At 72.6% G+C, this 113,255-nt stretch carries 99 protein-coding genes and 1 pseudogene (2 of these 100 cut by a window edge); 39 read left to right on the top strand and 61 right to left on the bottom strand.

Features of this window, described 5'->3' with window-relative positions; all coding sequences use genetic code 11:
* From KME66_RS34320 to KME66_RS33485, 6 genes are all read left to right on the top strand, one after another.
* Positions 1–1,243, top strand: the 3' portion of a protein-coding gene (locus tag KME66_RS34320) for an ALF repeat-containing protein (RefSeq protein ID WP_253208546.1). The gene continues 41 nt to the left of window position 1, outside the view; the window shows 1,243 of its 1,284 coding nt (coding positions 42–1,284); its start codon lies beyond the left edge, outside the window; its stop codon occupies positions 1,241–1,243.
* A 28-nt stretch (positions 1,244–1,271) separates the two neighbouring features.
* Positions 1,272–3,272 (top strand): ALF repeat-containing protein, encoded by a 2,001-nt coding sequence (locus KME66_RS34315; protein WP_253208631.1) that lies wholly within the window; start codon positions 1,272–1,274, stop codon positions 3,270–3,272.
* 50 nt (positions 3,273–3,322) lie between these two features.
* Positions 3,323–3,724, top strand: a complete 402-nt coding sequence (locus tag KME66_RS33500) for a hypothetical protein (protein ID WP_216328938.1) — start codon at positions 3,323–3,325, stop codon at positions 3,722–3,724.
* 64 nt (positions 3,725–3,788) lie between these two features.
* Complete coding sequence (locus KME66_RS33495; protein ID WP_216328936.1) at positions 3,789–4,280, top strand: hypothetical protein; 492 nt, start codon at positions 3,789–3,791, stop codon at positions 4,278–4,280.
* Positions 4,281–4,348: 68 nt separating this feature from the next.
* On the top strand, positions 4,349–6,271 hold the full coding sequence (locus tag KME66_RS33490; protein WP_216328934.1) for a trypsin-like serine protease: 1,923 nt from the start codon (positions 4,349–4,351) through the stop codon (positions 6,269–6,271).
* A 708-nt stretch (positions 6,272–6,979) separates the two neighbouring features.
* On the top strand, positions 6,980–7,525 hold the full coding sequence (locus tag KME66_RS33485; RefSeq protein ID WP_216328932.1) for an HAD domain-containing protein: 546 nt from the start codon (positions 6,980–6,982) through the stop codon (positions 7,523–7,525).
* A 21-nt stretch (positions 7,526–7,546) separates the two neighbouring features.
* On the opposite strand, the gene KME66_RS33480 is transcribed toward KME66_RS33485, so the two are convergent.
* Positions 7,547–8,146 carry a DUF998 domain-containing protein gene (locus tag KME66_RS33480; RefSeq protein ID WP_216328930.1) on the bottom strand — a complete coding sequence of 200 codons (600 nt, stop codon included), beginning with the start codon at positions 8,144–8,146 and terminating at the stop codon, positions 7,547–7,549.
* Between the two features lie 185 nt (positions 8,147–8,331).
* A complete protein-coding gene (locus tag KME66_RS33475) occupies positions 8,332–9,060 on the bottom strand; it encodes a TetR/AcrR family transcriptional regulator (protein ID WP_073223888.1) in 729 nt (242 codons plus the stop codon).
* 160 nt (positions 9,061–9,220) lie between these two features.
* On the opposite strand from KME66_RS33475, the gene KME66_RS33470 reads away from it, so the two are divergent.
* From KME66_RS33470 to KME66_RS33460, 3 genes are all read left to right on the top strand, one after another.
* Entirely contained in the window at positions 9,221–10,429 is a 1,209-nt protein-coding gene (locus KME66_RS33470; protein ID WP_216328928.1) for a saccharopine dehydrogenase C-terminal domain-containing protein, read from the top strand.
* Between the two features lie 144 nt (positions 10,430–10,573).
* Complete coding sequence (locus tag KME66_RS33465; protein WP_073223890.1) at positions 10,574–10,981, top strand: YciI family protein; 408 nt, start codon at positions 10,574–10,576, stop codon at positions 10,979–10,981.
* A 7-nt stretch (positions 10,982–10,988) separates the two neighbouring features.
* Entirely contained in the window at positions 10,989–12,134 is a 1,146-nt protein-coding gene (locus KME66_RS33460; RefSeq protein WP_216328926.1) for a DUF6596 domain-containing protein, read from the top strand.
* A gap of 130 nt (positions 12,135–12,264) precedes the next feature.
* On the opposite strand, the gene KME66_RS33455 is transcribed toward KME66_RS33460, so the two are convergent.
* A complete protein-coding gene (locus tag KME66_RS33455) occupies positions 12,265–12,876 on the bottom strand; it encodes a helix-turn-helix domain-containing protein (protein ID WP_216328922.1) in 612 nt (203 codons plus the stop codon).
* Between the two features lie 158 nt (positions 12,877–13,034).
* Between KME66_RS33455 and thpR the strand changes: the two genes are divergently transcribed.
* Complete coding sequence (gene thpR / locus KME66_RS33450; protein ID WP_216328920.1) at positions 13,035–13,682, top strand: RNA 2',3'-cyclic phosphodiesterase; 648 nt, start codon at positions 13,035–13,037, stop codon at positions 13,680–13,682.
* Positions 13,683–13,773: 91 nt separating this feature from the next.
* On the opposite strand, the gene KME66_RS33445 is transcribed toward thpR, so the two are convergent.
* Positions 13,774–14,262: a MarR family winged helix-turn-helix transcriptional regulator gene (locus tag KME66_RS33445; protein WP_216328919.1), complete on the bottom strand. Its 489-nt coding sequence runs from the start codon at positions 14,260–14,262 to the stop codon at positions 13,774–13,776.
* Between the two features lie 113 nt (positions 14,263–14,375).
* Between KME66_RS33445 and KME66_RS33440 the strand changes: the two genes are divergently transcribed.
* Positions 14,376–14,786: an Ohr family peroxiredoxin gene (locus tag KME66_RS33440; RefSeq protein ID WP_073223895.1), complete on the top strand. Its 411-nt coding sequence runs from the start codon at positions 14,376–14,378 to the stop codon at positions 14,784–14,786.
* 74 nt (positions 14,787–14,860) lie between these two features.
* Here the strand turns inward: KME66_RS33440 and KME66_RS33435 are convergent, their stop codons facing one another.
* The gene (locus tag KME66_RS33435; protein ID WP_216328917.1) at positions 14,861–16,396 is read right to left on the bottom strand and encodes an alpha/beta fold hydrolase; all 1,536 of its coding nucleotides are present in this window, start codon (positions 16,394–16,396) and stop codon (positions 14,861–14,863) included.
* A gap of 93 nt (positions 16,397–16,489) precedes the next feature.
* Here KME66_RS33435 and KME66_RS33430 point away from each other — a divergent pair, with 93 nt between their 5' ends.
* On the top strand, positions 16,490–17,497 hold the full coding sequence (locus KME66_RS33430; protein ID WP_216328915.1) for a MerR family transcriptional regulator: 1,008 nt from the start codon (positions 16,490–16,492) through the stop codon (positions 17,495–17,497).
* 37 nt (positions 17,498–17,534) lie between these two features.
* On the opposite strand, the gene KME66_RS33425 is transcribed toward KME66_RS33430, so the two are convergent.
* A complete protein-coding gene (locus tag KME66_RS33425; protein WP_301184509.1) occupies positions 17,535–18,197 on the bottom strand; it encodes a TetR/AcrR family transcriptional regulator in 663 nt (220 codons plus the stop codon).
* A gap of 217 nt (positions 18,198–18,414) precedes the next feature.
* Here KME66_RS33425 and KME66_RS33420 point away from each other — a divergent pair, with 217 nt between their 5' ends.
* Both KME66_RS33420 and KME66_RS33415 read left to right on the top strand, forming a co-directional pair.
* Positions 18,415–20,313: an RICIN domain-containing protein gene (locus KME66_RS33420; protein WP_216328913.1), complete on the top strand. Its 1,899-nt coding sequence runs from the start codon at positions 18,415–18,417 to the stop codon at positions 20,311–20,313.
* A gap of 201 nt (positions 20,314–20,514) precedes the next feature.
* Positions 20,515–20,727, top strand: a complete 213-nt coding sequence (locus KME66_RS33415; protein ID WP_073223900.1) for a hypothetical protein — start codon at positions 20,515–20,517, stop codon at positions 20,725–20,727.
* 8 nt (positions 20,728–20,735) lie between these two features.
* On the opposite strand, the gene KME66_RS33410 is transcribed toward KME66_RS33415, so the two are convergent.
* Positions 20,736–21,182, bottom strand: a complete 447-nt coding sequence (locus KME66_RS33410; protein ID WP_216328911.1) for an SRPBCC family protein — start codon at positions 21,180–21,182, stop codon at positions 20,736–20,738.
* 283 nt (positions 21,183–21,465) lie between these two features.
* On the opposite strand from KME66_RS33410, the gene KME66_RS33405 reads away from it, so the two are divergent.
* Both KME66_RS33405 and KME66_RS33400 read left to right on the top strand, forming a co-directional pair.
* Positions 21,466–23,679, top strand: coding sequence for an AAA family ATPase (locus KME66_RS33405; RefSeq protein ID WP_216329794.1), 2,214 nt, complete (start codon positions 21,466–21,468; stop codon positions 23,677–23,679).
* Between the two features lie 81 nt (positions 23,680–23,760).
* Positions 23,761–24,876: an AI-2E family transporter gene (locus tag KME66_RS33400; RefSeq protein WP_216328908.1), complete on the top strand. Its 1,116-nt coding sequence runs from the start codon at positions 23,761–23,763 to the stop codon at positions 24,874–24,876.
* Between the two features lie 29 nt (positions 24,877–24,905).
* On the opposite strand, the gene KME66_RS33395 is transcribed toward KME66_RS33400, so the two are convergent.
* Positions 24,906–27,008 carry an FUSC family protein gene (locus tag KME66_RS33395; protein WP_216328906.1) on the bottom strand — a complete coding sequence of 701 codons (2,103 nt, stop codon included), beginning with the start codon at positions 27,006–27,008 and terminating at the stop codon, positions 24,906–24,908.
* A 373-nt stretch (positions 27,009–27,381) separates the two neighbouring features.
* The gene (locus KME66_RS33390; protein WP_216328904.1) at positions 27,382–28,422 is read right to left on the bottom strand and encodes an NAD(P)-dependent alcohol dehydrogenase; all 1,041 of its coding nucleotides are present in this window, start codon (positions 28,420–28,422) and stop codon (positions 27,382–27,384) included.
* 162 nt (positions 28,423–28,584) lie between these two features.
* Here KME66_RS33390 and KME66_RS33385 point away from each other — a divergent pair, with 162 nt between their 5' ends.
* Positions 28,585–29,514 carry a helix-turn-helix transcriptional regulator gene (locus tag KME66_RS33385; protein WP_216328902.1) on the top strand — a complete coding sequence of 310 codons (930 nt, stop codon included), beginning with the start codon at positions 28,585–28,587 and terminating at the stop codon, positions 29,512–29,514.
* Here KME66_RS33385 and KME66_RS33380 read toward each other — a convergent pair.
* From KME66_RS33380 to KME66_RS33365, 4 genes are all read right to left on the bottom strand, one after another.
* The gene (locus KME66_RS33380; RefSeq protein WP_216328900.1) at positions 29,477–30,220 is read right to left on the bottom strand and encodes a bifunctional 2-polyprenyl-6-hydroxyphenol methylase/3-demethylubiquinol 3-O-methyltransferase UbiG; all 744 of its coding nucleotides are present in this window, start codon (positions 30,218–30,220) and stop codon (positions 29,477–29,479) included. The two genes, KME66_RS33385 and KME66_RS33380, sit on opposite strands and share 38 nt — an antisense overlap.
* A gap of 52 nt (positions 30,221–30,272) precedes the next feature.
* Complete coding sequence (locus tag KME66_RS33375) at positions 30,273–30,977, bottom strand: ScbR family autoregulator-binding transcription factor (RefSeq protein ID WP_216328898.1); 705 nt, start codon at positions 30,975–30,977, stop codon at positions 30,273–30,275.
* A 195-nt stretch (positions 30,978–31,172) separates the two neighbouring features.
* Positions 31,173–32,021 carry an NAD(P)H-binding protein gene (locus KME66_RS33370; protein ID WP_216328896.1) on the bottom strand — a complete coding sequence of 283 codons (849 nt, stop codon included), beginning with the start codon at positions 32,019–32,021 and terminating at the stop codon, positions 31,173–31,175.
* 14 nt (positions 32,022–32,035) lie between these two features.
* Positions 32,036–32,980 (bottom strand): ScbA/BarX family gamma-butyrolactone biosynthesis protein, encoded by a 945-nt coding sequence (locus KME66_RS33365; protein ID WP_073223909.1) that lies wholly within the window; start codon positions 32,978–32,980, stop codon positions 32,036–32,038.
* 160 nt (positions 32,981–33,140) lie between these two features.
* Here KME66_RS33365 and KME66_RS33360 point away from each other — a divergent pair, with 160 nt between their 5' ends.
* Positions 33,141–33,779 carry a ScbR family autoregulator-binding transcription factor gene (locus tag KME66_RS33360; RefSeq protein WP_073223910.1) on the top strand — a complete coding sequence of 213 codons (639 nt, stop codon included), beginning with the start codon at positions 33,141–33,143 and terminating at the stop codon, positions 33,777–33,779.
* Positions 33,780–33,844: 65 nt separating this feature from the next.
* Here the strand turns inward: KME66_RS33360 and KME66_RS33355 are convergent, their stop codons facing one another.
* Positions 33,845–34,810, bottom strand: coding sequence for a GlxA family transcriptional regulator (locus tag KME66_RS33355; RefSeq protein WP_073223911.1), 966 nt, complete (start codon positions 34,808–34,810; stop codon positions 33,845–33,847).
* A gap of 69 nt (positions 34,811–34,879) precedes the next feature.
* On the opposite strand from KME66_RS33355, the gene KME66_RS33350 reads away from it, so the two are divergent.
* Complete coding sequence (locus KME66_RS33350; protein ID WP_253208545.1) at positions 34,880–35,830, top strand: NADP-dependent oxidoreductase; 951 nt, start codon at positions 34,880–34,882, stop codon at positions 35,828–35,830.
* Positions 35,831–35,880: 50 nt separating this feature from the next.
* Here KME66_RS33350 and KME66_RS33345 read toward each other — a convergent pair whose 3' ends face one another.
* Positions 35,881–36,492 (bottom strand): LysE/ArgO family amino acid transporter, encoded by a 612-nt coding sequence (locus tag KME66_RS33345; RefSeq protein ID WP_073223913.1) that lies wholly within the window; start codon positions 36,490–36,492, stop codon positions 35,881–35,883.
* A gap of 67 nt (positions 36,493–36,559) precedes the next feature.
* On the opposite strand from KME66_RS33345, the gene KME66_RS33340 reads away from it, so the two are divergent.
* Together KME66_RS33340 and KME66_RS33335 are read left to right on the top strand one after the other, a co-directional pair.
* On the top strand, positions 36,560–37,510 hold the full coding sequence (locus tag KME66_RS33340) for a LysR family transcriptional regulator ArgP (protein WP_216328895.1): 951 nt from the start codon (positions 36,560–36,562) through the stop codon (positions 37,508–37,510).
* 338 nt (positions 37,511–37,848) lie between these two features.
* Positions 37,849–38,709: an endo alpha-1,4 polygalactosaminidase gene (locus tag KME66_RS33335; RefSeq protein WP_216328893.1), complete on the top strand. Its 861-nt coding sequence runs from the start codon at positions 37,849–37,851 to the stop codon at positions 38,707–38,709.
* Positions 38,710–38,749: 40 nt separating this feature from the next.
* Here KME66_RS33335 and KME66_RS33330 read toward each other — a convergent pair whose 3' ends face one another.
* Positions 38,750–39,538, bottom strand: a complete 789-nt coding sequence (locus KME66_RS33330; protein WP_073223916.1) for a VOC family protein — start codon at positions 39,536–39,538, stop codon at positions 38,750–38,752.
* 318 nt (positions 39,539–39,856) lie between these two features.
* Here KME66_RS33330 and KME66_RS33325 point away from each other — a divergent pair.
* Positions 39,857–40,061, top strand: a pseudogene (locus KME66_RS33325) (DUF664 domain-containing protein); the annotation flags it as partial.
* Positions 40,062–40,164: 103 nt separating this feature from the next.
* Here the strand turns inward: KME66_RS33325 and KME66_RS33320 are convergent.
* The 6 genes from KME66_RS33320 to KME66_RS33295 all read right to left on the bottom strand — a co-directional run bounded on the left by KME66_RS33320 (position 40,165) and on the right by KME66_RS33295 (position 46,915).
* Positions 40,165–40,830, bottom strand: a complete 666-nt coding sequence (locus KME66_RS33320) for a lysophospholipid acyltransferase family protein (RefSeq protein WP_216328891.1) — start codon at positions 40,828–40,830, stop codon at positions 40,165–40,167.
* A 197-nt stretch (positions 40,831–41,027) separates the two neighbouring features.
* Positions 41,028–42,629, bottom strand: coding sequence for a glycoside hydrolase family 13 protein (locus KME66_RS33315; protein ID WP_073223918.1), 1,602 nt, complete (start codon positions 42,627–42,629; stop codon positions 41,028–41,030).
* Between the two features lie 158 nt (positions 42,630–42,787).
* The gene (locus tag KME66_RS33310) at positions 42,788–43,741 is read right to left on the bottom strand and encodes a carbohydrate ABC transporter permease (RefSeq protein ID WP_216328889.1); all 954 of its coding nucleotides are present in this window, start codon (positions 43,739–43,741) and stop codon (positions 42,788–42,790) included.
* Positions 43,742–43,758: 17 nt separating this feature from the next.
* Positions 43,759–44,727, bottom strand: coding sequence for a carbohydrate ABC transporter permease (locus tag KME66_RS33305; protein WP_216328887.1), 969 nt, complete (start codon positions 44,725–44,727; stop codon positions 43,759–43,761).
* A gap of 5 nt (positions 44,728–44,732) precedes the next feature.
* Entirely contained in the window at positions 44,733–46,085 is a 1,353-nt protein-coding gene (locus tag KME66_RS33300; protein WP_216328885.1) for an ABC transporter substrate-binding protein, read from the bottom strand.
* A gap of 671 nt (positions 46,086–46,756) precedes the next feature.
* Complete coding sequence (locus tag KME66_RS33295; RefSeq protein ID WP_178379059.1) at positions 46,757–46,915, bottom strand: hypothetical protein; 159 nt, start codon at positions 46,913–46,915, stop codon at positions 46,757–46,759.
* 272 nt (positions 46,916–47,187) lie between these two features.
* Here KME66_RS33295 and KME66_RS33290 point away from each other — a divergent pair, with 272 nt between their 5' ends.
* On the top strand, positions 47,188–47,334 hold the full coding sequence (locus KME66_RS33290) for a hypothetical protein (protein WP_216328883.1): 147 nt from the start codon (positions 47,188–47,190) through the stop codon (positions 47,332–47,334).
* A 66-nt stretch (positions 47,335–47,400) separates the two neighbouring features.
* On the opposite strand, the gene KME66_RS33285 is transcribed toward KME66_RS33290, so the two are convergent.
* Positions 47,401–47,604 carry a hypothetical protein gene (locus tag KME66_RS33285; protein ID WP_073224164.1) on the bottom strand — a complete coding sequence of 68 codons (204 nt, stop codon included), beginning with the start codon at positions 47,602–47,604 and terminating at the stop codon, positions 47,401–47,403.
* 2 nt (positions 47,605–47,606) lie between these two features.
* The gene (locus KME66_RS33280; protein WP_216328881.1) at positions 47,607–48,326 is read right to left on the bottom strand and encodes an alpha/beta fold hydrolase; all 720 of its coding nucleotides are present in this window, start codon (positions 48,324–48,326) and stop codon (positions 47,607–47,609) included.
* Positions 48,327–48,529: 203 nt separating this feature from the next.
* On the opposite strand from KME66_RS33280, the gene KME66_RS33275 reads away from it, so the two are divergent.
* Complete coding sequence (locus KME66_RS33275; protein ID WP_073223922.1) at positions 48,530–50,572, top strand: regulator; 2,043 nt, start codon at positions 48,530–48,532, stop codon at positions 50,570–50,572.
* Positions 50,573–50,677: 105 nt separating this feature from the next.
* Positions 50,678–51,181 (top strand): GNAT family N-acetyltransferase, encoded by a 504-nt coding sequence (locus KME66_RS33270; protein ID WP_073223923.1) that lies wholly within the window; start codon positions 50,678–50,680, stop codon positions 51,179–51,181.
* A 291-nt stretch (positions 51,182–51,472) separates the two neighbouring features.
* On the opposite strand, the gene KME66_RS33265 is transcribed toward KME66_RS33270, so the two are convergent.
* A complete protein-coding gene (locus tag KME66_RS33265; protein ID WP_216328880.1) occupies positions 51,473–52,267 on the bottom strand; it encodes a PepSY domain-containing protein in 795 nt (264 codons plus the stop codon).
* Between the two features lie 199 nt (positions 52,268–52,466).
* Here KME66_RS33265 and KME66_RS33260 point away from each other — a divergent pair, with 199 nt between their 5' ends.
* Positions 52,467–52,715, top strand: a complete 249-nt coding sequence (locus KME66_RS33260; RefSeq protein ID WP_073224165.1) for a DUF6296 family protein — start codon at positions 52,467–52,469, stop codon at positions 52,713–52,715.
* Between the two features lie 152 nt (positions 52,716–52,867).
* On the opposite strand, the gene lepB is transcribed toward KME66_RS33260, so the two are convergent.
* From lepB to KME66_RS33210, 10 genes are all read right to left on the bottom strand, one after another.
* On the bottom strand, positions 52,868–53,572 hold the full coding sequence (gene lepB / locus KME66_RS33255) for a signal peptidase I (RefSeq protein WP_216328878.1): 705 nt from the start codon (positions 53,570–53,572) through the stop codon (positions 52,868–52,870).
* 94 nt (positions 53,573–53,666) lie between these two features.
* Positions 53,667–53,957 (bottom strand): hypothetical protein, encoded by a 291-nt coding sequence (locus tag KME66_RS33250; protein WP_030719604.1) that lies wholly within the window; start codon positions 53,955–53,957, stop codon positions 53,667–53,669.
* A gap of 110 nt (positions 53,958–54,067) precedes the next feature.
* Complete coding sequence (locus tag KME66_RS33245) at positions 54,068–54,577, bottom strand: DUF664 domain-containing protein (protein WP_216328876.1); 510 nt, start codon at positions 54,575–54,577, stop codon at positions 54,068–54,070.
* Positions 54,578–54,807: 230 nt separating this feature from the next.
* Positions 54,808–55,845: an alpha/beta fold hydrolase gene (locus tag KME66_RS33240; RefSeq protein ID WP_216328874.1), complete on the bottom strand. Its 1,038-nt coding sequence runs from the start codon at positions 55,843–55,845 to the stop codon at positions 54,808–54,810.
* 184 nt (positions 55,846–56,029) lie between these two features.
* Positions 56,030–56,263: a hypothetical protein gene (locus KME66_RS33235; RefSeq protein WP_073223928.1), complete on the bottom strand. Its 234-nt coding sequence runs from the start codon at positions 56,261–56,263 to the stop codon at positions 56,030–56,032.
* 6 nt (positions 56,264–56,269) lie between these two features.
* The gene (locus tag KME66_RS33230; RefSeq protein WP_216328873.1) at positions 56,270–56,944 is read right to left on the bottom strand and encodes a TNT domain-containing protein; all 675 of its coding nucleotides are present in this window, start codon (positions 56,942–56,944) and stop codon (positions 56,270–56,272) included.
* A 185-nt stretch (positions 56,945–57,129) separates the two neighbouring features.
* Positions 57,130–57,645: a lytic polysaccharide monooxygenase auxiliary activity family 9 protein gene (locus tag KME66_RS33225; protein WP_073223930.1), complete on the bottom strand. Its 516-nt coding sequence runs from the start codon at positions 57,643–57,645 to the stop codon at positions 57,130–57,132.
* A gap of 272 nt (positions 57,646–57,917) precedes the next feature.
* Positions 57,918–58,622: a DUF4230 domain-containing protein gene (locus tag KME66_RS33220; protein ID WP_216328872.1), complete on the bottom strand. Its 705-nt coding sequence runs from the start codon at positions 58,620–58,622 to the stop codon at positions 57,918–57,920.
* A 130-nt stretch (positions 58,623–58,752) separates the two neighbouring features.
* On the bottom strand, positions 58,753–59,853 hold the full coding sequence (locus KME66_RS33215) for a winged helix DNA-binding domain-containing protein (protein WP_216328871.1): 1,101 nt from the start codon (positions 59,851–59,853) through the stop codon (positions 58,753–58,755).
* Between the two features lie 82 nt (positions 59,854–59,935).
* Complete coding sequence (locus tag KME66_RS33210) at positions 59,936–60,505, bottom strand: DinB family protein (RefSeq protein WP_216328870.1); 570 nt, start codon at positions 60,503–60,505, stop codon at positions 59,936–59,938.
* 99 nt (positions 60,506–60,604) lie between these two features.
* Here KME66_RS33210 and KME66_RS33205 point away from each other — a divergent pair, with 99 nt between their 5' ends.
* Entirely contained in the window at positions 60,605–61,630 is a 1,026-nt protein-coding gene (locus tag KME66_RS33205) for a YafY family protein (RefSeq protein ID WP_216328869.1), read from the top strand.
* Between the two features lie 124 nt (positions 61,631–61,754).
* Here the strand turns inward: KME66_RS33205 and KME66_RS33200 are convergent, their stop codons facing one another.
* The gene (locus tag KME66_RS33200) at positions 61,755–62,543 is read right to left on the bottom strand and encodes a DUF4389 domain-containing protein (RefSeq protein WP_216328868.1); all 789 of its coding nucleotides are present in this window, start codon (positions 62,541–62,543) and stop codon (positions 61,755–61,757) included.
* Between the two features lie 112 nt (positions 62,544–62,655).
* Positions 62,656–63,501: a VanZ family protein gene (locus KME66_RS33195; protein WP_216328867.1), complete on the bottom strand. Its 846-nt coding sequence runs from the start codon at positions 63,499–63,501 to the stop codon at positions 62,656–62,658.
* A 98-nt stretch (positions 63,502–63,599) separates the two neighbouring features.
* On the opposite strand from KME66_RS33195, the gene KME66_RS33190 reads away from it, so the two are divergent.
* Entirely contained in the window at positions 63,600–64,100 is a 501-nt protein-coding gene (locus KME66_RS33190) for a tetratricopeptide repeat protein (protein WP_216328866.1), read from the top strand.
* Positions 64,101–64,264: 164 nt separating this feature from the next.
* Positions 64,265–64,924: a DUF1275 family protein gene (locus KME66_RS33185; protein WP_073224166.1), complete on the top strand. Its 660-nt coding sequence runs from the start codon at positions 64,265–64,267 to the stop codon at positions 64,922–64,924.
* Positions 64,925–65,147: 223 nt separating this feature from the next.
* Here KME66_RS33185 and KME66_RS33180 read toward each other — a convergent pair whose 3' ends face one another.
* Both KME66_RS33180 and rpmG read right to left on the bottom strand, forming a co-directional pair.
* A complete protein-coding gene (locus KME66_RS33180; RefSeq protein WP_216328864.1) occupies positions 65,148–65,408 on the bottom strand; it encodes a type B 50S ribosomal protein L31 in 261 nt (86 codons plus the stop codon).
* A gap of 64 nt (positions 65,409–65,472) precedes the next feature.
* Positions 65,473–65,637, bottom strand: a complete 165-nt coding sequence (rpmG, locus tag KME66_RS33175; protein WP_216328863.1) for a 50S ribosomal protein L33 — start codon at positions 65,635–65,637, stop codon at positions 65,473–65,475.
* A gap of 412 nt (positions 65,638–66,049) precedes the next feature.
* Here rpmG and KME66_RS33170 point away from each other — a divergent pair, with 412 nt between their 5' ends.
* Positions 66,050–67,480 carry a PP2C family protein-serine/threonine phosphatase gene (locus KME66_RS33170; protein WP_216328862.1) on the top strand — a complete coding sequence of 477 codons (1,431 nt, stop codon included), beginning with the start codon at positions 66,050–66,052 and terminating at the stop codon, positions 67,478–67,480.
* 140 nt (positions 67,481–67,620) lie between these two features.
* On the opposite strand, the gene KME66_RS33165 is transcribed toward KME66_RS33170, so the two are convergent.
* On the bottom strand, positions 67,621–69,108 hold the full coding sequence (locus KME66_RS33165) for a hypothetical protein (RefSeq protein WP_216328861.1): 1,488 nt from the start codon (positions 69,106–69,108) through the stop codon (positions 67,621–67,623).
* A gap of 231 nt (positions 69,109–69,339) precedes the next feature.
* Here KME66_RS33165 and KME66_RS33160 point away from each other — a divergent pair, with 231 nt between their 5' ends.
* The 3 genes from KME66_RS33160 (at position 69,340) to KME66_RS33150 (ending at position 73,986) form a co-directional block, all read left to right on the top strand.
* Complete coding sequence (locus tag KME66_RS33160; protein WP_073223942.1) at positions 69,340–70,476, top strand: aminoglycoside phosphotransferase family protein; 1,137 nt, start codon at positions 69,340–69,342, stop codon at positions 70,474–70,476.
* Positions 70,477–70,970: 494 nt separating this feature from the next.
* On the top strand, positions 70,971–71,636 hold the full coding sequence (locus tag KME66_RS33155; protein ID WP_216328860.1) for a transglycosylase SLT domain-containing protein: 666 nt from the start codon (positions 70,971–70,973) through the stop codon (positions 71,634–71,636).
* Positions 71,637–71,772: 136 nt separating this feature from the next.
* Positions 71,773–73,986, top strand: coding sequence for a terpene synthase family protein (locus KME66_RS33150; protein ID WP_216328858.1), 2,214 nt, complete (start codon positions 71,773–71,775; stop codon positions 73,984–73,986).
* A 337-nt stretch (positions 73,987–74,323) separates the two neighbouring features.
* Here KME66_RS33150 and KME66_RS33145 read toward each other — a convergent pair whose 3' ends face one another.
* The 5 genes from KME66_RS33145 to KME66_RS33125 all read right to left on the bottom strand — a co-directional run bounded on the left by KME66_RS33145 (position 74,324) and on the right by KME66_RS33125 (position 78,876).
* Entirely contained in the window at positions 74,324–74,824 is a 501-nt protein-coding gene (locus tag KME66_RS33145) for a hypothetical protein (RefSeq protein WP_003971159.1), read from the bottom strand.
* A 76-nt stretch (positions 74,825–74,900) separates the two neighbouring features.
* Positions 74,901–76,067 carry a thiolase domain-containing protein gene (locus KME66_RS33140; protein ID WP_216328855.1) on the bottom strand — a complete coding sequence of 389 codons (1,167 nt, stop codon included), beginning with the start codon at positions 76,065–76,067 and terminating at the stop codon, positions 74,901–74,903.
* On the bottom strand, positions 76,060–77,112 hold the full coding sequence (locus KME66_RS33135; protein WP_073223946.1) for a thiolase domain-containing protein: 1,053 nt from the start codon (positions 77,110–77,112) through the stop codon (positions 76,060–76,062). Before KME66_RS33135 ends, KME66_RS33140 begins: the two co-directional genes overlap by 8 nt.
* Positions 77,113–78,060 carry a Zn-ribbon domain-containing OB-fold protein gene (locus tag KME66_RS33130; RefSeq protein WP_216328853.1) on the bottom strand — a complete coding sequence of 316 codons (948 nt, stop codon included), beginning with the start codon at positions 78,058–78,060 and terminating at the stop codon, positions 77,113–77,115.
* 15 nt (positions 78,061–78,075) lie between these two features.
* On the bottom strand, positions 78,076–78,876 hold the full coding sequence (locus KME66_RS33125) for a crotonase/enoyl-CoA hydratase family protein (protein WP_216328851.1): 801 nt from the start codon (positions 78,874–78,876) through the stop codon (positions 78,076–78,078).
* Positions 78,877–79,043: 167 nt separating this feature from the next.
* On the opposite strand from KME66_RS33125, the gene KME66_RS33120 reads away from it, so the two are divergent.
* Positions 79,044–80,669 carry an acyl-CoA synthetase gene (locus KME66_RS33120; RefSeq protein ID WP_216328848.1) on the top strand — a complete coding sequence of 542 codons (1,626 nt, stop codon included), beginning with the start codon at positions 79,044–79,046 and terminating at the stop codon, positions 80,667–80,669.
* A gap of 245 nt (positions 80,670–80,914) precedes the next feature.
* Here KME66_RS33120 and KME66_RS33115 read toward each other — a convergent pair whose 3' ends face one another.
* On the bottom strand, positions 80,915–82,465 hold the full coding sequence (locus tag KME66_RS33115; RefSeq protein WP_216328846.1) for an alpha/beta hydrolase: 1,551 nt from the start codon (positions 82,463–82,465) through the stop codon (positions 80,915–80,917).
* Between the two features lie 170 nt (positions 82,466–82,635).
* On the opposite strand from KME66_RS33115, the gene paaK reads away from it, so the two are divergent.
* Positions 82,636–83,931, top strand: coding sequence for a phenylacetate--CoA ligase PaaK (gene paaK / locus KME66_RS33110; protein WP_216328844.1), 1,296 nt, complete (start codon positions 82,636–82,638; stop codon positions 83,929–83,931).
* A gap of 108 nt (positions 83,932–84,039) precedes the next feature.
* On the opposite strand, the gene KME66_RS33105 is transcribed toward paaK, so the two are convergent.
* From KME66_RS33105 to KME66_RS33070, 8 genes are all read right to left on the bottom strand, one after another.
* Positions 84,040–85,545, bottom strand: coding sequence for an acyl-CoA synthetase (locus KME66_RS33105; RefSeq protein ID WP_216328843.1), 1,506 nt, complete (start codon positions 85,543–85,545; stop codon positions 84,040–84,042).
* A 126-nt stretch (positions 85,546–85,671) separates the two neighbouring features.
* Positions 85,672–86,430, bottom strand: a complete 759-nt coding sequence (locus KME66_RS33100; protein WP_073223953.1) for a class I SAM-dependent methyltransferase — start codon at positions 86,428–86,430, stop codon at positions 85,672–85,674.
* 6 nt (positions 86,431–86,436) lie between these two features.
* Positions 86,437–90,855, bottom strand: a complete 4,419-nt coding sequence (locus KME66_RS33095) for an aminotransferase class I/II-fold pyridoxal phosphate-dependent enzyme (protein ID WP_367303637.1) — start codon at positions 90,853–90,855, stop codon at positions 86,437–86,439.
* A gap of 120 nt (positions 90,856–90,975) precedes the next feature.
* Entirely contained in the window at positions 90,976–92,619 is a 1,644-nt protein-coding gene (locus KME66_RS33090) for a right-handed parallel beta-helix repeat-containing protein (protein WP_216328841.1), read from the bottom strand.
* Between the two features lie 4 nt (positions 92,620–92,623).
* The gene (locus KME66_RS33085) at positions 92,624–93,616 is read right to left on the bottom strand and encodes a UDP-glucuronic acid decarboxylase family protein (protein WP_216328839.1); all 993 of its coding nucleotides are present in this window, start codon (positions 93,614–93,616) and stop codon (positions 92,624–92,626) included.
* Complete coding sequence (locus KME66_RS33080) at positions 93,613–94,932, bottom strand: UDP-glucose/GDP-mannose dehydrogenase family protein (protein ID WP_216328837.1); 1,320 nt, start codon at positions 94,930–94,932, stop codon at positions 93,613–93,615. The genes KME66_RS33085 and KME66_RS33080 overlap by 4 nt, the downstream gene beginning before the upstream one ends.
* Positions 94,923–95,993 (bottom strand): UDP-glucose 4-epimerase GalE, encoded by a 1,071-nt coding sequence (gene galE / locus KME66_RS33075; RefSeq protein ID WP_216328835.1) that lies wholly within the window; start codon positions 95,991–95,993, stop codon positions 94,923–94,925. The genes KME66_RS33080 and galE overlap by 10 nt, the downstream gene beginning before the upstream one ends.
* Before the next feature lie 44 nt (positions 95,994–96,037).
* Positions 96,038–97,867: a glycosyltransferase family 2 protein gene (locus KME66_RS33070; protein WP_216328833.1), complete on the bottom strand. Its 1,830-nt coding sequence runs from the start codon at positions 97,865–97,867 to the stop codon at positions 96,038–96,040.
* A gap of 107 nt (positions 97,868–97,974) precedes the next feature.
* On the opposite strand from KME66_RS33070, the gene KME66_RS33065 reads away from it, so the two are divergent.
* Positions 97,975–98,727: a TetR/AcrR family transcriptional regulator C-terminal domain-containing protein gene (locus KME66_RS33065; protein WP_216328831.1), complete on the top strand. Its 753-nt coding sequence runs from the start codon at positions 97,975–97,977 to the stop codon at positions 98,725–98,727.
* 104 nt (positions 98,728–98,831) lie between these two features.
* On the opposite strand, the gene KME66_RS33060 is transcribed toward KME66_RS33065, so the two are convergent.
* Both KME66_RS33060 and KME66_RS33055 read right to left on the bottom strand, forming a co-directional pair.
* Complete coding sequence (locus KME66_RS33060) at positions 98,832–100,382, bottom strand: acyl-CoA synthetase (RefSeq protein WP_216328829.1); 1,551 nt, start codon at positions 100,380–100,382, stop codon at positions 98,832–98,834.
* Positions 100,379–101,488, bottom strand: a complete 1,110-nt coding sequence (locus KME66_RS33055) for a nitronate monooxygenase family protein (RefSeq protein WP_073223960.1) — start codon at positions 101,486–101,488, stop codon at positions 100,379–100,381. The genes KME66_RS33060 and KME66_RS33055 overlap by 4 nt, the downstream gene beginning before the upstream one ends.
* A gap of 223 nt (positions 101,489–101,711) precedes the next feature.
* Between KME66_RS33055 and KME66_RS33050 the strand changes: the two genes are divergently transcribed.
* Positions 101,712–103,598, top strand: a complete 1,887-nt coding sequence (locus KME66_RS33050) for a serine hydrolase domain-containing protein (RefSeq protein ID WP_216328827.1) — start codon at positions 101,712–101,714, stop codon at positions 103,596–103,598.
* Between the two features lie 324 nt (positions 103,599–103,922).
* The gene (locus KME66_RS33045; RefSeq protein ID WP_216328825.1) at positions 103,923–105,089 is read left to right on the top strand and encodes an SGNH/GDSL hydrolase family protein; all 1,167 of its coding nucleotides are present in this window, start codon (positions 103,923–103,925) and stop codon (positions 105,087–105,089) included.
* A 66-nt stretch (positions 105,090–105,155) separates the two neighbouring features.
* On the opposite strand, the gene KME66_RS33040 is transcribed toward KME66_RS33045, so the two are convergent.
* Both KME66_RS33040 and KME66_RS33035 read right to left on the bottom strand, forming a co-directional pair.
* The gene (locus KME66_RS33040) at positions 105,156–106,775 is read right to left on the bottom strand and encodes an NAD(P)/FAD-dependent oxidoreductase (protein WP_253208544.1); all 1,620 of its coding nucleotides are present in this window, start codon (positions 106,773–106,775) and stop codon (positions 105,156–105,158) included.
* 126 nt (positions 106,776–106,901) lie between these two features.
* On the bottom strand, positions 106,902–109,079 hold the full coding sequence (locus KME66_RS33035; protein WP_216328823.1) for a serine/threonine-protein kinase: 2,178 nt from the start codon (positions 109,077–109,079) through the stop codon (positions 106,902–106,904).
* A 547-nt stretch (positions 109,080–109,626) separates the two neighbouring features.
* On the opposite strand from KME66_RS33035, the gene KME66_RS33030 reads away from it, so the two are divergent.
* The gene (locus tag KME66_RS33030; protein WP_216328821.1) at positions 109,627–110,505 is read left to right on the top strand and encodes a universal stress protein; all 879 of its coding nucleotides are present in this window, start codon (positions 109,627–109,629) and stop codon (positions 110,503–110,505) included.
* Positions 110,506–110,657: 152 nt separating this feature from the next.
* On the opposite strand, the gene KME66_RS33025 is transcribed toward KME66_RS33030, so the two are convergent.
* The 3 genes from KME66_RS33025 to KME66_RS33015 all read right to left on the bottom strand — a co-directional run.
* A complete protein-coding gene (locus tag KME66_RS33025; protein ID WP_216328819.1) occupies positions 110,658–111,335 on the bottom strand; it encodes a pyridoxamine 5'-phosphate oxidase family protein in 678 nt (225 codons plus the stop codon).
* A gap of 150 nt (positions 111,336–111,485) precedes the next feature.
* A complete protein-coding gene (locus KME66_RS33020) occupies positions 111,486–112,664 on the bottom strand; it encodes an acyl-CoA dehydrogenase family protein (protein ID WP_216328817.1) in 1,179 nt (392 codons plus the stop codon).
* Positions 112,665–112,764: 100 nt separating this feature from the next.
* A protein-coding gene (locus KME66_RS33015; protein ID WP_216328815.1) for a methyltransferase crosses the window boundary here: on the bottom strand, positions 112,765–113,255 show its end. Its footprint extends 664 nt past the window's final position; only the last 491 of its 1,155 coding nucleotides appear in the window; its start codon lies beyond the right edge, outside the window — the gene reads right to left on this strand; it ends in the stop codon at positions 112,765–112,767.

Below are 113,255 nucleotides of genomic sequence, written 5' to 3'. Positions count from 1 at the left end.
CGAGGTGACGGCCTTCCTCGACCAGCGGTTGCCCGCGGCCCGTGCCGAGGACAACAAGTTCACCCTCTTCAAGGCGTTGGGCACGGCGGGCAAGGCGACGCGTGACGGTATCGGCGGGGCACTGTCCGGCGGGGACGCGGCGGTCGAGACCTTCCTGAAGGGTGGCTTCCGCACGGCGATACGTGAGGACCTCAAGGTGGCCGTGACGACGGTCATGGCCCACGGCGGGCGTGGCGTGAAGCGTGAGGCGGCCGCCGCGCTGGAGGCCGACTCGGACTTCGCGTTGCGCGCGTTCCTCAGCGGAGGGCAGTTCACCGCCCACGAGGAGGACGAACGTGTGCAGGTGACATCCATCCTGCTGTCGGCATCGCCGCAGGTGCGTGAGTACGCCGAGCGGGCACTGGACGACGGGTCGCCGCGGGCCATCCGGTGGTTCCTGGAGACGGGGCAGCACATCGCCCGTGCGCGGGACGAGGAATCGGCGACGATCCAGCAGCTGGTGAAGACGGTTGAGGCGGAGGGACGCCGGGCCGGGCGGAAGACCGATGAAGCCGTCGAACTGTCCGCGCAGGCGGTCCAGGCGGCCGAGAAGGCGAAGGCGGCAGCGCTGGAGGCCAAGGCCGAGGCCGAGGCCGCCGAGCAGGACGTCCAGCTCTCGGCCAGGGCGGCGAACAAGGCGGCGCAGGCGGCCAGGGGGGCGGCCGCGGCCGCGTCGACCGCGGTGTCGGCCTCGCGAACGGCGCAGGCCGCTTCGCGGCGTGCGGTGGCTGCGGCGCAGGCGGCCGCCGCGGCTGCCGCGTCGGCGGGCGTGCCGCGGCACGGGCGTATCGTGCCGCGATCGCCGCTTCCAGGACTCGGCGCAGGCGTCGGCGGCCAGGGCGGCGGCGCAGGCCGCCCGGAGCATGGTCAATTTCGTGCGTTCGGTGGCGCTGAAGGCCGAGGTCGCGGCCGTGGCGGCGGTGCAGGCCGACCGCGCGGGCGAGGCCGCCGCCAGCTCGGCGGTCAACGCGGCCGCCGCCGCGCGTGCCTCGGCCTCCGCGGCGGTGGCCGCCGGCGCGGCGCAGTCGGAGTCCGCCGCCGCGCGGCAGGCCGCCGCCGTCGCGGAGGCCGCCGCTGCCAGGGCGACTCAGGCCGCGGCGAGGTCGCGGTCCCTGGCGGGGCAGGCGGCTGCCGCAGCACGTCTGGCGCGGGATGCGGCGAACAGCGCCGCCGACCATGCCGCGAAGGCTGCCGATGCGGCTGAGGAGGCGGCCGACCACGCCGGTGAGGCGGTGGATTACGCCAACCGGTCCACGGCTGCCGCGAAGGCTGCCGTGGAGGCGGCGAACAAGGCAGCTGACGCGGTCGTCAAGGCGCGTGCGGTCGAGCAGGCGGCTCGTGAGGCGGAGACCGCCAGTCTGGCCGAGGAGACCGACGAGGCGATCGAGGCGGCGCGTCTCGCGGCGAGCGAGGAGATCGGTGAGCTGGAACGGGTCAACGGTGAGCGGACGCAGGAAGCCCGCTTGTCCGAAGAGATCCGGGGGTTGATCAGTTCCGCGGAGTCGGCGCTGCAGGACGGGCGGAGCGCCGAGGCGGTGGCGGCCGGGCGTCAGGCGGCGGTCCAGCTCATCGACGTTTCGGGCACCTGGACTCGGGAGGCGGCGGAGTTCGCGCTGGCCGGTTCGGACGAGGACGTCGTCCACTGGATCGAGGCCGACCGCGTCATCGCGCTGCGGCAGGACAACGCCGAGAACGTCGCGGCGATCGCCGCGGTGTCGACGTCGAAGGTGGCCAACGCGGCCGGCGAGGTCCTCAAGACCCAGGACCCCGCCAAGATCAAGGCGTTTCTCGAGGGCGGGGCGGTCGAGGCGGCCAAGGAGGACAACCAGGTCGAGGTGACCACGCTGCTGGCCGACGACGCCACCGGCCCCGCGGTGCGGCGCAAGGCCGAGGCCGCGCTGGACAAGGGAACCGCCGAGGCTCTGCACACCTTCCTGCACGTCGAACGCGCCGCGGCGGTCCGTGAGGACGACCGGGTGTCGGCCACCACCCTTCTGGTGAACGGGGGCCCCTACCTCCAGGCCGCGGCCGAGGTCGCGCTCGAAGGCGACACGCACATGCTGCGCCAGTTCGTCGGGACCACGCAGCACCACTTCGCGCGGCTCGACCACGATCACGCGACGCACATCAGCGCGATACACGCGGCGATCGCACGCGCCGCCAAGACAGCCGCGGACGCGCAGGAGGACGCGGCAAGGGCCTCCGAGGCAGCGGCCCTCGCGCGTGACGCCGCCGCCGAAGCTACCGAGTGGGCCACGCTCGCCGACGGCTACGCCGACGACGCCAGGAAGTCCGCGCAGAAGGCGCGCGACAACGCCGCGGCCGCGGAAGCGTCCGCGGCCGATGCCGCGCGGTCGGCCGAGACGGCCCGCAAGGCGGCCGCCGCGGCCCGCAAGGCGAGCGGAGTGGCCAGGCAGGCGGCCACGCGGGCCGTGAGGTCCGCCGGGATCGCCGCGTCCCATGCCGCGCACGCCCAGGCCTCGGCGACGGCCGCCCGGAAGGCAGCGCTCGAGGCGGGCAAGGACGCCGACGCCGCAGCCCGGGCCGCGCTCGAGGCCAGGGTTCTCGTCATCGAGGCCGCGATACGCGAGGCGGCCCAGAAGGCCCTCGACGACGCGACCGTTCCCATCAAGCCCGGGGAGAACGGCCTCCCGGAGGGCGCCGAGAGCTGTCTGACACCGTTCGGCGCCCCCATCCCGTCCGACAACGACACCAACCCGTGGGAGCTGGGGTGGAGCTGGCTCACCGGAGACGGCCCCAACTCGCAGTGCTTCGGCCCGGACGACGACTTCACCGGCATCTACCGTGATCACCAGAACACGAAGGGGACGATCGAGTACTTCGCCGGCCTTACACGGAGCGGGAACTACGAGCTGGGCCACACCTACCTGTACGACTACTCGCTCAGCGGCTTCGAGGGCGCCGGGAAGTACCTGCAGGACTACGGGACCCTCTCGACGGCCGGACTCACCGGAAATCTGGCCTACACGTTCCTGGGTTCGCACTACGTCCGCATGACTCCCATCCGCGAGAACGCGGATGGCACCGTGGTGTGGCGGTACACCGCGTTCAACGAGTCGGACATCGAGTCCGCGACCCACCCGCCCGTCATCGGATACACGGACTGGTGGAGCGACAGCGTCGGCGCGTTCATCGACGACGTCGTCGGCGACTCCGGTCCGATGTCCCCGAAGACCCAGGTCATCGAGTTCAACGTCACGCTGGGACCGTGATGAGGGGGAGGACGGGCAAACGGTGGCCGCGGCTGCGATGGTCCGCCGCCGTGGCCGCGGTCGCTTGCACCCTCCTCGTGGCAGGGTGCTCGGTTTCGGTCGACCCCGGCGAACTGCCCGGCGCCTACCGCGACGAGGAGACCGGCGGCGAGATCGTGCTCAACTCCGACGGGACGTTCTTCGCGACGGGCATATCGCCGGACGACGCGACGGGCGGCGGCGGCGCCGACGCCCGCGACTTCAGCGGCCGATGGGAATTCGTCGACAGCGGTGCGAACACAGACCGCGTCTTCCTGTCGGTCGAGGACGGCGGGTTCGGCGAGGGCGATCTCATCCAGCTCTACCCGAGTGACTCCCTCGGGCGGCTGACGAATGGCGGGCCGACGGTGGCGTTCCGTCCGGACCCGGACGGTCCGCCGTCCCTGGTTCTCCGCGAGAAGGCCGCACCGTAGACCCGCGCATATCGTTCTTTCTTCTTTCAGATTCTACCGATTGTCGATTTCTAGGAGAACTGTGATGACATCACGCAGCGTACTGGCGCGCGTTCTGGGCACGGCGACCGCTGTAGGTGCCCTGGCATGGGCCGTGACGGCCGGGGTACAGCCCGCCGACGCCGGACCCGTCGCCGCGGAGGCGCCCGGCTATGCCATTGAGGACTTCACCTACCCGAACGCTGACGAGATCCTGGCGGAGCGAGGCTTCCTCCTCAAGCGCGGCGACGGCCACATCGTGCTGGACGACTGCGCGAGCGGGACGAACCTCCTGAGGTTCCTCGCCCGCGACCGGGAGGACGTGTGCTTCAAGGTCACCGGCGATGAGGGCTTCTTGACCCTGGAGCTCGACTCGGTGCACGGGGTGCGGACCGACGACTCCGGCAACACCTACCTCAAGATGACCGCCGAGGGGGACCAGGCCGAGTACGACATCCCCGCGGAGACCTGGGAGGGAGTCGGTGAGTCCGTGGACGGCCGGGAGCACGTCCTGGTCGAGATCCGGACCACAAAGTAGTCCCCGGGCCACCACGCACAGCACCGCCGTACCTGCATCCCGACGAATCCGTCTCAAGGAACCCACACATGCGACACAGCAGACCCACGCGCCTCGCGGCGCTGACCGCGGCCCTGATCGTGAGTCCTCTCACGCTGAGCGTCGCACCCGCGACCGCCGTGACCGGACCGGCATCGGACGCTGCCGACACCACCCATGCCTACACCGCTCAGCTCACCGTGGGCGAGCACGACCGCGGCTGTTCCGGCGTCCTGGTGGCGCCGATGTGGATCGCCACTTCCGCTGTCTGCTTCGGCGACGCCCCGAACGGCGTCTCGGCGGGCAAGCCCGCTCAGGCCACCACCGCCACCATCGGCCGCACCGACCTGACCACCGCCGAAGGCGCCGTCCGCGATGTGGTCGAACTCGTTCCCCGTGCCGACCGTGACCTCGTCCTCGCCCGGCTCGCCGGACCGGTGAACGACATCGCGCCCGTCCGGCTCGCCGAGGCTCCCCCCGCGTCCGGCGACACACTCACCGTGGCGGGCTACGGCCGCACCAAGGACGAGTGGGCGCCGCTGAGGCTGCACACCGGCGCCTTCACCGTCGACGCCGCCCCGGTCGGCGTCGACCTGAACATCTCGGGCAAGGACGGCGCGGCCGTCTGCGCGGGCGACGCCGGCGGGCCCGCGCTGCGCACGGTCAACGGCACACCGGAGCTCGTCGCCGTCAACAGCCGCTCCTGGCAGGGCGGATGCTTCGGCGTCGACGCGACCCGCACCGACGCTGTCAACACCCGGACCGACGACATCGCCGACTGGATCCGCGACACGGTCAACAGGCCGAGCACCACCGACTTCAACGGCGACGGCGCGGACGACGTCGGCATGCTCTACGACTACGGGACCGCCGAGGACGGCCGTAGGCGCACCGGCTTGTGGCGGTTCACCAGCACCGGCGACGATTTCGCCGCGCCGGCGAAGAACTGGGACAGCCTCAGCGACCTCGGCAGCAGCTGGACCTGGGACAGCAGCAAGCCCGTACACGGCGACTTCAACGGCGACGGCAAGGACGACATCGCCGTCCTCTACAACAACGGCAAGCAGGCCGACGGCCGCTACCGGACAGGTCTGTGGACCTTCACCAGCACCGGCGACGACTTCACCAACCCCGTCCGCACCTGGGACAGCACCGCCGACTTCGGCAGCTGGAACTGGGACAGCAGCAAGCCCGTCGCCGGAGACTTCAACGGCGACGGCAAGGACGACATCGCCGTCCTCTACAACAACGGCAGGCAAGCCGACGGCCGCTACAAGACGGCCCTGTGGACCTTCACCAGCACCGGCGACGGTTTCGCCGCGCCGGCGAAGAACTGGGACAGCCTCAGCGACCTCGGCAGCAGCTGGACCTGGGACAGCAGCAAGCCCGTACACGGCGACTTCAACGGCGACGGCAAGGACGACATCGCCGTCCTCTACAACAACGGCAAGCAGGCCGACGGCCGCTACCGGACAGGTCTGTGGACCTTCACCAGCACCGGCGACGACTTCACCAACCCCGTCCGCACCTGGGACAGCACCGCCGACTTCGGCAGCTGGAACTGGGACAGCAGCAAGCCCGTCGCCGGAGACTTCAACGGCGACGGCAAGGGCGACATCAGCGTCCTGTACGACAACGGCAGGCAAGCCGACGGCCGCTACCGGACAGGTCTGTGGACCTTCACCAGCACCGGCGACGACTTCACCAACCCCGTCCGCACCTGGGACAGCACCGCCGACTTCGGCAGCTGGAACTGGGACAGCAGCAAGCCCGTCGCCGGAGACTTCAACGGCGACGGCAAGGGCGACATCAGCGTCCTGTACGACAACGGCAAGCAGGCCGACGGCCGCTACAAGACGGCCCTGTGGACCTTCACCAGCGCGGGCAACGGCCTCGGCACGCCGGTGAAGAAGTGGGACAGCTTCACCGACTCCGGCAGCAGCTGGACCTGGAGCAGGATCAACGCCGTCTAGACCAGGGCGGATTCAGCCGGCCCGAAGGTCCACACCTCCTCAGGGGGCGTGGATCTTCGGGCCTTCCTGTGGGCCACGCCGACAGCCACGCTGTGGGCCGCCGCCTCCGACGCACGTCCCGTGTGATCGCTCTCCGTGATGTCGCAGCCTGGCCGCGCTTGGCCGGCCGTCGGCCGGGGCGCCGACTCGGCCGGGATGCGTTCCGTCGGCGCATCCTCGTGGGCCTCGCAGGACGCTGGAAGCCCGACGCGCATTCCGTCGGGCGGCGCCCCGGCCGCAGGACGAACTCCCGCCCCAGGAACCGGGCGTCACCCTGCGCGTCTCCGGCGGCGGCTTCGTCGACGATTTCGGTCAGGAGGGCGCAGCTGTCAGCTTCGACGTGGAGACTGGCAGGGCGGGGACGTACGACGTGGGCCTGCGCTACTCCAACGGTCCGAACCCGGCACCCGGCACGAAGGCGGTGAGCAGCCACGTCGACGGGGAGAAGGTGCGCCGGACCGAGCTGCTCCCCACCACCGACCGGGAGACGTGGTCCACGGCGTCACCGTCCTCGACGACGTCGCCGTCGACGGACCCACCGGGGGGTAGCGCAGCCGAGGGGACGGCCGCAGGGCGATCAGGCTTCAGGACCACGGCAGCAGGATCCGCTACCGGAACGTGTGGGTCGAGCCCCTCACCTCAACCTTCCCGTATCGCTAGGGTGCCCGCGTGACCCTTGCAGACCAGCGGCCGCTGCTGTTCCTCGATGTCGACGGACCGCTCATCCCCTTCGGTGCTTCCCGCCCGTACCCGACCTACGAGACGGGCCCCGATGCCCCGGGCACCCGGGAGAACCCGCTTCTGGCCAGGATCAATCCCCAGCACGGGTGCCGGCTCACGGCTCTGCCCTGCGAGCTGGTCTGGGCGACCACATGGATGGAGGACGCGAACACCTGGGTAGCTCCCCGGATCGGCCTGCCGTCGTTGCCGGTCCTCGGCCTGCCGTCGTCCCCCGAGGCAGAGGGCGCCGTCGGTGACGAGGAGGAAGAGGATGTGCGAATCGGGCTGCACTGGAAGACCCGCACCCTCGTCGCCCGGGCCGCCGGCCGGCCCTTCGTCTGGGTCGATGACGAGATCACCGGCACCGACCGGTCCTGGGTCGCCGTCCACCACTCGGGCCCCGCCCTGCTCCACCGGGTGGAGCCGCGGCAGGGGCTCAGGGACGTCGACTACGCGGTCATCAGCGCGTGGCTGCGGCGCCGGGCGGCCCCGTAGATCCGGCTGCCCGCCCGGGATTCACCCCGGGGGCCCGGGGGCGATGCCTCGGCGGCAGGAGAGGACCACCAGAAAGGGCCACAACGCCTGAAGAAACGTCACGACGCGCTCGGCGACGCCAGGGGCCCGTGCGCTCTGGAGCTCCGCCAGGAACCACAGGGCACTCGCGAACATGAGCGCGCTCGCGGCGAGCGACACATCCAGGCGCAGCCCCCACGGCACCGGTCTCCCGCCCCGGGTGGCGGCCAACGGTGGCCACACCGCCAGCAGCACGACGCCCACCGTGGCCACCGCCCCGTGCTCCAGCGCCCCGCCGCTGCTCGGGGCGGGCACCAGCGTCAGGGCCAGCGCCGCCAGGCCGCCGCCGGCCAGGGCCACCCGGCCGGGGAGCGCGGCCTGCCGGAGCGCGTGCGCCGTCGCCACGTAACACGTCCCCAGCACCAGCAGCATTCCTGTCATCAGCCAGTAGCTGGTGGCGCCGTAGGAGGCGAGCACGCTCAGCGTCTCCGTCGCGGGATCGTACGCCGGTCCCTGGCGCAGCTGGGCAATCATCCAGGAGCCGACGAGCAGAACGGGAGCGCACCCGGAGGAGACCAAGGCCCACCAAGGAGCAGATCGCATTGAGTCAATATAAATCGTGGTATCCGGTCTTGTGCCGGCCTCTGTGTGCTTCGGCCCTGTGTGCTCCGGCCGGCGGATCAGCTCCGCGGTGATCAAGGTAGGGGCGCGGCTCGGGGCTGGAGGGCTTCCGCGTCACGGCGGACGCCTTCGGGCGGGCCGCGGTGGAGCCGCTTACGTGCCCGGGTTCAGGTGTTGTCCGGGTCGCTGCCGCGCCGCGCACGCCCGACGCTCGCCTCGGCGCTGTCGAGCAGCATCTCCAGGGCCGTGGGGTACGCGCTGTCGTTCATTCTCGCGACCAGCAGCGGTGCGAGGGCGGCGATGTTCGGGTGGGTCGTCGCCGGCAGTTCGGCGTAGGTGGCGTGCCAGACCTGTTCGTCGGCGGCGCGGGCCGCTTCGGGCAGGGCGAGGCTCGCGGCGTCCAGGGCGGCGAAGGCGAGCGCCTGGTCGACGAAAGCCTGGTAGATCCGTACGACGTCCGGGCCGGGCAGTCCGGTCGATCGCAGGATGCCCAGGACCGTCTCGTCACCGGCGATCTCGTTGGTCCGACCGCTGACCCGGCTGGCGGTCAGCACCGCGGCTTCCGGGTGGGCCAGGTAGGCGGTGTGGATGCGCAGGCCGATCTCGCGCAGGTCCGTGCGCCACTGTCCGGTGGCCCGCCAGCCGCGCATCGCGCGTCCGATCAGTTCGTCGGCGATGGCCAGGGTCAGGTCGTCGATGCCGCGGAAGTAGCGGTAGAGCGTGCTCGGGTCGGCTCCGAGGGCGAGGCCCAGGCGGCGCACGGTCAGTCCGTCCCTGCCGTGTTCGTGGAGCATCCGCAGGGCGGTCTCGACGATCAGGTGCTGGGTGACGACCACGCCCTGGCGTGTCGGCCGCCTGCGCCGTCGCTCCTCCTCCGGGACCACCTTCTTCGCCATCGGCGCCTCTCCCCTCTCCCGACACCCGCGCGGCGGTGCCTGCCGGGTCCGCCCATCTTATGCCAACGGCGTTGACGTTACTCAAGTGCGCCCCTTTCATGGACGAACCCAAGGGCACCGGCCCGTAATGCCGGGCCCCTCGACGAAAGGCACATCCGCCATGCGTGTACTCCTCGTCGGCGCAGGTGGCGTGGGCACGGCGATCACCAGAATCGCCGCCCGCCGCTCCTTCTTCGACCACATGGTCGTCACCGACTACGACCTCTCCCGGGCCCAGGCGGCGGTGGCCGCGCTCGGCGACGACGGGGCGAGGTTCACCGCGCTGCGCGTCGATGCCTCGGACCGGGCGGCGGTCGCCGCCCTGATCGCCGAGCAGCGGTGCGACATCCTCGTGAACGCCACCGACCCGCGCTTCGTGATGCCGTTGTTCGACGCGGCGCTGGACGCCGGGGCCGACTATCTGGACATGGCCATGTCCCTGTCCTCCCCTCACCCGGAACGCCCGTACGAGGAGTGCGGGGTCAAGCTCGGCGACGGGCAGTTCGAGCGTGCCGCGGCGTGGGAGGAGTCGGGACGGCTCGCGCTCGTCGGGGTGGGCGTCGAGCCGGGGCTCTCCGATGTCTTCGCCCGTTACGCGGCGGACGAGTTGTTCGACGAGATCGAGGAGATCGGCGTCCGGGACGGTGCGAACCTCACCGTCGAGGGCTATGACTTCGCCCCGTCGTTCTCGATCTGGACGACCATCGAGGAGTGCCTCAACCCACCGGTCATCTGGGAGAAGGACCGGGGCTGGTTCACCACGGCGCCGTTCAGCGAACCGGAGGTCTTCGACTTCCCCGAGGGCATCGGTCCGGTGGAGTGCGTCAACGTCGAGCACGAGGAGGTCCTGCTGATCCCGCGCTGGGTGGAGTCCCGTCGCGTCACGTTCAAGTACGGGCTGGGAGAGGAGTTCATCGAGACCCTCAAGACCCTGCACCGGCTGGGCCTCGACCGCACGGACAAGGTGAGCGTGCCCGGTGGCGCCGTGTCGCCCCGTGACGTGGTCGCGGCGTGCCTGCCCGACCCGGCCTCCCTGGGCGAACTGATGCGGGGAAAGACCTGTGCCGGTACGTGGGTGAAGGGCACGAAGGACGGCGCGCCCCGCGAGGTGTACCTCTACCACGTGGTCGACAATGAGTGGTCGATGCGCGAGTACGGCTCCCAGGCCGTGGTCTGGCAGACGGCGGTCAACCCGGTGATCGCCCTGGAGCTGGTGGCGGGCGGTGTCTGGAGCGGCAGAGGTGTGCTCGGCGCGGAGGCGCTGGACCCCCGGCCGTTCCTCGATCTGCTCGTCGCGTACGGGTCGCCGTGGGGCCTGCGTGAACAGTGAGATCGCGGTCCCGTGCGTACCCTGCCCCGGCCCCGTGGGGAGAAGCCGGAAAGTTCCGGGCGACGATGTCGAGAACCCGGATCCGGCTCCGTCCCCGTAGTGACAGCGGCCGGAAGGGGCCGCCCAGTACCGAGGAGAGACATCATGGCCAAGTATCTGCTGCTCAAGCACTACCGCGGCGCCCCGGCAGCGGTCAACGACGTGCCGATGGACCGGTGGACGCCCGAGGAGATCTCGGCGCACATGCAGTACATGCAGGACTTCGCGGACCGGTTGGAGAAGTCCGGGGAGTACGTCGACGGTCAGGCGCTCGCCCCCGAGGGCTCGTGGGTCCGGTACGACGGTGAGGGCCGCCCGCCGGTGACCGACGGGCCGTTCGCCGAGACGAAGGATCTCATCGCCGGCTGGATGATCATCGACGTGGACAGCCACGACCGGGCCGTCGAGCTGGCCGGGGAGCTGTCCGCCGCTCCCGGGGCGGGCGGGAAGCCGATCCACGAGTGGCTGGAGGTGCGCCCGTTCCTGACCGCGCCGCCCACCGTCACGGAGTGACGTCCCGATGGACGAGCTCCTGCTGCGAAGTCTCACCCCGAGCGTGCTCGCCGTCCTCGTCCGCCGCGGAGCCGACTTCGCGGCGGCCGAGGACGCCGTGCAGGACGCTCTGGTGGAGGCGGTCCGCGTATGGCCGGGCGACGCGCCGCGGGACCCCAAGGGCTGGCTGGTCACCGTGGCCTGGCGGCGGTTCCTCGACGCGACCCGGGCGGACGTCTCCCGGCGCCGCCGCGAGGACCGCCTCGATGAGGAACCCGTGCCGGGTCCCGCGCCGACGGTGGACGACACGCTCCAGCTCTACTTCCTGTGCGCCCACCCCTCGCTGACGCCGTCGTCGGCGGTCGCGCTCACGCTGCGCGCCGTCGGCGGGCTCACGACCCGCCAGATCGCCCGGGCGTACCTGGTGCCCGAGGCGACCATGGCGCAGCGGATCAGCCGGGCGAAGCGCACCGTCTCCGGTGTGCGGTTCGACCGGCCCGGCGATGTCTCCACCGTGCTGCGCGTGCTGTATCTGGTGTTCAACGAGGGCTATTCCGGGGATCTCGACCTCGCCGCGGAGGCGATCCGGCTCACCCGGCAGCTCGCGGCCGCGATCGACCACCCGGAGGTGGCGGGGCTGCTCGCCCTCATGCTGCTCCACCATGCCCGGCGCGCCTCCCGGACCGCGCCCGACGGAAGCCTGGTGCCGCTCGCGGAGCAGGACCGGGGGCGGTGGGACACCGGAATGATCGCCGAGGGTGTGGAGATTCTGCAGGCGGCCCTCGCCCGGGACCGGCTGGGCGAATACCAGGCGCAGGCAGCCGTCGCGGCGCTCCACGCGGACGCGCCGACCGCCGAGGAGACCGACTGGGTGCAGATCGTGGAGTGGTACGACGAGTTGGCGGGCCTGACGGACAGCCCGGTCGTCCGGCTCAACCGGGCGGTGGCTGTCGGCGAGGCCGACGGTCCACGCGCCGGGCTGGCCGAACTCGCCACGCTGAGCGACTCGTTGCCCCGCCATACGGCGGTCGCGGCGTATCTGCACGAACGGGACGGCGACCTGCCGACGGCCGCGCGGCTGTACGCGGAGGCTGCCCACAAGGCGCCGACGCTCGCCGAGCGCGACCATCTGACGCGCCAGGCCGCGCGGCTCAACGCCCGCCGCCGGACATGACGTTCCGGCACTTCCCGCACCCCGGCGGCCGACCGGGCGATGGCGAACGCGGCCCGCCGGGCGTCGTGTTCGACCCGGGTTCACGTATGCCCCCTCCTGGCGTGGCTCGCGCCTGGCGCGCCGGTACTCGTCACGTCGGACGCCGGCCGGGTGGGGACAGGCGGTTCACCTCCTCCCCGTCTTCCGCGCGCTGGTGGCCGCGGCGGGCGTCCCGGTCGAAGATGCCCAGCAGCTCGCACGGACCGCCCTCGGCGCCGATCGCGTGCGGAAGCATCGTGGGGAACTCCGCCGCCTGGTTCGTCTCGATCCGCAGACGCCGGTTGCCCAGGAGCAGGATCGCGGTGCCGGACAGGACGACGAGCCATTCCCGCCCCGGATGCGCGCGCAGGTGGGAGGGGTGGTCGGGCGGTGGCTCGGTCATGCGCTGGCGGATGACCGTCATGCCGGGCTCCGCCTTGATGGGCCACCGCATCTGGCCGCGCGCTCCGTCGATCATCGGATGGGAGACGATGTCATCGGAGGCGGTCTCGACGAGCCGGTCGAGCGAGGTGTCCAGGGCGCGGGCGAGCGTGACGAGCTGGTCCAGGGCCAGTCGGCGCCGGCCGTTCTCGATGCGGCTGAGCGTGGACTGGCTGACCTTCGCCCGGGCGGCCAGCTCCTCCAGGGACCAGCCCTGGGCCACCCGCAGGGCGCGGATCCGTTTGCGTACCAGGCTGTCCAGCTCACCGTCTTCTTGCGTCATGGGCATGAGCCTATGCCTTTGGCGCAAATGCGCACGGTGAGGGGGCCCGTACCGTACGGAGCTGCCGGCGCGGCGGCGGGTCCCGGCCGGCGCTCGCCGGAGCCCCTCGCCCGCCCCGCGTCGCGGTGGAGGGGTGGCCGGCACGTACGGTACGGCAGGTGAACGAACCGCTCGAAGCCGTGACCGGCCACCCCGCGGACGAAGCCGTCCGGGCCCTGACGACCCGCGTCTTCCTGGCGCTCGCCCCGCCCGACGACGCGAAGGAAGAGCTGGAGCTGGTACTCCGTCCGGCCTATGACGCCTACCCGCGCATGCGGTGGAACCGCATCGAGGCCTGGCACATCACACTGGCGTTCCTCGGGGAACTCCCCGTCACGGCCGTCCCGCCCCTGATGCCTCCGCTCGCCGGGCTCGCGGCCCGGCGACGCCCGTTGCGGCTGGCGCTGCGCGGCGGCGGGCACTTCGACGAGCGGGTGTTGTGGACCGGCGTGACGGGGGACCTCGAAGGGCTGCACCGCCTCGCCGTCGACGTACGCACCCTCGTCAGGGAGTGCGGAGTCTCCTTCCCCGAGCGGCCGCTCCGTCCGCATCTGACGCTGGCCCGGTCCTGCCGGGGCGACCACGCGGACACGGTGGAGGCCGCGTCGTCACTCGCGGCGTTCACCGGCCGGGACTGGGAGGCCGGGCGCCTCCATCTGGTCGGCAGCAACGTGGGCCGCGGCCCGGGGCCGATCCGCTACCGCGACATCGAGGCGTGGAACTTCCGCGCCGGGGGCGGCGGTACCGCCGAGGCGTCCGGCAGCTGAGCGCACGATCGGCAGTCGCACGTCGGGGCGGCCCCGCGTGCGGGACCGGGCCATGACCGACGGTCCGGCGTATCAGCCGCCCGCTTTCCGTTCACTCACCCTCGACCGCCTCCCCCAGCGCCCCTGTGACCCGGCGCAGGAGTTCCTGCAGCCCGAGGACCTCCTCCAGCGACAGCCCCGTGGCGGCGAGCACCCCGCGCGGGACGGACAGGGCGCGCTCGCGCAGCGCCGCGCCCTCGTCGGTCAGGTCGATCACGACGGAGCGCTCGTCCTCACGGCTGCGCTCGCGCCAGACCATCCCCGCGCTCTCCAGTCGCTTCAGCAGGGGCGACAGGGTCCCCGAGTCCAGATGGAGCCGCTCCCCGATGACCTTGACCGACTGCGGCCCCCGCTCCCAGAGAACCAGCATGACCAAGTACTGCGGGTAGGTGAGACCGAGGTCCTTCAGAGCCCGCCGGTAGTAGCCGCCGAAGGCCCGCGAGGCGGCGTGGAGCGAGAAGCACACCTGGTGATCCAGCCGCAGCAGCTCCGTATCGGGGACGGCGGTCAGATCGGACGAGGCGCTCGGAGCAGGGGTCATGGCACCAGCGTACCGCCGCTCACCGCATTTGGTTGTGCACAACTTAATCGTGTGCAATGGTTGGGTTCGCAGCCGCGGCCAGCCGGGCCGGGGCTCCAGAGGAGGGTCATTTCATGGACGCGTTGTACACCGCCGCCGCCACCGCCAACGGCCGCGAGGGCCGCGCCGTCAGCTCGGACGGCCGGCTCGACCTGCCGCTGGCCATGCCCCCGGCCCTCGGCGGCAACGGCGAGGGCACCAACCCCGAGCAGCTGTTCGCCGCCGGATACGCGGCCTGCTTCGCCAGCGCGATGGCAGCGGTCGGCCGTGAGATGAAGGTCGACACCAAGGACGCCTCCGTGACCGCCGAAGTGTCCATCGGCAAGGACGGCGACGGCTTCGGGCTCGCGGTCGTCATGCGCGTGGAGCTCCCCGACTCCCTCGCGGGCGAGACGGGACAGAAGCTGGTCGAGGCCACCCACGCCTACTGCCCGTACTCCAAGGCCACCCGGGGCAACATCGACGTCCAGCTGATCGTCGAGTAGCCGTCCCCGCCGGCGGCCCGCCCAGAAGGCGGCAGACCGGGCCGCGGCTCCTGGGGAGCCGCGGTCCGGTTCCTCTATCCCTTCAGGCGGGCGAGCACCGCACCCACCGCGCGGTGGACGGCCTCGCGCGCCCCGTCGACCGGGTCGAGCGTCTCGAAGCCGTGCCGCCCCTCGGGGACGTCGACGATCTCCAGGTTCGCGCCGCAGCGCGCGGCCTCGGCCACGAACCCCTCGACGGTCGCGGCGATCTCGGCGCTCTCCCGGCCCGCCCGCACCAGAACGACGGGAAGGCGGCCGGCCCGGGAGAGCACCCGGGCGGGGTGGAAACGGGAGCCGGTCAGCCCCCAGCCCGGCAGCGGCGCGAGGATCGGGTAGTTCGCGGCCACGCAGCGCAGCCACCCCGGCGGGTCGGCCAGCCACCGCGCCGTCATCGGACCCCCGCCCGAGAAGAACCACAGGGCGACCCGGTCCGCGTCCACCCGTGGGTCGGCGCGCACCCGCTCCACGGCGTCGGCCACGTCCTCGGCGGCCCGGCCGTAGTCGGTCACGGCGTGCAGACGGTGGTCGAGCGTCACCCCCACGACGCCCTGACCGGCCACATGGCGTGCGTACCCCGTCAGGGTCGGCCAGTCCCGGGGCGTGGGCCTCGCCTCGGCAGGCACCGGGCCGCCGTGCACGAACACCACGGCCGGGTGCGGCCCCGGACCGTCCGGCAGGTACAGGTCGGTGTTCCTGGTGCGCTCACGGGGGCGTTCGGGTACGTCGAGGAGGAACGGCCGCAGATGGGCGGGCGTACGGCCGGAGCCGGCGGGGGTGAGCAGGCGTCCCCCACCGGCCGCGGCCTCGATCAGGGCCTCGGCCAGCTCGCCGGGGCAGGAGAGCATCGGCCAGTGTCCCGTGGACAGTTCGAAGAAGGTGACCCGGGCGTCGGCGAGCGCCCGGACGGCGGGAGTGCCGACGTCCACCATGACCTGGAGCATCTCGACGCCCGGCCCGTTGGCGGTGCACAGCACTCCCGTCGAGGGCACCGCGGCCACGGCGCCGGTGAGCCGCAGCGGCTGGAGCAGGGTGCCCAGCGGCTGCGGCGCCGCGAGGGCGGTGAGGCCGTCGAGCGCCGCGTCGGAGAGGCCCGCGGTACTCCCCCAGCGGGACCACTCCTCCCGCGCCGGTGGCGGCAGTTCACCTCCCGCCGCCCCTCCCCCGGCCGCGGCGGCGCGCTCCACCGCCTCCTCCCGCAGGAGAGGGTCGGGCACGGCCGCCAGTGCGGGGACGCCGTCCTGCGGCATCCCGGCGTCCAGGTGCACGATCCGGGCGATCGACCGGGGGCGGCGGTCGGCCGCACCGAGCACCGGGTGGATGCCGTAGTCGTGCCCGACGAGGACGATCTCCGCACCGGGCCGTGATGCGCCGACCACCGAGTCGATCACCTCGGTCACGTCCGCGATATGGGTCTCCAGGTCGACGGCCCCTCCCCCGTCGGCGGGGCGGCTGCCGGGTCCGGTGAGCGCCACGGTGCGGACCCCGGCCCCTTCCGCCGTCAGCCGGGCGGCGGTTTCCCGCCACACCTGCGGTCCGGTGAACACCCCGGCCACCAGAATGAATACGGTCATGGTTCCTCCTCGTCACACCGGCTTCCGCACACCGGCCAAAGCTCCCGGTGGCGCTCGCCGGTACCGTAGGAACTCCCCCTGGTGGAGGTTCAAGTGTTCTCGTCGCACGACGGTCTGTGCACCATCGGTGAACTCGCCGAGCACCTGGGCGTCAGCGTCAAGACCGTCCGCTTCTACTCGGACCGCGGGCTGCTGCCGGAGGCGTCCCGGAGCGCCGGCGGGCATCGCAGATACGGTCCGGACGCCGTGCAGCGGCTGGGCATGATCCGCTCGCTGCGCGGCCTGGACCTGCCGCTTCCCGACGTACGGCGCATCCTCGACGAGCTGGACGCGCGGGGCGATCGGGAGGGGGCCGGGGCGGGCGGTGCGCTGGAGGACGCCGTGGCCGGCCGGCTGAGGGGCCTCGGATCCGAACGCGCCGCGCTGCGCTGGCGGGAGGCCGCGCTGAGGCTCGTCCAGGAGTGCCCGGCGGCCGAACGTCCCGCCCGGCTGCGGCTGGTCGGGGCGGTCGCCGCCCCGCCGAGCACCGCCCCACTGGCCCGGTTCTGGCGGGCGTGGCTGCCGTCCCGGATGCCCGCCCGGTCCGTCACGGCATTCCTGGAGGCCGCTGTTCCGGCCCCGCCCGACGACCCGCGGCCGGCCCAGGTCCTCGCCTTCGCCCGGCTGCACGCCTTCGTGACCCGTCCTTGCGGCGGGGCGGGGGCCGATGCCGGTCAGCCCCGGGCGCACGGCGTCGCGGGATCCCGGGCGCCGGCCGTGCTGTACGCGGGGCTGGCGGAGGCCTACGACCTGGCGGGCGCGGAACTGCGCCGGGGTGCGGCGCCCGCTCCCGGTGAGGCCCTGGACGGCTTCGTGGACGCGTACGCGAGCACGTACGGCACCCGGGACACGCCCGCCTTCCGCCGCGTCCTGGCCGAACGGCTCGCGGACGATCCGCGCATCGACCGGTACTGGGAGCTGACGGCCGCGGTGATCAGCGCTCCCGGCGGTCCCCCCGAGCCGACCCCCGGGTCCGCCCACGACTGGCTCTTCGCGGCCCTGGAGGAGCAGTCGCGGGCAACGGGCCACGGCGGCGCGCGGCCTCCGGTCACCTCCGCGTAGCCGCCGCCCGGGGCGGCGAAGGGCGTCCGCCCTGCCCTCAGCCTGCCGCGGGCGGGCCGAAACGTTCGGGGGCGAGGGTCGCCAGCAGCGAGGTGACCACGAGATCGGTCGAGGCGGCCATGTCCACCGAGTCCGGGGCCAGAAGCCACTGGACCTGAAGCCCGTCCATGACGGCGATGATGGCGTTGGCCGCGTTGCCGGCCGACTCCGCGCGGTCGGCGGGCAGTTCGCAGGCCTCGCACAGGGCATCGGCGACGAAGGCGCGCAGCCCGTCGTAGCGGTCGCGGAAGTAGTCCTGGGCGGGGTGGTCGTCGGTGACGGACTCCGCCGAGAGCACCGCGTACAGGCGGACGATGCCCTCGCGCTCCGCGTTGCGCAGCGCGGTGTCCACGAGGTGGCGCAGGAAGTCCAGCCCCTGTGGGCGTTCGGGGCCGAGCTGCTCGATGTCCCGCTGGTCGCGCAGTTCGAGCACGCTGGTCAGGAGAAGGGCCTTGGAGCGGAAGTAGTGCAGCACCCCTGCCTGGGTGAGGCCGACCCGCTCCGCGATCTCGGCGAGCGAGGCGTTGTTGTACCCCCGGGCCGCGAAGGTGTCCATGGCGATGGCCAGGATGTCCTGCTGCCGCTGCCGGGCTTCGGGACTGCGCGGTGTGCGGGGTTGCGCCGGACCTCGTGCCGGTCTGCTCACTGACTGGTTGCTCACCGGATCAGCTTAAGCCTGCCGCAGTCCTGGTGAAGATCTTCGGGGCTGAGCCCGAGAACCCCGGATCCCCCTACTTACTAACCACTTAGTGAGTGTGCTTTCATGCCGGTGTCCCGCCCTCATACGACCGGCACGCCCGGAGCGAGGTGTCCGCCGCGCCCTCCGTCCGGCGGGGTGCCGCCTGTCAGCAGGTACGAACCCGAGGAGAGCCGCCACCATGCCAAGCTCCGCATCCCTGCGTTCGCGAGCACGCGCGGCAGGCGCCGCGCTCGCCGTGGCCGTCGCCGCACTCGCCGTCGACGGCACCGTCACGGCCGCCCGTGCGGCCGACCCGGTCGCACAGGTGTGGGTCACCACACCCGACGGGTCCCGGAAGCTCACCCCGGAGGGAAACGTCCCGTTCACCGGGTCCCCGCAGGCGGTCGACATCCGGATCGACGCGAACAGCAGGGGACAGCAGTTCACCGGTGCGGGGGCCTCCGTCACCGGCGCGTCCGCCCACCTCCTCCAGGGGCTTCCCCCGGCACAGCGCACCACGGTGCTGAAGTCGCTCTTCTCCACGGAGGGCGACGGCATCGGGCTCAGCTACCTCCGCCAGCCGCTCGGCAGCACCGACTTCGACGCGGACGCGAACCCGTACACGTACGAGGACACCCGGGGCGCCTTCTCCATCGACCGGGACCGGAGCCAGATCATCCCGGTCCTGAAGCAGGCCACGGCCATCAACCCGGCCATCCGCTTCATGGGCTCGCCCTGGTCGCCCCCGGCCTGGATGAAGACCGGCGACTCGCTCAACGGCGGGAGCCTGCGCACCGAGCACTACCAGGCCTACGCCGACTACCTGGTCAAGGCGATCAGGGCGTACGGGCAGGAGGGCATCACGCTCACGGATCTCACGGCGCAGAACGAGCCGGAGTTCGCGACCGGTTACCCGTCGATGAGCATGACCTCGGCCCAGCAGGCGGACTTCCTTCGGGTCCTGGACCGGACGCTCACCGCCGCGAACCTGCCGACCAACATCCTGGCCTACGACCACAACTGGGACCATCCGGACTACCCGCTGGACGTCTTCGCGCGGACGGGCGGCATCCAGCGGATCATCGGGGCCGCGTTCCACTGCTACGGCGGGGCGCCCGCCGCGCAGAAGCAGATCGCCGACGCCGGGAAGCGGGTCTTCTTCACGGAGTGCTCCGGCACCGACAGCGCGAACCCGGCGACGACGTTCGGTGACACGCTCCGGTGGCACGCCGAGAACCTCGTCGTGCGGAACATGCGCAACGGCGGCGAGACGGTCATCAACTGGAACCTCGCCCTCGACCGGAACGGCGGCCCCCACCAGGGGCACTGCGCCGACCGCTGCAACGGCGTCGTCGAGATCGACGGCGGCCGGGTGACCCGTAACGCCGAGTTCTACGTCCTCGGCCACGTCACGAAGTTCATCAAGCCGGGGGCGGTGCGGATCGGGTCCACCAGCCAGGGCTCCGGCGGGGTGCAGAACGTCGCCTTCCGCAACAGCGACGGCAGCCGGGCGGCCGTGGTCGTCAACACCGCTTCGGGGGCGCAGCGGTTCTCCCTGACCGACAACGGCAGGTCCCTCGTCCACACCCTGCCCGCGGGGGCCGTCGCGACCTTCACCTGGGACGGTGACGGCGCAGCGACCGAGCCTCCCGCGGGGTCCGTCGACCCCGCCGCCTGGTACCAGGTGCGCAACGCCAACAGCGGCGCCTGCCTCGACGCGGCCGACTGGGGTACGGCCGACGGGACCGCGCTGCAGCAGTGGGCCTGCGGGAGCGGGGCCAACCAGAGCTGGCAGTTCAGGCCGACCGACACGGGCCACTACCAGGTGGTGAACCGGCACAACACGAAGGCCTGGGACGTCGACGGCGGGCCGGGGGCGACCGCCGACGGCACCCGGGTGCACCTGTGGTCGTACGGGGGTGGGGCCAACCAGCAGTGGCGTCCGCAAGCCCTGGCCGGCGCCGGGCAGTTCCGCTTCGTCGCCCGCCACAGCGGCAAGTGCCTCGCCGTCGACAACGCCTCGACGGCCGACGGGGCCAGGCTGTCGCAGCAGCCCTGCTCCGGCTCCCCGGCCCAGGTGTTCACCCTGACCCGCTGAAGCGGCCGGCCCCGATCGCGGCGGCTCCCCGGACAGGGGGAGCCGCCGCGGCGCGTACCGACCGGCCCGAAGCTAACTGACGCGCCGACAGGTCCGGGTGTGCGTCGACACCGGCACATCGGGGCGCGCCGCACCCTGTCCCTGCCCGGCGCGCCCTCATATGCTTCGGCTTCCGCCTGTTCGCCCGCTTCAGGAGGCCTCATGCCGGCCCGCGCCATGTACTGCTACACGTGTGATTCCGATGAACAGCACCGCTCCCTCACCGCCGGCGAGAAGACCTGGCTCCGCGGCCGGACGGGCCGCCGGAGCGTCGATGAGTTCTTCATGTGCGAGGCGCCCGAGTGCCGCAACGTGCGCAGCGGCTTCAACAAGCACCCCTTCGACCCGGTGATCCGCGTCCCTCTGCCGGACTGACACCCGGTTCAGGTTCCTTCGACCGCCTCCTTGATGCGCCGACCGAAGGCGGGGGCGTCCTTGCGGGCCGCGCTTCCCGCGAAACCGACCAGCAGTCTGCCGACTCCGTGGCCTTCCAGCACGTTGAAGAGCCTCACATGTGTGCCGCCGTCCGGTGTGGCTTCGAGGTCGTAGCCGCCCTCGGCCGCGGTGATGAGGTTCTTGGACTGTTCCTGCCAGCGGATACGGGTCGGCGCGACCAGTTCACTGATCGCGACGTCACGCCGGGTGGTCATGCCCGCGTCCTTGACGGTGCTGTGGAAGACGGTGCCCACGTGGGTCGGACCATGGGGGGTCTTCTCGATGCGCTGGACCCGGGGGCTGAACTCGGGATCGTGTTCGCCGTCCGCGAGATAGGCGAAGACTTCCTCGATGGGGCGGTCGATGTCGACCGTCGCTTCGAACTGTGTGCTCATGGCTCTCTCCGGTCTGGTGCGACGCGGCGCCGAATCTGTTGTCCGCCATCAGTGTCGGACGGGCCCGACGGGAGCGCACGCCGTGGAGCCCCGAGCGGCGGCCGCCCTCCCTCCTACGACGGGGGCGGGCCTTCCCGGAACCCTGGAGCGTCATTGCGTCCCGGGGTTTATCGCGCGTATATTGGATTCTTCTGCGCACATGCAGAAAGGCCCCGCTCGGGGGCCTTATGAGTACGAATATATCTGGCGGGGAGCCGTTTTGTCAAACCGGGAAAGCGACGAATTGCGGGAAGAGCAGGAATTCATCGACCGGCTCCATGCCCGGGTCGACGCACTGCGCGGACTGGCGGCCGCGGGCGTGGAGCGCGCGCTGACGCCGGTGGGCACGGGCCAGCAGGCGCGGCTGGAGCGCGACATCCTCGTCGCGGAGCGCTCGGGACTGCTCGCGGCGCTCGACGCGGTGGACGGCTCTCTGTGTTTCGGCCGCATCGACCGCTCCGACGGGCTCGCGCACCACATCGGCCGTATCGGCATCCGTGAGGACGACGCCGAGCACACGCCTGTTCTGATCGACTGGCGTGCGCCGGTGGCGCGTCCCTTCTACCTCGCCACGGGGCACACACCGATGGGGCTGCGCCGGCGCCGCCACATCACCACCGAGGGCCGCGCGGTCACCGAACTCCATGACGAGATCCTGGATCTCGGGGACGACGACCGCACCGGGTTCGAGGACCCGAACGGCGACGCCGTGCTGCTCGCGGCGCTCAATTCCGCGCGCACCGGCCGCATGGGCGACATCGTGCGGACCATCCAGGCCGAGCAGGACGGCATCATCCGGGCCCCGCACCGGGGTGTCCTCGTCGTCGAGGGCGGCCCCGGCACTGGAAAGACGGCCGTCGCACTGCACCGGGCCGCGTTCCTGCTGTACGAGCACCGCGAGCTGCTGGCCAAGCGCGCCGTGCTCATCGTGGGCCCCAACCCGGCGTTCCTGCGCTACATCGCGGAGGTGCTGCCGTCGCTCGGGGAGACCGGGGTGCTGCTCGCCACGCAGGCCGAGCTGTTCCCCGGGGTGCACGCCACGGGGACGGACACGCCGCGCGCCGCCGCGGTCAAGGGCGGCGCGGCGATGGCCGAGGCGCTCGCCCTGGCCGTACGCGACCGGCAGCGGCTGCCGGAGCCCGGGGCGGCCGTGGTGATCCCGCACGAGGACGGCGGGGATCTGGTGCTCGACTGGGAGATCGCCTACGAGGCCCGGCAGGCCGCCCGCGACACCCGGCTGCCGCACAATCTCGCCCGCCCGCACTTCGTCTTCCGGGTCATCGACGCCCTGACCGCGCAGCTCGTCGAACGCATCGGCGCCGACCCGTACGGCGGGCCCAACTTCCTCGGCCCCGACGACGTGGCACAGCTCGGCCGGGATGTGGCGCTGAGCAAGGAGGTGCACGCGGCCGTGGACGAGCTGTGGCCGCCGCTCACCCCCGAGGGCTTCCTCTCGGACTATCTGGCCGATCCGGTGTACGTACCGGACGAGGACGCCGACGCCATCCGGCGCGCGCCGGCCACGGGGGCGTGGACCTCCGCCGACGTGCCGCTGCTGGACGAGGCGGCCGAGCTGCTCGGTGTCGACGACAGCGCGGAGCGGGCGGCCGCGGAGGCCGCCCGGCAGGAGCGGGTCGGCTACGCGCAGGGGGTGCTGGAGCTGTCGCGCGGTTCGGAGAGTTACGAGTTCGAGGACGAGGAGTCCGAGGTGCTCGCCGCGCACGACATCATCGACGCCGAACGGATGGCGGAGCGGCACGAGGAGGCCGACCACCGGTCAGCGGCCGAGCGGGCGGCCGCCGACCGTACGTGGGCGTTCGGGCACATCATCGTCGACGAGGCGCAGGAACTCTCCCCGATGGCGTGGCGGCTGCTGATGCGGCGGGCGCCGACCCGCTCGATGACCCTGGTCGGCGACCCGGCCCAGACCTCCGAGGAGGGAGGCGTCGGGTCCTGGGAGCGGATTCTCGCGCCGTACGTGGGCGACCGCTTCGAGCAGGTGACGCTGGAGGTCAACTACCGTACGCCCGCCGAGATCATGGAGCTGGCCGCCGGGGTCCTCAGGGAGAAGGACCCCTCGTTCACCGCGCCCGTGTCGGTGCGGTCGACCGGTGAGAAGCCGTGGACGCGCAACGCCGGGGAGGATCTGGCGGGCGCGGTCGCCGGGGCCGTCGCGGAGCTGACGCCCCGGGAGGGACGTCTGGCGGTGATCGCGCCCCGGTCGGTGCACGAGGAGATCGCCGCCCCGCTGGCCGGGGTGACGGCGGGCCTGGCCCCGGATCTGACGCGGACGGTGGTCCTGCTGGACCCGCGCCAGGCCAAGGGGCTGGAGTTCGACCATGTGCTGGTCGTGGAGCCCGGTCTTTTCGGCACGAGCGATCTGTATGTGGCGCTCACCCGTGCCACCCAGCGCCTCGGCATCGTTCACCGGGAGGGGCTGCCGTCGGCGCTGCGCTGACGGGCCGGCCCTGCCGGAAGCGGGCGTCGGCGGGCCGCGGGAGTGGCCGGAACACGGTTGCCGAACCCATAGGGTGACGCCATGTCTTCGCCCTTGAGTTCGACAAAGACCGCGTCCGCGCTCCGCACGTCCGCACGGGTCTCGGCAGAGCTGCTGCTGGTCCTCGTGGCGGCGGCCGTGGCGTTGTGGGTGATCGGCCGGATGTGGTCGGTCGTATGGCCGCTGATAGTCGGTCTGTTCCTCACCACACTGACCTGGCCGCTCGCCCGGTTCCTTCGCCGGCACGGCTGGTGGCCGGCGCTGGCCGCGTCGGTGGTGACGGTGTTCGCCCTGCTCGTGGGGGCGGGCATCGTGGCCCTGATCGCGGTGCCGGTCGCGGACCAGTCCGGCGAGCTGGCCGAGCGGGTGATCGCGGGCATCGACCATCTCCGCGCGTGGGCGGCCGGACCGCCGCTGAACATCGGCGACGACCAGATCACCGGTGCCCTGGACACCGCGACCGACCGGCTCCAGAACAGTGTCGGCAGTGTGGTCACCACCGCCGTCACCGGGGTGAGCACCGTGGTCAACGGGGTGGTCACGGCGGTTCTGGCACTCTTCCTGATGTTCTTCTTCCTCAAGGACGGCCCCCGCTTCCTTCCCTGGCTCACCCGTCAGCTTCCCGGCCGGCTCGCCACCGACATCCCCGAGGTGGCCTCGCGGAGTTGGGCGACGCTGGGGGCGTTCGTGCGGTCCCAGGCGTTCGTCGGCCTGCTGGACGCGGTCTTCATCGGCCTCGGTCTGTGGATCCTCGGGGTGCCGCTGGTGCTGCCGCTGGCGGTGCTGACGTTCGTCTGCGCGTTCGTGCCGATCGTGGGGGCGCTGTTCGCCGGATTCGTGGCGGTGGTCATCGCCCTGGTCTCGAACGGCCTGATGGACGCCGTTCTCGTGCTGGCGATCATCGTGGTGGTGCAGCAGCTGGAGGGCAATGTGTTCCAGCCGATGATCCAGAGCAGGGGGCTCGGCCTGCACGCGGCGGTCGTGCTGCTCGCGGTGACGCTGGGCGGCAGCACGGCCGGGGTGGTGGGCAGCCTGCTCGCCGTGCCGGTGGCGGCGGTGCTCGCCGTGATCTGGAACTACCTCCGGGAGCAGCTGGTGGAGGAGCCGCGGGAGCCGGAGGCGGAGGAGCTGCCCGAGGGTTCGCCCGTCCCGTCGTAGGACGACGGGACGGGCGGTCGTGCCCGCCGTCAGTCCGGGCGGGCGTCCGGCGGCGCCGTGCCGGGCTGCGGCGTGACCGACGACTCGATGCGGGCGAGCTGGTGGGCCAGGCTCGTCAACCACACCTCCAGGTCCACGGACAGCGGCGAGGGCGGATCACGGTCCGGGGAGCTCCCCGGTGCGGTGTGCGGCGCGGGCTCCGGGCGTTCCGCGGTGAGCAGCAGGGCGACCCGTTCCGTCCGTGCCACCAGGCCGGTCGCGGTGTGCCGCGCCCAGTCGGCGGACGCGTCCGTGGCGCCGGAGGCCGGGCGGAGGCCGAAGCGCGGCAGCCACTGCGCGCCGAGGAGCACGTGGTTGGCCGCGATCAGCACGGCGTGCCAGTCGGCGCGGTCGCTCTCCCCGTCGCCCGGTGTCTCGGTGCGGAGCTGGGCGTACGCGGCCTCGGCCAGGCGCAACCGGTGGATGCCAGGCCGTATCCGCGGCGGGGTCCGGGATCCGCCCGGCGGCCCGAGCAGTGCCTGTGCCGTCACCGGCACCAGCGGGGCGCACGCTCTCAGCAGCCCCGCCATGGCCCGGTGGACCTCCCGCCGGGCGCCGGCCGGCCAGGCCAGCAGTCCGCACAGCAGCCCGATGACGCTGCCGGTGACGACGTCGATCATCCGCGCCTCCGACAGCCGCCAGGTGACCGGCGCGATCTGGGCGAACGCGGTGGCGACGACGAGCGTGAACAGCGCCTGCGCGTACGCGATGCCCAGCAGCGGCCCGAGCGCGAAGGCGGCCAGCATGACGGGGGCGAGCAGGGCGGCGTACACGTCGGTGTGCGGGCCGAGCCCGATCAGGAGCGCGCCGGCCACCAGCGCGCCCGCGGCGTTGCCCGCCACCGCCAGGCGGACCGCCCGCCAGGTCGCGCCCGCGGTGGTCCGTCCGAGGGTCAGCACGGCGAGGAGCACCCAGAACCCGTGGGCGAGGTCGAGGGAGCCGGCCACCGCCCGGGCCGCGGCGAGCCCGAGCGCGATGCGTACGGCGTTCTGGAAGAGCACGGAGCGGAAGGTGACGTTGCCGAGCACGCGCCGGGCCCACAGCCTGGGCGTGGACAGTCGGGCGTACCAGAACAGTTCGCGCGGGGCGGCGGGTTCGGTGGGTCCGCCGTGCGTGGCGATGTCGACGGTGATCTCCACCATCCGGGCCGATTCGGCGAGCGCCAGCACCCGGGACTGCCGTCGCAGCACCTCGACGGGGAGCCGCTCGCCGGGCGGTCCGGAGGCCAGCCCCACCCGGTCGGCCTGGAAGCCCCGCATCGCCTGCTCCAGAGCGCCGGCCGTCGGGGGGCGGCTGCCGGTGCGCAGGAACCGGGCGCAGGCGGCGCACAGCTCCGCGACCCGGCCCAGAAGGGCGGCGCTCTCGGGATCGGCAGGGACGGGTGGCGCTTCGCCGAGGGTGGCGAGCTGGTCGAGGAGTCTGCGGGCGGAGCGGCCGGCCTGTTCCAGTGCGCGGTCCGTACGCCCGGCGCCGGCCGGCCGTTCCGCCGGTGGTACGTCCGCCAGGCGCAGCGCCGCTCCGGCGTCCCGCAGCCGCTGCGGTGGTACGTGTCCGGGCGCGGCCCCGCGCGCCGCCTCGTCGAGAGCGGCGGCCAGCCGCTCCCGGTAGGAGGGTGCGGCCGGATCGGGCAGCAGGATCTCGCAGGCGGCGAGGAGCAGGGCGCCCAGCGTGAGCCCTGCCAGCCGCTCCCCCAGCGTGCCCGGGGCGTACGGCGGAAAGCAGGCGAGGATGTAGAAGAGCTGGAGGCCGGGGGCGGCGGCGGCCGGGCGGGGTCCGGCCACGGCCACGAACGCCAGCAGGAATCCGATGACGAGCATGCCGCCGGCCGCGGCCCAGGTGTTGACCGCGAGCAGGGTTCCCGACGTCGCCAGGACGAGTGCCGGGGGCAGAGCGCGGAGCATGACCGAGGCCCGCTGGGGCCCGGAGCCGGGGACCGGGGAGAGCAGGCCCATGGCGATGGGCGCGAAGAGCGCGTACAGGGCGGCGACCGGGAGCGCGGCCCCGTACAGCAGCGGGTAGAAGCCGAGGCTCGCCGCGACGGTGACCCGGACGGCCCGGCGGAGGACCGTCGCCCGCCGCGGCCCGGCGGTCACCTCGCCTCACCCCGGGAGGGCGGTCCGGGGCGCGGGGCCCGGAGGGCGGCGGCCGGCGAGCGCCCCGGCCCGGCGCGGCATCCGGGCGTCCCCGGTGGGTGTCGCGGGGCCCGGTGGCCGGAGCATCGCCGGTCGCCCCGGGCGGCCGCGCCCGGGGACGCGGCAGGAGGCTCCGCGAGGTCCCGCCCGGGGGCAGCCGCTGTGCGCCCATCCGGCACGCTCCTCTCCCGGCGCCGATCCCTCCGGCGCGGCCCGTCCGGCCGTCTTCCGCCATTGTCGGCCGGACCGGGCGGCCCGCGCGCGTCGAGGGGAGCGTCCGCCCGGGGCACGTGAGGTGCCCGGGGCCGACGCTCCCGGTGCGGGGGGGCGCCCGTCAGATGGTCGCGGTGTCGATCACGAAGCGGTAGCGGACGTCGCTCGCGAGAACCCGTTCGTACGCCTCGTTGATCCGGCTCGCCGCGATCACCTCGATCTCGGCGCCGAGCCCGTGCACGGCGCAGAAGTCGAGCATCTCCTGGGTTTCCTCGATCCCGCCGATCGCCGACCCCGCGATGGACCTGTTGCCCAGGATCAGCGAGAAGAGGTTGAGTGCGATCGGCTCCTCGGGGGCGCCCACGTTGACCAGGGTGCCCTCGGTGCGCAGCAGGCCGAGGTAGGCGCCGAAGTCCAGCGGGGCGGAGACCGTGGAGAGGATGACGTCGAAGGTGCCGGCCAGTTCCTCGAAGGTCCTGGGGTCGCTGGTCGCGTAGTAGTGGTCGGCGCCCAGCTTGAGGCCGTCGTCCTTCTTGCGCAGCGACTGGGACAGGACGGTGACCTCGGCGCCGAGCGCGTGTGCGATCTTGACGGCCATGTGACCGAGCCCGCCGAGGCCGACGACGGCGACCTTCTTGCCCGGGCCCGCGCCCCAGCGCTTGAGCGGGGAGTACGTGGTGATGCCCGCGCACAGGAGCGGCGCGGCCTCGTCGAGGGCGATGCCCTCGGGGATGGAGACGGCGAACCTCTCGGTCACGACGAGGTGCGTCGAGTAGCCGCCGTAGGTGGGCTCGCCGCTGCGGTCGAGGGCGTTGTACGTCTGGGTGTTCCCCTCGGCGCAGTGCTGCTCGCGGCCCATCAGGCAGGCGTCGCACCGTCCGCAGGAGTCGACCATGCAGCCGACTCCGACGCGGTCGCCGACCTTGAACCGGGTGACCCCCGGGCCGGTCTCGGCGACGATGCCGGCGATCTCGTGGCCGGGCACCATGGGGAAGATGCCCTCGCCCCAGCCGTCTCGGGCCTGGTGGATGTCGGAGTGGCAGATTCCGGCGAACTTGATGTCGATCAGGATGTCGAACTCGCCCACCGGACGACGCTCGATCACGGTGCGCTCCAGCGGGGCCTTGGCACGGGGAGCGGCGTAGGCGGCAACGGTGGTCATGCCGGAGGTTCTCCTCTGGGTGATGCGGTAGGAACGCTTCCCACCGTCACACCGTGTCCGGCGTTTACCCAGGCCACCGTTCTGCCTAGGTCCAGCGGTCCTACCACTGACGGGGACAGGCTCCGGTGCCCGTGACCCGGATCGCCAGGAATAATGGATGCCATGGACGATCAGCCGGAGGGCGCCGCTCCCGAACCGCTGGACCGGCGTGCCGAGCTCAGTGAGTTCCTGCGTACCCGCAGGGCGAAGCTCCAGCCGCAGGACGTGGGCCTGCCGGACTTCGGCCGGCACCGCCGGGTGCCCGGTCTGCGCCGGGAGGAGCTGGCGCAGCTGGCCGGGGTCTCCGTGGCGTACTACACGCGCCTGGAACAGGGCAACGGCCGCAATGTGTCGGCCGAGGTGCTGGACGCGATCGCGCGTGCGCTGCGGCTCACCGACGCCGAGCACGCGCATCTGACCCATCTGGCGCGGCCGGCGCGGCACAAGAAGAAGCGCCGCCCGGCCCGGGTGCAGCGGGTGCGGACGGGACTGCTGTATCTCCTCGACAGCATGGACGGCATCCCGGCGTACGTGACCGGGGCGCGCTCGGACGTCCTGGCCTGGAATCCGATGGCGGCCGCGGTGTTCGGCGACTGGGGCGCGCTGCCGCCGGGCGAGCGGAACTGGGCGCGCCTGGTGTTCCTGTCCCCCGGCTACCGGGAACTGTTCGTCGACTGGGACTCCAAGGCGTCGGACATGGTCAGCTATCTGCGGCTGTACGCGGGCTGTCACCCCGACGATCCGGAGCTGTCGGCGCTGGTCGGCGAACTCTCGGTGAAGAGCGATGAGTTCCGGCGGTTGTGGGCCACGCACAACGTGAAGGAGAAGGGGCACGGCGTCAAGCTGATCCGGCATCCGCTCGCCGGTGACCTGACCCTGAGTTACGAGACGCTGAACCTCCCGGACGACGAGGAGCAGCATCTGGTGACGTATCACGCGGAGCCGGACTCGCCGTCGGCCGAGGCCCTGCGGCTGCTGGCGAGCTGGGGGGCCGACGCGGCCGGCGCGGACGTGATCAGCGGTGCCGGGCGGGGTCCGGCCGGCGAGCGATGAACACGAACTCGCGGCCCGGCCGGTCGGGTGCGTCGCGCACCTCGCTCACGGCGAAGCCGGCTGCCGTCAGATCCGCAGCGACCTCCTGACGCTCACGGAATCGCAGGGTCGAGTCGGAGGTGAGGACCTCTCCGTCCGTCGCGAACACATAGGTCCAGCGGAACGAGACGAGCGGCCCGGCGACCTCGGTCACGTCGACCCAGTGCTCGACGGGTCCGGCGCCGGGGATCTCGGTGACCCGATGGGACGTCGGCCGGTTCCACTCCTCCCAGGCGCGCCGGGCCGGGTCCCGGGTCTCGAAGACCAGCCGCCCGCCGTGCCGCAGCGCCGCGTGCGCGGCGCGCAGGGTCGCCTGCCAGTCGCCGGGGTCGACGATCTCCTGGGCGACGTTGGCCGTCATCGTCGCCAGATCGGCCCGGAGCGGTGGCAGGGAGGCGGCGTCCCCGCAGATCCAGCGGACCCGGTCGGCGCCGGGTTTGGCACGCGCCACGTCGACCGAGGCCTGTGCCGGGTCGACGCCGATGACCTCGATGCCCCGTTTTGCCAGGAGCAGGGCGAACACGCCGGTGCCACAGCCGATGTCCAGCACGCACCGCGCCCCGAACTGCTCCGCGAGCCGGACGTAGGGGTCGAGGTCGCCGCGATCGGGGTCGAGCGGATCGTAGAGGGCGGCCAGCCGGGGCGTCACGAAGAGCTCGTCTGCCATGGGGTGGACGGTACAGGGGCGGGCCGCCGGGCGTCCCGGCCTGCGTCGGTCCTCAGTCGGACTCCGTCACCGCTGTCGCCCGCACCGGCCTGTCCGGCTCTTCGGCGACGCGCCCGGCCGGCGCGGCCCCCCGGGCCTGCGGCACCCCGCCCGTGCCGGACGGGTCCACGCGTCCGAGCGTCTCCGGGGTGGCGAGCCGGGGCAGCAGCAACTGCCAGAAGCCGGTGAGCCGGTACGGGGACAGCCACTCGCCGTCGTGGCGGCCGAGCACCTCGAAACCGGTCGTCACGGCCACGGTCGCTGCTGCCGCGTCCTCGCGGGCGACGTCGTCGGCGAGGGTTCCCGTGGCGGCCGCCTCCTCCAGCAGTTCCCGCACACGGTGGTGCCAGTCCATGCGCAGGTCGGGGGCGGCCCGCTCGCCGTCGCAGCTCAGCCGGAATCCGGCCCGGCTGACGGGGTCCCCGCGCAGCCGTTCCACCAGGGCGTGCGAGGTGTCGACGAGTGCCTGCAGGGCGGTGTCCGTCCTGCGTCGGATCGCGGCGGACATGTCACGCAGCCCTCGGGACGCCTCCGCGACCACGGCCTCCGCGACCGCGGCCTTGTTCTCGAAGTGGAAGTGCAGCGCGCCCGTGCTGACGCCCGCGCCGGTGCTGATCTGCACCAGCCGCGCCTGGGCATAGCCGTGCTGTTCGAAGACGACGGCGGCGGAGCGGATGAGCGCCTCGCGGGTCCGGGTGGCGCGCTCCTGTTTGGTCATGGAGTTATCAAACCAACTTACCGGTTTCATTTCCAGGGAACACCGGATCGGACCACCTGCTCGCGGGCCCGCTCCTTCGGCCACCGCCGCTCCGCGCAGTACGGAAACAGACCGGCACGGGAGAACGTGTGTGCGATCAGCCCTTTCCTTCGCCCGCCGGGGAGTCGACGCCCCGGCCTCTTCCGGGACGTGGCCCTATGCGGTGGTGAACGCGCCGGCGTGATCGGCCGACCAGGTGCGGTACGAACGGGCCTGTCGCCCCGTCAGCTCCTGGACCGTGGGCACCACCGCCGCCTTCGCGCCCGTCCGCTGCCGCTCGGCGCTCTCCAGGAAGGCTTCCGCGACGGGCCGCGGGTACTTCGCCAGCAGGGCGGTGCGTGCGGCGTCCAGGCCCAGTTCCTCGAAGCGCAGTGGCCGCCCCAGCACCCGGGAGAGCTGCGCGGTCTGTTCCCGCGCGGTGATCGCCTCCGGGCCCGAGACGGCGTACGCCCTGCCCTCGTGGCCCGTGCCGGTCAGCACGGCGACCGCCACCGCGGCGACGTCACGGGGATCGACGCACGCCACCGGAGCGTCTCCGTACAGAGCGCGCACCACTCCCGCCGAGCGGATGCCGGGCGCCCAGGACAGCGTGTTGGACATGAACGTCCGGGGGCGGACGAACGTCCACGGAACCCCCGACTCCCTGATCGCCTCCTCGTTCTGCCGCTGGCGCCGCGTGATGAAGTCGTCGGCACCCGGCTCCTCGACCGCCATCATGGAGAGCTTGACCAGGTGGCGGACGCCTGCCGCCTCCGCCGCCCGCGCGACCCGCTCGTCGTCGGGCTCCGTGGGGCTGTTCGTCACCAGGAAGACCGCGTCGACGCCCCGCAGGGCCCGGTCGAGGGCGGGGCCGTCCCCGTACCCCCCTTCGACGACCTCGACCCCCTCGCCTCGTACCGTCAGACGCTCCGGACGGCGGGCGAGAATCCGTACGGGGCCGGCAGCCGCCAGCAGTACGGCGACCTCGCGGCCCACCGCTCCGGTCGCACCCGTCACGAGAATCACTGGCGAAGCACCTCTCAGCCGTCGGCCCGCGGGCCGGACAGGAGCGTGGTGAAGACCGGTCGGTCGTCCTGATGGCCCGTCACCCGGACCGTCACCGTATCGTCCGCCTCCTCCGGCTGGATCACCGCGCCGATCCAGCACGGGCTGCCGAACTCGGCGTACCGGTGGAACCGCGTGCTCGCCTCCGCCGGGACGATGCCACCGGGCCCCGCCGCGAGGCAGGCCGCCTGACGGGCCGCCTCCAGCAGCAGCATGCCCGGGACATGGTCGTTGGGGCGCTGGAACAGCGTCGGGTGCCGGGTGTCCACGCGCAGCTCCCAGACGCCGTCGCGGCCGGTGTCCGACAGGACCACGTCCTCGGTCCTCCTCCGGCCGGCCCGGGCGGCGGCGACCGGCGGCGCCTCCGGTATCGATATCCCTTCGGCGGGCGCTCCCCCACGCATCCGCCGGTACACCTTGGGGCTGCTGAAGCGGGTCGCGCCCATCCCCGTCGCGGCCAACTCCCCGCCCCGGTGGACCGCCCAGCCGACACGCCCCTGCACGGGCAGCCCGCTCCGCCACTTCAGGTCGGAACAGAACACCTCGACGTCTATCTCGGTGGGGGCTCCGCCGACGCCCAGGTGGTCCGGGTGGCACACGTAGTCCAGGTCCGCCATCAGGAAGTGGTAGCCCAGCGGAACTCCGTAGCCGGCGTGGAAGGCGAGCATGGCCGCCTGCCGCATCGCTTCGGCGACCAGCAGCGGGTCGTGCCGGTCACCGCCCACCGGGGCGAAGAACGGGTGATCGTGCGGCAGGACCGCCGCCACCGAGAACCGATCGTGCGCCAGGCGCACCCAGTTACGCGGAAAGGCATCTTCCGGCCGGGTCCGGTGCACCATGTCGATCCCCACGGGATGCACCATGTCGGCCTCCGAATCCATTGCCGGCACCGAGTCGATCAGGGCTGCTGCTTCGGGCATAACTCCCCCCAGGGGTCATGTGATGGCGAGCCGTTCCTGCGATGCACGTGCGCTGATAAGATACAGACTCAGCGGTTTTTTTTCTATCCCCGGCAGGGTCGCCCCTCCCTACACCGTCCCGGCCGTTTCCCGGGCCGTGCGGCCCAGCAAAGGAGACAGGATGGCCAAGCAGGACCGGGCGATCCGCACCCGCCAGGCAATCCTGATGGCAGCGGCCCAGGCTTTCGAGAAATACGGATATCAAGCCGCGACGATCACCGAAATACTCAAAAGCGCCGACGTCACGAAAGGCGCTCTCTACTTTCATTTTCCGTCCAAGGAAGATCTCGCGCTCGGTGTTCTCGATGCCCAGGAGCCGCCGCAGACCGTTCCGGAGCAGTCCCTCAAACTCCAGGAACTCATCGATCTGGGAATGCTGTTCAGCCACCGCCTGCAGACCAGTCTCCTCGCCCGGGCGGGCGTGCGCCTGTCCATGGACCAGCAGGCCCAGGGCCTCGACCGCAGCGGTCCCTTCCTCCGCTGGCAGGAAGCCACCCATCACCTCCTCGCACAGGCCAAACACCACGGTGAGCTGCTCCCCCACGTCAACCCCACCGATACGGCGGACCTGTACGTGGCCGCCTTCGCGGGCACCCAGGCCGTATCCCAGACTCTCACCAACTACCAGGACCTGCAGCGCCGCCACATCACGCTCCAGCAGCACATACTCCCCAGCATCGCCGCGCCCTCCATCCTCACCGCCCTCGATCTGACCCCCGCGCGGGCCGAACGCCTTGGCCGGCTGGACCCGGCGGACTGAACCGGGCCGGGGCCGGAGGGGCGCACGGCCCCGATCCCTCTGAGGGTGCGTACGGCCCCGGCCCCTCAGGGCCGCCCGGCCGCGAGGACCGCGCCGCGGAAAGTCCGCCGGTAGGCCAGTGGAGTGACGCCGATGGCGGCGTGCAGATGCTGGCGCAACGACGCACCGGTGGCGAAGCCGACCCGCGCGGCGATCTCGTCCACCGCCAGGTCCGTGGACTCCAGGAGATGACGGGCCCGGTCGACCCGCTGCTGGACGACCCACCGGCCCGGACTCATGCCGACCTCCTCGTTGAAGCGCCGGACGAAGGTGCGCAGGCTCATCCGGGCGTGGTCGGCGAGGCTCGCCAGGCCCAGCGGTTCGTCGAGGTGGCGCAGGGCCCACTCACGGGTGGCGGCGGTGCTGTGCGCGTCCGGAGCGGGCACGGGCTGCTCGATGTACTGGGCCTGTCCGCCGTCGCGCCACGGCGGTACGACGCAGAGCCGGGCCACTCGGTTGGCGATCTCGCTGCCGTGGTCCGCGCGGACCAGGTGCAGGCAGACGTCGACGCCGGACGCCGCGCCGGCCGACGTGAGCACGTCCCCGTCGTCGACGAAGAGGACGTCCGGGTCGAGCCGCACCTGCGGGTACCAGGACCGGAAGAGCTCCGCGAGCGCCCAGTGGGTGGTGGCCCGCCTGCCCTCCAGCAGCCCGGCGGAGGCGAGGAGGAAGGCGCCGGTGCAGATGGACACGACGCGGGCGCCGGGGCGTACGGCGGCGAGCGCCGCGACGGCGGCCGGGGGTGCCTGACGGGTGAGGAGGGAGGTGTCGAAGGGCGGGATGACCAGGGTGTCCGCCGACGCCAGTACCTCGGGGCCGTGCTCGACGGTGACCGAGAAGTCGGCGTTGGTGCGCACGGGCCCGCCGTCCACGGAGCAGGTCACCACGGAGTAGCGGCCGTCGGCCGCGCCGAGGACCCGGCTCGGGATACCGAGTTCGAACGGATACACCCCGTCCAGGGCGAGTACGGCGACGCGGTGGGCGTTTCCCATGGCACGATCCTGTCGAAAGATGGCAATCATGCCATGGTACGCCGGGCGGACACGCGCGAGGCTGGACGCATGACGAAGAACGAGAGCATGCGCGCCATCAGCCAGAGCGTCTACGGAGGTCCCGAGGTACTCCAGGAGGTCCGCCTCCCCCGGCCCGTGGCGGGACCGAGCCAGATCGTGGTCGCCGTCCGGGCCGCCGGAGTGAACCCCACGGACTGGAAGCACCGGGGCGACGCGATGTTCCTGGACCGGCTGCCGCTCGTGCTGGGCTGGGACGTGTCCGGGGTCGTCGAGTCGGTGGGCTTCGGGGTGACCCTCTTCAAGCCGGGCGACGAGGTGTTCGGCATGCTGCCCTACCCGTACGGGGTCGGCTCCCACGCCGAGTTCGCGGTCGGCCCGGCCCGGGCCTTCGCCCACAAGCCTGGGGACGTCGACCACGTGCAGGCCGCCGCCCTCCCGCTCGCCGCGCTCACCGCCCGCCAGGCGCTCGTCGACACGGCGGACGTCCGCCCCGGGCAGCGGGTGCTGATCCACGCGGCCGCCGGCGGTGTCGGACACCTCGCCGTACAGATCGCCAAGTCGCTGGGCGCGTACGTCATCGGCACCGCGAGCGCCGCCAAGCACGACTTCGTGCGCGGGCTGGGGGCGGACGAGGTCGTCGACTACCGCACCGTGGACTTCGGGGACGCGGTGAGCGAGGTCGACATGGTGCTCGATCCCCTGGCGGGGGCCACGCGGACACGGTCGCTGGACGTCCTGCGGCGGGGAGGCACGCTCGTGTCGCTGCTGCCGGGCGGCGACCGGGGCGAGGCGGAGAAGGCCGCCGCACGGGAGATCCGGGTGGAGAACCTGCTGGTCGAGGCGGATCACGCGGGCATGGAGGCCATCGCGGATCTGGTCCGGGCCGGTGAGCTGCGCGCCCATGTCGAGGCGGCGTTCCCGTTGGCCGAGGCGGCGAAGGCGCACGCGCTGGGCGAGACGGGCCGCACCACCGGCAAGCTCGTCCTCGTGGTGGCGTAGGCCGCGGGGCGCGCCCGGCGGTCCGCTCCGCAGGCGAGGGCGCCGGGCGCTCAGGCGCCGAGCGCCAGTTTCGTACCGAGGCCGATCATCATCACCGCGACCAGCCCGTCCAGCACCCGCCACGCGGAGGGCCGTGCGAGGACTCCGCTCAGCAGCCGGGCGCCGTACCCCAGCGCCGCGAACCAGCACAGGCTGGCGAGGGTCGCGCCGAGGCCGAAGGTCCAGCGCAGGGCCCCCTGGTCGGCGGCGACGGAGCCGAGCAGGAACACGGTGTCCAGGTACACATGCGGATTGAGCCAGGTCATCGCCAGACAGGTCAGTACGACGCCCCGGCGCGACGCGGCCGGGGCGTCCGCCGCGTGCAGGGCGGACGGGCGCAGCACCCGGCGGGCCGCGAGCAGCCCGTAGGCGATCAGGAACAGGCCGCCGAGCAGCCCCACGACGGTCAGCGCCGAGGGCCAGGCGACGACGACCGCGCCGACGCCGGCGACTCCCAGGGTGATGAGGACGGCGTCGGACAGGGCGCAGATGCCGACCACCGCGAGCACGCCGTCGCGCCGGACGCCCTGGCGCAGCACCAGGGCGTTCTGGGCGCCGATGGCGACGATGAGGGAGAGGCCGGTACCGAATCCGGCGGCCGCGGCGGTCAGGGCGTTCGTCATAGGGGCGACGCTACGGAGCACGCCGACCCGGCGTCCAGCTAAAGATTCTTACGTATCATTAGCGCTCATGATGTCCGAGCTTCCTCTCGATCAGGTGCGCACGCTGCTGGCCGTGGTCGACGAAGGCACCTTCGACGCGGCTGCGAACGTCCTGCGGCTGACGCCGTCGGCGGTCAGCCAGCGGGTGAAGGCACTGGAGCAGCGCACCGGCCGGGTGCTGCTGATGCGGACGAAGCCGGTGCGGCCCACCGAGTCCGGTGAGGTGGTGGTGCGGTTCGCGCGCCAGCTGGCCCGGCTGGAGCGCGACGCGCGGACGGCGCTCGGGATGTCCGGTCCCGGTGAGCCGACCCTCCTGTCGATCGCGGTGAACTCCGATTCCCTGGCGACCTGGTTCCTGCCCGCGCTGCGACGCGTACCGCAGGAGCTGGACCTCGCCTACGAGCTGCACAGGGAGGACCAGGACCATACGGCCGCCCTGCTGCGCGAGGGGCTGGTGATGGCCGCGGTGACCTCGTCGCCGGAGGCGGTGACGGGGTGCTCGGTGCGCAGGCTCGGCCGGATGCGGTATCTGCCGGTGGCCAGCCCCACGTTCGCCGGCCGCTGGCTGGCCGGACGGGCGGACGCCGCACTGCGCGAGCTGATCGGCGACGCCCCGGTGATCAGCTTCGACCGGCGCGACGACCTGCAGGACGCCTTCGTGCGCCGGATCGCCCCCGGGGCCCGGGCGAGCGCCCGGCGTCATCTGGTGCCCAGTTCGGAGGGGTTCGCGAACGCCGTGGCCGCGGGCATGGGCTGGGGCATGGTGCCCGACGTCCAGGCGGAGCCCCTGCTGCGCGAGGGGCGGCTGGTGCTGCTCACCCCCGACCACACCGTGGACGTCCCCCTGCACTGGCAGCAGTGGAAGCTGGACTCCCCGGCCCTGGCGACCGTGGCCGAGGCGGTGGCGGCGGAGGCCGCCGGGACGCTCGCGGGCGGGCGGCCGACCGGCCCCGGCCCTCTTCGCCGTCGGGCCCACTGAGCCGACCACGAGGTGCGGGACATGCATGCCGGGTGGCCGGAGCCGGGAGTCCGCCCGCGATGCCGTCCCCACCCGCGGCTGTCTGCCCGCCGTCGGGCCGGTGGTACCTGCCGTGGCGCCCGGCGGAACCCCCCGGGGGCGGCCCGCTGAGCGACCTCCACCGGGCCGCACACGTCGTCGGCGGGGAACGGACCCCGGACGATGTCGCGTCTGTGTGTACGGCGGGCGGCGTCCCGCTGCGCAACGTGAACCCAGCGCCCGGCGTCTTCCGGATCATCGAGGCCCCACCGGCCTGACGGACCGCAACAGAGGTCCGCAGCCCATGCACAGGAGTACGTATGTCCCAGCCCACCGTCCGGCCTCCGCTCCGCCGCAAGCGCGTCCTCACCGTCCTGGCCTGCGGGTTCGCGGTCGTGGCGGGAGCGGGCCTGCTCGTGTCCTGCGGCGCCGCCACCGACTCCGCGCCCGAGGCGGCGCCGGAGGTCGTGCCGCCCACGGCGAACGCGACCTTCGACTACCAGATCGGCGGGCCGTACACCCCGCCCTCCGGGGTCGAGGCCGTCTCCCGGGACCGGGGCGCCCGGCCCGTCGAGGGCCTCTACAACGTCTGTTACGTCAACGCCTTCCAGGCCCAGCCCGACGCCCTGGGCTGGTGGGAGAAGAACCACCCGGATCTGCTGCTGCGCGACGCCGACGGCGAGCCGGTCGACGACGAGGCCTGGGGCGAGGCGGTGCTCGACACTTCGACGGCGGGCAAGCGCACCCGGCTGGCGAAGATCGTCGGTGACTGGATCGACGGCTGCGCGGCGTCCGGATTCCAGGCGGTGGAGCCGGACAACCTCGATTCCTACGAGCGTTCCGACGGCCTGCTGACCCCGGCGGACAACACGGCGTTCGCGAAGCTCCTGGCCGACCGCGCGCACGCGGCGGGCCTGGCGATCGGCCAGAAGAACAGCGCGGACCTGCTGGGGCGGCGGAAGGAGATCGGGTTCGACTTCGCGGTCGTCGAAGAGTGCGGCCGCTACGACGAGTGCGCCGGCTACGCCTCCGCGTACGAGGGCAGGGTTTTCGTCGTCGAGTACACCGCGGGCGCCTTCGAAGAGGCGTGTTCGTCCGTGGGGGAGGGCGTCTCCGTGGTGCGCCGGGATCTCGACATCGTCCCGGAGGGGCGGCCGGGATACGTGTTCCGGACCTGCTAGCTGAGGGCGACGGATACGCGCTCAGCGCGCCCTGGGACGTCTACGCCGGGTGGGCGCAGACGGTGAAGATGCCGCCGTCGGGGTCCCTGATCACCGCTTCGCTCCCGTCGGCGGGCGAGTCCACCGGCGGGCCGGCCGTTCCGCCCGCCGCGCGGGCGGCCTCGGCGGCGGCCTCCAGGTCCTCGACCTGGAAACGGACGTGCCATCGGGGGTGCAGCCGGGGGTCGGGGGACGAGGCGTCCCCGCCGCCGCGCAGGGTGGCCACGGTGCGGCCGCCCTGCCGGACGACGACCGCGTCCTGCCGGTAGGCGTAGCCGACTTCACAGCCGCCGGGTTCCTCGGAGGCCCAGCCGAACACCTCGGCGTAGAAGATCGCTGAGTCGAAGGCGTGGCTGGTGCGGAGTTCGAGAGAGGCCGGTGCGCTGTCGCGGCCGAACGACCAGGGTGGAGTCCTGCCTTCCCAGAAGCCGAACGCGGCCCCTTCCCGGTCGGCCGCCATCGCTCCCCGGCCGGGCCCGATCCGGATCGGGCCGACAGCGATGGTGCCGCCCCTCTCCCGGACGCGGGCCGCGGCGGTGTCGACGTCCGAGACGGCGAAGTACGGGGTCCAGGAGACGGCCGTGGGCAGGCCCGGGGCGATCTGCGCGATGCCGGCGACGGGCAGGCCGTCGACGTGGGCGACGGAGAAGCCCTCGCCGAGGGTGCCCGAGCGGAAGGTCCACCCCAGAACGGTCCCGTAGAAGTCCTGGGCGGCCCGCAGGTCCCGGGTCAGGAGACTGACCCAGCACGGGATGCCGTGCACCGGGGTGCTCTGCTCTGCCTCGGTCATCGGAATCCGTCTCCTCGCACCCGGTGGTGAGCCGGCGGACGCCGACAGCGGTCCGGCCGGGTGGGCCTGCTGGTCACCGGCCGCTTACGGGCCGGTGCGCTCCGTGGTGTCGTACGTCCGCGGAGCAGCACGTCTCCATACCTACGCCGCCCCGGGCACCACCGCCACCCGGGACGTGCCCCGGAACGGGCAGAGTGCGAGCGGCTGCCCGGCCCTGAGCCGGGGCGGGCTGTCCGTGGCCGGTGACCGACTGCACGCAGGCCCCTTGCGCAGCCGAAGGCCGATCTCCAGCGCTGTCTCCGGTCCGCTCGTGATGCCCTGTTGTGGAAGCTCGAAGGGGCTGTCGGAGCACGACGTGCGCCGCCCTCCGACGCAGACCGGTACGAACCTCCTCGGGCTGGTCGAGCATGCCGCCGGGGTGGAGCTGGGCTGCTTCGGCGAGACGTTCGGGCGGCCGTTCGGCGAGGTGGTTCCCGCCTTCGGGGACGGTGCCGAGGCGAACCAGGGCATGTGGGCGACCGCCGGCGTCCGGGGCAGGGGGCTCGGGCCGCGAGGCAGCCGCTTCCCCTGTCGTACGGTGCGTCGAGGGCTGGGGTGTGGTCCGCCGGACGTTGGCGTGGGGGCGTTCAGCGTCCGGTGAGCGTCGCGGGTTCGCCGAGGTGGTGAGCGGCGGTGCGCCAGGCGGCGGTGACGGCTGCGCGTGCCGTGGCGGTCGCCGTCTCCACCTCCGGCGGGAGGTGGAGCGGGGAGCCGATGTGGACGTGGAGGCGGGGGCGGCGGGCCGGGGCGGTGAGGAGACCGGAGATCTGCTTGGCGCGCCGGCCCGAGGTCACCCGGCGGGCGCCCGCCTGTCCGAGCGGTACGACGGGGGCCCCGGACGCGTGCGCGAGGCGGGCGAGGCCGCTGCGGAAGCCTTCCGGCGGAGCCTCGGCCGCGTCCAGGCGGCTGGGCAGTCGTCCTTCGCCGTAGATCAGCAGGCGGCGCCCCTCCCCGAGCGCGACGGCGGCCGCGTCGAGGGCGTCCGCCGCCCGCCGGCTGTTGCGGTGCACGGGCACGTGGCCGCCGTGGCGCAGGAGACGGCCGAGAACCGGGATGCGCCACAGGCCGGCGGTGGCCATGACGACGGGTTCGACGCCGAGGCGCAGCAGTGCGGCGAGGACGATGCCCGGGTCGGCCAGGGAGGCGTGGTTGGCGACGATGATGCTGCCAGCGGCAGGGGCCGTTGCGTGGTCGGACGTGACGGTGAGGTGTCCGAGCGAGGGGACGACGGCGGAGGCGATACGGCTGAGCACGGTTCTCCCTGGATCCGGCGGGCGCGGCCGTCCCGGTGGACGGCGGCGGTGTGCCGGGCCCGCCCTTCCCGGCTTCGCCCGCCACGCCCCCATCGTCGGGGCGGGCGGGACTGGAGGCCTGAGTGCGGATACTCAGACCTCCTGGGCGATCGCCCCGCGGCGGCCGGGCTTCTGACCGGACGGTGCGGCGTACGGCGTCAGACGGCCAGCCACACCGCCGTGTCCCGGGGCAGTCGGCCCCCGGCGCCGAGGGGGCCGCTGGTGAGGAGGACCTCGGTGTGGGCGGGGAGCTCGGCGGGCTGTTCCGCGAGGTTGACGGCGCAGACGAGGCGCTCGCCCCGGGCGAACATGAGCAGGCCGGGTTCCTCGCTCAGCCAGCGCAGCGGCTCGGTGTGCAGTGCGGTCAGGGAGCGCCGTCGTCGCAGGGCCTCACGGTAGAGGGCCAGCATGGAGTGGGGGTCGCGCTCCTGGAGGTCGGCCGCGCGGGACGGCCAGTCGGCGGGCAGCGGCAGCCAGGGTTCCGCGGTGGAGCCGAAGCCCGCGAAGGGTTCACCGGCCGCCCAGGGCAGCGGGGTGCGGCAGCCGTCGCGGCCCGGGGCCCGCCCCTGGGAGCGGAAGTACATGGGGTCCTGGATACGGTCCAGCGGTACGTCGGCCTCGGGCAGGCCCAGTTCCTCGCCCTGGTAGAGGTAGACCGAGCCGGGCAGGGCGAGCGAGAGGAGGGCGGCTGCGCGGGCACGGCGGGTGCCGAGCTCCAGGTCGCTCGGGACGCCGAACGCCTTGGCCGTGAAGCTGAATCCGGTGTCCTCGCGGCCGTAGCGGGTGACGGTGCGGGTGATGTCGTGGTTGCAGAGGACCCAGGTGGCGGGGGCGCCGACGGGGGCGTGTTCGGCGAGGGTGTCGTCGATGGCGCGGCGCAGCAGTGCGGCGTCCCAGGGGCAGCTGAGGAAGGCGAAGTTGAAGGCGGTGTGCAGTTCGTCGGGGCGGAGGTAGCGGGCGAAGCGCTCCGCGTCGGGCAGCCAGACCTCGCCGACGAAGATGCCGTCGAACTCGTCGGCGATGGCGCGCCAGCTCCGGTAGATGCCGTGGAGCTCGTCCCGGTCGACGTACGGGTGGGGCCCCTGGTGTCCTTCGAGGTCGGGGAGGCCCGGGTCCTTGGCGACGAGCGCGGCGGAGTCGATGCGTACCCCGGCGACGCCCCTCTCGAACCAGAAGCGCAGGACGTCCTCGTGTTCCTGGCGTACGGCGGGGTGCGCCCAGTTGAGGTCGGGCTGTTCGGTGGCGAAGAGGTGGAGGTACCACTCGCCGTCCTCGACGCGGGTCCAGGGCACTCCCCCGAACTCGCTCTCCCAGTCGTTGGGGGGCAGTTCGCCGTGGGCGCCCCGGCCGGGACGGAAGTGGAAGAGTTCGCGCTCCGGGCTGCCGGGTCCCGCGGCGAGTGCCGCCTGGAACCAGACGTGCTGGTCGGAGACGTGGTTGGGGACGATGTCGATGATGGTGCGGATGCCTGCCTCACGGGCTTCGGCGATGAGCTTCTCGGCCTCGGCGAGGTTGCCGAAGGCGGGGTCGATGGCCCGGTAGTCGGCGACGTCGTATCCGCCGTCCGCCATCGGGGACAGGTACCAGGGGGTGAACCAGAGCGCGTCGACGCCGAGCTGGGCCAGGTAGGGCAGCCGGGACCGTACGCCCGTCAGATCGCCGGTGCCGTCCCCGTCGCCGTCGGCGAAGCTGCGGACGTAGACCTGGTAGATGACGGCCGAGCGCCACCAGTCGTCGGCGGCGAGCAGGCTGCCTTCCATAGGGCGGGTTCCTTTCGGGCGGGCGCGGTCGCCGGCGGGGTGGGCCGGTCCGCGCGGCAGGGAGGGGCGAGGGAGCTGGGGGCCGCCGCCGCCCCGGAGCGGGGCGGGATGGCCGGGGCGGCGGCGGGTCCGGGGGCGCGGTTGCGAGGGGGGGTGGGTCAGCCCTTCGTGCTGCCCGCGCTGATTCCGGCGATGATGTGCCGTTGGAAGACGAGGAACATCAGGACCATCGGGATGCTCGCGATGACCATGGCTGCGATGAGCACGGTCAGCGGGACGTTCTGCGAGAGCTGCACGAGGGCCACGCTGATGGGCTGCTTCTCGGTGTCGGAGAAGACCATCAGCGGCCACAGGAAGTCCTGCCACACGGCGACCAGCGCGAAGATCGACACGACGCCCAGGACGGGTCTCGACAGAGGCAGGACGATGGACCAGAGGGTGCGCAGTCTGCCCGCGCCGTCGATCTCGGCGGCTTCCAGGACGTCACGCGGGATCTGGTCGAAGAACCGTTTGAGCAGATAGAGGTTGAAGGCGTTCGCGACGGCCGGCAGCCAGATGGCCAGCGGGTCGTTGAGCAGGTTGACGTGGATCAGCGGCAGGTCGGCGATGGTGAGGTACTTCGGTACGACGAGGGCCTGCACCGGGACCATGAGGGTGGCGAGGATGCCGCCGAGGATCACGTTGCCGAAGGCCGGCCTGAGTTTGGACAGGGCGTAGGCGGCCGCGGTGCAGAAGACGATCTGCAGCACCCAGGCGCCGGTGGCCTGGACCACCGTGTTCCACAGGTGGGTCGGGAGCCGCATCAGGTCCCAGGCGTCGGTGTAGCCGCTGAGCTGCCACTGCTCGGGGACGAGGGTGGGTGGGGTGCGCACCACTTCCGCGGGCGGTTTCATCGCTCCCGTGACCATCCAGTAGACGGGGAAGAGGAACGCGAACGCGAAGAGCAGGACGACGAGGGTGAACACCGACCAGTACGTGACCTTGCCCCGGCGCCCGGCGAGCGCCAGCGGCGAGATGACGGTGCGTACGGAGCGGGCGGCCGGGGCGTCTGCGATCTTCTTGCCGCGGGGAGCGGGCGGCTTCTTTACCGGGGCCGGAGCTGTCCGGGTCATGGCGGGCGACGCTCCTCTCAGTCGGTGCGGGTGAGTCGCAGATACAGGGCGGAGAACGCGCTGAGCACCAGCAGGAGCATCACGCTGAGGGCGGACGCACCGCCGAAGTCGTTGTAGAGGAAGGCGTACTTGTAGATCAGGTAGAGCACCGTGACGGTGGAGTTCTCCGGTCCGCCGCCGGTGATGACGAAGGGTTCGGTGAACACCTGCATCGTCGCGATCACCTGAAGGAGCATCAGCATCAGGATGATGAAGCGGGTCTGCGGGATCGTGACGTGCAGGACGCGCTGCAGGACGGACGCGCCGTCGAGCTCGGCCGCCTCGTACAGTTCGCCGGGTATGCCCTGGAGGGCTGCGAGGTAGATGAGGACGGTGCCGCCCATGTTGGCCCAGGTGGCGACGATGACCAGCGAGACGAGCGCGGTGTCGGCGCCGTTGGTCCAGTTCGACGTGGGCAGGTGGAGGAAGCCGAGCACCTCGTTGGCCAGGCCCGCGCCCGGATCGTAGAACCACTTCCACAGCAGGGCGCTGACGACCGGCGGGATCATCACGGGGAGGTAGACGACGACCCGGAAGAACGCTTTGGCGTGCCGCAGTTCGTTGAGGACGAGCGCCATGACGAAGGGAATGGCGAACCCGATGACCAGGGCGAGCACCGTGAAGGTGAGCGTGTTGCGCCAGGCGGCGGTGAACTCGGGGTCCTGGAAGACCCGGGTGAAGTTCGCGGTGCCGACCCACTGGGGGTCGGAGCCGGGTGTGTACTTCTGGAACGCGATGATCACCGACCGGATCGCCGGGTACCACGAGAACAGGATGAAGCAGAGCAGCCCGCCGACCAGGAAGCCGTACGCGGTGGCCTGGTCGGCGATCTTCCGGCGCAGCGGTTCCCGGGGCCCGCGGCCCGCCGGGCGCGCGTCCCCCGGGGGATGCGTCGCACCGGCGGACCGCGGTCGTGCGGGCGCTGCGGCGTGGGAGGGGGTCTTCATGGCGTTCAGCCTCGGGCCAGGATTCCGTCGATCTTGGACTGGGCGTCCTTGAGCAGGGCGTCGATGTCCGCGTCCTTCTTCGTCAGGACGGCCGAGACGGCGCCGTCGAGAACCGCGTAGATCTGCTGGCCGTGCTTGGGCTCCAGTTTCATGTCGAGCTGCTGGCCGCCGTCGATGAAGGCCTGGTAGTTCTCGACCGGGACGTTGGCCGACGCCTTCTTCAGCTCCTGGTCCTCGGCGTCGGTGGCGCCGGTGAACAGCCGGGGCTCGGGCAGGCCCACCGGGGACTTGTCCGAAGCCGCCCGGGCGTAGTTGTTCATGTAGCCCTGGCCCGGAGTGAGGAAGGTCCACTCCAGCCACTTGAGGCCGGCCTTGATCTGCTCGGGGGTGGCCTTCTTGTTGAACATGTAGCCGTCGCCGCCCATGAGGGTGCCCTTGCCGCCGGGCATCGGGGCGAAGGCCAGGTCCTCGTACGAGCCGCCGGCTTCCTTGACGATGCGCGGCACGTTGTCGGGGGCGGCCAGATACATGCCGAGCTTGCCGGAGCCCATCATCTGGAGGGTGTCGTTGATGATGAGGAGCTGCTTGGCGCCCATGGAGTCGTCCCGCCAGCGCATGTCCTTGAGGTTCTGCAGGACGGCCTTGCCCTCGGGGGTGTCGACCGTGGCCTTCTTGCCGTCCTCGCTGACGACCGCGCCGCCCTGGGAGTAGATCGAGGCGGTGAAGTGCCAGCCGCCCTGGTTCTGCGCGCTGTACTCGGCGAAGCCCACGGTCCCGTCGCCGAGCGCGGCGATCTTCTTCGCCGCGGCCTGGACCTCGTCCCACGTGGTGGGCGGCTTGCTGGGGTCGAGTCCCGCCTTGGTGAAGAGCGGCTTGCTGTAGAGCAGGCCCATGGAGTAGTTCGTGCGCGGGATGCCGTAGATCTTGCCGTCGACGGTGTAGGCGTCGCGCAGGGGCTGGGCTATGTCCTTGTACGTCTTGAGGTCCTTGACGTACTCGGTGATGTCCGCGGCCTGGTTGATCGAGACGACGCGCTCGGTGTCGGTGAAGTACGTGTAGAAGACGTCCTCCATCTGACCGCCGGCGAGCTTCGCGTCGAAGGTCTTGGGGTCCTGGCACGGGAAGGCGTCGTGCGCGACGACGTCGATGTCGGGGTTCTGCTTCTCGAACGTCTTGACGTCCTCGTCGAACCGCTTGTGGTCGATCTTCGCACTCGGCTGGGGCCAGCAGTTGACCGTGATGCGCGTCTTGCCGTCCGCTTCGCTGTCGCCCTCGGAGTTGCAGGCGGCCAGGCCGGTGACGGCCAGTGCGGTGGCGATGGCGGCGGTGCAGGTACGACGAAGTGCGGAACTTCTCATCGGTGGACCCCTTTAGGGCAGGAGTGCGGGAAGCCGACAGCCCCGAGCTGCGCGGCGACCCACACTCAACCACCGCCGACGAATGTCCGCAAGATGTCGCGCGGGTTTCGTAATTCTTTGACAGAGACTGCCGGTGTGATGCCACGGCAATCGACGGAAGCGGTCGGATCGACGGCGGTTCCGGGGCAAGCGGGGGGCGGACGGGGGGCGGAGCCGGAGGTGACGCGGGACCCTGGGACGTTCGCGGCAGGCGACCCTCAGGTGACCACACGGACGCGGGTACGCGGACGCACGCCGACGGAAGCAGGCGATTCACGGAGTGGCCGTCCGCCCGCCCGAGCCGTGCGTGCTGGCGGGCGCGGGCGGCACAGCGATCGGGTTTCCGCCCCTCGGCGGCCGGCCGGGAGCGCTCTCCACGCGGTTGCGTGGACCGCTCACCGAGCTCGGCCGCCGGGGCGATCGCAGCGAGTGGCCGGGGGGCCGCGGCGGCAGTGGGCTCGTCCTTCCGGACGCCCGGCCTACCGCGGCCTCACCCACGCCCACCGGCGACGGTTCTTCAGCAAACCATCGCGTCGCGAACGCAAGAATATGGCAATAGTTGCAGGACGTTTATCGTCCCGTGATGGACATGGCCGCCCTGGGGCGGCTGCGACCGGGGGTCCAGGTCGCCGTCAGCGGGCTGCGGCCGCGCGTACGGTGCCGAAGTCGAGGGCACGGTCGGCCTCACGCAGGACCTCCTCGGCCACCCGGCGCACTTCGGCGGGTACGTCGCCCTGCTCCTCCACGAGGCCGGCGTAGATCGGTGCTTCGGTGCTGTCTGCGGAACTCATACGGTGTGTTTCCCCGTCGCTCGGGTGCGGAACGCCTCCGCCGGTCGGCGGAGGCGGGGGCGAGTGTACGTGGTGGGCGGCTGCGGTCGCGATTCCGTTCCGGCGAGCGGACCCCGCCGCACCTGCTGGAACAGCGGTGCGCACGGCCCCGAAGGGCGTCGGAGAGATCTCCGTCACGGCCTGCGGAGGGCTCTCCGACGACCGCGGCGGGCGCGCCGGGCCGTCGGCCGGGTGGGGCGGTCGGCTGTCGTCGGCCCGGTGCCGTCGGTGAGATGGCGTCGGTGGTCATGCTGGGCCGTCAGGCGGTCGACGGCCGGGATGCCGCCCTGGCCGGGGCGCCGGTGGTGGTCGCGCTCGGGGTGCCGCCCTGTTCGGGAACGTGTGGCGGGGAGGCCGAACCGGGTCCCTCCGGTGCCTGACCGTCGGGCAGCCACCCGACCGCGGCTCAGGACGGCGGGCGGCGTGCGACAGGCCGCGGACCAGGCTCACGTGCGGCGGCGTCGGGCCTCGGGCAGGGGGCGATGCCCCTCGGTCCACTCGTTGACCCAGCCGCAGCCCGAGCAGGCGTACCGCCCGTCGAGGCCCGCGATCAGGGTGCCGCACCGGGCGCAACCGATGTAAGTGATCTCCGGGTGCTCCGTGGCCCCCTCTTCCGGTGGACGCCGCTCCGGGCGTGACGAGGCGGCCATGGTCATGTGCCCGATCCTGCCGGGTCCGACTCCGCCGCGTCGAGCAGGATCCGGGCGAGCTCACGCGGCTGCGAGAACATCGGCCAGTGGCCGGTGTCCATCGTGACCAGCCGCCAGCGCTCGCTCGTCAGCAGCTCGGCCACCTCCATGCTCGGCTCGGGCCAGTCCAGCAGACACTTGACGTACGTCGCGGGCAGCAGCCCCAACGGACGTTCCAGGACGGCGGGATCCGTGAGGGTGGCACCGGGGTGGGGGGTCGAGCCGCCGATGAACCGGGCGATCTGCTCGTCGGTGAGGCCCTGGTCCGCGCAGTCGGCGACGGCCGGCGGCGGCCAGAAGTTCTCGTTGGCGGCGATCGCGGCCTCCACGCCGGCCCGGCCGTCCGGCCAGCCGGTGACGAACGACTCCCCGTCGACCGGGACGTTGGAATCGACGAAGACCACACGGGCGAGCCGGTCGCCGATCCGCTCGGCCGCCTGTCCGACCGGGATACCCGCGTAGCTGTGGCCGACGAGCACCACATCGCGCAGGTCGAGGCGCTCGACCTCGTCGACGATGTCCTGGACGTGCCTCTGCAGCCCCGCCGCCACGCCCTGCTTCTCGGCGAGCCCCGACAACGTCAACGGGTGGACCCCGTGACCTGCCGCGCGCAGGTCGGGCTCCACGTCGCGCCATGCCCACGAACCGAGCCAGGCCCCTGCCACGAGGATGAATTGCGTCATGCCAGCAACGTAGCGCAGGGGTCTGACAACGCCCCTCGGTCGCCCCGCGCCCCGGGTTCCTCAGCGCTTCACCGGGCGCGTGAGCCGCGAGAAGTTCGATCGATGTCGCTCAACGATCGCAAGGGAAGCATTGTCGGCCGTTTCTGACTGTTTTTCGCTATGAACGGAGGCGGTGGGTCCCGGCGAGGCAGGATGTCCCCGTGATGGGCAACCTTCCCGCCGTGACGACCAGTTTCGTGGGCCGCACCAGCGAACTGGGCAGCATCGAACGGGCACTTCGCGATCATCGGCTGGTCACGCTCACCGGTAGTGGCGGGGTCGGCAAGAGCCGTCTGGCCCTCCGCGCCGCCGAGCGTGCCCGAGGCCGGTACGCCGACGGTGTCTGGTGGGCCGACCTGTCCCATCTCCACGACGACCAGCTGCTCGCCACGACGGTCTGCGACGGCGTCGGGCTCCTGGACCACAGTCCGCGCCGACCGGTGGCCGCGCTCGGCGCATGGCTTTCCGGGAAGGAGCTGCTGCTCGTCCTCGACTGCTGCGAGCGGATCGTCGGCCCCTGCGGCCGGCTCGTCACCGAACTGCTCACCGCGGCACCGGGGCTGACGGTGGTCGCCACCAGCCGGGAGCCGCTGGGCGCGGCGGGCGAGATGTGCGTCGAGGTTCCCCCGCTGTCCACGGGCGACGACGGGGACGAGGCCGTCCGGCTCTTCCGCGAGCGCGCGGCCGCCGTCGCCCCGGGTCGCTCGCTCGACGACCCCGTGAGCGCGGCCGCCGTCGCCGAGATCTGCCGCCGCCTCGACGGCATACCGCTCGCCGTCGAACTGGCCTGTGCCCAACTCCGCGAGAGCAGCGCGCAGGAGATCACCGGGCGGCTGGCCTCCCGGACGGAGGACCTCAGCGACGACACGGTCTGGCCGCGCCGCCACCGGGCCCTGCGCACCACCATCGGCTGGAGCCACGAGCTCTGCGCCCCGCTGGAGCGGCTGCTGTGGGCGCGGCTCTCCGTCTTCCGGGGCGTCATCACGACGCCGGACGCGGAGGCGGTGTGCGCGGGCGGGCCGCTGGACGCCGGGGCCGTCGCGCCCGCCCTGGAACGCCTGGCCGACCAGTCCGTGCTCCGGCGGACCGGGAAGGGCTACCGGATGCTGGACACGCTCCGCGAGTACGGGGCGATGTGGCTGGCCGAGCTGGCGGAGGACACGCTCCTCGCCGACCGGCACGCCCGGCACTTCGCCCATGTGGCCGTCCAGGCGTACGCGGGGTGGCTCGGGCCCTCGCAGGTCCTCTGGTACCACCGGATCGCCGACACCCACGCGGACCTGTGCGCGGCCCTGGACCATCTGCTGGCCGAGGACCCGGAGATGGCGATGGAGATGGCCGGGTGCGCCGGTCTCTTCTGGAGCTGCTGCGGCTATCTGCACCAGGCCCGTGCGTACCTGGAACGGGTGCTCGCCCTGCCGCTCTCCACCGGTGCGCACCGCACCCGTGCCCTCTGGGCCCTGGGGATCACGCTGACACTCCAGGGCGACCACGAGGCGGCCCGCCGCACCGGCGAGGAGTGCGAGCAGGCGGCCCGCCGGGAGCAGGCCCCGGAGCCGGTGCTCCTCGCCGCCCACTCCGTGAGCTTCACGTATCTGATGATGGGCCGGCCGCTCACGGCGTACACGGTCAGCGACCGCGCCCTGGCGGACCACCCGGGGGACCCGGCCGACGCGCCCTCGCAGCTGCGCTGCCGGGTGATACGCCTGTTCGCCCTGTCCGCGCTCGGCCGGCTCGACGAGGCGTACGAGGAGGCCATGGGGCTCCAGCGGCTCAGCCTGCGGTTCGGCGAGCACTGGGCACGGGCGTACGCCGATCATCAGCTCGCCCTCATCCACCTGCTCCAGGGCCGTCCCCGTCACGCGGAGAGCCATGCGCGCGCGATGCTCGCGAGCAAGCACGAGCTGCATGACAGCCTCGGCATAGCGCTCGGCCTCGACCTGCTCGCCGGGGCCATCGCCGCCCAGGGCAACGGGGTGGCCGCGGCCAGGGCATCGGGGACGGGGCACGCCTACTGGCGCATGATCGGCCACCCGCACCGGGGGACCCCGGAGCTCGGGGCGATCCGCGAGCAGTGGGAGCTGAGGGCCCGCCAGGCGGCGGGTGACTCGGCGTACGAACGGGCCTACCGGCGCGCCTCGGCCGACGACGCCGAACGCGGCCTGGCCCTCGCGCTGGAGCGTGGGAACCCGGGCCAGGGGGCGTGAATCCCCCCCGGCACCCGTGGGGGGCGTGGGACGTCGGACTGTTGCCCGCGCACCGGCGGCGCATCGCCCCGACACCTGTGGGGAACCTGGGCTTAGCATCCGGGTATGACGTCGATCAGCCGACTCCGCCCCGACCACGCCGAGGCTCTGCTCGCCTTCGAGCGGGAGAACCGGAGCTACTTCGCCGCGTCCATCACCGACCGGGGCGACGCCTATTTCGCCGAGTTCGCCGAACGCCATCGCCTTCTGCTCGCCGAACAGGAGGCGGGGCTGCACCACCTCCACCTCATCGAGGACGCCGACGGCGGCGTCCTCGGACGGATCAACCTCGTCGAGGTGCGGGACGGCTCGGCCGAGCTGGGTTACCGGATAGCGGAGAAGGCCGCGGGCCAGGGGCTGGCCACCTGGGCGGTTCAGCGGATCTGTGTGCTGGCGGTCGAGGAGTACAAGCTCACCTCACTGCGCGCCGAAACGACGCTGGACAACACGGGCTCCCGTGCGGTGCTGGCCCGTTCGGGGTTCGAGCCGCTGGAGGACCTCATGTTCGGCGACCGCCCCGGGCGGCGGTACGTCCTGGACCTGAGCGAGGGCGCTCCCCCGGCCCACTGACCGCATCCGCGACACCGGCGACTTGCCCGGCCACAGGCAGCTCGCCGCGGCGACCCCCTCCGGCGGGTGGCCCCGCGGCCGGCAGGCGGTCCCTGGCCGTCTCCCTCACCTCCAGGTGAACCGAGCGACGGACCCGCGGTTGCCTGTCACTCTCCGCAAGCTCCAGGAGGACTTCGTCTGCCGGCTGCTGGACCGCCGGTGGCGGTAGTGGCGCGTATGAGGCGTGCGGACCGCAGGAAGGGGTACGCCGGGTGTCCGGCGTACCCCTTCGCGCTGCGTGGGACAGCGGGATCAGTCCTCGTCCGTCTCCTCGCGGACGATGGTGTCGTTCTTGGCGTCCACGTCGAAGGTGGTCCTCTTCCAGTCGGAACCGACCACGTCGACCTTCCAGACCACGCCGTCCCCGTCGTTGTCGTCCTTGTCCTCAAGGCTGACGGAGGTGACCGTTCCCTTCTTCTTCTCGGTGGCGACCTTGGCCGCCTGCTGCGGTGTCTGGGTGGCCTGGGCGAGCCGGTCGGCCGTCTGCTTCTTGTCGTCCGCGTCCTGGTCCGTGTCGACACGGGCTTCGATCACCTTGCCGTCGACCGCGTTGATCCGGACGGTGTGGATCGTGCCGTCCTTCTCCGCGACGTGCGCGTCCCAGACCGGGCCGTCGGCGCCGGGGCTCGCGCTCGGGCTGCCGGTTCCGGTCGGACTCGGGGAGCCGGTCGGGCTGGGCGATCCCGAGGGGCTGCCGGTCGTGGTGGGGCTGGGGCTCCGGTCGTCGTCGTCCACACCCTCCAGGTCCAGGTCGACGAGCTTGCTCCCGGCGACCTCACCGGTGGCGGTGGTGGCCGCGTCGTCGAAGGTGACCTTCGTGGCGTCGAGCACCTCCTTGCGTTCCTGCTGCTCCTGGGTCAGCTGTGCGGTGGCCGACGGCGTCGTCGTCTGCTGCTGCGGGACGACCTTCGCCGCCTCGGAGGTGGCCGCGCCGGTCGCGCTGTCCGAGCTCTGACCGCATCCGGTCATCAGGAGGGCCGTGGCCGCGGCCAGGGACAGGGCGCCGACCGCCTTGAGATTGCGGGAACGGGAGGAGGCACTGTTCATGCGTCGTGGCTCAAGTGTCATGCCCGCATGCCTAGCCCTCCCGGCCTGCGGTCATGTTGTTCTGCCGGAGGGAGTCACCCGATCGACCGGGCGGCTCCGCCCGTTGGCCGTCGCTCCCCGGGCGGGGCACGCCGGGGTGCGAAACAATGGCGGCAGGGCCGTATTCTCCGCGCACGGCCGGGAGGCCGTCATGAATCAGATGGTGCACACCGAGCGTTACGAGCTGATCTTCCAGATGTCCGGCGCCGCGGACGACGTGGTAGCCGTCCGGCTGACCGACCGGCTGGGGGCCGGTGGGTTCCCGGTGTACGAGGACGAGACGGGGATCGTCCGTGCCGAGATCAGCGACCGGGGCGAGGTCCGCATGCTCGCCAGCGGCGGTCACCAGGTTCCGGGCACTCCCCTGCTGGCCCGCCCCCTGAGCGAGGACGGGCCCGGCACGCGTTGACCGGCCCCTCGGGGCGGCGGGCGCGGGGCCGTGGTCCGCGGGGGCCTGCCCCCGTCCGCCGGGGAGGCGGTGGCGTTCGTCCGCGCCGGCATTTCCCCGCGGGCGGTGTAGACGCCCTGGCAGCGCCGGTACGTTCGCGACGTCACGCCCCGCTAGGGCTTGTCGGGCACGTTCTTGAAGGTCTCGGGCACCGGCAGGGTGGCCCAGCGGCCGATCGGCCAGGCGACGACGACGGCCCGGCCGACGACCTCGTCGACCGGCACCATCCCATCGTTCGGGTCGTCCCTGTGGTAGCGGGAGTCGGCGGACTCCTGACGGTGGTCTCCCATCACCCAGACCTTGCCGTCGGGCACGGTGACCTTGAACTGGCCCCCGTCCGCGTCGTTGCTGCAGGGGGTGTTGCCGGGGAAGACGTACGGCTCGTCCAGGGCGGTGCCGTTCACCTTCACCGGTCCGTCGCCCACGCACTCCACGGTGTCGCCGCCGACGCCGATGACCCGCTTGATGAGGTCCTTCTCCTCGGCGGAGGGCATCACACCGACGAAGGTCAGCACCTTCTGCAGGGTGTTGGGCTCGTCCACGGGCGTGTCCGCGAGCCAGTCGGCCGGGTCGTGGAAGACGATCACCTCGCCGCGTTCCGGCTCCGAGCCGAACCAGGGGGTCAGTTTGTCGACCAGAACCCGGTCGCCCCGCTGGAGGGTGTTCTGCATCGAGTCCGAGGGGATCGAGAAGGCCTGCAGCAGGAACGTCTTGATGAGCAGGGCCAGTACCAGGGCCATGACGAGAAGGAGCGGCAGCTCCACCCAGAACGGCCGCTTCTTCCGCGACCTCGAACTCCGCGCTCCCGCACGCCCCATGCCACCGCTCCTCGCCCCGCGAACCGCCTCTGCCCGTCCCTCCGGGGACGGGTCCGGTGATCCACTCTATGGGGCGTGGGGAGCTGTGACAGGGCTATGCGGGTTCCGCGCCGACCGGCGGGACTCTCGCTCCCTCTCCCGCGCGCACGGCTTCGACGACGCTCTGGTGGAAGGTCCGGCTCTCCTCCTCCGAGGGGCAAGGCACAGGGCTGCCCACGAGGGTGAACCAGTCGGAGGAACCGCTGTACTGCACGGCCACCGACGCCTGGCCGTCGAACCACGTCGTATGCACCGTGAGATCGCCGCTGAGGATGCCCGCTTCTTCGGTGCGCACCCCGCCGGTGCCCGTGTACACCCCGCTGGTCGTCCAGGATGCCCAGCTCATGATGGTCACCTTTCGGACGATGACACTGCCTGTCCGGCCGATTTCTTCCGAGTATGGCACCGCCGGTGGGACTGTGCACGAATGGGTGACGACAGCACCTGACCTCGGGTTCAGGCCCTCCCCAGCACTCCGCGGACGAACGCGGCCTGGCCGGCGTGCTGGAGATCCTCGGCGATGACGCTGATCAGCCGGACACCCAGAGTCACCGGCGGCGACCAGCCCGCGTCGACGATCCGGTCGAGGGCGTGGCCTTCCAGTCCCGCGACGAAGTCGAGCGTCCGCTCCTGTACGGCGTCGAAGTAGCCGAGGAGGGGCTCGGCGGAGGGCACGCGCACGGCGGCGACCTCGTCGCTGCTGTGCCCGTAGCCGGTGTCCGTGGCGTCGAGGGGGAGTCGGAAGCGGTCGGCCCAGCCTTCGGTGAGCCAGACCTGTGCGGTGCCGGAAGCGTCGGCGATGTGGTCGTCCTGGATGCGGGTGAGATGCCAGACGAGCCAGGAGATGGAGTTGGCGTCGTCGTCGAGCCGGGCGTTGAGCTCGTCGGGCTCCAGCCCGTCGACCGCCGCGTGGACGGCTTCCCCGATCCGGTCGAACGCTTCGGCCAGCATGGCTGCGGTGTTCATCCGCCCACTTTCGCCCACCGGGCGCCGGGGGCCCGGGATGCGACACACCACCTGGACGACCGGCTCCCGGTGCGGAGCGGCACGCGGGATGCCGGTCCCCATCGGCGCGAGGCTCCCGGAGGCCCCCATCCCGCTGGCCCACGCTGTGCGGCCGGGAGCTGACGGGGTTCCGCGAGGGAATGGCGTACGGCACGTCCAGCTGAGGCGACGGCGTGCCGTACGGGAGGCCGTCAGCGCTTTCCGCGCACTTCGTGCAGCCACTCGGTCAGCAGGCGGTTGACCTCGTCGGGGCGTTCCTGCTGGATCCAGTGTCCGCAGCCTTCGAGGATGTGTGCGGCGGACAGGGCGGGGAGGGTCTTCGGGTAGGCGTCGATGGCGTCGGACATCCAGGTGGTGGAGGCGTCGAGGGAGCCGCCGATGAAGATCGAGGGCCGGGTGACGGGGGTGCCGTCCCAGGCGGCGAGGTCCTCCCAGTCCCGGTCGACGTTGCGGTAGCGGTTGAGCGCGCCGGTCAGGCCGGTCCGCTCGAACTCCTCGGTGTAGACATCGAGGTCGCGCTCGCCGAGCCAGCCGGGAAGCCGTCCGGTGGGGAACCGGTCGGCCATGCGCGCACCCGGCGGTACGAAGAAGAGGGCGCCGTGATCGGCGGGGGTGAGGATGCCGCCGGTCAGGCCCGCGTAGAAACCGGCGAGCCAGCCGCGTACGTCCGGTTCGATCTCCGCCTCGGCGCGGCCGGGCGTCTGGAAGTAGCTGACGTAGAACTCCTCCTCTCCGCCGATGGACGCAAAGCCGTCGGTGGGGCGGGGGCCTCCACGAGGCGCGTAGGGGACGCTCAGGAGGCCGACGGCGGTGAAGACGTCCGGCCTCAGCAGTGCGCTGTTCGCGGCGATGGGGGAACCCCAGTCGTGTCCGACGACGGCCGCGGTCTCCTCGCCGAGTGCGTGGACGACGCCGACGTTGTCGGCGACGTGGGCGAGCATGCGGTAGGCGTCGGTGGCGGCGGGGGCGAAGGAGCGGCCGTAGCCCCGTACGTCGATGGCGACCGCCCGGTATCCGGCGGCGGCCAGCGCGGGGATCTGGTGACGCCAGGAGTACCAGGACTCGGGGAAACCGTGGACGAGCAGTACGAGGGGCCCCGTGCCCTGTTCGACGCAGTGGATGCGGCCGCCGGGGACATCGACGGTCCGGTGTGTCGCGCCGGGAAGCACGGCGCTGGGGCGGGTGACACGGTCCCCGGACGGCGTGGGCAGGGGGGTGGGCTGCGGCATGGCTGCTCCTCTGCGCCCCGGGGGGCCGGGGCGGTCGTGACGCTGTGGCGGGCGGCCGGGCCGAGGAGCCCGGCCGCCGGTCACGATGATTCGGCGGCTGTGGCCGCCCCGACAAGGATATTTGCCGTTTCAGCAAAGCAGCGGGGCAAAGGGCCCGATGCGGCGGACCACCGGGCGCGCGGGTTCAGACGAGCAGGCTCAGCAGATGGGCGCAGGCGGTGGCCTCGTCCGGGTGGCGGGCGATGACCTCGTGCGTTCCGCGTTCGAACGCCCCCGTCTCCCAGCCGCCGTCCCCGCTCCGCCGGACGAAGAGGAAGTCCGGCGGCGTGGGAACGGGCTCGTGGACGCCCTCGATGCGGTAGTAGCCGCCGGGGATCCGTTCGTGGACGAGTGCGGCGTGCAGGGCCCGGCGGTCCATACCGGGTTACGCGTCCGTGGACGTCAGGTAGGCGTTGTCCAGCAGCCACTTCACGTTGAGCCGCTGCCCCTCGCCCGGGTCGAGGAACACGGCGTCGAGCTTGATCTGCTGTCCGCCGCCGGGCTGCTCGAACCACGGGGCGATGGAGCCCTGCCAGACCCAGAAGGGCTTGGCGACCTTGTAGACGCGGTAGTCGCACGGGGTGCCCGCGTCGCGGGTGTTGAGGTTCTGCGGGGGCAGGGCGCGTTCGGCGTAGGCGTCCCCCGCCGGGGCCAGGTAGCCGCCGTACTCCGAGCCGAAGCGGTCCAGGCGCTGGCCGGCGCGCAGCTTGACCGGCTCCTTGTCGATCTCGCCGTTCACCTCGGCGAAACCGTCGTTGGGCGGGTACTTCCAGCTGCCGGTGTCCGCGGGGCCTTCCCAGTACTTCTTCAGGAAGTCCTTCGGGGCGAGGTCTCCGGTACGCCGGTAGCCGTTCAGGAGCGGGCCGACCGGGGCGAGCCGCTTGTTCGGCAGCCACTTGGGGCCGAGGCGGGCGTCGCCGCGGAACTCTCCGGTGCACTGGTCGTGGCGTTCGGCGGCGGGAGCGGGCCGACCGGGGCCCGGCTCGGCACTCGCCGTCGGGGCGGTGATCAGTCCGGCGGTGATGCCGAGCGCGGCGAGTGCGGTACGCATACGGTTCATTCAGGAGTCCCCTTGAGCACTGACGATCCATCAGGACAGCTAACGTAGGGTAACCGCTCGGACACTTCGGGGTTTCGCGCCATGCCGCTTTCCGGCCGGCCGGAACAGCAGCACGCCCCGGGCGCGACGGTGCGCGTCCGGGGCGTGGCGGGCGGCCGGGTGTGCACCCCCGGCCGGTGCGACCGCTATCCGACGTTGACGTCGATGCAGGCGTAGAACGCGTTGGCGGTGTCCGCGATGTTCCAGACGGCCAGGACCTTCTGCCGGCCGGTCTTGTCGCCGAAGTCGACCTGGTGGGTCACGGTCGCGCCGGGCTGCGCACCGCCGTCGTCGAATTCGGCGATCTTCTCGCCGCCCGCGAAGTACTGCCAGGTGCTGGTCGCGTGGCGGGCGGTGAGCTTCCACTCGAACTGCTGGGAACGGTTCACCGGAGTGACGGTCCAGCCCTTGGAGTCGTCGTCCAGCTCGGCGAAGCCGCTGTTGCCGCCGCTGCAGCTGGTGAGCCCCTTGGGGCCCTCGACGCTCTGCGGTTCGTACGTGATCGCCCCGCAGCTGACCGTCCCCGCGGCGCACTGGGCCTGACGGCTCGGCGGGTTGGAGATGTAGCCGTGGGCACTGGCGGAGCTCGCCGGGAGGCTCAGGGCGAGAATCGGGGCGAGTGCGGCGCCGAGGGCGAGGGCGGTCTTCCTTTTCGCGTGCATGCTTCTCCTTCACATGAGACCGCACCGCGCGGTGGCGGACCGTGGGGGGTCCGGCTTCGGCGGCAGGGCCTCGCGAGTGTGGGGCCAAGAGGCGCGAAGGCCGCAAGTCCCTTGCCGGACAGGCCTGGTGACAGGCTTCCGGAAAGGCCTTGCACTTGGACCAGACCATACCCACCGGCGCGTGCACGTCAAGGGTGGCGCCCGATGGGCGGCCTCCCCGCGAACCGTGAGGGCGGTCGCCCGCGCTGCGAGCAGCCGCCCCGCCGACGTGATCACCCCTGGTCGTCGCCGTAGTGGACCGTGACGCGCTCGAAGCCGAGGGAGCCGAGCAGCCCCTTCAGCATGTCGGCGGTGTTCTTCTCCGCCCGCGCGGTCAGTCCGCTCTCCTTCGCCGCTTCCGCGATGTGCCGGACGGCGAGCTTGTTGACCGCTTGCTCACTGGAGGGGTTGTCGGAGAAGAGGTCGCCCAGCCGGTCGAGGAGACCGCGCTGCTTGGACACCGCGTAGGACCGGTCCGGATCGAGGGCGGGATCTCCCAGTACAGCCCGGGGCAGCCGGATGTCGGCCGTGGTGCGGTCCTCGTCGACCACGACACCGCCTTCGGTGACCTTGCCGAGGTCGACGGAGGCGTCGACCGTGCCTGCCCCGACGAAGAGGGTGCGGGTGCCGCGCAGGACATCGGGGACGAACTTCGTGTCCTTCTCCAGGTCGACGACCACCTGGAAGTTGCCCGAGGCGGCCTTGTAGGAGCTCATGTCCTGGATGGACTTGAGCACGGCCGGACCCGACCGGTCACGCGTCTCCTCGCCGAAGAAGTCGTCGAGCCCCGGCAGCAGGCTGAGCCGGCTGCCGGCGAACAGCAGGGCCAGCACGGCCGCGGCTGCGCCGAGGACTTTCAGCCATCCTCGCGAGGTGGGCGCGGTGCGCTTCGGGTCGCCGTGCGGCGCGGGCTCTGTGGTTACGTCGCTGGACGTCATGGTATCCATGTGACCGCATCCGGCTCTTTCAGTCCGCCTGCCGTCACCTCTCCCCGAACTCCCGCACAAAATAGGCTTGTTCCGGTACGAAGCGCAGACACCCGGGCCCGGGGAGCGGGCCCGGGGCCGCTCAGCGCGGTGAGGCCGTCACCCGTACACGGTCGCTGTCACCGTCGGAGAGGAACAGGGCGAGCTTTCCCCCCTCGTCGGTGACGGCGGCCCGATCCGCCCGGGAAAGAGTGCGCAACGGGCCCACCGTGACGGCGTCTTCGGAGACGGTCCAGGTGGCGGCGACACGGCCGTCGACCAGTACCACCCGCTCACCGGCCACCGAGAGGCCGCGGTGGGCGGCGTCGATGATCCGGCCGCGGTCCTGGTAGCCGAGGATCGCGTTGTCGAAGGCCGGCAGGAACCGCACCGGGGCGGGGGTGTCCGGGTCGGGGCGGGGCGCGTCGGGCAAATCGAGCAGTTCCCGCCCCCGCTCGTCGCGGAAACGGACCAGTTCGCCGCGTACGGCGGCCACCGCGCCGGGGAGACCCGCCAGGCCGGACCAGGCGCGCAGGTCGGCCGTTGCGGCCGGCCCGTATGCGGCCAGATAGCGCTTCACCAGTGCCCGGCCGACCGGGTCGGCGCCGTCGGTGACGGGCGGATCGACCGGGCGGCCCAGCCACGAGGACAGCGCGACGTTGCGCACCCCGCCCTTGGTGCGCCACAGCCCTCGCGGCGGCGCCTGCGCCATCGGGACGAGGGCGGCGACCACCATCTCGCCCAGGGCGCGCGGCCCCGGCCCGGGCCGGGGCCCGGCGAGCGCCCGCACGATCTCGGCTGCGGTGCGGGGCTCGCCGTCGGACATCAGTTCCCGCGCTTCTGCGGCGAGTTCTTCGAGGTCGACCCCGGTGAAGTCGTCGCGGTAGACCCCGAGGACACGTTGGCGCAGCATCGCGTCGTGCCGGGACCGCCAGGCGAGAACGTCGTCGGCGGTGACGAGGTGGACCGTGCGGCGCATCAGGTGGGTGCGCACCACGCTCCGCCGGATCAGCAGGTCGGAGAGAACGGCCGGATCGAAGGCGGCGACCCGGGACCAGAGCCCGACGAAGGGTTCCTGCGGTTCCTGCGCCTGGAGACCGCAGAGGTGGGCCACCGCGTCCGCGACGGGCAGGTCGCCCCGCTCCAGCAGCAACTGGCGTGCGAGGGTGGCGCGGTTGAGCGCCCGGTCGTCGAGAACGGTCACGGTGTCGTCTCTCCCCGGCGGCTGCTCATCCCCGGCGTCCGGCCGTCGGTGCCCCGCGCGACCGCGTGCCGCCCTCCGGTGGTCACGTCGCCGTCCGGCCGTCGATCGTCTCGCGCAGGATGTCCGCGTGCCCGGCGTGCTGGGCGGTCTCGGCGATGACGTGCATCAGCACCCGCCGTACGCTCCACTCGCCGCCGGGTTCGTTCCAGGGCGCCTCGGGAAGCGGGTGCGAGGCCGAGAGATCGGGAACCGCGAGGATGATCTTCTCGCTGCGGGCGGCGACCTGCTCGTACGCGTGGAGGATCCCCGTCACGGTCTCCCCGGGCAGCATCCGGAATTCCCTCTCCCGGTCGATGGCCCACTGCGGGTACTCACGTGCCGTGCCGGCCATGAAGTCGTCCCAGGTGACGCCGTCGGGCAGGGCGAAGGACATCGCGGAGGGGCCCTCGGTCACGAAGTTCAGCCAGCCCTCCTCCATGGCCGTGACGTGCTTGACGAGGCCGCCGGGGCACAGGGCGCTGACCGTCGGGGTCCGGCCCGCCTGCTCGTCGGTGAGCCCGCGCACCGAAGCGGTCAGGGCGGCTCGCGCCTCGGCGAGGCCGGCGAGCAGGCCGGTGCGCTCGGCGTCGGGGGATACGGAGGGGGTGGTCATGGCGATCGGGTCCTTCCGGCGTTCCTGTGGTGCGGTACGGATCGACCTTCTCAGGAGAAGAGGCCAGATAGTGGCCTCTTCTCGCCTCATACTCGGGTCATGCCGAAGACTTCCGCACGACTGCTGGCGCTGCTCTCCCTGCTCCAGGCGCGCCGCGACTGGCCGGGGCAGTTGTTGGCGGAGCGGCTGGAGGTCAGCCCGCGCACGGTGAGGCGGGACGTCGACCGGCTGCGGGAGCTGGGCTACCCCATCGCGGCGTTCAAGGGGCCCGACGGCGGCTACCGGCTGGACGCGGGCGCCCGGTTGCCGCCGCTGCTGTTCGACGACGATCAGGCCGTCGCCCTCGCCGTCGCCCTGCGGACCGCGACCGCCACCGGAGCCGGTATCGGGGAGGCGGCGGCCCGCGCGCTCACCACGGTCCGGCAGGTCATGCCCGCCCGGCTGCGCCATCGTGTCGACGCCCTGGACGTCACCGCGGTCGAACGGGCGGGAGGCCCGCCCCGGCCCCAGGCCGATCCGCGCGTTCTTCTCACGCTGAGCGACGCGGTGCGCGCCCGGGAGGTACTGCGCTTCGGCTACTCCCCCGCGTACGCTCCGGCGACCGACGGCAAACCGCCCGTGGTGCGGCGGGTGGAACCGCACCGGCTGGTCACCTGGGGCGGGCGCTGGTATCTCGTCGCCTGGGACCTGGACCGCGGGGACTGGCGGACCTTCCGCGCGGACCGGATCACCCCGCGCACGCCCACGGGCCCCCGGTTCACCGCCCGCGAGGTGCCCGGAGGCGATGTGGCCGCGTTCGTCGCCGCCCGGTTCCAGGGCTTCGACGCCCCCGGCGCGTGGCCCTGCCGCGGTGAGGTGATCCTCGACGCGCCGGCCGCCGCTGTGGCGGGTCACCTCCGCGACGGAGTCGTCGAGGAGCACGGCCCGGGCCGCTGCCGACTGGTCATGAGGGCCTGGTCGTGGGCCGGCCTGGCTGCCGAACTCGGCAGGTTCGGCGTGGACATCGAGGTCGTGGGGCCCGACGAGCTCAGGAACGCGTTCGCCGATCTGGCCCGCCGCTTCGCCGACGCTGCGGGCCGGGAAGATCGCGGATCCACGGGGCCCGGCGGCCTTGAGGACCGGTAGTCGAACGGCCGCCGACAACGCCCGTGAGCCACACACCTGGGGGCCTGCCCGGCCCTGACCCGCCGGACCGGCCCCGGCGTGCGTGCCGCGCGTCGCGCGGCAGGCGGCAGTTCGACGACCGGCCCTAACGGCCGACGAGGCGGGTGTCGGCCGTGTCGTCGGTCGTCGAGGCGGTCACGGACGAGGTGATGTGTCCGGCGAGGCCGAGCACCAGGAAGAGCACGACGAGCCACTTGCCGGCGCTGCTCAGCACCAGGGGGCGGGTGGCCGAGCGTGACTGCTCCGGGGCCACGGCGAGATCGTCGTCGCCGAACAGGCCCTTGGGGTAGGCGGGGGTGAGCATCATGACGTACGCGGAGAAGCGCATCCGGTAGCGCAGGGTGGCCGCCGTCGCCTCGAACAGCGGCGGGGGCATGCGGCCCAGGCAGAGCGTGATCAGCCACCAGACGAAGGCCAGCGCCCACCACCCGTACACGGCGAGGCTCTGGACGATCGCCGCCGGGATCATCAGGAAGATGCGGAACAGCACCGCGAGGCGGTTGAGCGGGGTGGGCCGCACCTCGATCTGCACCGGGTAGTCGGACGGCGGAGTGAGGGCGAACGGCGGGTAGCGGTCGATGAGCAGCATGTCGCTCGCCGAGACGCGCATGTCGTAGCCGAGGACACCGGTCAGGAAGCGGAAGACGGGATCGGGCAGCCGCCCCAGCACCAGGGCCGCGAACCATCCCACGATGACGGTGAAGAACGCCGCGATGTGCAGGAAGAACAGCACGACGAAGTGCGGGATCAGCAGCAGGAGTCGCAGGAGTACGGTCAGCCGCCGCTGGCGTGCCGGTGCGACGATGTCCAGGACGGGCCTGAACTCATCGGCGTCCGCCTCCTTGCGGCCCGGGCTCCACCGGCCGTCGGCCATGTCGCTCCTCCTCAGCGGGAAGTCCGTACGGCGTCCGCGCGCAGGACGTGTCCCCACCGTGCGTCCGGGCCGGGCCTCCCGCAAACGGCGCGGCCCGAACGGGTGCCCGGACTCAGCGCCTCCGGAGACGGTCGAGCAGGGGGCGAGGGGCCTTGGCACCGGTGGCCCCGGCGCTGGTGGCCTTGGCGCTGGTGGCCTTCGCGCTGGTGGCCTTCGCGGCGTCGGGCTTCCTGCCCGGGGCCTTCGCGGCGTCGGGCTTCTCGCCCGGGGCCTTCGCGTCGGCGGTCCTCATGCCCCGGGCCCGTGCAGCCGCGGTCTTCGTATCCCTGTCCCGCGTGCCGCCGGGCTCGGTGTCGGAGGCCTTCCCGCGGGCGGGCTTCGTCCGGGCGGCCTTGCCCGGCGTGCGCTCGGGCGTGGACTCGGACGCGGGCTTGGTCCCGGGCTCATCGCCCTGTTCCGAGGGGCCGGGGGCGTCGGCGTACGTGTAGTAGCGGTGGCTGATGCGACGGCCCAGCACGAAGTACCCGATCAGTGCACCCGCCGTGTTGAGGATGACGTCGTCGACGTCGAAGGCGCGCCCCTGGACGAGAGCCCCCTGGATCAGCTCGACGACGGTCATGACGGCGGCCGCCAGCAGCGTCGTGCGGATCATCCGCAGACGGCGTGGCACGAAGAACGGCAGCAGGAGCCCGAACGGCACACCGAGCAGCAGGTTTCCCCCCGCCTGCTTGCATGCGGCGAGGAAGGTGTAGTCCTCGGCGTACTGGCGCAGCGAACGCCCGGGCCGGAGGTTCGATGTGACGATGTCCTCGGAGGCCGGTGAGGGGGTGAGCGTCACCTTGGCCAGCAGGACGGAGAACGCCACCAGTCCCACCAGCGCCGCCGCAAGGACCAGTCCGCGTACCAGCACTCGTACCCATGTCCCCTGGCGTACGGGGGAATTCGCCTCTGCTGTCATGGCCGACGGATGCCCCCGCCCGGCCGGAACACACGCCCGGCCGGGCGATGGAGCGAAATCTCGTCCGCGTGTCCGCGAGGGCCTGCGACGATGTGCGCATGAGCACAGACAAGAAGAAGGACCTCCTGGACGCGGCCGACCGGTTGCGTCGGGAGGGACGGCCCGAGGAGGCGCGGGAGCGGCTGCTCGCCCTGACCGCCGCCTGTCCGGACGACGCCGAGGTGGCCTACCGGACCGCCTGGATCCACGACGTGCTGGGCCTGGAGTCGGAGGCGGTGCCGTACTACGAGCGTGCTCTGGCCCGTCCGGAGCTCGCCACGGAGGACCGGCGCGGGGCGCTGCTGGGGCTGGGCAGTACGTACCGGGTCCTGGGCCGGTACGGGCAGGCGGTCGAGACGCTGCGCCGGGGCGTCGAGGAGTTCCCGGACGACGGTGCGCTGCGGACGTTCCTGGCGATGGCGCTGTTCAACACCGGCGAGCACGACGAGGCGATGCGGCTGCTGCTGGAGCTGGCGGCCTCGACCAGTCAGGACCCGTACGTCCAGCAGTACCGGCGGGCGATCGAGCACTACGCGAAGGATCTCCACGAGACCGTGTGAGCCGCGCGGCGCGCCGCGCCGTGGGCGACGCGCCCGTCGGGCCGGCGCGTGCCGAGAATACTCGGGTGCCCTCCGCTCCCCCGGCGCTCCCGCCGCCCCCTCCTCCCGCCCCCTCCTCCGGTGCGTCCCCACCCGGTGACGCACCGCCGCGCGGCGAGGCGTCGCTGCTTCTGCTGTCCGCGGCTTCCGGGGCGGCGGACGCCTTCGTCTTCCTGTGCGTGGGGCAGGTCTTCGCCGGCGTGATGACCGGCAACCTGGTGCTGCTCGGGGCTTCGGCCGCCGGTGCGGGCGCGCAGGGTGTGGCGTTGAAGGTCGTCGTCGCTCTGGTGGCGTACTTCTGCGGGGTCGCGGGCGGCGCCCTGGCAGCCGGGCAACGGGGTCTGCGGGTCCCGGCGCTGCTGACGGTCGAGGTGGCCCTGCTGGGGGCGGCCGCCGCGCTGTGGGGGCTGGACCTGGTCACGTCGTACGGCGACAAGCTCGGGCTCGTGGCGCTGGTGGCGGTGGCGATGGGCGTCCAGGGGCGGGTACGGCTGACCCCGACGAACTACTTCACCGGGACGCTGACCTCGCTCGCCGGTCGCGTGGCGTTGCGCGCGCTGCGGGGTGGGGACGGCTGGGTGCTGGGACGGCTGGCCGCGGTGGTCGTGGGGGCGGCGGCCGCGGCGCTGACCGAGCGGTGGTGGAGCCCGGGGGCAGCACTGGGTGCGGTGGTGCTGGCCACCGGTGCGCTGGTCCTGGAGACGCTTCCGGGGCGGGGCGGCCGGTTCCGGCGGGGCAAGGGGAAGCCCCGGCCGGATCGGGGGAATCCAGCCGGGGCGGCTTGAGTGCGGGCGTGAAGGGCGGTCGCCTCTCGGCGGAGGGCTCCACGGGGCTTCGGCGGTGCCGATCGTCCTCATGGGCTACAGGTGAGGCCCGGGGACACGGTCCCCCTCACACCCACGTATAGATGAACGATAAACCATCGCGGGGTGTTCCCGGGAATCCGCCCCTGCGGATGTGATCCACGGCACGGGTTTTTGGCTCCCCTCCCGGTCTGCGCCGGTTCGATCAGCTCCCGGACGCCTCTGTGGAGCCGTAGCGGCGGCGGAACCGCTCGACGCGGCCCGCCGTGTCGAGCACCTGAGTGCCCCCGGTGTAGAACGGGTGGCCGGCCGAGGAGGTCTCCACGTCGATGACGGGGTAGGTGTTGCCGTCCCGCCACTGCACACGCTCGTCGGATTCGGCGGTCGAGCGGATCAGGAAGGCGGCGTCGGCCGCACGGTCACGGAAGACCACGGGACGGGACACGGGGTGGATACGGGGCTTCATCGATGCGTTCCTTCCTCACCGCACACGGCGGTGGCGTACAGGGTGGCGGGCCTTCCGGGAGCGGTCAGCGCGCCTCGCGGAACAGGACGTGCCGGCCGACGGCGGAGTCGAACTTGCGGAGCTCCAGCCGGTCGGGGTCGTTGCGGCGGTTCTTGCGTGTCACATAACTGCTCCCGGTTCCGGCGGTGGACCGGAGAGTGACGACGGGCCTGGACTCACTGCGCGCCATGGGCTCCTCCTTGGCTCTGCAACGGCTCCGCATCGCTATCGGCAATGGGATTCGTTTTCGTTCTGGTGAGGTAACGCGGGCCGACCGCTCGGCATTCCCGGGCCCCGCACACCCCCTCACGGGGTCACCTTCCGGCACCCGCACACCCCCTCACGGGCCACCTTTCCGACACCCGCACACCCCTCACGCACCGCACCGTCCGGCACCCGCACACCCCGACGCGGGCCGCCAACTCTCTTCACGCGCAAGCTTGTTCGGATTCTCACACCCGCGGGGCAGCCGCTGGCATATGCCAGAAGCAACTACGCATCGAGTGTCGTCAAATCCCTTACGACCCGCTGCGGCCTGTGCGACAGTCGGTAGCGGTCCACCCTTCAGAACCGGCTAGGCCGCGCCCGTAACGGAGTACGAGATGCCGTTCCCCCTCTTCGCGGACCGCCCCGCACCACAGCTTCCCGCACACGACGCCGTCGATGATCTGATTGACCGGACGCGCCGGCTCCGCGGGGACGTGGACGCCGTGCGGCGGGATGCCGTCATGTTCGACGAGGACGACCCTCAGCTGCGGTGGCAGCGCGCCCTGTGCGAGCTGGCCGTGCATCACCTGGACACCCTCGACGAGCACCTGGCCCAGCTCAGGGCGGGCCTGCCGGGCCCCCGTGCCGAGGACTCCGCCCGCGAGGGCGCGACGGCCACAAGAGCTCCGGGAGCCGGTGCCGCGCCGAGCCGGGTGGGCAGCGCCGAATGGAACCTCCTCACCGACGAGTCCAGCTGGTCCGAGGAGCTGTACGAGATCTTCGGCCGACCGCTCGACTCCGCGCCCCTATCCCTGGACGACCTGCCGTCCGTGCTGCTGCCCGAGGACCAGCCCGTCCTCACCGCCATGGTGACCGGCTGCCTGGTCGACGGCCGTCCGATGGACGGGGAGTTCCGCATCGTGCGCCCCGACGGCGGCACGCGCACGCTGCACATGACGGGTGAGCCGGTCCTCGACGCCGAGGGCTGCACCGCCTCCATGTGGGCGGTCCTGCGGGACGTCAGCGAGCTGCGCCGCGGCGAACAGGCCGTGACCAGAAGCCGCGCGTCGGTACGGCGCGAGGAGCACATTGAGCGCACCGAGCACCGCATGGCCGTGGAACTCCAGGAAGCCGTCCTGCCACCGTGGCGCGGGTCGCTGCGCCTCCCGCCGCAGGGCCCCGGCGCCCTGGACATCGCCGCGCACTACCTGCCCTCCGCGTCGAGCGGGCTCATCGGCGGCGACTGGTACGACGCGATGGAGCTGCCGGACGGACGCACCCTCCTCACCGTCGGCGACCTCACCGGGCACGGCATTCCCGCCACCTCGGCGATGACGATGCTGCTCGGCGCCCTGCGGGGCATGGCCGTCGCCGGCATCGACCCGGGCGCGCTGATGGGGCACCTCAACCAGGTACTGGAGACGTCGGTACAGCCCGCGCTGGGCAGCGCCCTGTGCTGCCGCTTCGACCCCAAGACCTCCGTTCTTTCCTGGGCACAGGCGGGTCACCCCGCGCCGGTCCTCTTCCGCGGCGGTTCGGGGCGGTTGCTGCCCCCGCCGGACGGGATACTGCTGGGCGCCGCTCCCCGGGCCGTGTTCGAGCAGGACGAGGTACGGCTGTTCCCCGGCGACGTGCTCGTCCTGCACACCGACGGGCTGACCCGGCGCGGCGACCGGGGTGCGGGCCCGGAAGCACTGCTGGCTCTCGCTCCCCGGCTCGCGGAGGCCCGTACGGCGCAGGAGTGCGTCCGGGGTGTCGTCGAGGAGTTCGGCGGGGCCGAGCGCCCGGACGACGCGTGCGTGCTGGTCGCCCGCATCGGGGCGTGAGCGAAACGCCGACCGCGCCTCGGCGCGTGCGGGACTGATGCTGTGTCAGTGCCCGCAGGAGCACACGGCGCGTAACGGGACGTGCGGGGGCGCGGACGGATCGGGCGGGTGAAGGAGCGCCGGGCGGCGCGGCGGGGCGGTCAGATCTGCTTGCCCCTGGCCTTCTCCCGGCTCGGCATCGACAGCTCGATCTCCTCGCGCAGGTCCTGGATGCCCGCGTATCCGGCGAACTGGCCCGTGAGCCGGTACATCTCGCGGAGCCGGTCCCAGGTGCGGTGCGAGGAGGTCTCCCCCATCGACACGAGGGCGAGCCGGGCGTAGCGGTCGGCCTGTTCGGGGTCGTTGGCGATGAAGCAGGCCGAGGCGAGCGAGATGTAGTCGAAGATCTTCGACCGCTGGCGCCCGTTGACCCGCAGCTCCAGCGCCTGCTTGGCGTGGCGTTGGGCGATGACCGCCGCTCCCGGGTCGTGCTCGGCCAGCGTACGGAAGGCGAGCGCCTGCATGCCGTGCATGTCGGCCTCGTCGAACATCTGCATCCAACTGGGCGGTGGCACATCGCCCTTGTCCGAGACGAAGAGCTCCTCGGCCTCGCCGAGGGTGCGCCGCATGGCCTGGCCGCGGCCCATCGACGCCTGCGCCCAGGCCTCGATCGTGCGCAGCATCGCCTGCGTACGGGGCAGGGTCTCGTCGCCGGAGCCGGACTTGGCGAGCTTCATCAGGTCGAGTGCGTCGTCGGGGCGGCCCAGGTGCACCATCTGGCGTGCGGCCCGGGAGAGCGCCTCGCCGGCGCGCGGCCGGTCGCCGCCTTCGCGGGCCGCGTGCGTGGCGATGACGAAGTACTTCTGGGCGGTGGGTTCGAGGCCGACGTCGTGGGACATCCAGCCCGCCAGAACGGCGAGGTTGGCGGCGACGCCCCACAGACGGCGCTGGAGATGGTCGGGGTGGCGGTAGGCGAGCATGCCGCCCACCTCGTTGAGCTGGCCGACGACCGCCTTGCGCTGGAGTCCGCCGCCCCGGGACGCGTCCCAGGCGCGGAAGACCTCCACCGAGTGCTCCAGTGCCTCGATCTCCTCGGAGCCGACCGGTGCTGCCTCGTACCGGTCGAAACCGGCGGGATCGGCGTGCAGGGGATCATGGGCCCGTGGCGTGTCGGCCGCCGCAGCGGGAGCGCTGTGCAGCCAGTCGTACATGGGGCCGGCGATGGTCGAGCCGGCGGCGAGCGCGGCGCCCGCACCCACCAAGCCGCGTCGGTTGAGCATGAGGTCCATTCCCGTGAATTCGGTGAGGACCGCTGCCGTCCGCTCGGGCGCCCACGGCAGTTGATCGGGATGGTGTTCCGTCCCGGAGTCACGCCGTTTCCCCACACGCCCGCGTCGGCCGAACCCGAGGTCCTCGATGGTCACGACACGGCCGAGTCGCTCGGTGAACAGAGCTGCCAGCACTTCCGGCACGGGATCACGGGGGGACTCCCCCATGTCGATCCAGCGCCTGACACGCGAGGTGTCGGTGGCCAGCTGCGGGTGGCCCATGGCCGCCGCCTGCCGGTTCACCATTCTCGCGAGTTCGCCCTTGGACCAGCCGGCCAGGCCGAACAGGTCGCTGAGACGGGTGTTGGGTTCTCCGGTCACTTCAAGCCCCCAGGTTCTCGGCTGACTTGACACTAACCCCCTGTCAGATGCGCCGTGACTATTCGCCAGGGTTCGCCAGGGTCCGCCAGATGGTCTGCCACCCGTGACCCGTTGTCAGGTAGGAGTGCGCCACCCCGCCCGGCAGCCCTAGGTACTCCCCAGGGTGCCGAACGGCCGTCGGCCGGGTTGGCGCACGTACCTTGTCGGCGCACGAAGGGATCTGTCTCGCCCATGTACACAGCATCGTCCTCCGTGTCCGCCCCGCCCCGTCCGCTCCGCCCGATGGGCGCGGGCGGCGGGCCCTATCTCGCTCCTCACGCCGGCGCACCGGTGCAGGGTCCGGGCCGGGCCCGACGGGCCGCGGGACCGGGCGCAGGACCGCTCAGCGGAAGGATCGACCTGTCCGGGCCGCAGGGCGCGCAGGTGCGGATGGCCATCGCCTCCGTGCAGCGCATCTGCCCCGAGTTCAACCCGGTCCAGGTGCTCCGCCGCAGCGGCCGTTCGGTCCTCATCGTCGGGACGACCGGGCGGGCGACCGCCGTGGCGAAGTGTTTACTGGACCACTCGCCGGCGTGGACCGAGCGGTTCCGGCACGAAATAGCGACGTACCGCGCGTTCGTCCGGCACCGTCCCCCGGTGCGGGTGCCCCGGCTGATCGCGGCGGATCCGGAGAACTGCACGCTGGTGATCGAGCGGATGCCCGGCCGGGTCGCCGCCCTCACCCGGCATCCGGCGGAGGCTCCGCCGCGGGCCGACATCCGCGCCGCCCTGGGTGCGATCGCCCGGGTGAACGCCTGGCGGCCGCCGCCCGGCCTGTTCGAGGCCCCGCTCGACTACGCCTCGCGGATCGCGCGCTACCACGAACTCGGCCTGTTCACCGACCGTGACCTGGGTGATCTGCAGAAGCTGCTGCACGGTCTGGCCCATGCGGGCGGCCGGCAGAGCATGGGGCAGTTCTGTCACGGGGACGCCCTGCTCTCCAACATCCTGCTGTCGCCGACCGGACCGGTGCTCGTCGACTGGGAGCACGCCGGCTGGTATCTCCCCGGATACGACCTGGCGACGCTGTGGGCGGTGCTGGGTGACGCTCCGGCCGCGCGGCGCCAGATCAGCCAGCTGGCCCAGGCCAGGGGCCCGGCCGCCCGGGACGCGTTCCTGGTGAACCTGATGCTCGTGCTGACCCGCGAGATCCGGAACTACGAGACGGCGGTGCAGCGCACCATGCGGGAGGCGCCCGCGGTGAGTGCGGGAGGGGACCGTCCCGGCGCGCTCTCCTCGGGTGAGGAGCAGCGGCTGCTGCTGCGGAGGCTGCACGACGACTGCGCGATGGCGCGGAGGGCTGTGCGGGCGGCGGTCGGTACCCGCTGAGGCGGGACGACGCCGACGAACGAGGGGGCAGGGCCGGAGGAGCCCGCCCGACGAGGCCACGGTGGCCGGACCACCGTGCGCCCGGACCACGGTGAAGAGAAGAAGCGCGTTGCGGGACCGGTGCCGACACACCGGTCCCGCAACGCGCTGTTCTGCGTTCGGTGACCGAGCGCTGACCCTGTGACGTTCCGGGGTCCCCCGCGGGTGAGGCCCGCCACGAGACCCACGTCACCTACGACGTCCGATAGGAGTCGTGAGCCCTCCCGTCCGGCGTAACGAACCGCCCATATGGCTCATAAATTGGCATCTCACGATGAAGCGTAGTAAAGGCGGTCATTGCTTCCTATGTCGGTGCTCGCTAACCATGGTTCCCGGCAGGCACCGAGTTCGAGCCCGCGCCGATCGCCCACCGGCGACCGCGGCCCGGACGGTCCGGTACCGGCCCACGCGGCGCGAAGGCCGCGAAGCCCGTCCCCCACAGGAAGAGCTCACGCATGCCCCGCATCTCCACCCTGCGCGTCACCCGCTCGCACAAGATCGCCACCGCCGTCCTCGTCGCGGCCGGTTCGGTCACCGCCATAACCGCCACCGGCGGCCCGAGCGAAGCGCAGGCCTCCGCGACCCGGTCCTCCGTCTCCGTGGAGCCGGTCGCCGCCGCGGGCATCCCCACCGCGAAGGACGCGGCCGAGAAGGCGGCGAAGGAGAACGCCGCCGAGGAAGCCGCGGCGAAGAAGGCAGCCGCCAAGGCGGTCGCGGAGAAGGCCGCCGCGAAGGAGCGCTCCGAGAAGCAGGCCGCCAACCGCTCCACCGAGCGCAAGGCCGCCACGCCGAAGAAGTACGCGGACAACCTCGACGGCTGGATCCGCGAGGCGCTCGACATCATGAAGAAGAAGAACATCCCCGGCTCCTACGAGGGGCTGCACCGCAACATCATGCGCGAGTCCAGCGGCAACCCGAACGCCGTCAACGACTGGGACATCAACGCGCGGAACGGCATCCCCTCCAAGGGACTCCTCCAGGTGATCCAGCCCACCTTCGACGCCTACCACGTCAAGGGCACCCCGAAGAAGCTCACCGACCCGGTCGCCAACATCACCGCCGCCGCCAACTACGCCGCGGACCGCTACGGCTCGATCGACAACGTCGACTCCGCCTACTGAGCCGGCACCCCCGCCGTGTCGATGATGTGACTAATCGTCATCGTGCGTGCCCCGGATGGCCGAAGGGTAGTGCTGCGCGGACACCACAGGTCCGCGCGAATCCCCGCGCGGAGGCTTCCGGAAAGGCCTGACGCACATGGCACAGCCCTTCTCACTGCCGGACTTCTATGTCCCGTATCCGGCCCGGCTCAACCCTCATGTGGAAGCGGCGCGCACCCACACCCGGGAATGGGCCCGTTCCATGGGGATGCTGGAGGGGTCCGGCATCTGGGAGGAGAGGGACCTGGAGGCGCACGACTACGCCCTCCTGTGCGCTTACACCCACCCCGACTGCCCGGCGGAGGCGCTCAGCCTCGTCACCGACTGGTACGTGTGGGTCTTCTTCTTCGACGACCACTTCCTGGAGCTCTTCAAGCGCACGCCCGACCGGGAGGGCGGCAAGCGCTATCTGGACCGGCTGCCCGCCTTCATGCCGATGGAGCGCGGTGCCGCGACGCCGGAGCCTTCGAACCCCGTCGAAGCGGGGCTCGCCGATCTGTGGGCCCGGACCGTGCCCGCGATGACGGACGACTGGCGGGCCCGGTTCGCGGAGTCGACGCGCAACCTCCTCAACGAGTCCCTGTGGGAGCTCGCCAACATCCACGAGGGCCGCATCGCGAACCCGGTCGAGTACATCGAGATGCGCCGCAAGGTGGGCGGCGCGCCCTGGTCCGCGGGCCTGGTCGAGTACGCGGCGGACGCGGAGGTACCGGCGCCGGTCGCCGGGTCCCGGCCGCTGCGGGTGCTGCGGGACGCGTTCTCCGACGCCGTCCACCTGCGCAACGACCTCTTCTCGTACCAGCGTGAGGTGGAGGACGAGGGAGAGAACAGCAACGGCGTGCTGGTGCTGGAGAAGTTCCTGGGGTGCTCGACCCAGGAGGCCGCCGAAGCCGTCAACGACCTGCTGACCTCGCGCCTCCAGCAGTTCGAGAACACCGCGCTGACCGAACTCGGCCCGCTCTGCGCCGAGAAGGCCCTCGACCCGGCGCAGACCGCCGCCGTGCTGGCGTATGCCAAGGGGCTCCAGGACTGGCAGTCCGGCGGCCACGAATGGCACATGCGTTCCAGCCGCTACATGAACGGCGGCGGCGCGGCCGAGGCCGTGCCCGGCTTCGGCATGTCCGCCGCCTCCGTCCGACTCACGCTCCGCTCGGAGACCGCGCGGGCCCGCGGCCACAGCCATGTGCCGTTCCAGCACGTGGGCCCCTCGCTGCTCCCGGACTTCGACCTGCCCTTCACCACCACGCTGAGTCCTCATCTGGAGGGAGCCCGCGTCCGCCTGGTCGACTGGGCGCGGCGGATGGGCATCCTGGAGGCCCAGCCGGGCGTGCCGGGCTCGCACATCTGGGACGAGCAGCGGATCCGGGCGATCGACCTGCCGCTCTGCGCCGCGGGCATTCATCCGGACGCGAGCGCGGACGAGCTGGACCTCTCCTCGGGCTGGCTGGCCTGGGGAACGTACGGGGACGACTGGTTCCCGGTCGTGCACGGGCGGACCCGGGACCTGGCGGGGGCGCGACTGGCCAACGACCGGCTGACGCTGTTCATGCCGCTCGCCGACGAGGGGACGCCCGAGCCGGTGAACGCGCTGGAGCGGAGTCTGGGCGATCTGTGGCGCAGGACGGCCGCCCCGATGGACGCGGGCGCGCGGCGCACCTTCCGTACCGCGATCGAGACGATGACCGCGAGCTGGCTGTGGGAGCTGGCGAACCAGGCGCAGAACCGCATCCCCGACCCGGTGGACTACGTGGAGATGCGGCGGGCGACCTTCGGTTCCGACCTCACGATGAGCCTGTGCCGGCTCGGCCACGGCCGGAAGGTCCCGGAGGAGGTCTACCGCAGCGGTCCGATGCGTTCCCTGGAGAACGCGGCGGCGGACTACGCGTGCCTGCTCAACGATCTGTTCTCCTACCAGAAGGAGATCGAGTACGAGGGCGAGGTGCACAACGGCGTCCTGGTCGTGCAGAACTTCTTCGGCGTCGACTATCCGACGGGCGTGGCGATCGTGCACGACCTGATGAGGTCGCGACTGCGGCAGTTCCGCCATGTCGCCGAGGTCGAACTCCCGGTGCTGTACGACGATTTCGGACTGGATTCCGAGGCGCGGGAGATTCTGGCGGGCTATGTGCGGGAGCTGGAGCACTGGCTGGCGGGCATCCTGATCTGGCACCGGGGCTGCCGCCGCTACCGCGAGGAGGATCTGCGGGGCGGCCACGCCGCGCCCTGGCATCTCGGCGGGCCCAGGGGGCTCGGTACGTCGGCGGCGCGGGTGACCCGGGTGCCGGCGGGGACGGCGGGCGGCCGGGTCTGACCCCGCGGATCGCCTCCCCGGAAAGCGGAACGCGGTCCGTCGCGGGATTCCCGCGACGGACCGTGACCGAGGTCTGTCAGGTCCGTCAGGTCCGGGCGCACCTGGCCGAAAGCCGCCCCTCCATGCGTCCTCGCGCATGTCCGGACGCGGGGCACGGCGCGTACCGGCCGCCGGGACGGTCCGGGCATGACGACCCGGGTGACGCGGGCGTGCGGACCCGGGGGCGGCCCCGGCGTACGGGGCCCGGCGGGGTGGGGCGGCCCCGGCGTACGGGCCCGGGGCGGTGCGGGTGTGAAAAGGCCGCCCGGCATATGCGGGCGGCCTAGGCAGATACGTTTCAGCCTTGCTGGAACAGCTCCGCGGGCAAGGGCTTGAGCAGGGTGTAGAGATCGTCGGTGATGGGCCGGTCCCAGCTGGCGATGGTCACGAGGACGCCATCGCTGCGGTCGAACTGGACGCAGGCGATCCGGCTCTCGGAGAGCTTGACGCGGCGGACGATCAGCAGGTTGTCGCCCTGCATGACGGGCACGTCCTCGGAGCTGACGACCTCGATCGGCTCGTCGTTCTCCAGGGCGAGGAGCAGCTGGGCCACCTCGAAGGGGACCTGGCCCTCCTCGGTCTCGCGGGCGGGCGAGCCTTCCGGCAGATTGCCGATGATCATCGCCGGGCCCCGGCCGCCGTACAGGTCGTACCGGAGGAAGACGCCCTGGCAGCTGCCGTCGGGGGCGGGGAGCAGACCGGCGCCGAGGTTGCCGGGCCAGTCCCCGGGGTCCATGGCCAGGACGTCGAAGTCCGGGCCCGCGGGTGTTGCGGCGCTACGGCGGCGGAGGAAGGACATGGAGCCCATGGTACGTGTCCCGGCTCACGTCGCGGAGCCGGGCCCGGGCCGCGCGGGACCGGGCCCGTCGTGCTTCTCAGCCGGGCGGGGGCTGTGCTCCCACGAGCCACATGGCGAAGAACTGTGACCCGCCCCCGTAGGCGTGGCCCAGTGCCCTGGCGGCCCCGTCGACCTGGTGCTCCCCCGCCCTGCCCCGGACCTGGAGGGCCGCCTCGGCGAACCGGATCATGCCGGAGGCGCCGATGGGGTTGGTGGAGAGCACGCCGCCCGAGGGGTTGACCGGGAGGTCCCCGTCGAGTTCGGTGACGCCCGCCTCGGTGAGCTTCCAGCCCTCGCCCTCCTCGGCGAAGCCGAGGTTCTCCAGCCACATCGGTTCGTACCAGGAGAACGGCACGTACATCTCGACGACGTCGATCTCACGGCGCGGGTCGGTGATGCGCGCCTGCCGGTAGACGTCGGCGGCGCAGTCCTTCCCGGCCTGCGGTGAGACGAAGTCCTTGCCCGCGAACAGGGTCGGTTCGCTGCGCATCGCCCCGCCGTGGATCCAGGCGGGCGGGTAGGGGGAGCGGGCCGCACCGTCCCGGCCGGTGAGGACCATGGCGCAGGCCCCGTCGGAGGAGGGGCAGGTCTCGGAGTAGCGGACCGGGTCCCAGAGCATGGGCGAGGACTGGACCTTCTCCAGGGTGAGGTCGTGGTCGTGGATGTGCGCGTACGGGTTCTTCAGCGCGTTCCGGCGGTCCTTGTAGGCGACGAGGGAGCCGACCGTGCCGGGCGCCCCGGTGCGCCGCATGTACGCGCGCACGTGCGGGGCGAAGAAGCCGCCCGCGCCGGCCAGCAGGGGCTGCTGGAAGGGGACGGGCAGGGAGAGGCCCCACATGGCGTTGGACTCGGACTGCTTCTCGAAGGCGAGGGTGAGGACGGTGCGGTGGACACGGGCGGCGACGAGGTTCGCGGCGACCAGGGCCGTCGATCCGCCGACGGAACCCGCCGTGTGGACGCGGAGCATGGGCTTGCCGACGGCGCCCAGGGCGTCGGCGAGGTAGAGCTCCGGCATCATGACCCCCTCGAAGAAGTCGGGCGCCTTGCCGATCACGACGGCGTCGATGTCGGCCCAGGTCAGCCCGGCGTCCTCCAGGGCGCGGACGGCCGCTTCGCGGACGAGTCCGGCGATGGAGACGTCGTGCCGGGCGGCGACGTGTTTGGTCTGGCCGATGCCGACGACGGCGACGGGTTCCTCAGCCATGAGCGCTCTCCCCTTCCAGGACGGCGACCAGGTTCTGTTGCAGGCAGGGCCCGGAGGTGGCGTGCGCGAGCGCCCGGTCGGACTCGCCCCGGTGGATGCGGACGGCGGCCTCGCCGAGCCGGATCAGCCCGGCGGCCATGATCGGGTTGGCGGCGAGCGCGCCGCCGGAGGGGTTGACGCGGACCTCGTCACCGAGCCCGAGCGCCTTGCGCAGGACGACTTCCTGCGAGGTGAACGGCGCGTGGAGTTCCGCGGTGTCGACGGGCCGTTCGAAGGCCCCGGCGTGTTCGGCGGCGAGCCGGGCGGAGGGGCTGTCGGTCAGGTCGCGGACGCCGAGGCTGTGGGCCTCGATGCGGTGGTCGATGCCCCGGATCCAGGCGGGCCGTTCGCACAGGGCGCGGGCGGTGTCCCCGGCGGCGAGGACCACGGCGGCGGCCCCGTCGCCGATGGGCGGGCAGTCGCCGGTGCGCAGCGGGTGCACGAGGTGGTCGCCGGCCGGGACCTCTCCGGTGAGCTGGGCGTACGGGTTGCCGACGGCGGCGGCGCGGTTGCGGGCGGCGACCTCGGCGAGGGCTCCTTCGTCGGTGTCGCCCGCGTCGATGAGTGCCTGGGCCTGGAGGGCGGCGAGGGCGACGGAGTCGGGCCAGAGCGGGGCGAGGTAGTAGGGGTCGAGCTGGCGGGTGAGGACGTCGCGGAGAGGGCCGGGCGACGACTTGCCGTAGGAGTAGACGAGCGCGGTGTCCGCCTGGCCGGTCCGGATCTTGACCCAGGCCTCGTACAGGGCCCAGGCCCCGTCCATCTCGACGTGGGACTCGGAGATGGGCGGGTGGGCGCCGACGCCGTCGAGTGCCATGGTGAAGGAGAAGGCCCGCCCGGCGAGGTAGTCGGCGGAGCCGGAGCAGGTGAATCCGATCTCGTTGGCCCTGAGGCCGGTCGCGCCCAGGACCTCGTGGAGGACGGGCATCAGCAGGTCGACCTCGGAGAGTTCGTCGGTGCGCCGCCGGTGCGCGCTCTGGGCGAAGGCGACGATGGCCACGTCCCGCATCTACACCAGCTCCTTGTAGGTGTCGTAGTCCGCGTCGGGCTCGCCGGTGGGCCGGTAGTGGTCGACGTGCCGGGCCCCGTCGCTCCACACGGGCTCGACGCGCAGCCCCATGCGGACCTGGTCGTAGGGGATTCCGCCAATGCGTCCGTGCAGGGCGAGGTCGGCGCCGTCGAGGGCGATGTGGGCGTATACGTACGGGACTTCGATGTCGAGATTCTTCGCTTTGATGTTGACGATGCAGAAGGTGGTGACCGTGCCGCGCGGTCCGACCTCGACCTGTTCGGCGGTGGCGACCCCGCAGGTGGGGCAGGCCCCGCGCGGCGGTACGTAGACCTTGCGGCAGGACGGGCAGCGTTCGCCGACCATTCGGCGCTCCTCCAGGGCCTTGATGTAGGCGCTCTGGGCGCGGCCGGGGGTGTGGACGTAGTCGAGGCGGGCCGGGGCGACGATGCCGGTGACGGGGTCGGCGAACTCGCCTGTGTGCGGGGCGGGTTCACAGCGGCCGGGCTCACCCTCGTACGGTTCGAAGCAGGCGATGTCGGTGATGGCGCCGGTGCGGTTCGCGGCCCAGCGGATACGGACGCGCATCCCGGTGCGGACGGCGTCGGGTCCGGGTGCGTCGAGTACGTGCAGGAGTGCGGTGCCGGCCCCGTCGAGGCGGACGAGGACCCAGGCGAAGGGGGCGTCGAGAGGCTGGTCGCGGCGCGGGGAGGGGTTCCAGGCCCAGGTGGTGACGGTGCCGGTGGGGGCGACCTCGACGAGGTCGCCCAGTTCGTTCGCGGTGACCGGGTCGTACTCCACGGGCGGCACGAGGACCGTTCCGTCGTCCGCGCGGACACCGAGGACGGTGCGTTCGCGCAGTCCGGTGAGGAAGGCGCTCTGGACGGGGCCGAGGGACCGGGTGAAGGGGAATTCGACCACCAGCGGGGCGCTGAGGATGTCGGGCATGGCTCTCTCCTGGGGTCAGGCGCGCCGGTAGACGGGCGGGCGCTTCTCGGCGAAGGCGCGGGCGCCCTCCTTGGCGTCCTCGGTGGCGAACACGGGCCAGCCATGCTTTAGTTCGGCGGCCAGCGCCTCGCTCTCGGTCAGCTCGGCCCCCTCGTAGACCGATGCCTTCACCGCCTCGACGGCGAGCGGACCGCAGGCGTTGACCCGCTCGGCGACGGCGAGGGCCTCCTCCAGCGCGGTGCCGTCGGGCACGACCCGGCCGACGAGCCCGATGGCGGCGGCCTCGTCGGCGGTGTAGGGGCGGCCGGTGAGGAGCATTTCGAGGGCGTGGGTGCGGGGGATCTGGCGGGGCAGCCGGACAGTGGAGCCGCCGATCGGGAAGAGGCCCCGGCGGACCTCGAAGAGCCCGAAGGTGGCGCCGGCTCCGGCGATGCGGATGTCGGTGCCCTGGAGGATCTCGGTGCCGCCCGCGACACAGGGGCCCTCCACGGCGGCGATGACCGGTTTGCGGGGGCGGTGGTGGCGCAGCATCGCCTTCCAGTGCAGGTCGGGGTCGGCCGTCATCCGCTCGCGGTACTCCTCCCCCGCCATCCCGTCGCCCGCGAGCGCCTTGAGGTCCATGCCCGAGCAGAACGCGCCGCCCGCGCCGGTGAGGACGACCGAGCGGACCGCGTCGTCCGCGTCTGCGGCGAGCCAGCCGTCGTACAGGCCGACGAGCATCGGCAACGAGAGCGCGTTCCTGGCCTCTGGTCTGTTCAGGGTGAGCACCAGCGTGGCGCCTTCGCGCCGCACGGCGAGGTGTTCCGTACCGCCCATGACGGACTCCTGTTCTCCGGATCTGGAACAGGTTGCAGGAGGAGGGGGCGCAGTTCAATAGTTTTCTGACAGCTCGTCAGATTGTTGCGGCGCCACCTCTTCCCACCGGTGCCGCCCGGCGCTCTAATGACGGCCGAGTGGCCAGTCACCCGGGGTCAGGAGGAACGGTGGAGTACAACCTTGCCGACCTGTTCGAGTCGGTCGCCGACGCGGTGCCCGACCGTGAGGCGCTCCTGTACGTCGACCATCCCGGCACGGGCGCGGAGCGCCGGCTCACCTACGCGGAGCTGGACGCCGCGGCGAACCGCATCGCCCACCATCTGACCGACGCCGGAATGAGGCCGGGCGAGCACCTGGGGCTGCACCTCTACAACGGGGTGGAGTACCTCCAGACGCTACTGGGGGCGCTCAAGGCGCGGATCGTCCCGGTGAACGTCAATTACCGTTACGTCGAGGAGGAGTTGGTCTACCTCTACCGGGACGCCGACCTGGCGGCGCTGGTGTTCGACGGCGAGTTCGACCGGCGGGTGGCGGCGGCCGCCCCGCAGGCCCCGGGGCTGCGGCACCTGGTCCGGGTGGGGCCCGCCGCCACGACCACCGCCCCGAGGCCCGCGGCCGTGTCCTTCGCCGAGGCGGAGGCTTCCGGTTCGGCGGACCGCGGCTTCGCGCGGCGCTCCGCCGACGACCAGTTCATCATCTACACCGGCGGCACGACCGGCCTGCCCAAGGGGGTGATGTGGCGTCAGGAGGACCTCTTCTTCTCGGGTCTGGGCGGCGGAGCGCCGACCGGCGAGCCGGTGAAGACCCCGCAGGAGCTGGCGGAGCGGGTCGCGGCGGGCGGTGAGGGCATCACCTTCTTCCCCACCCCGCCGCTGATGCACGGGACCTCCACCCTGACCGCGTTCATCGGCTTCAACTTCGGCCAACGCGTGGTCGTGCACCGCAAGTTCGTTCCCGAACAGGTGCTGCGGACGATCGAGAAGGAGAAGGTCACCAGTGTGTCGCTGGTCGGCGACGCGATGCTGCGCCCGTTGATCGACTGCCTGAAGGGGCCCCTGCGCGGGACGGACTGCTCGTCGCTGTTCTCCGTCTCCAGCTCGGGGGCGGTCATGTCGGACTCGGTGCGGGCGGAATTCCAGGCACTCGTGCCGACGGCGCTGCTGCTGAACAACTTCGGCTCCTCCGAGTCCGGCTTCAACGGTACGGCCACCGCCGACTCGGGCCCCGAAAAGGGGTTCCGGGTCCAGGTCAACGCCCGTACGGCGGTGGTGGATCCGGTGACGTACGAGCCGGTGGCCCCCGGCGAGCCGGGCCGCATCGCCCAGCGCGGGCATGTCCCGCTGGGCTACTACAACGACCCGGCCAAGACCGCCGACACCTTCTTCCGCCGGGGCGATGAGCGCTGGGTGCTGCTGGGCGACATGGCGACCGTGGACGCGGACGGCATCGTCACCGTGCTCGGGAGGGGCTCGCAGTGCATCAACACCGGTGGGGAGAAGGTGTATCCGGAGGAGGTCGAGCAGGCGCTCAAGTCCCATGCGGATGTGTACGACGCGCTCGTCGCGGGCGTCCCCGACGAGCGCTGGGGCAGCCGGGTCGCCGCCGTGGTGCAACTGCGCGAGGGTGCGGGCGCGTTGACCCTGGACGCGGTGCAGGCGCACTGCCGGACCCGGCTGGCCGGCTACAAGGTCCCCCGCGCGCTGGTGCTCGCCGAGCGGATCCAGCGCTCGCCGAGCGGCAAGGCGGACTACCGGTGGGCGAAGGCGGTGGCGGCGGAGGCCGACCGGAGCTGAACGGCCGGGGCCCGGCACCGGGTGGACCGGAGTCCGGCGAGCCCCGGGCGCAGATCGGCAGCGCTGCGGGCGCCCGGGTGGGCCGCAGCGCTGCCTCCCCGGTGTGCGGGAGCCGGCGGCAGGGCCGGAACCGGGCGCCATGGGGCTGCTGATGTCCCGGGACGCCGCGCCGTCGCCCGGATCCGTGTGCCAGGGGGCGGACCGGTCACTCCGGGGCATCGGGCCGGTCCGCGGTCCTCCTGCGCTCAGCAGGCAGCGCCGCGCCCGTTCCGGTCATGGAGCCCGAACGCCCGGATGGCCGCCAGGAATTCCCCGGGCCGGTCCGTGTGGACGAGATGCCCGGCGTCGACGGTGACCAGCTCGGCGTCCGGCAACGCGCGGACCATCTGCGCGAGCTGCTCCTGGTCGATGTGGCTGCGGGGCCCGCCGCCGATGACGAGGGTGGGCACGGTGATCTCGGGGAAGCGTTCACGGACGGCCGGGTCGGGGTCGTTCAGCTGGGCGTCGGTGTCGGGCACGACGGGCCAGTCGAAGCCGAGGTCGCCCTCGGGCCGGACGGAGAGCGGCCGCGGCGGGTCGAGCGGGAGGAGCGGCGGCGCGTCCTCGATGATCAGCCGGCCGATGAGGCCCGGCTCCCGCTGGGCCAGGAGGTAGGCGGCGACCCCGCCCATGGAGTGTCCGACGACGGTCGCCCCGGCCAGGTTGCGGGCCTCCAGGAAGGCGTGCAGGTCGTCGCGGAACATCTCGAAGGAGTAGCGGCCGGGCCAGTCGCTCAGCCCGTGGCCGCGGAAGTCGGGAGCGTAGACGCGGTGGTCGGCGGCCAGGTCCTCCGCGATCCGGGTCCAGGTCTCGCCGGAGCCGGCCCGGCCGTGCAGCAGGACGACGGGCGGGGCCTCGGGCGCGCCCCAGACCCGGTAGGCGAGCCGGACCCCGCCAGCCTGGACGCTCGACACCTCCGGGGCGAGGAAGGCCTCCACCGTACGGGCGAAGGCGCCCGGGTCGTCCAGCCACGGGAAGTGGCCCGCGCCGCGCTGGACGGCGAACTCGGCGGCCGGGAAGAGCGCGGCGAGTTCCGTGGCCCGGTCCGGGCTGGGGTGGCCGTCGTACTCCCCGGCGAGAACGAGCACCGGCACGGTCACCTCGCGCAGGGCCGCGGCGGTGGCGGCGGGGTCGAAGGCGCCTTCCCCGGCGTAGTGTGCGCGGGCCCGTGCGTTGGTCTGCCCGGCGGAGGCCTCGGCGTGGGCGCGGGCCGCCTCGTCCCAGCGGCCGTAGGTGAGGGGCCGGACGGCGGGCCACAGCTCGGCGAAGGGTCCCCCGGCCAGCAGCGCGTCCTGGGCCGCCCGCGCCTCGGGGTACCACGGTTCGTCGCTCCGCAGCTCGGCGGCCTCGCGCAGGTCCTGGTCCGTCACCTCGATGCCCACGGCCCGGGTGCTGGGGGTGACGAGGGTCAGGGTGCGCAGCCGCTGCGGGTGGCGGGCCGCGTACAGGAGTGCCAGATCGGCTCCGGCGGAGTGCGCGAGGAGGTCGATCCGCTCCAGGCCCAGGTGTTCGCGCAGGGCTTCCACATCGTCGACGAGGCGGTCGCAGCGGTAGGCCGAGGGGTCCTCGGGCACGCCGGACGCGCCCGTTCCCCGCAGGTCCAGCAGGACGAGCCGGCGTCGGGCGGCGAGCCCTCCGAGATCGCCGAGATACGCGCTCGCCCGCATCGGCCCCCCGGGCAGACAGATCAGCGGTTCCCCCTCCCCCACCAGGTGACAGGCGAGCGGGGTCTTGTCGTACGCGGTGAAGATCGGCATACGTCCCATCCAAACAGGAAGCCGCGAACGGGCCCAGGGGACTTCGCCGCGGGCTGATCCGCTCCGCGGGGCGCCCGCCTCTTGCCAGCACCCCCGGCCGCCTGAATTACTGCTCCCAGGATGATCGACCGAATGATCGGTCGCCCGGTTCGGGAGAGGAAGGGGTCCTGATGACGGCCATGCTGGACGCGGCGGAACGGCTGGACCGGAGCGGGCTGGAGGCTCTGCAACGGGAGCGGCTGCGGACCACACTGCGGCACGCGTACGACAACGTCCCCTTCTACCGGGACGCTTTCGACCGGGCCGGGCTGAAGCCCGAGGACTGCCGGACGCTCGCGGACCTGGCCCGCTTCCCGTTCACCGCGAAGACGGATCTGCGGGACAACTACCCCTTCGGGATGTTCGCCGTGCCGGAGCACGAGGTGCGCCGGATCCACGCCTCCAGCGGCACGACGGGGCGCCCGACCGTCGTCGGGTACACCGAACGGGATCTGGACACCTGGGCGGACGTGGTGGCCCGGTCGATCCGCGCGGCGGGCGGACGGCCCGGCCACAAGGTGCATGTGGCGTACGGGTACGGGCTGTTCACCGGCGGCCTCGGCGCGCACTACGGGGCGGAGCGGCTCGGCTGCACGGTCGTCCCGGCCTCCGGGGGCATGACCGCGCGGCAGGTGCAGCTGATCCAGGACTTCCGGCCCGAGATCATCATGATCACGCCGTCGTACATGCTGACGCTGCTGGACGAGTTCGAGCGGCAGGGCGTCGATCCGCGGTCGACCTCCCTGAAGGTGGGGATCTTCGGCGCGGAGCCGTGGACCGAGGGGATGCGCGCGGAGATCGAGGACCGGTTCGCGATCGACGCGGTGGACATCTACGGGCTCTCGGAGGTGATGGGCCCGGGGGTGGCGCAGGAGTGCGTGGAGACGAAGGACGGGCTGCACATCTGGGAGGACCACTTCTACCCGGAGATCGTCGACCCGTTCACGGGTGAGGTGCTTCCCGACGGCGAGGAGGGAGAGCTGGTCTTCACCTCGCTGACCAAGGAGGCGATGCCGGTGATCCGCTACCGGACCCGGGACCTGACTCGGCTGCTGCCGGGAACGGCGCGGACGTTCCGGCGGATGGAGAAGGTCACCGGCCGCAGCGACGACATGGTGATCCTGCGCGGGGTGAACCTCTTCCCCACGCAGATCGAGGAGATCGTGCTCCGCACGCCCGCCGTCGCCCCGCACTTCCAGCTGCGGCTGACCCGGGACGGGCGGCTGGACGCGCTGACGATTCTCGTGGAGGCACGGGCGGACGCGACGGTCGACGAGCGGGAGAAGGCGGCGCGGGCCGTCGCGGCGGCGGTCAAGGACGGCGTCGGGGTGTCGGTGAACGTCGAGGTCGTGGACCCGCGGACGCTGGAGCGCTCGGTGGGCAAGATCCGGCGGATCGTGGACCTGCGGGAGCCGGGCACGGCGTGAACGGCGTCGCCGTGCGGCGGGGTTCGCTCCGGCACGGCGTCCGCACGCCCGGTGCGGGCGGCCGCCGGGAAGGCACCCGGGGCGGCGGGGCGGCCGCGGGGGCGGATTTCAGCCGAGCTCGTCCCGCAGCCGCCGCTTGAGGATCTTCCCGCTGGCGTTGCGGGGCAGTCCGTCGACGAACACCACACGCTTGGGCGCTTTGAAGGCGGTGAGCTTCTCGCGGGCATGGGCGATGAGTTCGGCCTCGTCGACGCTGGCCTCGGCGCGCCGGACGACGACAGCGATGACGGCCTCGATCCAGCGGTCGTCGGGGAGGCCGACGACCGCTGCTTCGGCGACGGCGGGGTGGGTGTAGAGAGCGTCCTCGACCTGCCGGGAGGCGACGAGGACTCCGCCGGAGTTGATGACGTCCTTGACCCGGTCGACGACCGTGTAGAACCCCTCGGCATCGCGGACGGCGAGGTCTCCGGAGCGGAACCAGCCGTCGCGGAAGGCCTCGGCGGTCTCCTCGGGCTTCTCCCAGTAGCCGGAGCACAGTTGGGGCGACCGGTAGACGACCTCGCCGGGGGTGCCGTCGGGGACGTCCGCGCCCCGCTCGTCGACGACCCGGGCCTCCACGAAGAGGACCGGTCGGCCGCAGGAGTCCATGCGGCCCTCGTGCTCGTCGGGGCCCAGGACGGTGGCCAGCGGGCCGATCTCGCTCTGCCCGAAGCAGTTGAAGAACGCCAGGCGGGGCAGCCGTTCGCGCAGTCGCTCCAGGACGGGCACGGGCATGATCGAGGCCCCGTAGAACGCCTTCCGCAGTCCGCCGAGGTCGCGGGTGGCGAACTGGGGGTGGTCGGCGAGCTTGATCCAGACGGTCGGCGGCGCGAACAGGCTGTCGGCCAGGCCCGCTTCGACGAGGTCGAAGACGCGGACGGGGTCCGGCGCGTCCAGGATGGTGTTCTCCGCTCCCACCGCCAGATAGGGCAGCAGGAACACATGCATCTGCGCCGAGTGGTAGAGCGGCAGGGAGTGCACGGGCCGGTCGTCCGCGGCGAGGCCGAGCGCGGTGATCGCGCTGACGTACGCGTGGACGAGGGCTCCGTGCGTCATCATCGCGCCCTTGGGCAGGGCGGTGGTGCCGGAGGTGTACAGCAACTGCGCGAGGTCGTCGGCAGCGGGCGGACGCCCGGCGGTGAAGGGCCGTTCCGCCTCCAGGGCGTCGAGCAGTGAGCCGGGAGCATCCCGCAGGACGCGTACGCTGCGGCCGGCGGGGAGCCGCCCGGCGAGGTCCGGGTCGGTGAGCACGAGGGAGGAGCCGGACTGGTCGAGGAGGTAGACCAGGTCGTCACCGGTCAGGTTCTGGTTGACGGGCACGTGGACGAGGCCGGCCCGGGCACAGGCGAGGAAGCCGATCAGGTACGCGTCCGAGTTGTGCGCGTAGGCCGCCACCCGGTCGCCGGGGACGAGTCCGTGCTCCTCGGTGAGGACGGCGGCGGCCGTGGACACGGCCACGTCCAGGGAACGGTAGGTCCACACCCGGTCGGCGTACCGTACGGCGGTCCGGCCGGGGGTGCGCCGGGCGCTGCGGGTGAGGACGGCGTCGACTGTGCTGCTGCGTACACCGGTCATGGCGTGATCCTGGGCGGGCCGGAGCCCGGGGTCAAGGGGCGGGACTCCTTCCGGCTCAGCCCCGGGGACGGGGGGCTCACGGTGCGCGGAGGCGACCCCGTACGCGCGGTCCGTCGTCCCCGCGGGTCACCGGGGCGGGCCCGCAGGCGCGCGCCGGACGGCGGACAGCAGCACCATGCCGGAGTCGCCGTAGTCCGGCAGGCTGGGATCGGGGCCCGTCCGGGTGACCCGCAGGTCGTCCGTCAGCGGTGCGAAGACCTCGGTGACCACCGAGCTGTCGACCGGGCAGCCGGGCCATCGCGACGCCGGGCCGATGCGGTAGGTCGGCATGTTCTCCATGAAGGCCGCGACGAGCAGCCCGCCGGGCCGCGCGGACCGAGCGAAACGCCCGCAGAAGTCGGCGAACTCGGTGAAGTCCTCGGTGACCCCCTCGGCGACGAAGTTCATGGACGCGATGTCGTAGGTGCCGGGTTCCAGGCTTCGTACGTCCGCGTGGACGACGCGGACGGCGGAGAGCGACTCCTGCGGCGTCGGGGGCACATCGGGGTTCAGCTCCCGGCACAGGGCGTGGAACGGCTCCCAGCTGGCGTCGGGCCCGCGGGCGATCTGCCCGAGCAGGTAGCGGACTCCGGCGGCGCTCGCCTCGACCGCGTCGATCCGGCGGCTCGCGGCGGAGGCGAGCAGGAGGGGGTAGAGGTTCGGCCCCGCCCCGAACTCGACCGAACGGGCGGCACCGCCCTTCCGGATGCGGCGGTAGACCGCGCTGTGGTGCGCGATGACGGCCGCGTCGGACGGGTGCAGGTCGCGGTAGTTCTCCGCGAGGTAGTCCTGGACCGGCCACCGGTCCCAGTCGACGTCGTCGTTGCGGGTCACCTGGCCCGGCATGTGCGCTCAGCTCCCCGGCCGCAGGACGGCGAACCGCTCGCAGAGCGCCGTCAGGGTGGTGTTGAGCCGGTCGATGTCCTCGTCGGAGTTCAGCGCCGTGATCTGCACCCGGAAGCCCACGCGGTCGCGTGGGACGAGGGGGTACGCGGCCAGGGTGACGTAGATCCCGCTGTCCCAGAGGAATCCGGCCACCGCGTCGAGGTCCGACGCGTCCGCCAGGACGATCTCGACGATCGGCAGCCCGTCGGTGTTGGGCGTCGCCATGCCGAGGGCGTGCACATGGTCGAGCACCGCGGCCGTCTTGCGGTGGACGTCGGCGCGGATGGCGTCGCCGCGCAGCTCGTTGACCTCCAGGCCGGCGAGCGTGGTGGCCAGCGAGGCGGTCGGTGACGGCCCGGAGTACAGGTAGGGGCCCGCAGCGACCTTCAGCAGGTCCTTGAGGGAGGTGGGGAGCGCCAGAAAGGCCAGCAGCGACGAGTACGCCTTGGAGAAGCCGCCGACGAGCACGATGTCGTCGTACGTCTCCCCGGTGTGCCGCACGACGCTGTTCCCGCGCGCCCCGTACGGACACCGCTCGTCATCGCGCCGCTCCCCGATGATGCCGAATCCATGCGTGTCGTCGAGGTACAGGGTGGCGCCCCGGTTCCGGCAGACGGCCGCCAGCCGGGGCACGTCGGGGATGTTCCCGCTCATGCTGTTCACGCCGTCCAGGCAGACCAGCCGTGCGGACCCGGAGGGCACGGCCCTGAGCTGCTCGTCGAGCTGGTCCGGCCGGTCCTGCCGAAAGCGCTGCAGGGTCGCGCCCTGACCGCGGGCGGCCACGCAGCCGTCGTAGACGGTCCGGTGCGCGGTCGCCTCGACGAACACGTGCCCCGTGCCGGCGAGGACCGGGATCACCGAGGCGTGGATCAGCGTCGCGGTCGGCAGCAGCAGGGTGTCCGGGGCTTCGAGGAGCGCGGCGAGCCGTTCCTCGATCTCGGGGTAGATCCGCGGGCTGCCGAGCAGCCTCGACCAGCTCGGGTGGGTGCCCCAGCGCCGCACGGCGGGCTCGATGGCTGCGATGATCTCCGGATCGCGGTCGAAGCCCAGGTAGTTGCAGGAGGCGAAGTCGATCAGCCACCGGTCCTGGGACCGGATGTGGCGCCCCCGCACCTCGTCGAGGACCGCGTCGCTCATCGGGCTGGTCTGCCGGAGGTGTTCGAGGTCGCTCAAGCGCTGGTCCCGTCGGACCCTCCTGACCGAGGTGGTGATGTCCGGCATCGGCCTGCTCCTTTCTCCGGCGGTCGGATCGTCGACAGGACCGCGGGTGGTGCGGTGGCCGGCCGCACGGGGCCGGCCGCCTCTCTCCGGCCGGTGGCTTCTCCTGGGGCGGCGGAGCAGTGAGGCACTCTGCCGGGCGGTCATCGGGCGGGCGTAGAGGTATCCCTGTCCGTACCGGCAGCCCATGCGGGCCAGCAGATCGCGCTGTCCGGCGTCCTCGATGCCCTCGGCGATCACCTGGAGGCCCAGCGTGTCGGCGATGTGCACGATGCCCTCCACCAGCGCCACCTGCTGAGGATCCGTGGTGAGGTCGTCGATGAACGACTTGTCGATCTTCAGCACGTCGATGGGCAGTTCCCTGAGGTAGCGCAGCGAGGAGAAGCCGGTGCCGAAGTCGTCGAGGGCGATGCGCACACCCAGGTCCTTGAGGGACTGCATGACCTCCGCGACCTGGCTGTCCCAGTGCAGCATGACCGTCTCGGTGAGTTCCAGCTGCAGCGACCCGGGAGAGAGCCCGGGTGTGGCGAGCGCTTCGCCGACCTCGTCGAGGAAGTCCGCGTCCCGGAACTGACGGGCCGACACATTGACGCTGACATAGGGCGGGGCGCCCCGGGCCGCCCGTTGCAGGGCCGCGATGTCGCCGGTGGCCCGGCCGAGCACCCAGCTGCCCAGCGGCATGATCTGGCCGGTCTCCTCGGCGAGTGCGATGAACTGCTGCGGGGGAATCGGACCGCGCAGCTCGTGGGGCCAGCGGGCGAGCGCCTCGAAGGCGACGATGCGGCCGTCCGCCAGGTCCACGACGGGCTGGTAGCGCAGAGCGAACTCCTTCCGGACGATCGCCGAGTCCAGGCTCGCCCGCAGGTCATGCTGTTCGATCATGCGGACCCGCAGCCGGGTCTGGAAGCGCCGCCACTGGCGCTTGCCCGCCGCCTTGGCGGCGCGGAGCGCCAGGTCGGAGTGGCTCAGCAGCTCCTCGCTGTCCGCGCTGTCCATCGCGGTCGCCACGCCCACACTCGCCGACACGCTCACCGAGCCGTCCGGCAGCCGGAACGGGCGGCTGAGGCTCTGGACGATCTGGGCGGCCAGCAGTTCGGCGTCGATGGGCTCCCTCGCGCCCTCCATGAGGACGGCGAACTCGTCGCCGCCCAGGCGCGCGGCGGTGTCGGTGCGCCGGAGGGTCGCGGTGAGCCGGGCGCCCACCGCGTTCAGGAGCTGGTCGCCCACCGCGTGGCCCATGCTGTCATTGACGATCTTGAAGTCGTCGAGGTCGATGAACAGCACGCACGTGAGGGCGGGCTGACGGCGGCCACGCAGCAGCGCGCGTTCGATCCGCTCCAGCAGCAGCACGCGGTTGGGCAGGCCCGTCAGCGAATCGTGGAACGCCCGCTGGGTGAGTTCGTGTTCCAGCTGGCGCTGCTCCGTCACGTCCCGCAGGGTGACGACCAGCCCCCGGACGGTGCGGTCCTGCCGCAGGTCGCGGCAGCTCACCTCCACTTCCAGGGGGTCGCCGCCGTTGGGGATGTGCCAGTGGTCCCGCCCCTCTCGCCGGGTCCCGTTCCCCATCATGGTCAGGAGCCCCTCCGCCCGGGTCCGATCGCGCTCGTCCACCAGTTCGTCCAGCGGGGCGCCGATCAGCTCGGCCTCGCCGAACACGGACCGGGCGGAGGGGCTGGCGTAGCGGACGGTGTTGTCGGACGCGACGATGAGGATGACGTCCGAGGCGTTGTGCACCAGGGTGCGGAAGTACGCCTCGCTCTCCTGCCGGACGATCTCCCTGCGCAGGGCGATCCGTCCCAGCGCCAGTCCGGCGTGCGAGGCGAGGATCTCCAGGAAGCTTTGCATTTCCTCGAGCCGCTTCGCGGGTCCCGCGGTCAGCAGGATGCCCGGCGCACCCGCACGGTCGGGCCGGGCCGTCGGGCAGACGAGGACGGTGCGCAGGTGTCCCAGCCCGGCGCTGATGCCCGGCCCGAGCCGGGTGACCGGCATCAGCCGGGAACGGGGGCCGGCCAGTTCGGCCGGCTGCCCCGGCGGAACCCGGCCGGTCCGTGCGTCCCGCCAGCGGCCGGCCGGCGGCGTGGCGGGGCTCGTACGGGCCGGGGCCTCCTCGGCGTCGTCGGTCGACAGCAGCATGCTCGCGTGCGGCTGCCGGGCCCCGAACAGCGCGCCCACGGCGTGGTCGCAGCACCGGGCGATCTCCTGTGCGCTCATCGCGGCGACCAGGGAGGCGGCCGCGTTCCGCAGGGCGACCTCCCTGGCGACGGCCTTCCGGTGGGCCGTGACCATGCCGGTGAGCCGCAGGATGACCAGCAGGGTCAGGATCCCGGAGAAGGCGGCGATCACGGAGGCGTCCTGGGCCTTGCCGCGCAGCCCCTCGGCGAGCAGGATCGCGGGGGCGATCAGCACGGCGCCGGACAGCAGGAGCAGGCGGCGCGTCGGCGGGAGCAGCGATTCCTGCCGCTCCTCCCGTGTGGTCAGTTCGGCCATGGACGGATGCAGCGCCGCCAGGCCCCAGGCGGTGTAGAAGAACACCCAGCCGCTGTCCAGCACGGTCCCCGTCTGCCAGTTCCCGTTGAGCTGCAGAACCCCGTACGCGATGTCGAAGCACAGGAGCGTCAGCGTGCCGAGCACCAGGAGGTGCAGGGCCCGGTTGCGGCGCGGAGCGGAGCCCAGGGTGAGCAGCCGGACGAGCAGGGCCAGCACGAGGATGTCACCGAGCGGGTAGGCGATGCTGGTGACGCGCTGCTGCCAGGTCAGCCCGTCGACCCGGGTGAGCGGCTGCACCAGGAAGACCCAGACCGGAAGGGCCAGTCCGGCGGTGATGATCAGCGCGTCCAGCAGGCCCGGTACGTCGCGGCCCGCCATGCGGTTGCGCACCAGCCCGAGCAGCCCCGCGGTGAACAGAGGGTAGGTCAGCAGGTAACAGGCGTCGGCCGGGGACGGGAAGGGGTTCGACGCGGAGAAGTACGCCTCCATCACGTTGTAGTAGGTGTCGCCCGCGGCGAAGAAGAGGAGGGCGGCGGCGAGGACCCACCACGGCCAGCGGCATGCGGGCCGGTTGACCCGCACGCCCACCAGGACGGCCGCCGCACCGGACACACCGATCAGGGCCCACAGGGGGGCGTAGGCGGCGGACCACGTCAGGCAACCCGTAGTGAGGCCGGCCACGAGGAGTACGTAGCCGGCCGTCAACGCTCGAGTCCGGATCACAGGCACGCGCCTCCCCTCCGATCGTAGGCACGCGGTCAGCGCGTCGCATCCGGTCGGGTGAGGGGGGCGTCCGGCCCGCTACCGCGGAGCCGAGGGGACGGCGGCGCCGATGGGGGGCGGCGTGCCCGCGGGCCTGCCGAAGTAGTCGACGGCGCCCGCGTCGGTGCCGAAGAGGGCCCGCAGGTCCAGTCCCCTGCCCGCGAGCGAGGCGCAGTCGGGCACGATCAGGCGCGCGTCGGCCGCGGAGCGGACGGCCGGGGAGGCGCCTCCGGCGAAGCAGGGGTCGGCGTTCAGCCCGGAGGGCCGTCCGTCGACCCGCTCCTGTCCCGTCGCGTCGCGCCAGGCGCCCAGGCCGGCGAAGGAACGGCCGGCCCAGTCGATGCTCCACGGACCCGCCGACGCGGCGTAGTCGTTTCCCTGGAGGATCACGTCGCGGGTGCCCAGGCCCGCCTCCGCGGTGATGAGGGGGGCGTGCTCGGTGACGAGGATGTTGTTGCGCAGCGCCACACCGGTCTGTCCGCCCCGCAGGCGTACGGCGGGCCCCGGCCCGTTGGGGGAATCCGACATCACCAGGGTGTTCTGGTAGATGTCGAGGTTCCGGATGTCCTGGCCGTGGACGGCCAGGGCGCCGTTGACCGGCAGCTTGCGTCCGTTCTCGGTGGCGACGTTGTAGCGGATGGTGTTCTGGATGTGGGCGCCGTTCTTCTTGTCCGTGTAGACGTAGTAGCCGGGCCCGTCGTTCTGGAACGCCAGGTTGTACTGGATCGTCGAGCCGGTGACGTTGGCGTCGAGGCCGAAGCCCGCACCGTCCACCGCCGAGCCGGTGTGGTTGCGGTAGGACGTGTTGTGCTCCAGGACGATGTCGGCCGCGTCGTAGGCCCAGATGCCCACCGGTCCTGCCGGGGCCTTGGCCGACGCGCGCGTGCCGTTGTCGTGGGCGCTGGAGTCACGGACCGTGGCGTCGCGTACACCGCCCAGGATGATGCCGTTGCCCGAGTGGGTGTCCGTCAACCGGGGATCGCCGGTGTTGTGGTGGGCCTCCACCTCCTCGATGCGGACGTCGCGGTGGGCGTACGCCGGCTTGCCGGCGTCGAACGCGGGGCCGTACGTCAGCAGCCCCACGTCCTTGTTCCCGTGCAGTTCGGCCTGTCGGACCGTCACGTCGCGGAACCCGGAGCCGGACTGCGTGCCGCCCACCGCGATGCCCGCCCGGAACCCGGAGACCTCCACATCGGTGACGGCCACCCCTTCCAGCTTCTCGCCGCCCGGGAGGTCGCTGTAGAGGTTGATGCCTCCCTCGCGCGTGTAGGAGCTGCCCGCTCCGGTCACCTCGACGTCGCGGATCGCGACGCCCGCCGTGTTGTGCACGGAGATGCCGGGGGTGTCCGTCGCCGCGACCGTGGCGCGCCCCCCGCCGTAGGAGCCGATGGTCACGGGCCGGTCCGCGTCGCCCGCCTCGTCCTCGCCGACGGTGATGCTGCCGGCGAAGCGGGCGCCGCCCTTCAGCAGCAGCCTGTCGCCCGGTTCCAGCCCGGTCCGTTCGGCCCGGTCGAGGGTGCGCCAGGCCTCGTCGGGGGACGTGCCCGCGTTCCGGTCGTCGCCGTCGGGGGCGACGTGGTAGGTGGCGGACGGCGGCGCGTAGTGCGGTGTGGTGCCGCACCCGCTCCCGGCGAGGAGGAGGACCGCTGCCGCGGCGGCGGTCGTGACGGCTGCTCCGCGCATGGGATCAGGCCTCCGCCCTCAGGGGGTGCGGGCTCCCGGCGGCCCGCCCCGGTGCGGGCCCCGGACGGGGCAGGGAGGCGAACCAGGCGGCGGTGCGCCGCAGGCCGGCATCGACCGGCACGAGCGGTTCCCAGCCGAGCAGTTCCCGGGCCCGGGTGATGTCGGGGCGCCGCCGGGTGGGGTCGTCGACGGGCAGCGGGCGGTAGGCGATGCCGGAGCGGGATCCGGTGATCGTCAGAACGAGTTCGGCGAGCTCCCGGACACTGCGCTCGGCCGGGTTGCCGAGGTTGACCGGACCGCTGAGGCCGGGGTGGTCGATCATCGCCGTGATGCCGCGTACCAGGTCCTCGACGTAGCAGAAGCTCCGCGTCTGGCTGCCGTCCCCGTAGACGGTCAGCGGGGAGCCCGCCAGGGCCTGCCGCACGAACGTGGACACGACGCGGCCGTCGTGGGGTCGCATGCGCGGTCCGTAGGTGTTGAAGATCCGCACGATGCCGGCGTCGGTGCCGAGACTGCGCCGGTACGCCATGGCCATCGCCTCCGCGTACCGCTTGGCCTCGTCGTAGACGCTGCGCGGGCCGACCGGGTTGACGTTGCCCCAGTAGTCCTCCGGCTGCGGGTGGATGCCGGGGTCGCCGTAGACCTCGCTGGTGGAGGCCAGGACGAAGCGGGCGCCGTGGCGCTGGGCCAGGCGCAGCGCCATCTCCGTGCCGCGCCCGCCCGCCGAGAGCGTCTCCAGCGGCAGCCGGTGGTAGTCGGGCGGGGACGCGGGACTGGCCAGGTGGGCCACGACGTCCACCGGTCCGGGAATGTCGAGGGCGGACGTCACATCGGCGCGCACGAGCCGGAAGCGGGGGTCCGCCCCCAGCCGGGCGATGTTCTCCGGGCGGCCCGTGAGGAAGTTGTCCAGGCACCAGACGGTGTCGCCCCGGCGGAGCAGCGCCTCGCACAGGTGGGAGCCCACGAATCCGCCGCCTCCGGTGACCACGGCCCTCATGACGTGCCTCCTGTGGGGTGGGCCAGCGCGTGCAGGGTCCAGCCGGCCGCGCGCCAGGGCCGGTCGTCCAGGCAGTTCCGGGCGTCCAGCAGCACCGGGTGGCGGACGACGGGGGCGAGCGCTGCGGGGTCGATCCGCCGGTACTCCGGCCACGGTGTGAGGTGCAGCAGCAGGTCCGCGTGTTCGCACGCCTTGGGGATGTCGAGGGCGTATGCCAGGTCGGGACGTGCGGCGCGGGCGTTGTCGAGGGCCTGCGGGTCGTGCACCCGCACGGTGGCTCCCTCCTTCCGTACGGATTCGGCGACGGCGAGGGCGGGCGAGTCGCGCACGTCGTCGCTGCCGGGTTTGAACGAGGCGCCCAGCACGGCGATCCGCCGGCCGTCGAAGGATCCGCCGACGAGGCGCCTGGCCCTGCTGACCGTGCGCTCGCGCTGGCGGGTGTTGATCCGGTCGACCTCGTGCAGGAAGGCCACCGCCTCACCGGCGCCGATCTCCTCGGCGCGGGCCGCGAACGCTCTGATGTCCTTGGGGAAGCAGCTGCCGCCGAATCCCAGCCCGGGATCGAGGAAGCGGTCGCCGATCCGCGAGTCGGCGCCGACGGCCGAGGCCAGCATCCTGACGTCCGCCCCGGCGGCGTCGCACACCTCGGCCATGGCGTTGATGAAGGAGATCTTCGTGGCCAGGAAGGAGTTGGCGGCTGCCTTGACGAGTTCGGCCGTGGCCGGGTCGGTGCTGAAGAACGTGACGCCCGCGCGCAGCAGGGGGGCGTACAGCTTCCGCAGGACCGCCTCGGCACGGGCCGATGCCACGCCCACCACGATCCGTTCGGGCCGCATGAAGTCCTGGACGGCCGAGCCCTCACGCAGGAACTCGGGGTTCCAGGCGACCTCGGCGTCCGGGACCGGGGCCGCGAGCCGCCGGCCGAGCCGGGCCGCGGTGCCGACCGGTACGGTGGACTTGCCGACGACCAGACTGCCCGGCCGCAGATGCCGTGCCAGTCCGTCCGCCACGGCATCGACGTGCCGGAGGTCGGCGGCTTCGCCGCCGGGGCGCTGCGGGGTGCCGACGCAGATGAAGTGGGTCCGGGCGAAGGCGGCGGCCTCGGCGAGCGAGGTGGTGAAGCGCAGCCGTCCGGAGGCGACGGTCCGGGCGAGGAAGTCGTCCAGACCGCTCTCGCGGAAGGGGGCGCGCCCCGTGGCCAGGGAGCTGATCCGGTCGGCGTCGGCATCGACGCCGAGGACTTCGTGGCCGATGTCGGCCATGCACGCGGCGTGCACCGTTCCGACGTATCCGGTTCCGATGACGGTCATCCGCATGACGTCACTCTCTTTCGGTTCGTCTGCCGGGCGGAACCGGCGTGACCCGAGGGGTTCAACTGCTGGAACCGCCACGCGTCCCGGCACATGCCGGCGAGGTTCCGCCGGGGCCTCCAGCCCCAGTCGCGTGCCACGGCGGTGGCGTCGGCGACGCGTTCGCGCACGTCGCCGGGGCGGCGGGGGAAGATGTCGTAGGGGATCGGCCTGCCACAGGCCTCTTGGAAGGCGGCGACGACCTCCAGGACCGAACTCCCCTGGCCGACACCGAGGTTGTACACGTGCATCCCCGGCCCGTCTCCAAGGTGTTCCAGCGCGATGCGATGTGCTTCGACCGTGTCCATGACGTGCAGGTAGTCGCGGACGGCCGTCCCGTCGGGGGTGTCCCAGTCGTCGCCGAACACATGCAGCCGCTCGCGCCGGCCGACGGCGACCTGCGCCAGGCAGGGCATCAGGTTGTCCGGTGTCCCCCGGGGCTCTTCCCCGAGCAGTCCGCTGGGGTGGGCGCCGACCGGGTTGAAGTACCGCAGCGCCATCACCGTGAACCCGGGAACCCGCCGGCAGACGTCGGCGAGGATCTGCTCGCACGCCCACTTGGAGGCCGCGTACGGGCTGCCGGGCCCGACGACGGCGTCCTCGCCGAGCGGTCCGCCGTCGCCGTCGCCGTAGAGCGAACACGACGAGGAGAACACCAGGTGGTGCACCCCGTGTTCGTGCATCGCCCGCAGGAGGGTGGTCGTCCCGCCGACATTGGTGTCGTAGTACTCGACGGGCATCCGCGTCGACTCACCGACGGCCTTCAGGGCGGCGAAGTGCACGACAGCGTCCACGGAGTGACGGTCGAAGACTGCCGCAAGGGCATGCCGATCGCGGATGTCCAGCTCGTACACGGTCCCGACGAACCGGCCGGCGATCCTCTCCACACGGGCGAAGACCTGGGACGAGCTGTTGGAGTAGTCGTCGACCACGATCAGTTCGTAGCCGTGGTCGAGGAGTTCGACACAGGCGTGGGAGCCGATGAAGCCGGCTCCGCCGGTGACGAGGATCGTGGAAGGCGGGTTCATGGAAGCGGCTCCTTGCCGGGAGGCCGACGGGGAGGTCATCGCGCTCACCACCCCAGGACGGCGGCCGCGTAGGCCGGGTAGAAGACGATCGACGTGATGACGGGGATCGCGCACACCAGTCCGAGCGCCAGGGGCAGCCGAGCCGTCGCCGCGGCCTCCGGGAAGCCGGTTCCCGACGCCCTGGCCGCCTCGCGGACGTGCAGGACGGGCACGGCGAGCGCGACCGCCGCGTAGGCCGCCGCGGCGGCGATGCAGAGAAAGACGTAGCCGACGGCCGGGCTGTTCAGTTCGCCGTAGAGAGCCACGGCGGCCAGGGGCAGGGAGATGGCGGCGAACGGCGTCGTGAGGATGACCGGAAGAGGGCGCGGCCCGCCCGTCTTCTTGGGAGTGACCTTGAACGTCACCGGCCTCGGCCGCAGCTTCTGGCGTACGGCGCCGAGCAGCCCCCAGATCACGAACGGCCAGCGGGCGAGGGCGAACAGCCACGTCTCCCAGCTGATGAGCGGCGCGTTGCGCGGGCGCATCAGCTGCATGCGGCGCAGCAGGGCCAGGGTCAGGAGCAGCCACACGGGCATGACCCAGAAGTGCAGGAGGAAGTCGAAGTAGTTGACGTTCACCCACGGCAGCCCGGTGATCACCGCTGCCGGCGGGAGGAACAGCCCGGAGACGACCATGAGGCCGAGCAGCGGGTAGTAGGCCAGGGCGTAGCCGAACCGCAGCCTCAGCAGCAGGGGCAGTCGTCCGAGGTGCCGCGGCAGCAGGCCCAGCAGCATGGTGGTCAGGCTCCGGGACCACTGGTACTCCTGGGTGACCATGTCGGCGAAGGTCAGCGGTCCGTCCCCGTGCGCCTCCGCGTCGATGGCGAAGGCGCCGTGCCAGCCGGAGGAGTTCAGCAGGAAGGTGGTGGAGAAGTCCTCGGCCAGCTCGGGGCCGAGGCCGCCGATGTCCCGCAGGGCCCGCGTGCGCACCGCGTAGTGGGAGCCGATGCACATCGGGGCGAGCCCGTCGCTGTGTCCCAGCTGCACCGCGCCGTGCCAGACGGCCTCGCGGTGCAGCCGGCCGCGCGCCGCCCAGGAGGCTCCGTCGGTCGCGTCGCAGACGCTGGGCGCGGCGACGTAGCCGATCGCGGGGTCGCCGAAGGGGCGGACCATCTCGGCGAGATACGTCGGAGCGGGCACGTGGTCGCAGTCGAGCTGGGCGACGACGGCGTAGTTCGCGTAGCCCCAGCGGTCGTAGAAGTAGCAGAGATTGCCTTCCTTGCAGCGGGTGCGCCGTGGCCACGTCGCCCGGTGGTACGGGCCTATTCCGCGGCGGCAGGACACCTGGACACCGCGGCTGCGGCACCACTGCTCGATCTCCCCGGAGGGGTCCTCGTCGCAGAGCCAGACGTCGTAGGCGTGGAGATAGTCCTGGGCGAGCATGGCTTCGAGGGTGCGGCGGACCGTCGGCCACGGTTCGGACGGCGCGCGGGTCACGGCGAAGGCGACGGGGATCGGCGGAACGGGCAGGGCCGGGTCGATCCGGCGCAGCCGCAGGGCGGTGACGAAGAAGTAGGCCGGGATGCCGGTGAGGTACAGCAGCAGCAGGCTGTTCACCACGAGTCCGGCCCAGCCCGCCCGGTGCCCGGGTTGCAGCCACCAGAGCCAGAACCAGACGAAGGACGCGGCCCAGCCCGCGGCGATCACCCACAGGACCCGCCTGGCCCGTGCGGGGAGGGCGGGCACGAAGGTGGTCCTCCGCACGGTGCGGACCCGGTAGGGATGCCCGAACGTGGGGCCTTCCGCCGCGACCCGGACGACGTTTCCGCCGGAGATCTCCCGCAGATGTTGCTCCACCTGCGTGAGATCAGCCGCCTTCAGCTCGTCCTGCGTCACAGCGGGCGCTCCTTCCGGACCCCGGCACTGTATGCTTGCGCTGTACGTTTACGACGTATATGTACGATTTTGTTCCTCAGGTTTCTCCGTGTCAAGAGGGGTTCTCGATGACCCAGGAAGACGGGAACGGACGCGACGGGCCCGCCCGCCGGGCCGGGGACCGGGGGCGCTACGGGCGCCTGAGCCGGGAGCTCGTGCTGCTCGCCGCCCTGGAGGTCGTGGACCGGGACGGCTTGACGGGCCTCAGCATGCGCCGGCTCGGCGCGGAGCTCGGGGTCGAGGCCATGGCCCTGTACCGCTACGCCCCCGGCAAGGACGCGCTGCTGGACGGCCTGGTCGAGATGTTCTGCCTGCAGGTGGACCGGGAACTCGCGCAGGGCCCGGACCGTCCCGACGGGGAGGGGGGGCGAGCGTCCGGCCCGGCGGACGGGGCCGACTGGCGGGCCGGCCTCCACCGCATCGCACGGGCCACCCACGGCGTCGCACTGCGCCATCCGCACGTGGTGCCGCTCCTGGCCACCCGCTTGCTGGCCACCCCGCTGGCCAGGAGGCCCCTGCCCGTCCTGCGGAGCGACGAGCGCGTCCTGGAACTGCTGCACGCGGCCGGGTTCGGCGAGCCGGACGTCATCCGCGTCCACCGCAGGTTCACCGCGTGGCTGCTCGGTTTCCTGCTGGTCGAGCTGCGCGCGATGGACGACGACCCGGGCGAGCCCGATCCGGCCTTCCGCGTCGGGCTCCATCGGATCCCGGCCGGTGAACTGCCCCGGCTGCGGGCGACAGCGGTCCGGCTGGCCGACCGCGGCGGGCCCGGTGAACTGGCCGCCGGCCTGGACGCCCTGCTGCGCGGGTACGCCGCCTGATCAGGGCGGCGGACATCGCGGCTACGGCTGCTCGGCCAGCCGGGGAGCGCGAACCGCGCCTCGGGGGTGCGCGCCCCTGCCGGGGCCCGGGGCCGCGACCGTGATCACAGCGGCCGCTGGTGGCCCTCCCAGTACGGTTCGCGCAGCCGCCGCTTGTAGAGCTTGCCGTTGGGGTCGCGGGGCATGGCGGCGACGAAGTCGAGCGAGCGGGGCCGCTTGTACCCGGCGAGCCGCTCCGCGCAGTGGGCGAGGATCTCCGCGGCGAGGGCGTCCGACGGCTCGTGGCCCTGGGCCGGTTCGACGACGGCCTTCACCTCCTCGCCCCGGTCGGCGTGCGGGATGCCGAAGGCGGCCGCGTCCGCGACGGCGGGGTGGGTGAGCAGGGCGGACTCGATCTCGGCGGGGTAGATGTTGACGCCCCCGGCGATGATCATGTCGATCTTGCGGTCACGGAGGAAGAGGTAGCCGTCCGCGTCCAGGACGCCGAGGTCGCCGACGGTGAAGAAGTCGCCGATGCGGTTCTGGCGGGTCTTGGCCTCGTCCTTGTGGTAACTGAAGCCGCCGGTGCTCATCTTCATGTAGACCGTGCCCAGTTCGCCCGCCGCGAGCCGGTTTCCGTCGTCGTCGAAGACGGCCAGCTCGCTGATCGGCCAGGCCTTGCCGACGGTTCCGGGCTTCTTCAGCCAGTCCTCGGCGGTGGCGAACGCCCCGCCGCCCTCACTGGCCGCGTAGTACTCCTCGACACAGCTCCCCCACCAGTCGATCATGGCGCGCTTGACGTGATCGGGGCAGGGGGCGGCCCCGTGGATGGCGTGCCGCATCGAGGAGACGTCGTAGCGGGCCCTCACCTCCTCGGGCAGGGCGAGCAGCCGGTGGAACTGGGTGGGGACCATGTGCGTGTGGGTGCACCGGTGGGCGTCGATGAGGCGGAGCATCTCCTCGGGCGCCCAGCCGTCCATCAGGACCAGAGGGTGGCCGATGTGCAGGGCGGCCCCGGCGAACTGGAGCACGGCGGTGTGGTAGAGCGGCGAGCAGACGAGGTGGACGTTGCCGTCGAACGGCCGGATGCCGAAGATGCCGAGGAATCCGCCGAGGTGGGTCTCCTCGGGGCGTCTGCCGGGCAGCGGCCGACGGATGCCGCGCGGGCGGCCGGTGGTGCCCGAGGTGTAGTTCATGACCCAGCCCAGGGTGCGGCCCTCGGGCTCGGTGGCGGGGTGGCCGTCGAGCAGGTCGGCGTACGGACGGCTGCCGGGGACCGTACCGACACCGTAGCGGTGGCTCGGCGGCAGCCCCGCCTCGTCGGCGGCGGCCGTCGCGGCGGCCGCGAAGCGTTCGTGGGCGATCAGGACGCGGGCACCCGAGTCGGCGACGATCCAGGCGATCTCGGATCCGACGAGGTGGTGGTTGACGGGGACGAGGTAGAGGCCGGCCTGTGAGGCGGCGAGGTGGGCGGTGAGGAGTTCGACGCCGTTGGGCAGCACGACGGCGAACGCGTCGCCCTCCCGCAGCCCCGCCGCGCGCAGTCCGTGGACCATGCGGTTGACGTCGGCGTGCAGCCGGCCCGCGCTCCACTCCTGCCCGCCGGGGGCGATCAGGACGGTGCGGTCGGGGTCGGCGGCGGCCTGGGCCCAGAAGCCGTTGGGCGGCTGGTTCACGTGGCACTCCTTCCGGCGATGCGGTTGATGCGGGTGACGGCCCGTTCGAAGCCGCGGGTGAGGTCGTCGACGACGGCCTGGACACTGCGCCGACTGGTCATCCGGCCGACGATCTGCCCCACCGGGGTGCCGAGCAGCGCGCCGGCCTCGTACTTCTGGATCCGCGAGACGGCCTCGGCGACCAGCAGCCCCTGGAGCGGCATGGGCAGGGCGCCGGGCCCGGCCGGGTCGTCCCAGGCGTCGGTCCACGCGGTACGGAGCTGGCGCGCGGGCTTGCCCGTCAGGGCGCGGGAGCGCACGGTGTCCCCGGAGCCCGCGGCGAGCAGCTTGGCGGTCAGGGCCTCGGAGTGCAGGTCGGCCTCCTCGGTGGTGAGCCAGAGGGAGCCGAGCCAGACGCCCTCGGCGCCGAGGGCGAGTCCGGCGGCGGCCTGCTCGCCGCTGCCGATGCCTCCGGCGGCGAGCACGGGCAGCGGGGCGACGGCCTCGACGACTTCGGGGACCAGCACCATGGAGCCGATCTCGCCGGTGTGGCCGCCCGCCTCGTACCCCTGGGCGACGACGACGTCGATGCCCGCCTCCGCGTGGCGCCGGGCGTGGTGGGCGCTGCCGGCCAGGGCGGCGACGAGCACGCCGTGGCCGTGGGCGCGGGCGATGACGTCGGCGGGCGGGGACCCGAGGGCGTTGGCCAGCAGCTTGACCGGGTAGTCGAAGGCCACGTCGAGCTGGCCGCGGGCGACCTCCTCCATCCAGCCGGTGATGCGCCAGCCGGACGCCTCCCCCTCGGCCAGCTCGGGCACTCCGTGGCGGGCCAGGAGCTCCTGGACGAACCCGCGGTGCCCGTCGGGGATCATCGCCTCGACGTCCGCCTCGGTGACCCCCTCGACCTTCTTGGCGGGCATGACGACGTCGAGGCCGTAGGGCTTGCCGCCGGCATGGCGGTGCAGGCGGTCGAGGTCGCGCGCGAGGTCGTCGGGGGCGGTGTAGCGGACGGCCCCGAGCACGCCGAAGCCACCGGCTCTGGTGATGGCCGCGGCGACCTCGGGGAACGGCGTGAAGCCGAAGATGGCGTGCTCGATTCCCAGTCGGCGGCTCAGTTCCGTCTCCATGGGCCGCAGGATGCCGCAGCGGTCCGGCCGAGGGAAGAGCTTTTCTGATGCAGTGTCAGATTCTTTGCGGGCCTGGACCCGTCCGGAAGCGCGGAGGTGACAGTAACCTCTCCGGCGGCAGGAACTTTCACTGCTCGGCCAGATTTCGGAAGTTGCTTTCGCGCGGCTCCGGTGGACGGGCACACCCCGGTGACCGGACGTCAGGCGCGGGAAGGAGTTGCGGATGACCGGGGACACGCAGGGGTACGCGCGGACCTCCGAGAACACCCCACGCACCGCCCGGAGCGGCATCGCCCGGCGGCGGCTGGGCGGCGGGATACTGGCACTGGGCGGGGCGCTCGCGCTGACGCCGATCCCCCTCGCGGGCGCGGCCGCCCGGAGCGATGCGGACACGGGCGGACCGGGCAGCGCGGCGGACACGGGAGCGGGCATGGACGCAGGGGCACACCGGCCCACGCTGCGGCGCGGGAGCGCCGCGCGCGCCGGGCTGCTCCAGGAGCCGCTGGACCGGCTCGTCCGGGACGCCGAGACCTACCTCTCGGACTCCCCCGGGCACCCCTGGTACGCGGGCGCGGTGCTGCTCGCCGGGCGCGGCGGCACGGTGGCGCTGCACCGGCCGATCGGCAAGGCGGTGCGCTATCGCGCGTACGACGAGGAGACCGACACCGGGGTGGAGTTCCCGCCGGACGAGCAGATCGCGATGGCCGAGGACACCGTCTTCGACCTGGCCTCGATCTCCAAGCTCTTCACCTCTCTCCTGGCCGTCCAGCAGATCGAGCGCGGCGGGCTGGAGCTGGCGGCGACGGTCGCCTCGTATCTTCCGGAGTTCGCGGGCGGCGGCAAACAGGACATCACGGTCCGTCAGCTCCTGACGCACACCTCGGGCTTCCGGCCATGGATCCCGCTGTACGAGGAGCCGACCCGCCAGGGCAAGCTCCGGATGCTCTGGGACGAGGTCCCGGCGAGCACCCCGGGCAGCGCCTACCTCTACTCCGACCTCAACCTGATCTCCCTCCAGCTGATCCTGGAGCAGATCACCGGCCGCACGCTGGACGTCCTGCTCCGCGAGGAGATCACCGCCCCGCTCGGCATGCACCGCACCCGCTACAACCCGCCCGCCTCCTGGAAGCCGAAGATCGCGGCGACGGAGGACGCCCGGCTGCCCTGGTCCGGCCTGGAGCGCGGTCTCGTCTGGGGCGAGGTGCACGACGAGAACGCCTTCGGCTTCGGCGGGGTGGCGGGGCACGCCGGGGTGTTCTCCTGCGCCTGGGACCTGGCGGTGCTCGCCCGGACGCTCCTGAACGGCGGGGTGTACGGCCGCTCCCGCATCCTGTCCGAGGAGTCGGTGGACCTGCTGTTCACGGACTTCAACACCGCCTTCCCGGGCGACGAGCACGGCCTCGGTTTCGAGCTCTACCAGCACTGGTACATGGGCGCGATGGCGACGCCGCGCAGTGCGGGGCACACCGGGTTCACCGGGACCAGCCTGGTGCTCGACCCGTCGACCGACACCTTCCTCGTCGTGCTGGGCAACTCCGTGCATCCCGTACGGAGCTGGCGCTCGGGCAGCGCCCCCCGGGTGGCTACCGCCAACCAGCTCGCCCGCGCCGTGCCGGTCCGGCCCGAGCGGGGGCGCACGGCCTGGTTCTCCGGGATGGCGAGCGCCTCCACGGCCACCCTCACCCTGCCCGCCCTGCGCCTGGCGTCCGTACGGCCCCGGCTGGAGTGCGCGCTGTGGTGGGACACCGAACCGGCCTCCGACGGCCTCTTCCTGGAGGCGTCGGCGGATGGGGAGGGCTGGCAGCCGGTGCCGTTCACCACCGTCTGTCCGGGCCCCGGCCGCGGCCCGGACCCGGTGCCGCACCCGGAGGGCTCGGTGAGCGGCTGGTCGGGCCGGGTGTGGCACCGGCTGGAGGCGGACCTGTCTGCCTGGCGCGGCAAGAGCCTCCGGCTGCGGTGGCGCTACGCCACGGACCGGCTGTACGTGGGGCGCGGCGCGTACGTGGACGCCCTGCGGGTGCGGGACGGAGTCCGTACGGTCTTCGACTCCGAGCGGCCCCGGGACGCGGGGCGGATCGGGGCGACGGGCTGGGTGCCGTCGGCCGACTGACTGGGCGACGGGGCCGGGTGGCGTCGGCCGACGGCGCGGCGGGGCCGGGATCGTTCGGCCGACCAAGCAACGGGCCGGGTGGCATCGGCCGAGCGAGCGGCGGGGCCGGGTGACGCGCGTGGTGTGCCGGCGCCCGCCCGGCTCCCCCGCCACAATGGCGTCGCGTCCGGTGCGTGCCGACGTCACCACCGGTTCACCCGGAGGCCGTTGGATGGAACGAGCCGTTGGCGAGCCGCTCGGCCCACCCGCTCCCGTGGTCGATTCCAGGAGGCACACCATGAGCAGCGTCCGGCACCCCGCCCCCTCCACCCCGGTGCTCTCCCGATGACCGGCCGGGCCCCCGCACCGGGCCGACGCCGTGTGCTGTACGCGGCGGCGGCCGGGACCGCGGCGGCCTTCACCCCAGCCCCTCTCGCGTCGGCGGCCCCGGAACCCGCGCCCGGTCCCGGCCGCACGGGCACGCCCTGGTCCGCCTCCTGGGCCACCGCGCAGACCGCGCCCACGGCGGACGACCCTCTCGCGTCCGCCGGGCTCACCGACGGGCTCTGCACCACGCGGCTGCGGCTCTCGGCGGGCGGGCGGGTGCGGCTGCGGTACGCGCACGCCTTCGGGGCCGCGCCGGTGCTGGTGGGACCCGTGACCGCGGGCGGACGCCCGGTCACCTTCGCCGGACGGCCGCAGGGGTGGCTGGCGGCGGGCGCTTCCCTCACCAGCGACCCGGTGGCGGGACTCCGGGTGCCGGACGGGTCCCTGCTGACCGTCGCAACACGGCTCCCGGGCCCCACCGGCCCCCTGTCCTTCCACCGCAACACGCACGCCTGGCACACCGTCGACGGGGTGCGGACCCGGTCCGTCCTCCTCCTGACCGGGGTCGAGACGACCGGGGCGCGCGGCCCGGCCCTCGCCGTGCTGGGCGACTCCATCGCGGAGGGCACCGGCACGCCCGACGACGCGGATCTGCGCTGGCCCGACCAACTGGCCCGCAGACTGTCGGGCTCCGCCGTCGCCAACCTCGGCATCAGCGGCAACCGGCTGCTGCGCGACAGCGACCGCTTCGGCCCGAGCGCCCAGGCCCGCTTCGACCGGGACGTGCTGTCACTGCCGGGGCTGCGGACGGTCCTGGTGCATCTGGGCGTCAACGACCTCCACCATCTGCCGGTCGAGCGCGACCCGGCACGGATGGTGGCCGCGTACCGGCAACTGGCTCTGCGCGCCCGGTCCGCGGGGCTGCGGGTGGTGGGCGCCACCATCGCGCCGTTCGAGGGGTGGACACGCTGGACGCCGGAGGCGGACGCGGTGCGCCGGGAGGTCAACGAGGCGGTGCGCACCGGGCGGCTCTTCGACGCGGTCGCCGACTTCGACGCGGCACTGCGCGACCCGGACCGCCCCTCCCGGCTGCTGCCGGCGTACGACAGCGGCGACGGACTGCACCCGGGTCCCGAGGGGCACACGGCGATCGCCGCCGCGGTGGACCCGGGGCACCTTCGCTAGAGCCTGTCGTCGCCTTCCCGTCCGCCGGGCGACGGGAAGGCGACTGCCGGCCCCGGGGAAGGCCCCTCACTCCCCCATGGCGGCCATCGCCGCGTTGTGGCCGGGGACTCCGCTGACCCCGCCGCCGCGTACCGCGCCCGCCCCGCAGAGCAGCACGTTGGCGTGCGCGGTCTCCACGCCCCAGCGCCCGGTGTCCTCGTCCGCGTACGGGAAGGAGAGGTCCCGGTGGAAGATGTGGCCGCCGGGGAGCCGCAGATCGCGCTCCAGGTCGAGCGGGGTCCTGGCCTCGATGCAGGGTTCGCCGTTCGCGTCGAGGGCGAGGCAGTCCGTGATCGGTTCCTCCAGGTGTGCGTCCAGTTCGGCCAGGGTCGCCTTGAGGAGGGCGGCGCGGGTGGTGTCGTTGTCGGCGGCGAACAGCCGGGCCGGGGTGTGCAGGCCGAAGAGGGTGAGGGTCTGGTAGCCGCGCGCGGCGAGTTCGGGGCCGAGGATCGTCGGGTCGGTCAGCGAGTGGCAGTAGATCTCGGAGGGCGGGGCGGTGGGCAGCCGGCCGGCCGCCGCGTCCCGGTAGGCGTCGGCGAGCTGCCCGTACCCCTCGGCGATGTGGAACGTTCCGGCGAAGGCCTGCCGGGGGTCGACGGACCGGTCGCGGAGCCGTGGCAGCCGGGTGAGCAGCATGTTGACCTTGAGCTGGGCGCCCTCGGCGGGCGGGGGCGGGGCGTCGCCGAGCAGGGCGGCGAGGGCCTGCGGGGAGGCGTTGACGAGCACGCGGCCCGCGGCGACGACCCGTTCGCCGTCCGGGGTGCGGACGGTGACCTCGGCGGCGCTCTGGTCGGTCTCGATACGGGTCGCCTCGTGCCGTACGCGGATCTCGGCGCCCGCCGCCCGCGCGGCCCCGGCCAGGGCGTCGGTGAGCGCCCCCATGCCGCCGACGGGGACGTCCCAGTCACCCGTGCCGCCGCCGATCACGTGGTAGAGGAAGCACCGGTTCTGGAGGAGCGAGGCGTCGTGGGCGTCGGCGAAGGTGCCGATCAGGGCGTCGGTGAGGACGACCCCGCGCACCAGGTCGTCGGTGAAGTTCTCCTCGACCGCCACGCCGAGCGGTTCCTCGAAGAGCATCCGCCAGGCGTCGGCGTCGCCGATGCGCTCACGCAGCGCGTCACGGCCGGGCAGCGGTTCGGTGAGCGTGGGGAAGACCCGCTCGGCGACCCGCTGGGTCATCCCGTAGAACCGCTGCCAGGCCGCGTACTCGCGCTCGCCGCCGGTGAGCGCGGCGAACGACTCCCGGGTGCCCTCGCCCGCGACGAGCAGCCCGGTGGGGCGGCCGTCACGGAGAGCGGGGGCGTAGGAGGAGACGGTCCGCTTGCGCACGGCGAAGTCCAGGCCGAGGTCGCGGACGATCTTGTCGGGCAGCAGGGAGACCAGGTAGGAGTAGCGCGAGAGCCGCGCGTCGACCCCGGCGAAGGGGCGGGTCGAGACCGCCGCACCCCCGGTGGTGCCGAGCCGCTCCAGGACGAGGACGGACTGTCCGGCGCGCGCGAGGTAGGCGGCGGCGACCAGGCCGTTGTGGCCGCCGCCGACGATCACGGCGTCGTAGCGGTCCCGGGCGGGCGCGCCGGGCCCGGAGGTCTCCCGGGGACCGGGCCGGCCTGCGGGTGTTCGGGGTGCGGGGCTCTGAGGTGCGGGCATGCACCTTCGTAGCACGCCGCCCGTCGTCGCCACCAGAGGCGGCGGCCCGTCGGTGTCCTCCCCCGGCCGGCGCCCCGGGGGGCGTCGAAGCGCCGCCCGCCGCACGAGGACGGGTGTGCGAAGGCGCTACGCCTGCGCGAGCCGTTCCAGGCAGTGCGCCTCGTCGTCGCGGGCCGCGAGCGTCTGGGGGTGGTCGGGGCCCAGGGTCCGGGTGCGCGTCTCGGCGACCCGTCGGTAGGCCACGAGGGCCTCGCTCCACCGGCCGAGCCAGCCGAGCCCCGCGGCGACCTCCCGGCGGCTGATGACCGTGTCGGGGTGATCGGGTCCCAGGGCCCCTTCCCGCAGGGCGCAGACCTCGCGCGCCTCCGCGAGCGCCTCCTCCCAGCGGCCCAGCCGCCCCAGGTTGACCCCCAGGCCGTGGCGGGCGCGCAGTGTCTCGGGGTCGGCCGCTCCGGCGGTCCGGGTGCGGTCGGCGACCAGGGAGCGGAACAGCTCCAGGGCCTCCGCGTCGCGGCCGAGCCGGCCGAGGCTGATGCCCGCTTCGTAGCGGGCGGCGAAGGTGTCGGGGTGGTCGGCCCCGAGAACGCCGGCGCGGGCCCGCGCGACGTCCTGATAGGTGGCCAGGGCCTCCGCCCAGCGGCCCACCCTGCCCAGGGCGCAGGCCACTTCGTAGCGGGTGGCGAGGGTGTCGGGGTGGGCGCGGCCGAGCACGCGGGCGCGGGCGTCGGCGACCTCCCGGGCGATCCGGCAGGACTCCTCGGGCCGCCCCAGCCGGCCGAGGCTGAACGCGAGGTTGTGGCGGCAGCGCAGGGTGTCGGGATGGTCGGGGCCCATGACGCGTTCGCGGACGGCGAGGACCCGCTCGTACACCCGGTGGGCCTCGGCGTGCCGGCCGAGGCGGCCCAGGGCGTGCGCCGTCGCCTGGCGGGCGGCGAGCGTGTGCGGATGGTCGGCGCCCAGGGCGCGTTCGCGGCCCTCGGCGACCCGGGTGAACATGCCCAGCGCTTCGTCGGCCCGGCCGGTACGGCTGAGGGTGAGGCCGATCTCGTACTGGCTGGCGAGGGTGTCGGGGTGGTCGGGTCCGAGGACGCGCCCGCGCTGCTCGGCGACCTGGCGGTGCACCTCCCCCGCCTCCTCCCAGCGGCCCAGGCGGCCGAGGTCGACGCCCGCGCTGTGACGGCTCTCCAGCCCGGCGAGAAGGTCCGGGGCGGGGGGCGAGGCCGACACCGAGACGAAGGAGCCGGTGTGCGGGGCGGTGGCGCGGGCGGTGGTCCACTGTCCCGTCAGCCCGGCGGCCGGGTCGGGGCGTTCGGTGTGCGGGCCGGTGGTCCCGGTCGCCCGGTGACCGGCGGTCATGGACCGGGTCCAGGCGGGCAGCTCCCCCGTCCGCGGGGCCGGCAGCGGATCCGCGCCGGGGTGCGCGAGGGGTCCCGGTCCGAGTGCGGGCTGTTCGCCGGTCCGGCCGAGGACGATGCGGCGGCGCAGGTCGCCCGCGTCGACGGGCCGCTCCTCGGGGGCCTTGGCGAGCAGGTCGAGGACGACGCGGTCGAAGAACCCCGGCAGTTCGGCGCGGTGGGTGCGCGGGGGCCGGGGAGCGGTGTCGCGGTGTCCGACGAGTACGGCCCAGGCGTCCTCCTGGTCGAACGGCGGCACACCGGTGGCGATCTCGTACAGGACGCAGCCCAGCGAGTAGAGGTCGCTGCGGTGGTCGACCTCCTTGCCGCTGATCTGCTCCGGCGACATGTAGTGCGGGGTGCCCATGGCGAGGCCGGTGGTGGTGAGCCGGGAGGTCATCCCGATGTCGTGGCCGAGGCGCGCTATGCCGAAGTCGCAGATCTTCACCGTGCCGTCGGTCAGCCGCATGATGTTGGCGGGCTTGAGGTCGCGGTGGACGATGCCCTGCCGGTGGGTGTAGCCGAGGGCGTCGGCGACCTGCTCCGCGATGTCGACGACATGCTCGACGGGCAGCGGGTGCTGCTCGTTCTCCTCCAGCAGCTGACTCAGGTTCTGGCCGTCGAGCAGCTCCATGACGAGGTACAGCACCCCCTCGTACTCACCGAAGTCGTGCACGACGGTGACGCCCCGGTGCTGGAGGGAGGCGGCCACCCGGGCCTCACGCCGGAAGCGCTCGCGCAGCACACGGGAGAACGCCTGGTCGTGCTGGGGGCTCATGGGTTTGAGGCACTTCACGGCGACCTGACGGCCCAGCGACTCGTCGAGGGCGCGCCACACCTCGCCCATACCGCCGCGCCCGATGAGCTCGATCAGCCGGTACCGGCTCTGGATCAGCCTGGTGTCCGCCATCTGCCGTTCCCCGCCCCCGTTGTTCCCCGTGTCCGCAGCCCGCTGTGCTGTGCCCTCCCCGGCCCGTCCAGTATGGCTGCCGGTGCGCTCCGTGGGTACGCGGCGGGGCGGTTACCGGGGCCCGGTCGTGTCCCGCAGCGGCGGTACGCCGGTGTGACAGCCCGGAGAGAGGCCCGGCGGTCCGCCCGTGTGCGCGCCGGGGCACTCCACCGTATGCGCGCGCCGGAGCTTTCCACCGTATGCGCACGCCGGGGCGCTCCTGGGACAATGGCTGCTGGGTGGACCGGGAGACCGGTACCGACGCCGGGGAGCCGGGGCCCGCTCGGGCCGGGGCCTGTGACGGCGATCGCTCCCGCCGTTCACCGGCCGCCGCGCACGGCCGGGCCACCGGGGTCGAGACGGCTCGGCTGCGTCGCCGAGGTCCGGCCGCGGCGACGTCGGGCGGCCCGACCGGGACCCGTCGGCGCTCCCGTCCCACGGGCCCGGGCGAGAAGCCGGAGGCAGGGGTCTCGCGCGAGGGCCCCGTCACACCGAGGAGGTGCCTGACATGACGCGTCATGTCACGGTCGGTCTGGACGAATCCCCCGAAAGCCGTGCGGCGGCGCGATGGGCCGCGGGTGAGGCCGCGCTGCGCGGTGCCGCACTGCGCCTGGTGCATGTGGAGGAGTGGCCGGTCACTCCCGAGCTTCCGCTGCCGCACACGCAGGCGCTCGTCGAACGGTACGAGACCCTGCTGCGGGAGACCGCGGACCGGGCCCGCCGGGACCATCCCGGTCTGGAGGTGACCACGGATCTGCTCCAGGGCCGGGCCGTCGAGGAGCTGACGCGCGCGGCGCAGGAGGCCGAGCTGATGGTTCTGGGGTCACGCGGACTCGGTGGAGTGATCGGCTTTCTCGTCGGCTCGGTGTCCCTGGCCGTCATCGGGAAGGTACGCAGCCCCGTGGTGCTGGTGCGCCGCCCGGAGGAGAACGGCACGGCCGCCCCGGCGGAGGCGTCCGCCGGCTCCGGGACCCGCGTCGTGCTGGGGATCGACCTCGACCACCCGAGCGACACGCTGCTCTCCTTCGCCTTCAAGCAGGCGGACCGCCGGAGTGCGGCCCTCCAGGTGGTGCACAGCTGGTCACCGCCGGCTTCCTTCGGATACACGGCGATCCTCGACCCCGGGGTCGGCAGCGGACGGGGGCAGCACGCCGCCGAAGAGCTGACGGACCTGCTCCGTCCGTGGCGGGCCGAGTTCCCGCGCGTCGAGGTGACGGAGAAGGCGGTCATGGGCCCGGCGGCCGGTGAGCTGGTCAAGGCATCGCGGGAAGCGGGTCTGGTGGTCGTGGGGCGGCGCGGCAGCCGCCTCGGTTTCCACATCGGCCATGTGGCCCATGCCGTGATCCATCACAGCGCGGCACCGGTCGCCGTCGTTCCGTTCGCATGACTCAGGGGGCTCCGCAGGGCCTCACCGATCGGCTCCCCCGACGCGGTGCCGGGCCACTCGGTGCGATGCGGCGCGGCCCGGTCCCGGCCGGGGCGACACCGAGCCGGGCCGCGCGACGTGGAACCGCGCGACCAGGATGCGGCGCGGCGCGGTCAGTCGGCCTCGCCCGGGGCGTCGGGGACGACGATCCTGCGCCCGGTGATCCGCCGGGGCGCGAGGACCATGACGTGGTCGCGCTCGGGCCCCGCCCACGGGGTCGAGTAGGCGGCCTCCCTCAGCTGTCGCGCGGCTTCCTCGTCGGTGACGGCGTGCACGGTTCCCACGAGCAGGACGCTCCAGCCCTTGCTGAAGGCGTCGTCGATGTGGTCGGCCTCGAAGGCGATCTCGGTGTCGTCGGCGGTGGCCAGCGGGGAGTCCTCCGCCGTACTGAAGACCACCTCGCCGTCGCTCACCTGGTAGTTCACCGGCAGGACGACCGGCCCGTCCTCGAGAGCGAGGGCCACCCGCCCCACCCCGTGATCGCCCAGCAGCGTCCAGCACATCGCTTCGTCGAGTTCGGCCATCCGGGCGCGCCGTGCGCCCCGGCCCGCGCCGCGGGGCAGTTCGACCGCTCCGCCCGTCAGCTCCTGCACCGTGGTCTCCAGCGCGTCGGCGAGCCGGAGCAGGAAGCCGACGCCCGGGGTGGCGGACTGCTCCTCCACGTACTCGATGTAGCCGGGCGCGGCGCCCGCCCGCAGTGCTACGTCCTGCCGGGACAGACCGAGCTGCAGGCGGCGTGCCGAGATCCGCCGGCCCAGGTCTCCGCCGGCCGGATGCGGTGCTGAGGGCATCGCGGGGCTCCTTCGCTGTCGACGTGCTTCCCCACGGCTCACGCTAACCAGGACCGCGCGGGGACGCAGCGCGGAAGCCCGTCGCGCACCTCCCCGGGTCCACCCGCACCGGGGGGATTCACCGGTCCGTCCGTACCCCGCTCCGTGCGATCACCGCCGCACGCGCGGCATCCCCAGTCCGATCCAGGAGATGATCTCCCGCTGGATCTCGTTGTTGCCCCCGCCGAAGGTGAAGATCACCGCGGATCGGTAGCCGCGTTCCAGTTCCCCGTGGAGCACCGCGCCGGCCGAGCCCTCCTTCAGGGCGCCCGCGGAGCCGACGATCTCCATCAGCCAGGCGTAGGCGTCGCGGCGGGCCTCGGAGCCGTAGACCTTGACCGCCGAGGCGTCCTGAGGGGTGAGGGTGCCGTCCTGGAGGGCGGTGACCATCTGCCAGTTGAGGAGCTTCATCGCGTCGAGGCGGGTGTGGGTGCGGGCGAGCAGGGCGCGGACCCAGCCCAGGTCGATGACCCGGCGGCCGTCGCCGAGTTTGGTGCCCGCGGCCCAGCGCTGGACGTCGTGCAGGGCGCGCACCGCCATCGTGCCGTGGGCGGCGAGGGTGACGCGCTCGTGGTTGAGCTGGTTGGTGATGAGGCGCCAGCCCTTGTTCTCCTCGCCGACGCGGCGGGAGACCGGGACCCGGATGTTCTCGTAGTGGCTCGCGGTCGTGTCGTGCGAGGCGAGGGTATTGATCAGGGTGCAGGAGTAGCCGGGGTCGCTCGTCGGGACGAGGAGCATGGTGATGCCCTTGTGCGGCGGGGCGGCGGGGTCGGTGCGCACGGCGAGCCAGACCCAGTCGGCGGTGTCGCCGTTGGTGGTCCAGATCTTCTGGCCGTTGACGATGTACGTGTCGCCGTCGCGGACCGCCCGCGTCTTCAGGGCGGCGAGGTCGGTGCCGGCGTCCGGTTCGCTGTAGCCGATCGCGAAGTCGATCTCCCCTGCCAGGATGCCGGGCAGGAAGTGGGCCTTCTGCTCGTCGGTGCCGTACTGCATGATCGTGGGGCCGACGGTGTTCAGGGCCATCAGGGGCAGTGGTACGCCTGCCTGGGCGGCCTCGTCGAAGAAGATGAACTGTTCCATCGGGGTCAGTCCCCGGCCGCCGTACTCCTCGGGCCAGCCCACCCCCAGCCAGCCGTCGGCGCCGAGCCTGCGGACCGTTTCGCGGTAGAAGCGTTTCTGGGCGGCGGGCTCCGCGTAGCGCGCGTAGGCGTTGTCGGGGACCAGGGCCGCGAAGTACGTACGCAGTTCGGTGCGCAACCGCTGCTGCTCAGACGTGTATTCGAGGTGCACGGCCCCTCCAGAGTCTCGCGTCGGCGTCGTCCGTGTGCGGCGGCGCACACAGTAGAACCTGTTGCAAGAATCCGGAAGGGCCGGGGCGCGGGGTTCGTCCTCAGCGCTTGACGGCGCGCAGGACCACGAACTTCGGATCGCCCGCGACCGTGGTGCAGTTGCCGAAGATCCGGCGCAGGTGGGTGTGGTACGAGAGGTGCCGGTTGCCCACGACCCACAGCTCGCCGCCCTGCCGCAGCGCGGTCCGCGCGCCGGCGAACATCGTGCGGGCCGTGGCGTCGGTGGTGGCCAGGTGGGAGTGGAACGGCGGGTTGTTCAGCACCAGGTCCACGCTGCCCGGATCGAGGCCGGCGAGTCCGTCGGCGACCAGGAAGTCGGCCTTCGCGCCGTCCGGCGCCCCGGCCCGGAAGGTCTCCTCGGCGGAGGCGACCGCCCCGTAGGACTCGTCGATGAAGGTGACGTGCGCGTCGGGGTCGGCGACGGCGGCGGAGAGCCCGAGGACGCCGTTGCCGCAGCCCAGGTCGACGACCCGGACGGCCCCGGCGCGGGTGGGCAGGTGCTTCAGGAAGAAGCGGGTGCCGATGTCGAGGC

Origin of the sequence: Streptomyces sp. YPW6 (assembly GCF_018866325.1) — a bacterium.
In the GTDB taxonomy this organism is placed as follows: Bacteria; Actinomycetota; Actinomycetes; order Streptomycetales; family Streptomycetaceae; genus Streptomyces.
The sequence above is the reverse complement of the archived record's forward strand: the minus strand, read 5'-3'. Positions and strand labels throughout refer to the sequence as shown.

Bases quoted from the DNA above. Each gene is read 5' to 3' on its own strand.
- KME66_RS33495 (WP_216328936.1), top strand. From the start codon at position 3,789: ATGACATCACGCAGCGTACTGGCGCGCGTTCTGGGCACGGCGACCGCT.
- KME66_RS33490 (WP_216328934.1), top strand. From the start codon at position 4,349: ATGCGACACAGCAGACCCACGCGCCTCGCGGCGCTGACCGCGGCCCTG.
- KME66_RS33480 (WP_216328930.1), bottom strand. From the start codon at position 8,146: ATGCGATCTGCTCCTTGGTGGGCCTTGGTCTCCTCCGGGTGCGCTCCC.
- KME66_RS33475 (WP_073223888.1), bottom strand. From the start codon at position 9,060: ATGGCGAAGAAGGTGGTCCCGGAGGAGGAGCGACGGCGCAGGCGGCCG.
- KME66_RS33470 (WP_216328928.1), top strand. From the start codon at position 9,221: ATGCGTGTACTCCTCGTCGGCGCAGGTGGCGTGGGCACGGCGATCACC.
- KME66_RS33465 (WP_073223890.1), top strand. From the start codon at position 10,574: ATGGCCAAGTATCTGCTGCTCAAGCACTACCGCGGCGCCCCGGCAGCG.
- KME66_RS33460 (WP_216328926.1), top strand. From the start codon at position 10,989: ATGGACGAGCTCCTGCTGCGAAGTCTCACCCCGAGCGTGCTCGCCGTC.
- KME66_RS33455 (WP_216328922.1), bottom strand. From the start codon at position 12,876: ATGACGCAAGAAGACGGTGAGCTGGACAGCCTGGTACGCAAACGGATC.
- KME66_RS33445 (WP_216328919.1), bottom strand. From the start codon at position 14,262: ATGACCCCTGCTCCGAGCGCCTCGTCCGATCTGACCGCCGTCCCCGAT.
- KME66_RS33440 (WP_073223895.1), top strand. From the start codon at position 14,376: ATGGACGCGTTGTACACCGCCGCCGCCACCGCCAACGGCCGCGAGGGC.
- KME66_RS33435 (WP_216328917.1), bottom strand. From the start codon at position 16,396: ATGACCGTATTCATTCTGGTGGCCGGGGTGTTCACCGGACCGCAGGTG.
- KME66_RS33420 (WP_216328913.1), top strand. From the start codon at position 18,415: ATGCCAAGCTCCGCATCCCTGCGTTCGCGAGCACGCGCGGCAGGCGCC.
- KME66_RS33415 (WP_073223900.1), top strand. From the start codon at position 20,515: ATGCCGGCCCGCGCCATGTACTGCTACACGTGTGATTCCGATGAACAG.
- KME66_RS33410 (WP_216328911.1), bottom strand. From the start codon at position 21,182: ATGAGCACACAGTTCGAAGCGACGGTCGACATCGACCGCCCCATCGAG.
- KME66_RS33400 (WP_216328908.1), top strand. From the start codon at position 23,761: ATGTCTTCGCCCTTGAGTTCGACAAAGACCGCGTCCGCGCTCCGCACG.
- KME66_RS33390 (WP_216328904.1), bottom strand. From the start codon at position 28,422: ATGACCACCGTTGCCGCCTACGCCGCTCCCCGTGCCAAGGCCCCGCTG.
- KME66_RS33385 (WP_216328902.1), top strand. From the start codon at position 28,585: ATGGACGATCAGCCGGAGGGCGCCGCTCCCGAACCGCTGGACCGGCGT.
- KME66_RS33380 (WP_216328900.1), bottom strand. From the start codon at position 30,220: ATGGCAGACGAGCTCTTCGTGACGCCCCGGCTGGCCGCCCTCTACGAT.
- KME66_RS33375 (WP_216328898.1), bottom strand. From the start codon at position 30,977: ATGACCAAACAGGAGCGCGCCACCCGGACCCGCGAGGCGCTCATCCGC.
- KME66_RS33365 (WP_073223909.1), bottom strand. From the start codon at position 32,980: ATGCCCGAAGCAGCAGCCCTGATCGACTCGGTGCCGGCAATGGATTCG.
- KME66_RS33360 (WP_073223910.1), top strand. From the start codon at position 33,141: ATGGCCAAGCAGGACCGGGCGATCCGCACCCGCCAGGCAATCCTGATG.
- KME66_RS33355 (WP_073223911.1), bottom strand. From the start codon at position 34,810: ATGGGAAACGCCCACCGCGTCGCCGTACTCGCCCTGGACGGGGTGTAT.
- KME66_RS33350 (WP_253208545.1), top strand. From the start codon at position 34,880: ATGACGAAGAACGAGAGCATGCGCGCCATCAGCCAGAGCGTCTACGGA.
- KME66_RS33345 (WP_073223913.1), bottom strand. From the start codon at position 36,492: ATGACGAACGCCCTGACCGCCGCGGCCGCCGGATTCGGTACCGGCCTC.
- KME66_RS33340 (WP_216328895.1), top strand. From the start codon at position 36,560: ATGATGTCCGAGCTTCCTCTCGATCAGGTGCGCACGCTGCTGGCCGTG.
- KME66_RS33335 (WP_216328893.1), top strand. From the start codon at position 37,849: ATGTCCCAGCCCACCGTCCGGCCTCCGCTCCGCCGCAAGCGCGTCCTC.
- KME66_RS33330 (WP_073223916.1), bottom strand. From the start codon at position 39,538: ATGACCGAGGCAGAGCAGAGCACCCCGGTGCACGGCATCCCGTGCTGG.
- KME66_RS33315 (WP_073223918.1), bottom strand. From the start codon at position 42,629: ATGGAAGGCAGCCTGCTCGCCGCCGACGACTGGTGGCGCTCGGCCGTC.
- KME66_RS33310 (WP_216328889.1), bottom strand. From the start codon at position 43,741: ATGACCCGGACAGCTCCGGCCCCGGTAAAGAAGCCGCCCGCTCCCCGC.
- KME66_RS33305 (WP_216328887.1), bottom strand. From the start codon at position 44,727: ATGAAGACCCCCTCCCACGCCGCAGCGCCCGCACGACCGCGGTCCGCC.
- KME66_RS33300 (WP_216328885.1), bottom strand. From the start codon at position 46,085: ATGAGAAGTTCCGCACTTCGTCGTACCTGCACCGCCGCCATCGCCACC.
- KME66_RS33295 (WP_178379059.1), bottom strand. From the start codon at position 46,915: ATGAGTTCCGCAGACAGCACCGAAGCACCGATCTACGCCGGCCTCGTG.
- KME66_RS33290 (WP_216328883.1), top strand. From the start codon at position 47,188: ATGGCGTCGGTGGTCATGCTGGGCCGTCAGGCGGTCGACGGCCGGGAT.
- KME66_RS33285 (WP_073224164.1), bottom strand. From the start codon at position 47,604: ATGGCCGCCTCGTCACGCCCGGAGCGGCGTCCACCGGAAGAGGGGGCC.
- KME66_RS33280 (WP_216328881.1), bottom strand. From the start codon at position 48,326: ATGACGCAATTCATCCTCGTGGCAGGGGCCTGGCTCGGTTCGTGGGCA.
- KME66_RS33275 (WP_073223922.1), top strand. From the start codon at position 48,530: ATGGGCAACCTTCCCGCCGTGACGACCAGTTTCGTGGGCCGCACCAGC.
- KME66_RS33270 (WP_073223923.1), top strand. From the start codon at position 50,678: ATGACGTCGATCAGCCGACTCCGCCCCGACCACGCCGAGGCTCTGCTC.
- KME66_RS33265 (WP_216328880.1), bottom strand. From the start codon at position 52,267: ATGAACAGTGCCTCCTCCCGTTCCCGCAATCTCAAGGCGGTCGGCGCC.
- KME66_RS33260 (WP_073224165.1), top strand. From the start codon at position 52,467: ATGGTGCACACCGAGCGTTACGAGCTGATCTTCCAGATGTCCGGCGCC.
- lepB (WP_216328878.1), bottom strand. From the start codon at position 53,572: ATGGGGCGTGCGGGAGCGCGGAGTTCGAGGTCGCGGAAGAAGCGGCCG.
- KME66_RS33250 (WP_030719604.1), bottom strand. From the start codon at position 53,957: ATGAGCTGGGCATCCTGGACGACCAGCGGGGTGTACACGGGCACCGGC.
- KME66_RS33245 (WP_216328876.1), bottom strand. From the start codon at position 54,577: ATGAACACCGCAGCCATGCTGGCCGAAGCGTTCGACCGGATCGGGGAA.
- KME66_RS33240 (WP_216328874.1), bottom strand. From the start codon at position 55,845: ATGCCGCAGCCCACCCCCCTGCCCACGCCGTCCGGGGACCGTGTCACC.
- KME66_RS33235 (WP_073223928.1), bottom strand. From the start codon at position 56,263: ATGGACCGCCGGGCCCTGCACGCCGCACTCGTCCACGAACGGATCCCC.
- KME66_RS33230 (WP_216328873.1), bottom strand. From the start codon at position 56,944: ATGAACCGTATGCGTACCGCACTCGCCGCGCTCGGCATCACCGCCGGA.
- KME66_RS33225 (WP_073223930.1), bottom strand. From the start codon at position 57,645: ATGCACGCGAAAAGGAAGACCGCCCTCGCCCTCGGCGCCGCACTCGCC.
- KME66_RS33220 (WP_216328872.1), bottom strand. From the start codon at position 58,622: ATGACGTCCAGCGACGTAACCACAGAGCCCGCGCCGCACGGCGACCCG.
- KME66_RS33210 (WP_216328870.1), bottom strand. From the start codon at position 60,505: ATGACCACCCCCTCCGTATCCCCCGACGCCGAGCGCACCGGCCTGCTC.
- KME66_RS33205 (WP_216328869.1), top strand. From the start codon at position 60,605: ATGCCGAAGACTTCCGCACGACTGCTGGCGCTGCTCTCCCTGCTCCAG.
- KME66_RS33200 (WP_216328868.1), bottom strand. From the start codon at position 62,543: ATGGCCGACGGCCGGTGGAGCCCGGGCCGCAAGGAGGCGGACGCCGAT.
- KME66_RS33195 (WP_216328867.1), bottom strand. From the start codon at position 63,501: ATGACAGCAGAGGCGAATTCCCCCGTACGCCAGGGGACATGGGTACGA.
- KME66_RS33190 (WP_216328866.1), top strand. From the start codon at position 63,600: ATGAGCACAGACAAGAAGAAGGACCTCCTGGACGCGGCCGACCGGTTG.
- KME66_RS33180 (WP_216328864.1), bottom strand. From the start codon at position 65,408: ATGAAGCCCCGTATCCACCCCGTGTCCCGTCCCGTGGTCTTCCGTGAC.
- rpmG (WP_216328863.1), bottom strand. From the start codon at position 65,637: ATGGCGCGCAGTGAGTCCAGGCCCGTCGTCACTCTCCGGTCCACCGCC.
- KME66_RS33170 (WP_216328862.1), top strand. From the start codon at position 66,050: ATGCCGTTCCCCCTCTTCGCGGACCGCCCCGCACCACAGCTTCCCGCA.
- KME66_RS33160 (WP_073223942.1), top strand. From the start codon at position 69,340: ATGTACACAGCATCGTCCTCCGTGTCCGCCCCGCCCCGTCCGCTCCGC.
- KME66_RS33155 (WP_216328860.1), top strand. From the start codon at position 70,971: ATGCCCCGCATCTCCACCCTGCGCGTCACCCGCTCGCACAAGATCGCC.
- KME66_RS33150 (WP_216328858.1), top strand. From the start codon at position 71,773: ATGGCACAGCCCTTCTCACTGCCGGACTTCTATGTCCCGTATCCGGCC.
- KME66_RS33145 (WP_003971159.1), bottom strand. From the start codon at position 74,824: ATGTCCTTCCTCCGCCGCCGTAGCGCCGCAACACCCGCGGGCCCGGAC.
- KME66_RS33140 (WP_216328855.1), bottom strand. From the start codon at position 76,067: ATGGCTGAGGAACCCGTCGCCGTCGTCGGCATCGGCCAGACCAAACAC.
- KME66_RS33135 (WP_073223946.1), bottom strand. From the start codon at position 77,112: ATGCGGGACGTGGCCATCGTCGCCTTCGCCCAGAGCGCGCACCGGCGG.
- KME66_RS33130 (WP_216328853.1), bottom strand. From the start codon at position 78,060: ATGCCCGACATCCTCAGCGCCCCGCTGGTGGTCGAATTCCCCTTCACC.
- KME66_RS33125 (WP_216328851.1), bottom strand. From the start codon at position 78,876: ATGGGCGGTACGGAACACCTCGCCGTGCGGCGCGAAGGCGCCACGCTG.
- KME66_RS33115 (WP_216328846.1), bottom strand. From the start codon at position 82,465: ATGCCGATCTTCACCGCGTACGACAAGACCCCGCTCGCCTGTCACCTG.
- paaK (WP_216328844.1), top strand. From the start codon at position 82,636: ATGACGGCCATGCTGGACGCGGCGGAACGGCTGGACCGGAGCGGGCTG.
- KME66_RS33105 (WP_216328843.1), bottom strand. From the start codon at position 85,545: ATGACCGGTGTACGCAGCAGCACAGTCGACGCCGTCCTCACCCGCAGC.
- KME66_RS33100 (WP_073223953.1), bottom strand. From the start codon at position 86,430: ATGCCGGGCCAGGTGACCCGCAACGACGACGTCGACTGGGACCGGTGG.
- KME66_RS33090 (WP_216328841.1), bottom strand. From the start codon at position 92,619: ATGCGCGGAGCAGCCGTCACGACCGCCGCCGCGGCAGCGGTCCTCCTC.
- KME66_RS33085 (WP_216328839.1), bottom strand. From the start codon at position 93,616: ATGAGGGCCGTGGTCACCGGAGGCGGCGGATTCGTGGGCTCCCACCTG.
- KME66_RS33080 (WP_216328837.1), bottom strand. From the start codon at position 94,932: ATGCGGATGACCGTCATCGGAACCGGATACGTCGGAACGGTGCACGCC.
- galE (WP_216328835.1), bottom strand. From the start codon at position 95,993: ATGAACCCGCCTTCCACGATCCTCGTCACCGGCGGAGCCGGCTTCATC.
- KME66_RS33065 (WP_216328831.1), top strand. From the start codon at position 97,975: ATGACCCAGGAAGACGGGAACGGACGCGACGGGCCCGCCCGCCGGGCC.
- KME66_RS33055 (WP_073223960.1), bottom strand. From the start codon at position 101,488: ATGGAGACGGAACTGAGCCGCCGACTGGGAATCGAGCACGCCATCTTC.
- KME66_RS33050 (WP_216328827.1), top strand. From the start codon at position 101,712: ATGACCGGGGACACGCAGGGGTACGCGCGGACCTCCGAGAACACCCCA.
- KME66_RS33045 (WP_216328825.1), top strand. From the start codon at position 103,923: ATGACCGGCCGGGCCCCCGCACCGGGCCGACGCCGTGTGCTGTACGCG.
- KME66_RS33040 (WP_253208544.1), bottom strand. From the start codon at position 106,775: ATGCCCGCACCTCAGAGCCCCGCACCCCGAACACCCGCAGGCCGGCCC.
- KME66_RS33035 (WP_216328823.1), bottom strand. From the start codon at position 109,079: ATGGCGGACACCAGGCTGATCCAGAGCCGGTACCGGCTGATCGAGCTC.
- KME66_RS33030 (WP_216328821.1), top strand. From the start codon at position 109,627: ATGACGCGTCATGTCACGGTCGGTCTGGACGAATCCCCCGAAAGCCGT.
- KME66_RS33025 (WP_216328819.1), bottom strand. From the start codon at position 111,335: ATGCCCTCAGCACCGCATCCGGCCGGCGGAGACCTGGGCCGGCGGATC.